At 71.4% G+C, this 98,256-nt stretch carries 93 protein-coding genes, 1 tRNA gene and 1 pseudogene; 44 read left to right on the forward strand and 51 right to left on the reverse strand.

Annotation, left to right across the window (positions count from 1 at the left end; all coding sequences use genetic code 11):
- Together FHX33_RS21395 and FHX33_RS20555 are read right to left on the reverse strand one after the other, a co-directional pair.
- On the reverse strand, nucleotides 1–826 hold an 826-nt coding region (locus FHX33_RS21395; RefSeq protein ID WP_221209772.1), incomplete at its 3' end, for a C40 family peptidase.
- Between the two features lie 221 nt (nucleotides 827–1,047).
- Nucleotides 1,048–1,743 carry an iron-dependent transcriptional repressor DtxR gene (locus tag FHX33_RS20555; protein ID WP_039920651.1) on the reverse strand — a complete coding sequence of 232 codons (696 nt, stop codon included), beginning with the start codon at nucleotides 1,741–1,743 and terminating at the stop codon, nucleotides 1,048–1,050.
- Nucleotides 1,744–1,873: 130 nt separating this feature from the next.
- On the opposite strand from FHX33_RS20555, the gene serC reads away from it, so the two are divergent.
- Both serC and FHX33_RS21815 read left to right on the forward strand, forming a co-directional pair.
- The gene (gene serC / locus FHX33_RS20560) at nucleotides 1,874–2,989 is read left to right on the forward strand and encodes a phosphoserine transaminase (RefSeq protein ID WP_039920648.1); all 1,116 of its coding nucleotides are present in this window, start codon (nucleotides 1,874–1,876) and stop codon (nucleotides 2,987–2,989) included.
- 8 nt (nucleotides 2,990–2,997) lie between these two features.
- A pseudogene (locus FHX33_RS21815) lies at nucleotides 2,998–3,135 on the forward strand (DUF2530 domain-containing protein); the annotation flags it as partial.
- Here FHX33_RS21815 and FHX33_RS20565 read toward each other — a convergent pair.
- A complete protein-coding gene (locus FHX33_RS20565) occupies nucleotides 3,097–3,906 on the reverse strand; it encodes a DUF3027 domain-containing protein (protein WP_021754478.1) in 810 nt (269 codons plus the stop codon). The pseudogene FHX33_RS21815 and the gene FHX33_RS20565 sit on opposite strands and share 39 nt — an antisense overlap.
- Nucleotides 3,899–4,279 (reverse strand): cold-shock protein, encoded by a 381-nt coding sequence (locus FHX33_RS20570; protein WP_021754477.1) that lies wholly within the window; start codon nucleotides 4,277–4,279, stop codon nucleotides 3,899–3,901. Before FHX33_RS20570 ends, FHX33_RS20565 begins: the two co-directional genes overlap by 8 nt.
- Before the next feature lie 56 nt (nucleotides 4,280–4,335).
- On the opposite strand from FHX33_RS20570, the gene FHX33_RS20575 reads away from it, so the two are divergent.
- The 3 genes from FHX33_RS20575 (at nucleotide 4,336) to FHX33_RS20585 (ending at nucleotide 8,265) form a co-directional block, all read left to right on the forward strand.
- On the forward strand, nucleotides 4,336–4,632 hold the full coding sequence (locus tag FHX33_RS20575) for a hypothetical protein (RefSeq protein WP_039920646.1): 297 nt from the start codon (nucleotides 4,336–4,338) through the stop codon (nucleotides 4,630–4,632).
- A 23-nt stretch (nucleotides 4,633–4,655) separates the two neighbouring features.
- Nucleotides 4,656–6,551: a helicase-associated domain-containing protein gene (locus FHX33_RS20580; protein ID WP_183428927.1), complete on the forward strand. Its 1,896-nt coding sequence runs from the start codon at nucleotides 4,656–4,658 to the stop codon at nucleotides 6,549–6,551.
- 70 nt (nucleotides 6,552–6,621) lie between these two features.
- Nucleotides 6,622–8,265, forward strand: a complete 1,644-nt coding sequence (locus FHX33_RS20585; RefSeq protein ID WP_021764118.1) for a DNA repair helicase XPB — start codon at nucleotides 6,622–6,624, stop codon at nucleotides 8,263–8,265.
- Nucleotides 8,266–8,489: 224 nt separating this feature from the next.
- Here the strand turns inward: FHX33_RS20585 and FHX33_RS20590 are convergent, their stop codons facing one another.
- The 4 genes from FHX33_RS20590 to FHX33_RS20605 are packed head-to-tail and all read right to left on the reverse strand — an operon-like array spanning nucleotide 8,490 to nucleotide 12,239.
- Complete coding sequence (locus tag FHX33_RS20590; protein ID WP_246397654.1) at nucleotides 8,490–9,350, reverse strand: aminoglycoside phosphotransferase family protein; 861 nt, start codon at nucleotides 9,348–9,350, stop codon at nucleotides 8,490–8,492.
- A gap of 28 nt (nucleotides 9,351–9,378) precedes the next feature.
- Entirely contained in the window at nucleotides 9,379–10,131 is a 753-nt protein-coding gene (locus tag FHX33_RS20595; RefSeq protein WP_021764912.1) for a pyrimidine reductase family protein, read from the reverse strand.
- A complete protein-coding gene (folP, locus tag FHX33_RS20600; RefSeq protein WP_021764911.1) occupies nucleotides 10,124–11,035 on the reverse strand; it encodes a dihydropteroate synthase in 912 nt (303 codons plus the stop codon). The genes FHX33_RS20595 and folP overlap by 8 nt, the downstream gene beginning before the upstream one ends.
- Complete coding sequence (locus FHX33_RS20605; RefSeq protein ID WP_021764910.1) at nucleotides 11,022–12,239, reverse strand: NAD(P)/FAD-dependent oxidoreductase; 1,218 nt, start codon at nucleotides 12,237–12,239, stop codon at nucleotides 11,022–11,024. Before FHX33_RS20605 ends, folP begins: the two co-directional genes overlap by 14 nt.
- 104 nt (nucleotides 12,240–12,343) lie before the next feature.
- Between FHX33_RS20605 and FHX33_RS20610 the strand changes: the two genes are divergently transcribed.
- A complete protein-coding gene (locus FHX33_RS20610; RefSeq protein ID WP_018191755.1) occupies nucleotides 12,344–13,036 on the forward strand; it encodes a response regulator transcription factor in 693 nt (230 codons plus the stop codon).
- 62 nt (nucleotides 13,037–13,098) lie between these two features.
- Nucleotides 13,099–14,823, forward strand: coding sequence for a sensor histidine kinase (locus FHX33_RS20615; protein WP_021764909.1), 1,725 nt, complete (start codon nucleotides 13,099–13,101; stop codon nucleotides 14,821–14,823).
- A gap of 230 nt (nucleotides 14,824–15,053) precedes the next feature.
- On the opposite strand, the gene FHX33_RS20620 is transcribed toward FHX33_RS20615, so the two are convergent.
- From FHX33_RS20620 to FHX33_RS20640, 5 genes are all read right to left on the reverse strand, one after another.
- Complete coding sequence (locus FHX33_RS20620; protein ID WP_021761172.1) at nucleotides 15,054–16,115, reverse strand: hypothetical protein; 1,062 nt, start codon at nucleotides 16,113–16,115, stop codon at nucleotides 15,054–15,056.
- A 184-nt stretch (nucleotides 16,116–16,299) separates the two neighbouring features.
- On the reverse strand, nucleotides 16,300–17,919 hold the full coding sequence (gene groL / locus FHX33_RS20625; protein WP_021761174.1) for a chaperonin GroEL: 1,620 nt from the start codon (nucleotides 17,917–17,919) through the stop codon (nucleotides 16,300–16,302).
- Nucleotides 17,920–18,146: 227 nt separating this feature from the next.
- Entirely contained in the window at nucleotides 18,147–18,350 is a 204-nt protein-coding gene (locus FHX33_RS20630) for a cold-shock protein (protein ID WP_021761178.1), read from the reverse strand.
- A 184-nt stretch (nucleotides 18,351–18,534) separates the two neighbouring features.
- The gene (locus tag FHX33_RS20635; RefSeq protein WP_021761180.1) at nucleotides 18,535–19,083 is read right to left on the reverse strand and encodes a LytR C-terminal domain-containing protein; all 549 of its coding nucleotides are present in this window, start codon (nucleotides 19,081–19,083) and stop codon (nucleotides 18,535–18,537) included.
- Between the two features lie 22 nt (nucleotides 19,084–19,105).
- Nucleotides 19,106–19,453, reverse strand: coding sequence for a DUF3263 domain-containing protein (locus tag FHX33_RS20640; protein WP_021761182.1), 348 nt, complete (start codon nucleotides 19,451–19,453; stop codon nucleotides 19,106–19,108).
- Nucleotides 19,454–19,581: 128 nt separating this feature from the next.
- Between FHX33_RS20640 and msrB the strand changes: the two genes are divergently transcribed.
- The gene (gene msrB / locus FHX33_RS20645) at nucleotides 19,582–19,986 is read left to right on the forward strand and encodes a peptide-methionine (R)-S-oxide reductase MsrB (RefSeq protein WP_039921598.1); all 405 of its coding nucleotides are present in this window, start codon (nucleotides 19,582–19,584) and stop codon (nucleotides 19,984–19,986) included.
- Nucleotides 19,983–20,534, forward strand: coding sequence for a nitroreductase family protein (locus FHX33_RS20650; RefSeq protein ID WP_021761186.1), 552 nt, complete (start codon nucleotides 19,983–19,985; stop codon nucleotides 20,532–20,534). Before msrB ends, FHX33_RS20650 begins: the two co-directional genes overlap by 4 nt.
- On the opposite strand, the gene FHX33_RS20655 is transcribed toward FHX33_RS20650, so the two are convergent.
- From FHX33_RS20655 to pdhA, 5 genes are read right to left on the reverse strand one after another with little or no spacing between them, the layout of a single operon-like run.
- Complete coding sequence (locus FHX33_RS20655) at nucleotides 20,518–21,468, reverse strand: DMT family transporter (RefSeq protein ID WP_183428929.1); 951 nt, start codon at nucleotides 21,466–21,468, stop codon at nucleotides 20,518–20,520. The genes FHX33_RS20650 and FHX33_RS20655 overlap by 17 nt on opposite strands.
- Nucleotides 21,469–21,519: 51 nt before the next feature.
- Nucleotides 21,520–21,651 (reverse strand): hypothetical protein, encoded by a 132-nt coding sequence (locus FHX33_RS22010; RefSeq protein WP_021764726.1) that lies wholly within the window; start codon nucleotides 21,649–21,651, stop codon nucleotides 21,520–21,522.
- Between the two features lie 4 nt (nucleotides 21,652–21,655).
- Nucleotides 21,656–23,002 (reverse strand): dihydrolipoamide acetyltransferase family protein, encoded by a 1,347-nt coding sequence (locus FHX33_RS20660; RefSeq protein ID WP_183428930.1) that lies wholly within the window; start codon nucleotides 23,000–23,002, stop codon nucleotides 21,656–21,658.
- Nucleotides 22,999–24,051: an alpha-ketoacid dehydrogenase subunit beta gene (locus tag FHX33_RS20665; RefSeq protein ID WP_021765201.1), complete on the reverse strand. Its 1,053-nt coding sequence runs from the start codon at nucleotides 24,049–24,051 to the stop codon at nucleotides 22,999–23,001. Before FHX33_RS20665 ends, FHX33_RS20660 begins: the two co-directional genes overlap by 4 nt.
- Nucleotides 24,048–25,124, reverse strand: coding sequence for a pyruvate dehydrogenase (acetyl-transferring) E1 component subunit alpha (pdhA, locus tag FHX33_RS20670; RefSeq protein ID WP_183428931.1), 1,077 nt, complete (start codon nucleotides 25,122–25,124; stop codon nucleotides 24,048–24,050). Before pdhA ends, FHX33_RS20665 begins: the two co-directional genes overlap by 4 nt.
- Nucleotides 25,125–25,251: 127 nt before the next feature.
- Here pdhA and FHX33_RS20675 point away from each other — a divergent pair, with 127 nt between their 5' ends.
- The 3 genes from FHX33_RS20675 to FHX33_RS20685 all read left to right on the forward strand — a co-directional run bounded on the left by FHX33_RS20675 (nucleotide 25,252) and on the right by FHX33_RS20685 (nucleotide 27,412).
- Nucleotides 25,252–25,680, forward strand: coding sequence for an Lrp/AsnC family transcriptional regulator (locus tag FHX33_RS20675; RefSeq protein ID WP_039922931.1), 429 nt, complete (start codon nucleotides 25,252–25,254; stop codon nucleotides 25,678–25,680).
- A 113-nt stretch (nucleotides 25,681–25,793) separates the two neighbouring features.
- A complete protein-coding gene (locus tag FHX33_RS20680; protein ID WP_183428932.1) occupies nucleotides 25,794–26,528 on the forward strand; it encodes an enoyl-CoA hydratase/isomerase family protein in 735 nt (244 codons plus the stop codon).
- Nucleotides 26,525–27,412: a 3-hydroxyacyl-CoA dehydrogenase family protein gene (locus tag FHX33_RS20685; RefSeq protein WP_021762081.1), complete on the forward strand. Its 888-nt coding sequence runs from the start codon at nucleotides 26,525–26,527 to the stop codon at nucleotides 27,410–27,412. Before FHX33_RS20680 ends, FHX33_RS20685 begins: the two co-directional genes overlap by 4 nt.
- On the opposite strand, the gene FHX33_RS20690 is transcribed toward FHX33_RS20685, so the two are convergent.
- A complete protein-coding gene (locus FHX33_RS20690; RefSeq protein WP_021762084.1) occupies nucleotides 27,387–27,800 on the reverse strand; it encodes a PaaI family thioesterase in 414 nt (137 codons plus the stop codon). The two genes, FHX33_RS20685 and FHX33_RS20690, sit on opposite strands and share 26 nt — an antisense overlap.
- Before the next feature lie 48 nt (nucleotides 27,801–27,848).
- Here FHX33_RS20690 and paaZ point away from each other — a divergent pair, with 48 nt between their 5' ends.
- Nucleotides 27,849–29,933, forward strand: coding sequence for a phenylacetic acid degradation bifunctional protein PaaZ (paaZ, locus tag FHX33_RS20695; RefSeq protein ID WP_021762086.1), 2,085 nt, complete (start codon nucleotides 27,849–27,851; stop codon nucleotides 29,931–29,933).
- 37 nt (nucleotides 29,934–29,970) lie between these two features.
- Here paaZ and FHX33_RS20700 read toward each other — a convergent pair whose 3' ends face one another.
- Together FHX33_RS20700 and FHX33_RS20705 are read right to left on the reverse strand one after the other, a co-directional pair.
- Entirely contained in the window at nucleotides 29,971–30,231 is a 261-nt protein-coding gene (locus tag FHX33_RS20700) for a hypothetical protein (protein WP_021762088.1), read from the reverse strand.
- A gap of 214 nt (nucleotides 30,232–30,445) precedes the next feature.
- Nucleotides 30,446–31,066, reverse strand: coding sequence for a TetR/AcrR family transcriptional regulator (locus FHX33_RS20705; RefSeq protein WP_183428933.1), 621 nt, complete (start codon nucleotides 31,064–31,066; stop codon nucleotides 30,446–30,448).
- A gap of 90 nt (nucleotides 31,067–31,156) precedes the next feature.
- On the opposite strand from FHX33_RS20705, the gene paaA reads away from it, so the two are divergent.
- The 10 genes from paaA (at nucleotide 31,157) to FHX33_RS20755 (ending at nucleotide 39,321) form a co-directional block, all read left to right on the forward strand.
- Nucleotides 31,157–32,119, forward strand: coding sequence for a 1,2-phenylacetyl-CoA epoxidase subunit PaaA (paaA, locus tag FHX33_RS20710; RefSeq protein WP_183428934.1), 963 nt, complete (start codon nucleotides 31,157–31,159; stop codon nucleotides 32,117–32,119).
- Nucleotides 32,116–32,403: a 1,2-phenylacetyl-CoA epoxidase subunit PaaB gene (gene paaB, locus FHX33_RS20715; protein WP_021757690.1), complete on the forward strand. Its 288-nt coding sequence runs from the start codon at nucleotides 32,116–32,118 to the stop codon at nucleotides 32,401–32,403. Before paaA ends, paaB begins: the two co-directional genes overlap by 4 nt.
- Nucleotides 32,400–33,236 (forward strand): 1,2-phenylacetyl-CoA epoxidase subunit PaaC, encoded by an 837-nt coding sequence (gene paaC / locus FHX33_RS20720; protein WP_021757691.1) that lies wholly within the window; start codon nucleotides 32,400–32,402, stop codon nucleotides 33,234–33,236. The genes paaB and paaC overlap by 4 nt, the downstream gene beginning before the upstream one ends.
- Complete coding sequence (gene paaD / locus FHX33_RS20725; protein WP_021757693.1) at nucleotides 33,230–33,724, forward strand: 1,2-phenylacetyl-CoA epoxidase subunit PaaD; 495 nt, start codon at nucleotides 33,230–33,232, stop codon at nucleotides 33,722–33,724. The genes paaC and paaD overlap by 7 nt, the downstream gene beginning before the upstream one ends.
- Nucleotides 33,725–33,734: 10 nt before the next feature.
- Nucleotides 33,735–34,841, forward strand: coding sequence for a 1,2-phenylacetyl-CoA epoxidase subunit PaaE (gene paaE / locus FHX33_RS20730; protein ID WP_021757694.1), 1,107 nt, complete (start codon nucleotides 33,735–33,737; stop codon nucleotides 34,839–34,841).
- Between the two features lie 12 nt (nucleotides 34,842–34,853).
- Nucleotides 34,854–35,624 (forward strand): enoyl-CoA hydratase-related protein, encoded by a 771-nt coding sequence (locus FHX33_RS20735; protein ID WP_183428935.1) that lies wholly within the window; start codon nucleotides 34,854–34,856, stop codon nucleotides 35,622–35,624.
- Nucleotides 35,625–35,684: 60 nt separating this feature from the next.
- On the forward strand, nucleotides 35,685–35,981 hold the full coding sequence (locus tag FHX33_RS20740; protein ID WP_155828975.1) for a hypothetical protein: 297 nt from the start codon (nucleotides 35,685–35,687) through the stop codon (nucleotides 35,979–35,981).
- Between the two features lie 77 nt (nucleotides 35,982–36,058).
- Entirely contained in the window at nucleotides 36,059–37,441 is a 1,383-nt protein-coding gene (locus FHX33_RS20745) for an LLM class flavin-dependent oxidoreductase (RefSeq protein ID WP_039921380.1), read from the forward strand.
- Between the two features lie 48 nt (nucleotides 37,442–37,489).
- Entirely contained in the window at nucleotides 37,490–38,110 is a 621-nt protein-coding gene (locus tag FHX33_RS20750) for a GntR family transcriptional regulator (RefSeq protein ID WP_021759384.1), read from the forward strand.
- Nucleotides 38,107–39,321, forward strand: a complete 1,215-nt coding sequence (locus FHX33_RS20755) for an MFS transporter (protein ID WP_021759382.1) — start codon at nucleotides 38,107–38,109, stop codon at nucleotides 39,319–39,321. The genes FHX33_RS20750 and FHX33_RS20755 overlap by 4 nt, the downstream gene beginning before the upstream one ends.
- Before the next feature lie 30 nt (nucleotides 39,322–39,351).
- On the opposite strand, the gene FHX33_RS20760 is transcribed toward FHX33_RS20755, so the two are convergent.
- Nucleotides 39,352–40,686, reverse strand: a complete 1,335-nt coding sequence (locus FHX33_RS20760; protein ID WP_183428936.1) for a maltokinase N-terminal cap-like domain-containing protein — start codon at nucleotides 40,684–40,686, stop codon at nucleotides 39,352–39,354.
- 79 nt (nucleotides 40,687–40,765) lie between these two features.
- Nucleotides 40,766–42,103 carry a M23 family metallopeptidase gene (locus FHX33_RS20765; RefSeq protein WP_338092058.1) on the reverse strand — a complete coding sequence of 446 codons (1,338 nt, stop codon included), beginning with the start codon at nucleotides 42,101–42,103 and terminating at the stop codon, nucleotides 40,766–40,768.
- A gap of 212 nt (nucleotides 42,104–42,315) precedes the next feature.
- Between FHX33_RS20765 and lepB the strand changes: the two genes are divergently transcribed.
- On the forward strand, nucleotides 42,316–43,050 hold the full coding sequence (lepB, locus tag FHX33_RS20770) for a signal peptidase I (protein WP_021763860.1): 735 nt from the start codon (nucleotides 42,316–42,318) through the stop codon (nucleotides 43,048–43,050).
- 1 nt (nucleotide 43,051) lies between these two features.
- Here lepB and FHX33_RS20775 read toward each other — a convergent pair whose 3' ends face one another.
- Complete coding sequence (locus FHX33_RS20775) at nucleotides 43,052–43,993, reverse strand: siderophore-interacting protein (RefSeq protein ID WP_021763861.1); 942 nt, start codon at nucleotides 43,991–43,993, stop codon at nucleotides 43,052–43,054.
- Nucleotides 43,994–44,093: 100 nt separating this feature from the next.
- Between FHX33_RS20775 and FHX33_RS20780 the strand changes: the two genes are divergently transcribed.
- Genes FHX33_RS20780 through FHX33_RS20790 form a run of 3 tightly spaced genes read left to right on the forward strand, consistent with a single transcriptional unit; the run spans nucleotide 44,094 to nucleotide 47,163 of the window.
- The gene (locus FHX33_RS20780; protein ID WP_021763862.1) at nucleotides 44,094–45,122 is read left to right on the forward strand and encodes an iron-siderophore ABC transporter substrate-binding protein; all 1,029 of its coding nucleotides are present in this window, start codon (nucleotides 44,094–44,096) and stop codon (nucleotides 45,120–45,122) included.
- The gene (locus FHX33_RS20785) at nucleotides 45,119–46,129 is read left to right on the forward strand and encodes an iron chelate uptake ABC transporter family permease subunit (RefSeq protein ID WP_179701547.1); all 1,011 of its coding nucleotides are present in this window, start codon (nucleotides 45,119–45,121) and stop codon (nucleotides 46,127–46,129) included. Before FHX33_RS20780 ends, FHX33_RS20785 begins: the two co-directional genes overlap by 4 nt.
- Nucleotides 46,126–47,163, forward strand: a complete 1,038-nt coding sequence (locus tag FHX33_RS20790) for a FecCD family ABC transporter permease (protein WP_338092059.1) — start codon at nucleotides 46,126–46,128, stop codon at nucleotides 47,161–47,163. The genes FHX33_RS20785 and FHX33_RS20790 overlap by 4 nt, the downstream gene beginning before the upstream one ends.
- Here the strand turns inward: FHX33_RS20790 and FHX33_RS21820 are convergent.
- Nucleotides 47,135–47,578: a GbsR/MarR family transcriptional regulator gene (locus FHX33_RS21820; RefSeq protein ID WP_021764041.1), complete on the reverse strand. Its 444-nt coding sequence runs from the start codon at nucleotides 47,576–47,578 to the stop codon at nucleotides 47,135–47,137. The two genes, FHX33_RS20790 and FHX33_RS21820, sit on opposite strands and share 29 nt — an antisense overlap.
- A 144-nt stretch (nucleotides 47,579–47,722) precedes the next feature.
- Here FHX33_RS21820 and FHX33_RS20800 point away from each other — a divergent pair, with 144 nt between their 5' ends.
- Complete coding sequence (locus FHX33_RS20800; RefSeq protein ID WP_021764042.1) at nucleotides 47,723–48,052, forward strand: YciI family protein; 330 nt, start codon at nucleotides 47,723–47,725, stop codon at nucleotides 48,050–48,052.
- On the opposite strand, the gene FHX33_RS20805 is transcribed toward FHX33_RS20800, so the two are convergent.
- Nucleotides 48,036–48,695, reverse strand: coding sequence for a response regulator (locus tag FHX33_RS20805; protein ID WP_021764043.1), 660 nt, complete (start codon nucleotides 48,693–48,695; stop codon nucleotides 48,036–48,038). The two genes, FHX33_RS20800 and FHX33_RS20805, sit on opposite strands and share 17 nt — an antisense overlap.
- Nucleotides 48,692–50,347: an ATP-binding protein gene (locus FHX33_RS20810; RefSeq protein WP_183428937.1), complete on the reverse strand. Its 1,656-nt coding sequence runs from the start codon at nucleotides 50,345–50,347 to the stop codon at nucleotides 48,692–48,694. The genes FHX33_RS20805 and FHX33_RS20810 overlap by 4 nt, the downstream gene beginning before the upstream one ends.
- A gap of 210 nt (nucleotides 50,348–50,557) precedes the next feature.
- On the opposite strand from FHX33_RS20810, the gene FHX33_RS20815 reads away from it, so the two are divergent.
- On the forward strand, nucleotides 50,558–51,997 hold the full coding sequence (locus tag FHX33_RS20815) for a CitMHS family transporter (protein ID WP_081703917.1): 1,440 nt from the start codon (nucleotides 50,558–50,560) through the stop codon (nucleotides 51,995–51,997).
- A gap of 57 nt (nucleotides 51,998–52,054) precedes the next feature.
- Here FHX33_RS20815 and FHX33_RS20820 read toward each other — a convergent pair whose 3' ends face one another.
- Nucleotides 52,055–52,870, reverse strand: coding sequence for a DUF4190 domain-containing protein (locus FHX33_RS20820; RefSeq protein ID WP_179701545.1), 816 nt, complete (start codon nucleotides 52,868–52,870; stop codon nucleotides 52,055–52,057).
- Between the two features lie 193 nt (nucleotides 52,871–53,063).
- Here FHX33_RS20820 and FHX33_RS20825 point away from each other — a divergent pair, with 193 nt between their 5' ends.
- The gene (locus FHX33_RS20825; RefSeq protein WP_183428938.1) at nucleotides 53,064–54,620 is read left to right on the forward strand and encodes a carboxylesterase/lipase family protein; all 1,557 of its coding nucleotides are present in this window, start codon (nucleotides 53,064–53,066) and stop codon (nucleotides 54,618–54,620) included.
- Between the two features lie 47 nt (nucleotides 54,621–54,667).
- Nucleotides 54,668–55,081 carry a PLDc N-terminal domain-containing protein gene (locus FHX33_RS20830; RefSeq protein ID WP_221209773.1) on the forward strand — a complete coding sequence of 138 codons (414 nt, stop codon included), beginning with the start codon at nucleotides 54,668–54,670 and terminating at the stop codon, nucleotides 55,079–55,081.
- Here the strand turns inward: FHX33_RS20830 and FHX33_RS20835 are convergent, their stop codons facing one another.
- From FHX33_RS20835 to FHX33_RS20850, 4 genes are all read right to left on the reverse strand, one after another.
- Nucleotides 55,082–56,854 (reverse strand): glycoside hydrolase family 35 protein, encoded by a 1,773-nt coding sequence (locus FHX33_RS20835; RefSeq protein WP_021757599.1) that lies wholly within the window; start codon nucleotides 56,852–56,854, stop codon nucleotides 55,082–55,084.
- A gap of 72 nt (nucleotides 56,855–56,926) precedes the next feature.
- The gene (locus FHX33_RS20840) at nucleotides 56,927–58,273 is read right to left on the reverse strand and encodes an ABC transporter substrate-binding protein (RefSeq protein WP_021757601.1); all 1,347 of its coding nucleotides are present in this window, start codon (nucleotides 58,271–58,273) and stop codon (nucleotides 56,927–56,929) included.
- Nucleotides 58,274–58,337: 64 nt separating this feature from the next.
- Complete coding sequence (locus tag FHX33_RS20845; protein WP_021757603.1) at nucleotides 58,338–59,276, reverse strand: carbohydrate ABC transporter permease; 939 nt, start codon at nucleotides 59,274–59,276, stop codon at nucleotides 58,338–58,340.
- Nucleotides 59,276–60,208 (reverse strand): carbohydrate ABC transporter permease, encoded by a 933-nt coding sequence (locus FHX33_RS20850; protein ID WP_039920940.1) that lies wholly within the window; start codon nucleotides 60,206–60,208, stop codon nucleotides 59,276–59,278. Before FHX33_RS20850 ends, FHX33_RS20845 begins: the two co-directional genes overlap by 1 nt.
- Nucleotides 60,209–60,352: 144 nt before the next feature.
- On the opposite strand from FHX33_RS20850, the gene FHX33_RS20855 reads away from it, so the two are divergent.
- Nucleotides 60,353–61,408: a LacI family DNA-binding transcriptional regulator gene (locus tag FHX33_RS20855; RefSeq protein ID WP_021757605.1), complete on the forward strand. Its 1,056-nt coding sequence runs from the start codon at nucleotides 60,353–60,355 to the stop codon at nucleotides 61,406–61,408.
- Between the two features lie 144 nt (nucleotides 61,409–61,552).
- Nucleotides 61,553–63,211 carry a thiamine pyrophosphate-binding protein gene (locus FHX33_RS20860; RefSeq protein ID WP_183428939.1) on the forward strand — a complete coding sequence of 553 codons (1,659 nt, stop codon included), beginning with the start codon at nucleotides 61,553–61,555 and terminating at the stop codon, nucleotides 63,209–63,211.
- Nucleotides 63,212–63,294: 83 nt separating this feature from the next.
- Here FHX33_RS20860 and FHX33_RS20865 read toward each other — a convergent pair whose 3' ends face one another.
- Both FHX33_RS20865 and FHX33_RS20870 read right to left on the reverse strand, forming a co-directional pair.
- The gene (locus FHX33_RS20865; RefSeq protein ID WP_021763182.1) at nucleotides 63,295–64,689 is read right to left on the reverse strand and encodes an MFS transporter; all 1,395 of its coding nucleotides are present in this window, start codon (nucleotides 64,687–64,689) and stop codon (nucleotides 63,295–63,297) included.
- A gap of 91 nt (nucleotides 64,690–64,780) precedes the next feature.
- On the reverse strand, nucleotides 64,781–66,841 hold the full coding sequence (locus FHX33_RS20870) for an acyltransferase family protein (protein WP_021763183.1): 2,061 nt from the start codon (nucleotides 66,839–66,841) through the stop codon (nucleotides 64,781–64,783).
- Nucleotides 66,842–67,081: 240 nt separating this feature from the next.
- On the opposite strand from FHX33_RS20870, the gene FHX33_RS20875 reads away from it, so the two are divergent.
- On the forward strand, nucleotides 67,082–67,747 hold the full coding sequence (locus FHX33_RS20875; RefSeq protein WP_021763184.1) for a GntR family transcriptional regulator: 666 nt from the start codon (nucleotides 67,082–67,084) through the stop codon (nucleotides 67,745–67,747).
- Nucleotides 67,748–67,801: 54 nt separating this feature from the next.
- Here FHX33_RS20875 and FHX33_RS20880 read toward each other — a convergent pair whose 3' ends face one another.
- Nucleotides 67,802–68,335, reverse strand: a complete 534-nt coding sequence (locus tag FHX33_RS20880) for a phosphotransferase-like protein (RefSeq protein ID WP_021763185.1) — start codon at nucleotides 68,333–68,335, stop codon at nucleotides 67,802–67,804.
- Between the two features lie 159 nt (nucleotides 68,336–68,494).
- Here FHX33_RS20880 and FHX33_RS22240 point away from each other — a divergent pair, with 159 nt between their 5' ends.
- The gene (locus FHX33_RS22240; RefSeq protein ID WP_021763186.1) at nucleotides 68,495–70,411 is read left to right on the forward strand and encodes a cellulose binding domain-containing protein; all 1,917 of its coding nucleotides are present in this window, start codon (nucleotides 68,495–68,497) and stop codon (nucleotides 70,409–70,411) included.
- On the opposite strand, the gene FHX33_RS20890 is transcribed toward FHX33_RS22240, so the two are convergent.
- The 4 genes from FHX33_RS20890 to FHX33_RS20905 form a co-directional block, all read right to left on the reverse strand.
- A complete protein-coding gene (locus FHX33_RS20890) occupies nucleotides 70,378–70,554 on the reverse strand; it encodes a hypothetical protein (protein ID WP_021763187.1) in 177 nt (58 codons plus the stop codon). The genes FHX33_RS22240 and FHX33_RS20890 overlap by 34 nt on opposite strands.
- 77 nt (nucleotides 70,555–70,631) lie before the next feature.
- Nucleotides 70,632–72,533, reverse strand: a complete 1,902-nt coding sequence (locus FHX33_RS20895; protein ID WP_039922339.1) for an FAD-binding monooxygenase — start codon at nucleotides 72,531–72,533, stop codon at nucleotides 70,632–70,634.
- 133 nt (nucleotides 72,534–72,666) lie between these two features.
- A tRNA-Thr gene (locus tag FHX33_RS20900) sits at nucleotides 72,667–72,742 on the reverse strand.
- A 60-nt stretch (nucleotides 72,743–72,802) separates the two neighbouring features.
- The gene (locus tag FHX33_RS20905) at nucleotides 72,803–73,696 is read right to left on the reverse strand and encodes a DsbA family protein (RefSeq protein ID WP_021763189.1); all 894 of its coding nucleotides are present in this window, start codon (nucleotides 73,694–73,696) and stop codon (nucleotides 72,803–72,805) included.
- 299 nt (nucleotides 73,697–73,995) lie between these two features.
- Between FHX33_RS20905 and FHX33_RS20910 the strand changes: the two genes are divergently transcribed.
- A complete protein-coding gene (locus FHX33_RS20910; RefSeq protein ID WP_021763190.1) occupies nucleotides 73,996–75,090 on the forward strand; it encodes an ABC transporter ATP-binding protein in 1,095 nt (364 codons plus the stop codon).
- A gap of 105 nt (nucleotides 75,091–75,195) precedes the next feature.
- Nucleotides 75,196–76,503, forward strand: a complete 1,308-nt coding sequence (locus FHX33_RS20915) for a DUF4032 domain-containing protein (RefSeq protein WP_021763191.1) — start codon at nucleotides 75,196–75,198, stop codon at nucleotides 76,501–76,503.
- Between the two features lie 151 nt (nucleotides 76,504–76,654).
- On the opposite strand, the gene FHX33_RS20920 is transcribed toward FHX33_RS20915, so the two are convergent.
- On the reverse strand, nucleotides 76,655–77,641 hold the full coding sequence (locus tag FHX33_RS20920; RefSeq protein WP_021763192.1) for a LacI family DNA-binding transcriptional regulator: 987 nt from the start codon (nucleotides 77,639–77,641) through the stop codon (nucleotides 76,655–76,657).
- A gap of 182 nt (nucleotides 77,642–77,823) precedes the next feature.
- Here FHX33_RS20920 and FHX33_RS20925 point away from each other — a divergent pair, with 182 nt between their 5' ends.
- Genes FHX33_RS20925 through FHX33_RS20940 form a run of 4 tightly spaced genes read left to right on the forward strand, consistent with a single transcriptional unit; the run spans nucleotide 77,824 to nucleotide 82,196 of the window.
- Complete coding sequence (locus FHX33_RS20925; RefSeq protein WP_155829030.1) at nucleotides 77,824–79,491, forward strand: amidohydrolase; 1,668 nt, start codon at nucleotides 77,824–77,826, stop codon at nucleotides 79,489–79,491.
- A 41-nt stretch (nucleotides 79,492–79,532) separates the two neighbouring features.
- A complete protein-coding gene (locus FHX33_RS20930; RefSeq protein ID WP_021763194.1) occupies nucleotides 79,533–80,429 on the forward strand; it encodes an ABC transporter substrate-binding protein in 897 nt (298 codons plus the stop codon).
- A complete protein-coding gene (locus tag FHX33_RS20935) occupies nucleotides 80,413–81,417 on the forward strand; it encodes an amino acid ABC transporter permease (RefSeq protein WP_021763195.1) in 1,005 nt (334 codons plus the stop codon). Before FHX33_RS20930 ends, FHX33_RS20935 begins: the two co-directional genes overlap by 17 nt.
- Nucleotides 81,414–82,196: an amino acid ABC transporter ATP-binding protein gene (locus tag FHX33_RS20940; RefSeq protein WP_276511772.1), complete on the forward strand. Its 783-nt coding sequence runs from the start codon at nucleotides 81,414–81,416 to the stop codon at nucleotides 82,194–82,196. The genes FHX33_RS20935 and FHX33_RS20940 overlap by 4 nt, the downstream gene beginning before the upstream one ends.
- A gap of 104 nt (nucleotides 82,197–82,300) precedes the next feature.
- Here FHX33_RS20940 and rlmB read toward each other — a convergent pair whose 3' ends face one another.
- From rlmB to FHX33_RS20965, 5 genes are all read right to left on the reverse strand, one after another.
- Nucleotides 82,301–83,314 carry a 23S rRNA (guanosine(2251)-2'-O)-methyltransferase RlmB gene (gene rlmB, locus FHX33_RS20945; protein WP_183428940.1) on the reverse strand — a complete coding sequence of 338 codons (1,014 nt, stop codon included), beginning with the start codon at nucleotides 83,312–83,314 and terminating at the stop codon, nucleotides 82,301–82,303.
- A complete protein-coding gene (gene cysS / locus FHX33_RS20950) occupies nucleotides 83,311–84,744 on the reverse strand; it encodes a cysteine--tRNA ligase (RefSeq protein ID WP_021754767.1) in 1,434 nt (477 codons plus the stop codon). Before cysS ends, rlmB begins: the two co-directional genes overlap by 4 nt.
- Nucleotides 84,745–84,778: 34 nt before the next feature.
- Nucleotides 84,779–85,948 (reverse strand): 2-C-methyl-D-erythritol 4-phosphate cytidylyltransferase, encoded by a 1,170-nt coding sequence (ispD, locus tag FHX33_RS20955; protein WP_183428941.1) that lies wholly within the window; start codon nucleotides 85,946–85,948, stop codon nucleotides 84,779–84,781.
- Nucleotides 85,949–86,014: 66 nt separating this feature from the next.
- Nucleotides 86,015–90,085, reverse strand: coding sequence for a glycoside hydrolase (locus FHX33_RS20960; RefSeq protein ID WP_183428942.1), 4,071 nt, complete (start codon nucleotides 90,083–90,085; stop codon nucleotides 86,015–86,017).
- A gap of 212 nt (nucleotides 90,086–90,297) precedes the next feature.
- Nucleotides 90,298–90,780: a CarD family transcriptional regulator gene (locus FHX33_RS20965; RefSeq protein WP_021763858.1), complete on the reverse strand. Its 483-nt coding sequence runs from the start codon at nucleotides 90,778–90,780 to the stop codon at nucleotides 90,298–90,300.
- A gap of 179 nt (nucleotides 90,781–90,959) precedes the next feature.
- On the opposite strand from FHX33_RS20965, the gene FHX33_RS20970 reads away from it, so the two are divergent.
- Complete coding sequence (locus FHX33_RS20970) at nucleotides 90,960–91,526, forward strand: hypothetical protein (RefSeq protein WP_021763857.1); 567 nt, start codon at nucleotides 90,960–90,962, stop codon at nucleotides 91,524–91,526.
- A gap of 76 nt (nucleotides 91,527–91,602) precedes the next feature.
- On the opposite strand, the gene FHX33_RS20975 is transcribed toward FHX33_RS20970, so the two are convergent.
- Together FHX33_RS20975 and FHX33_RS20980 are read right to left on the reverse strand one after the other, a co-directional pair.
- Nucleotides 91,603–92,286, reverse strand: a complete 684-nt coding sequence (locus FHX33_RS20975; protein WP_021763856.1) for a response regulator transcription factor — start codon at nucleotides 92,284–92,286, stop codon at nucleotides 91,603–91,605.
- Complete coding sequence (locus FHX33_RS20980) at nucleotides 92,283–93,434, reverse strand: sensor histidine kinase (RefSeq protein ID WP_021763855.1); 1,152 nt, start codon at nucleotides 93,432–93,434, stop codon at nucleotides 92,283–92,285. The genes FHX33_RS20975 and FHX33_RS20980 overlap by 4 nt, the downstream gene beginning before the upstream one ends.
- A gap of 195 nt (nucleotides 93,435–93,629) precedes the next feature.
- Between FHX33_RS20980 and phoU the strand changes: the two genes are divergently transcribed.
- The gene (phoU, locus tag FHX33_RS20985) at nucleotides 93,630–94,286 is read left to right on the forward strand and encodes a phosphate signaling complex protein PhoU (RefSeq protein ID WP_021763854.1); all 657 of its coding nucleotides are present in this window, start codon (nucleotides 93,630–93,632) and stop codon (nucleotides 94,284–94,286) included.
- 87 nt (nucleotides 94,287–94,373) lie between these two features.
- Here the strand turns inward: phoU and FHX33_RS20990 are convergent, their stop codons facing one another.
- Nucleotides 94,374–95,123, reverse strand: coding sequence for a phosphoglyceromutase (locus tag FHX33_RS20990; protein ID WP_021763853.1), 750 nt, complete (start codon nucleotides 95,121–95,123; stop codon nucleotides 94,374–94,376).
- Between the two features lie 40 nt (nucleotides 95,124–95,163).
- Here FHX33_RS20990 and FHX33_RS20995 point away from each other — a divergent pair, with 40 nt between their 5' ends.
- Nucleotides 95,164–95,982 carry a class I SAM-dependent methyltransferase gene (locus FHX33_RS20995; RefSeq protein ID WP_183428884.1) on the forward strand — a complete coding sequence of 273 codons (819 nt, stop codon included), beginning with the start codon at nucleotides 95,164–95,166 and terminating at the stop codon, nucleotides 95,980–95,982.
- Between the two features lie 95 nt (nucleotides 95,983–96,077).
- On the opposite strand, the gene ygfZ is transcribed toward FHX33_RS20995, so the two are convergent.
- The 3 genes from ygfZ to FHX33_RS21010 all read right to left on the reverse strand — a co-directional run.
- A complete protein-coding gene (gene ygfZ / locus FHX33_RS21000; protein WP_021762828.1) occupies nucleotides 96,078–97,211 on the reverse strand; it encodes a CAF17-like 4Fe-4S cluster assembly/insertion protein YgfZ in 1,134 nt (377 codons plus the stop codon).
- Nucleotides 97,211–97,807: a heme-binding beta-barrel domain-containing protein gene (locus FHX33_RS21005; RefSeq protein ID WP_021762827.1), complete on the reverse strand. Its 597-nt coding sequence runs from the start codon at nucleotides 97,805–97,807 to the stop codon at nucleotides 97,211–97,213. Before FHX33_RS21005 ends, ygfZ begins: the two co-directional genes overlap by 1 nt.
- A 144-nt stretch (nucleotides 97,808–97,951) precedes the next feature.
- The coding region (locus FHX33_RS21010; RefSeq protein ID WP_221209774.1) for a hypothetical protein at nucleotides 97,952–98,256 on the reverse strand (305 nt) is incomplete at its 5' end.

A 98,256-nucleotide genomic window follows, 5' to 3' on the forward strand; every position in this document is an offset into this window, starting at 1 on the left:
CGTCCTCGATGGAGATGCGCTTGCCGGCCGCAGCCTGACCCGACACGGAGTGCGGGAGGGAGACACCGAACTGGGCGTACACGAACTGCACGTACCCGGAGCAGTCGAAACCGGCGGGCGACGCGCCACCGAAGACGTACGGGGTGCCGATGTACTGCTGGGCCACCGAGAAGACGGAGTCGAGGCTGAAGTTCGGGTAGGGCGGGTTGGCCAGGAAGTCGGAGACGGAGGGGCCGGAGTAGCTGTTCGCGTAGTTCGTCAGCGTGACGGCGGCCCGCTGACGGGCGGCCTCGGCGGCAGCAGCGGCCTTCTGCGTGGCGAGCTGCTCCTCGGTGGTGGCGGAGGCGGCGTCGCGGGCAACGGCGGTGGAGGCGACCGTGGTGCCGACTTCGACGGTCTGCGACTGGGCCTTCTTCATGCTGTCGGCCGCGGAGGGGCCGAAGGCCGAGCCCTCGGCGTTGTCCGGGTTGAAGGCGAAGGCGGGGAGCGACATGGTGGCGATGATGCCGGTCGCGACGGTCATGACGGCGACGTTGATGGCCCAGCCGCCCTTGCGCTTCTTGGCGGGGGTCTTCTTCACGACGGCGGAGGAGCCGGTGGAGGCGGAACCGCCGGACGACGAGGATGCGGCGGGCTTTGCCGGAGCGGCGGCACGGGCGGCGGTGCTCGTGCGCTGCGGGGCGGCAGCCTGCGCGGTGCGCTCAGCGCGGAGCGAGCGGCGGGAGACCAGTGCGGAGTCGGCGGGGGTGCCGGTCGCGGCGGTCGTCGGTGTGGCTTCGGTGCTCGTGCGGTCCTGGGCAGGGCCGGGCGTACTCGAGTTGGCCAAGTGCATCCTCCTGCGCTCCGGCAGCCCTAGGGTGGCTGCCCCCGCCCGATGCGAATTGGCTTCGGCTTCACGAACCGGGAGACGGGTTCAGGGGGTGTGGAGCGTCCCGGTTCGGGTCCTGGTGGGCCGGTTGTGGCCCGTTCGGACTCGTAAGAGACTACGGGACGGTTACCCGTTTGTCACATCTTTTCGGAGCTTTTTTAACGAACTGGTAACGGAACTCAGGCCTCGACGAAGATGTGGGCGGCGAGCTCGTTGGGCAGCTCCAGGCCGGTCTCGAAGCCCTCGATCTGCACGCCGACGTACGAGCCGGCGGCAGAGAAAGTGCCGGTCGAGCCGGGGAACACACCGGCCTGCTTGAGCTGCAGCAGCAGCTCGGGGTCGACCTGCGCGGGCTCGCCGAGGCGGCGGATCCTGGCAGTCACCCCGGAGTCGGAGCCGCGCACGACGTCGACCAGGTTCACGAGGTTCTGCGTGGCGGCCTCGGTGGTGCCGAGATCGCCCAGATCGCCGAGGCCCGGGATGGGGTTGCCGTAGGGCGACTCCGTCGGGTGGCCGAGCATGGTGAGCAGCTTGCGCTCGACCTGCTCGCTCATGACGTGCTCCCAGCGGCAGGCCTCTTCGTGGACGTACTCCCACTCGAGCTCGATCACGTCGCTGAGCAGACGCTCCGCGAGGCGGTGCTTGCGCATGACGTTGACGGCCTTGCGGCGGCCCTCCTCGGTGAGCTCGAGGTGGCGGTCGCCGGAGACGACGACGAGGCCGTCGCGCTCCATGCGTCCGACGGTCTGCGAGACCGTGGGACCGGAGTGGCCGAGGCGCTCGGAGATGCGCGCCCGCAGGGGGACGATGTTGTCCTCCTCGAGCTCCAAGATGGTGCGAAGGTACATCTCGGTCGTGTCGATCAGATCGGTCATGAACCCCTCCACTTGCAGGCACGCGAATGTCGCACTAGAGCCTACTTGCTGCCGATGACAGAAACGTGCAGGCGCGTCGATGGGGCCCGTGCGGCCCTCCGCGCTATCCAACAGCCAATACACTCTCTTTATGCCGGATGTGACCATTCCCACTGACCTCCTGCCCGCCGACGGCCGCTTCGGTTGCGGCCCGTCCAAGGTCCGCCCCGAGCAGCTCGCCTACCTGGCCGGCCCGGGCGCGGCGCTGCTGGGCACCTCCCACCGCCAGGCACCGGTCAAGAACCTCGTCGGCAGCGTCCGCCAGGGCCTCTCCGACCTGTTCCGCCTGCCGGAGGGCTACGAGGTCGTCATCGGCAACGGCGGCTCCACCGCTTTCTGGGACGCCGCGGCGTTCTCCCTCATCGAGAAGCGCAGCCAGAACCTCGTCTTCGGCGAGTTCGGCGGCAAGTTCGCCAAGGCCGCGGCCGCGCCGTGGCTGGACGCCCCGCACGTGATCGAGGCGGCCGCCGGATCCCGCAGCACCGCGGAGGTCGTGGAGGGCGTCGACGTCTACGCCTGGCCGCACAACGAGACCTCCACCGGCGTGATGGCGCCGGTCACCCGCGTGAACGGCGACGCCGGCGCGCTCACGGTCATCGACGCAACGAGCGCTGCGGGAGGCGTCGACATCGACGCGTCGCAGGCCGACGTCTACTACTTCGCGCCGCAGAAGAACTTCGCGTCGGACGGCGGCCTCTGGCTCGCCCTCTTCTCCCCCGCCGCGATCGAGCGCGTCGAGCGCATCGCCGCGAGCGGCCGCTACATCCCCGAGTTCCTCAGCATCAAGAACGCGATCGACAACTCGCGCCTCAACCAGACGCTGAACACCCCGGCCGTCGCGACCCTCGCCCTCCTCGACAACCAGATCGAGTGGATGAACGGCAACGGCGGTCTCGCCTGGGCCGACGCCCGCACCCGCGAGTCGTCCGATGCCCTCTACACGTGGGCCGCCGGCGTGGACTACGCGACCCCATTCGTCGCCGACCCCGAGCACCGCTCGCAGGTCGTCGTGACGATCGACTTCGACGACAGCATCGACGCCGCCGCGGTGGCGAAGACGCTCCGCGCCAACGGCGTGGTCGACACCGAGCCCTACCGCAAGCTCGGCCGCAACCAGCTGCGCATCGCGACGTTCACGGCCATCGAGCCGTCGGACGTGCGCGCGCTCATCGGCTGCGTCGAGTACGTGGTGGAGCGGCTGGGCTGAGCACCGCCATGCGGCTCTGGCTCCGAGACGACGAGAGACGGCCCGATCCGACACCCGCGAAGACGGATGATCGGCGGGCCGTCCTGGTCGGTCTCGCGCTGTGGGTCCTAGCGTTCGTCCCCGTGCTGCTCTTCGCCCCGGACGTCTGGATCTGGACCGTCGTCGTCGGCCTCGCCCTCGGCGTCGCCGGACTCGCCTACCTCACCGGCACCCGGCGCAAGCGCGGCTGACTCGGCCTCGGCCAGCGCCGTCGGCTCCTCGAGCGCGGCGGCCTCCTCGGCCGGGAGGTCGAGATCGGCATCCACGTCGGCGTCGTCGTCGACGTCGGAATCGTCGGAGTCATCGTCGGCGTCCTCCGCGTCGTCCGCATCCGCGTCCTCGGCGTGGAGGCTGTCGATGTCGACACCGTCGAGGTCGTCGTCGCCGTGCAGGTCGTGCACGTCGCGATCGTCGTCCTCGTCGGACTCGTCGTCGAAGTCGTCGTCATCCTCGTCGGAGGCGTCGTCATCCGACTCGGCGTCGTCGTCCTCGTCGGACTCGTCCTCGTCGGATTCGTCGTCCTCGCCCTCACCCGCAGCAGCTGCCTCGGCCGCGAGGGCCTCCTGCGCCGCCTGGTAGTCGGCGAGACGCTCGGACCACGGCACCCAGTCGGGCGCGAGCAGCGCGCCGTCGGCGGGCATCAGCTCGGCCTCCAGCACGGTGGGCGCGGCGTCCTCGTCGGCACGGCCGACGGTGACGGTCCAGCGCCATCCCGGGTAGCCGGCGAGATTGCTCTCGAACAGCAGCGAGACGACGCCCTCGCCCTCGACGACGTGGCCGGCGGCAGCGCCGACCGTCGACTCGGGGGTGATCTCCGCGAGCGCGCGGCGGGCGAGCGGCTCGGCCGCCAGCAGATCCTCGATGCCGGTGTCAGGCATCCAGGTCGTCCGCAACGCGCCGCAGCACAGCGGCGATCTTCGCGCCGTGCTGCTTGTCGGGGTACTTGCCGCGACGCAGGTTGGAGCCGATGCCGTCGAGGAGCTTCACCAGATCCTCCACGATGATCGCCATGTCGTCGGCCGACTTGCGCTTCATCTTCACGAGGCTCGGGGGCGTCTCGAGGACGCGGACCGACAGCGCCTGCGCACCGCGCTTGCCGTCGGCGATGCCGAACTCGAGGCGCGATCCCGCCTTGACGACGGCGCCGGCGGGCAGCGCGGAGGCGTGCAGGAAGACCTCCTGACCGTCGTCGGCGCTGATGAAGCCGAAGCCTTTCTCATCGTCGTAGAACTTGACCTTGCCGGTTGGCATGGGAACCTCACTTCACATGGGGGATCGAATGACCAACCTCAATTATCCTTGATTTCGTGACCCAGCAGACCCCAGCGCCCGCATCTCGTGTGCAGCGCGTCCTCTCGTACATCATCGCGGCGCTCGTGATCGTCTCTCTGGTCTGCATCGCGGCCATCCTGATCGGCACCGCTGTGGGCGGTTTCGCGCAGCAGGGATCGGGAGAGGGGCTGTGGCCGGCGGTGTTCGTCTTCCCGCTGATCGCCCTCCCGATCGCCTTCGTGCTCATCATCGCGCTGATCATCGTGGTGGGCCGCCAGCGCAGCAAGGCGGCGAAGGCCGCCAAGGCCCTGGACCCCAAGGGCCGGCGCTAGCCGAGCGACCGCGGACCGCCGCGATGACGACGACGCTCGCTCTGGCGGCGCGTCTGCGAGCGCTCCGAGACGACGCGCTCATCTCCTCCCTGCACCGCCGCAGCATCCGGCGGGCGGGGGTCTCCGACTTCTTCGACCTGGCCGAGGCGCTGCTGGATGCCGAATCGGTCCAGCGGGCACTGGTCGGCCTCGACCGCACGCGGCTCGCCGTGCTGATCGCGCTGGGGCGCGCGGAGGCACCGCTCACGGCGGAGGCCATCGCCGCGCAACTCGCCGCAGAGCCGGCGACCGCGGGTCTGACCGTGCCGGCGGTCGAGTCGGCGGTGGAGGCGCTGGGCGGCCTGCTGCTCGCACAGCCTGCGGCCTCCGAGGGTACGGATGACGACGACCAGGAGGCCGGGCCTCGCGGCTTCACCGGCTACGACGCCGTCTACGCGCGGCTGACCGCGTGGCCGGAGGCGGACCTCCCCTCGCCCGACGACCTCCTGCACACCGCTCCCCCGCCCGCGCTCGCGCCCGTGCCGGACACCGAACGCCGCTTCACCGACCGGCTCGCGGCCGACCGCGCGTTCGACGCGGTCGTCGCGGTCTCGGAGCTGCTGGCCGAGCTGTCGCGGGAGGGCGCGCGGGAGCTGCAGCGCGGCGGCCTCGCCCTGCCCGCGGTCAAGCGGATCGCCGAAGCGCTCGCGGTGGACGCGTCCGTTGTCCCCACCGCCCTCTCGGTCGCCTCCCGCGCCGGGCTCGCCGCCGTGGAGGACAGCGTCTGGCTGGCCGCCGAACCCGCGGCCGAGTGGCTCCACGCCTCCACCCCCGAACGCTGGCGCGCCCTCGTGGCGGCCTGGCTCGACGCGCTGCCGGACGATCTGCGCGCGCTCGTGGCCGCCCGCAGCCGCGCGTCCTGGGGCGACAGCCTGCGCGAGCACGTCGCCTGGCTGTATCCGGCCGCGCCAGAGCAGGCGCAGCAGCGGGTGGATGCGCACCTGCGTGACGCCGAGTGGCTTGGCGTCACGGCCTCCGGTGCCCCCTCCAGCGCCGGTACCGAGCTGGTGGAGGACGGGCCCGAGGCCGCGGCTACTCTGCTGACGCCCGCCTTCCCCGCCCAGGTGCGCGGGGTCTACCTGCAGCACGACCTCACCGTCATCTCCCCCGGACCGCTCGCGCCCGATCTGGAGGCGCGGCTGCGCGGGATGGCCGACCTCGAGAGTCGCGCGCTAGCGTCGACGTTCCGCTTCTCGCCCGCCACCCTCGACCGGGCGATCACGGCTGGCGAATCGGCGGCGAGCATCCGGGACTTCCTGGCCGGGATCTCGCTCACCGGCCTCCCCCAGCCGCTGGACTACCTGATCACCGACGTGACCGAGCGGCACGGCCGCGTGCGGGTGCGGACCGTGGACGAAGGGGATGCCCGCAGCGCCATCCACTCGGCCGACACCACACTGCTGCGCACGATCCAGGTCGACCAGTCGCTGTCGTCGCTGCGACTCACCCCGGCGCACGCGGACGAGCTGCACAGCCGGTTCCCGCGGGATGTCGTGTTCTGGGCGCTCTCGGACGCGCGCTACCCGGTGGTCGCCGAGAACGACGACGGGGTGCCCGTGGCCCTGCGACGGCAGCGGTACGCGCATCCGCATCCCGTGGCCTCCCGCGACCAGGACCGCGAACTGGTCGAGCGGCTGCGCGCGGTCGACGAGGCGGCGACGGACGACACCGGCGAGCAGTGGCTCGCGCGTCAGCTGGAGCAGGCCGTGCGCGCCCGCCAGACGGTGATCGTGGAGGTCGCGATGCCCGACGGGCGCACGGTGGACTACCTTCTCGAGCCGACCGGGGTCGGCGGAGGGCGCCTCCGCGGGCGGGATCGAGCGGCCGACATCGAGCGGACGCTGCCGCTGTCGAGCGTGAAGGGCGTGCGCCCGGCGTGACGGGCGGCCTCCGGCGTGACGGGCGGGCGCCCAGCATGATGGCCAGCCGCGCGGCGTAGACTCAGCGGTTATGTCCGATGGCCCCCTGATCGTCCAGAGCGACCGCACCGTCCTGCTGGAGGTCGCCCACCCCGATGCCGAGGACGCCCGCCACGATCTCGCCGTCTTCGCCGAGCTGGAGCGCGCCCCCGAGCACATCCACACCTACCGGATCACCCGGCTCGGGCTCTGGAACGCGCGCGCCGCGGGCCACACGGCCGAGGACATGCTGGGCACGCTCGAGCGGTACTCGAAGTTCCCCATCCCGCAGACGGTGTCGGTGGATGTGGCGGAGACCGTCGGCCGCTACGGCCGCCTCGCGATCGCGCGCGACGACGAGGGCGAGCTGGTGCTGCGGTCGGACGACCTGGCCGTGCTCACCGAGGTGGCGAGCGCCAAGCGCATCGCGCCGCTGCTGCTCGAGCGCCGCGGCGACACGACGTTCGCCGTGCAGGCGTGGGCGCGCGGGCAGCTCAAGCAGGAGCTGGTGAAGCTGGGCTGGCCCGCCGAGGACCTCGCCGGCTACACCCCCGGCACCCCGCATGACATCGGCCTGATCGAGGACGGCTGGGCGTTGCGCGACTACCAGCGCAAGGCGGTTACGAACTTCTTCGACGGCGGCTCGGGCGTCGTCGTGCTGCCCTGCGGCGCGGGCAAGACGCTCGTCGGCGCGGGGGCGATGGCGACCTCCAAGACCACGACACTCATCCTCGTCACCAACACGGTGTCGGCGCGGCAGTGGCGCGACGAGCTGCTCAAGCGCACGACGCTCACCGCAGACGAGATCGGCGAGTACTCCGGGCAGGTGAAGGAGGTCAAGCCGGTCACGATCGCGACCTACCAGATCCTCACTGCCAAGCGGAAGGGCGAGTACGCCCACCTGGCTCTGCTCGACGCGCTCGACTGGGGGCTCGTGGTCTACGACGAGGTGCACCTCCTGCCCGCGCCGGTGTTCAAGCTGACCGCCGAGCTGCAGGCCCGCCGCCGCCTCGGTCTCACCGCGACACTCGTGCGCGAGGATGGCCGCGAGGGCGACGTCTTCAGCCTCATCGGTCCCAAGCGTTTCGACGCGCCGTGGAAGGAGATCGAGGCCCAGGGCTTCATCTCCCCCGCCGCCTGCTACGAGGTGCGCATCGACCTCCCCGCCTCCGAGCGGCTCAGCTACGCGGCCGCCGCGGACGACGAGCGCTACCGCCTCGCGGCGACGGCCCCGGCCAAGCTGGACGTCGTGCGGCAGCTCGTCGACCGGCACGCGGGCGAGCGCATCCTCGTGATCGGCCAGTACCTCGACCAGATCGACGAGCTCGCCGAGGCGCTGGGCGCGCCGCAGCTCACGGGCGCGACGCCGGTGGACGAGCGTGAGCGGCTGTACCAGGAGTTCCGCGAGGGGCGCACGCAGGTGCTGGTCGTCAGCAAGGTCGCGAACTTCTCGGTCGACCTCCCGGAGGCGACGGTCGCCATCCAGGTCTCCGGCTCATACGGCTCGCGACAGGAGGAGGCGCAGCGTCTCGGCCGCCTCCTGCGCCCGAAGGAGTCGGGACTGTCGGCGAACTTCTACACGCTGGTCTCGCGGGACACGGTCGACCAGGACTTCGCCCAGAACCGGCAGCGGTTCCTGGCCGAGCAGGGGTACTCGTACACGATCCTGGACGCGCACACGCTGCAGGCGGCGTAGAGGCGTTTCCGGGCGCGCGCAGGGCGTGGCTACCGGAGGACATCGCGGCTCATGCTGGTCCGCCTCTCCTCCCTTCCCTGCCGACACGCCGTCGCTGCGCGCCCACTCCCTCCGTTAGCCACGGCCGTCGGTAGGCGATTTCGAGGGCGAGGGGGTGGATCTCCTCCGGTAGCGACACCGTGCCGCGACCATCAGGTGGCCGGGACGCGTCAGGACGGGTCAGGTCAGGCCGGGTCGGCGAGGAGGCGACGCAGGGTGGTGCGGGAGCCGGGGTCGGCGGGGTGGTCGCGGAGGGTGATGGCGGCCTTCCAGAGTGCCCAGCCGCGGGCGCGCGCCCAGGTGGCGTCGTCGAGCGCGACGGCGTCGCGGAACGCTGTGCGTGCGGGTTCGTCGAACATGGTCCAGGCGGGGACGAGGTCGCAGGCGGGGTCGCCGACGCCGGAGGTGCCGAAGTCGATGACGGCGCTCAGGCGACCGGAGTCGACGAGGAGGTTGCCCTCGGCGACGTCCCCGTGGAACCAGACGGGCGCGGCCTCCCAGCGCGACGCGGTCGCCCGCTCCCAGATGGCGCGCGCGGCCGGCGCACGGTCGCCGAGCAGCGCGATCGCCGCGAGCGCCTCCTCGCCGTAGACGTCGGGCGGGGCACCGCGGAAGAAGTTGTGCGGGCCGGGCGCGGGGCCGTCGGTCGCATCCACTCCGCGGAGGGCGACCAGGAAGGCGCCGATGTCCCGGGCGAGCGCGATGGCCTCCACCCCGTCCGCCTCGTCGCGGGCGAGTGCGAGCGGCCGGCCGGCGAGCCAGCGGTACACCGACCACGGGAACGGGTACCCCTCGCCGGGCACGCCCGCGGCGACCGGCTGCGGGATGGGCAACGGCAGCCGGGAGGCAAGCCGCGGCAGCCACTCGTGTTCCTTCGCGACCTGGCCGGTGTAGCCTGCGGCGCTCGGGAGGCGCACGCTCAGCTCGCTCCCGAGCCGGAAGGTGCGGTTGTCCCAGCCGTCGTGCTCGACGGGGGTGATCGGGAGGTCGCGCCACTGCGGGAACTGCGCGTCGACGAGCCGTCGCACGAGCGCCGTGTCGATCATGGGCGGCGCGTCCGGCGCGTCTCCCGGCTCAGGGCCGGACATACCGCAGCAGCAGGGTGCTCTCGCTCTGGAGCACGTGCGCCAACCGCAGCTCGGGCGGCACCTCGGGGGTCGCTCCCGTCGCGATCCGGGAGGCGGTGCCCGCCACGAGAGTCGGACTGACCGTCAGGCACAGCTCGTCGACGGCGCCGGCGGCGATCACGTCGCCGAAGAGGTGCGGGCCTCCCTCGCAGTGGATGCGGCCCAGACCGCGTTCCGCGAGCGCGGCGACCATCGCGGCGGGGTCGACCCGGTCGACGCCGCAGACGAGCACGTCGGCCACGGCGGCGAGGGCGTCGCGCTTCTCGGCTGGCGCGGTCTCGGCGGTGATCACGATCGGCCGCACCGGGGCGTCGGTGAAGATCCGGCTGGCGGGGTCGAGGTCGAGTCCGGCCGAGACCAGCGCGAACACGGGCTGATCGGTCAGACCGGCCGCGACCCGGGCGCGCTGGGAGGCGCGGTCGACGCGCATCGGTCCGTAGCCTTCTGCGCGCACGGTGCCCGCGCCGACCACGACGACGTCGCAGAGGCGACGCAGCAGGTCGAAGACGCGGTGGTCGGCGTCGCCGCCGAGCCCGGCGGACAGACCCTGCACGGTGGCGGCACCGTCCACGCTGCTCACGAAGTTGACGCGCACCCAGGGCGAGCGCGTCGGGAGGTCGTAGAGAGCCGAGAGCTCGTCGTCGCTCAGCGCGTCCTGCGCGGGTGCGGGGAACAGGCGCCCGATGGCGGCGTCACTCATTCGCGTCTCCCATGTTGTGCTTCAGGTAGGCGGGGGCGCGCAGGCCGAGGATGGCCTCCGTCATCCGGGTGGCGGCGACCGACGCGTGCACGTCGTGCATCCGGATGATCCGGGCCCCATTGACGATCGAGACGACGGCCGCGGCGAGCGATCCCTCCAGCCGGGCGCTGCGCGGAGCATCCAGGGTCTCGCCGATGAAGTCCTTGTTCGAGACGGCGGCGAGCACCGGGTAGCCGAGGTCGGCCAACTCGGAGAGCCGGCGGGTGAGCTCGAGCGAGTGGAGGGTGTTCTTGTTCAGGTCGTGGCCGGGGTCGATGATGATCCGCTCCTCCGGCACCCCGGCGGCCAGCGCCCGGTCGACGCGGTCGAGCAGGAACGCGGACACCTCGGCGACGACATCCCCGTACTGCGGCCGCGGGTAGACCGTGCGCGGCTCGGCGAGGCTGTGCGTGATGACGAGCGTCGCCGCGCTGTCGGCGACGACGCGGGCGAGGTCGGGATCGCTCAACCCGGTCGTGTCGTTGATGACGGTGGCCCCTGCGTCGATGGAGGCGCGCGCGACCCGCGCGTGGAAGGTGTCGACCGAGATGACGACGTCGGACCCCTCGCGCAGCCGGCTCACGACCGGCGTGACGCGCTCGATCTCGTCCTCGACGGGGACGGGGTCGCCGGGCGCGAACGGGGCGCCGCCGATGTCGACCCAGTCCGCGCCGAGCGCGACGGCCTCGAAGCACGCATCGACGGCGGCCTCCAGCGCGTACGTGCGCCCCTGGTCGTAGAAGGAGTCGGGCGTGCGGTTCACGACCGCCATGACGGCGACCTGCCGCGAGAAGTCGAAGGTGCGCTCGCCGATGGTGCGGACGGGCACGCGGAGCGGGGGCAGATAGGGCTCAGAGCGCGGCAAGGTCCACGCTCTCGTCCGTCAGGCGGGCGGGATCGAGGCGGTCGCCGGAGCGGATGAGGCGCTGGATGTCGTCCTGCACGTCCCACACGTTGACGTTCATGCCGGCCACGACGCGGTCGTCGCGCAGCCAGAACGCGATGAACTCGCGCGCATCGACGTCGCCGCGGAAGACGACGCGGGCGTCCGCGGCGAGCGGTGCGTATCCCGAATACTCCATGCCCAGATCGTATTGGTCGGAGTAGAAGTACGGGATGTCGTCGTAGCTCGCGCGCTCGCCCAGGATGCTGCGCGCGGCCACGGTGCCGCCCGCGATCGCGTTGGCCCAGTGCTCGTTGCGCAGGTGGCGGCCGATGGCGGGCAGGTAGGGGTTGGCGAGATCGCCCACGGCGAAGACGTCCTCGACGGAGGTCCGCATCCCCTTGTCGGTGAGCACGCCGTTCTGGATGGTGAGGCCGGAGCGCTCGGCGACGAGCACGTCCGGGGTGGCGCCGACACCCGCGACCACCAGATCGGCGGGGATGCGCTCACCCGAGGCCAGCACGACGGCATGGCCGGCGCCTCCCTCGACCGCCGCGACGGCGCCGGTCACGAACCGCACGCCGTGGTCGCGGTGCAGCTGCTCGAACACGTCGCCGAGCACGGGGCCGATGGCGCCCGCCAGCGGGACGCTCTGCCGGCCGACGACGGTCACGTCGTTGCCGTAGCCGCGGGCGGCGGCCGCGACCTCCATCCCGATCCACCCGGAGCCGACGACGACGACGCGTCGGCCGCCGACCTCCAGCGCCGCATAGAGCCGCTGGCTGTCCTCGATCGTCCGCAGCCTCAGCACGTCGCCGCCCCCGCTGCCGGGCACGTCGAGCGAGCGCGGCCGCGCGCCGGTCGCGAGCACCAGGCTGTCGTACGTGAGCCGCGCGCCGCCGGTGAGGAACAGCTCGTGCGCGCCGGGGTCGAACGAGCCCGCCTCGGTACCCGGCATGAACTCGACGTCGTGCTCGGGATACCACTCCCCCGGCTTCACGTAGGTGTCGCCGACATCCCCCTCGCCCTTCAGGTACTCCTTCGAGAGCGGCGGCCGGATGTACGGATGGTGCTCCTCGGCGCCGAGCAGCAGGATGCGGCCGGCGAACCCGCGCTCACGCAGCTCGACCGCGGTGGTCGCGCCCGCGAGCCCGGCCCCGGCGATGACGACGGTGGGATTCGACATGTCCACAGCATCCACTGATCGCACGGTCGGCGCCAGACCCTTGCGTAGGTCGCACCCCACGCGCTCACAGCTAAGCCACAGCCGCCGCGCAGATACTAGGCACCATGAACGCAGGACCACGCATTCTCATCGTCGACGACGAGCCGAACATCCGCGATCTGCTGACCACGAGCCTCCGTTTCGCCGGCTTCGCCGTGCGCGCGGTCGGGAACGGCGCGCAGGCCATCTCCGCGGTCCTCGAAGAGGAGCCAGACCTCATCATCCTCGACGTCATGCTGCCGGACATGAACGGCTTCGGCGTCACCAAGCGACTCCGCGGCGCGGGCTACACCGCGCCCATCCTGTTCCTCACCGCGAAGGACGACACCGAGGACAAGATCACCGGCCTCACGGTCGGCGGCGACGACTACGTCACCAAGCCGTTCAGCCTCGACGAGATCGTCGCGCGCATCAAGGCCATCCTCCGCCGCACCATGCAGGCCGACGAGGACGCCGTCATCCGCGCCGGCGAGCTCACGATGGACCAGGACACCCACGAGGTGTTCGTGGGCGACACCCCCATCGAGCTCAGCCCGACCGAGTTCAAGCTGCTGCGCTACCTGATGCTGAACCCGAACCGCGTGCTCTCGAAGGCGCAGATCCTGGACCACGTCTGGGAGTACGACTTCAACGGCGATGCGGGCATCGTGGAGTCGTACATCTCGTACCTGCGCCGCAAGGTGGATGCGCACTCCAGCGAGCCGCTCATCCAGACCAAGCGCGGCTTCGGCTACATGCTCAAGGCCGCCAAGGCGTGACCTCCGCCTGCGCTGCGGCGCACCGGGGGCACACAGCATGCGCTGCGTAGACTGACGGCCTGATGCACTCACGCCTGCTCGACCGCTGGAACGCGATCTCCCTGCGCACGAAGATCACGGGTGTCACCGTGCTCATGCTGACGCTCGGGCTGCTCGTGACGGGCATCGGCACCATGTCGATGCTCAAGCCGGTGCTGCTCGACCAGCTGGATGCGCAGCTCTCGGCCGCGTCGGGCGCGTCGTATCTGAACACGTACCTGTACGGGACGTCGTCGGACAGCGAGAAGATCGCGTCGGACGCCAGCCCGTCGGACTACTTCGCGGCGCTGTACGACGCGGACGGGAACCTGGTCAAGACCAACTGGACCAACATCCCGTCCTCGCACCGCCCGGCCGTGCCCGAGACGCTCAGTGTCGCCGACGGCAAGAAGCTGCCGGCCGGCGGGTACCCGCTGCAGAGCAACGACGGTCGCACCACCTACCGCGCCCTGGCGCAGACGGTGACGCTGACGAATCCCCCGGGCGCGCTCGGCACGGCGATCGTCGCGACGACGACCACGCAGATCGACACGGTGATGGCGAGCTTCCTCGCGATCTTCCTGGGCTTCGGCGTGATCGTGATCATCGTCGGCGCGGGGCTCACGCGCATGCTCGTGACCACGACGTTCCAGCCGCTGCGGGAGGTGGAGCAGACCGCCGCGCGGATCGCGGACGGAGACTTCAGCCAGCGCCTCGGCGGCGCGACCCCGAACACCGAGGTCGGCCGGCTCAACCGTTCCCTCAACACCATGCTGAACCGGATCGACCGCGCGTTCAGCGACCGCGCCCGCACCATCGACCAGATGAGGCGCTTCGTCGGCGACGCCTCCCACGAGCTGCGCACGCCGCTGGTGTCGGTGCGCGGGTACGCCGAGCTATACCGGATGGGTGCGCTGCAGACCCCCGAGGACGTCGGGCAGGCGATGGAGCGCATCGAGAAGGAGGCGATCCGGATGGGCATCCTCGTGGAGGACCTCCTGGAGCTCGCCCGCCTCGACGAGGCCAAGCCGCTCGACCTGCACGCCGTCGATCTCGTGCGCATCGCGCAGGACGCCGCGATGGATGCCATGGCCGGCTCACCCGGTCGCATCGTCACTGTGCTCACGCCGGACCCCGTGCCCGCCGCCGTGCCCTCCACCGACCCGGACGAGCCGACGCTGGACACGGTCCCGATGCCGCTCTCGGAGCTGCCGTCGAGCGCATCCGCCGCCAAGGTCTCGAACGCGACCGGGCCGATCGCGTTCGCCGGATCCGCCCTCGCGCGTCTGCGCCGGAGTCGTCCGCGTCGCGGGACCGAGCCGATCCCCATCACGACGACGGAGAAGGTCGTGCTGGCGAACCCGGCGCCCGCCGAGCCCGCCATCGTGCTCGCGGAGGAGAACAAGCTGCGTCAGGTCGTCACGAACCTGATGGGCAACGCCCTGCGGTACACGCCGGTGGACAGCCCGATCGAGATCGCCGTGCAGATCGACCACCGCACCGAGCGGGCGTCGCTGGAGGTGCGCGACCACGGCGAGGGCATCCCGCCGCAGATCCGCGAGAAGATCTTCCAGCGCTTCTGGCGCGCCGACACCTCCCGTGCCCGCGAGACCGGCGGCAGCGGCCTCGGGCTCGCGATCGTCTCGTCGATCGTGGCGGCGCACAACGGGACCGTCGACGTCTCGGAGACCGAGGGCGGCGGCGCCACGTTCCGGGTCACGCTCCCGCTGGCGGGCTCTCCGGCCGCGCCGAAGCCGCTGCAGGCGTAGGGGCGGCGCGCGCGCTCCGCGGCGGCGACTGCGGTCGCACGGGACGTGTGCGGCGTGGCGACGCGCCGCAGTCGTCCCGAGACGCAGCAGTTGCGCGGCCTCCGCCGCAGACGGTTTCGGGGCGTGCCGAACGCGACCCGGCGCCGTCGCGGTGGCGACTGCGGTCGCACGGTACGTGTGCGGCGTGGCGACGCGGCGCAGTCGTCCCGGGACGCAGCAGTCGCGCGCGATCAGAGCTTCGCGGCGACCCACTGGACGATGGCGAGCGAGCGCGTGTCGTCGGGATCGCTCGAATGGAACTCGACCCAGCGCGACCCGACCATCGCGTCGACGGACGCGAACGACGTGCCCTCCACGGTCCCGCTCCAGACGAGGGCCGGGACCTGGTCGCCCTTGACCGTCATGAGCTCGCTGCGCGCGCTCGGGTCCTGAGCGAGCACGGCGGCGCGGAGCTGCTCGTATGCGGCCGCGGTGCCCGGGAGGACCGACAGGGTGCCGAGGTAGGTGCCGCTTCCCGTTCCGCTGTCGTCGGTCGGCTGGAACTGGCAGAGCGTCACCCCCGGCGCGAGGATGACGCCGTCGGCGATGCGGAAGGTCGGCTCGTCCGCCAACGTCGTCACGCCGGGGAGGGCGAAGGCGGTTTGCAGCTCCGCGCGCAGGTCGGCGGCAGCGCAGTCGAGGGGTGCTCCGGCCTGGGGCGTCGGGTCCTTCGCGAGCGCCGCCGTGACCGGCGGCAGCATCCGCTGCACCACGTCGTGGAAGCCGGCCTCGGTGAGCCCGGGCGCCGACGTGTCGAGGACGACGGACAGCCAGGCATCCGCCACGAGGACGTTGGTCAGGCAGGAGACCGTGGGAGCCAGCGCACAGTTTCCGCCGAGCGAGACCCCGCCCTCGTAGTCCGCTCCCGGCGTGGCGACGCTCGGATTCGCCTCGGAGAGCGTCTTCCAGGCGGCAGCCGCATGCGGGAGGACCTGAACCGTCAGCGTGTCCTCGCCGTGCTTCCAGCGGCAGGAGGAGCCGCCGACCGCCGGGAGCGCCAGCGGCCCGGCAGCAGCGACCGTCTGCGTGATCCCGGGAGGAGTCGCCACGACGGAGGCGTCAGCGCCGAGGAGCACGCTGAGATCGGCACTGCTGACGGTGGCCGGGCAGTCCAGTGCGAACGCGGCGGGGGTGGCCGTCCGTGTCGGGGTGGAGGTCGACGCTCCCGGCACCGGGATGCCGAGCGCGGAGCAACCGCTCAGTGCGAGAACCGCGGCCACCGCGGTGACACCCATCAAGCGGGCCCCCGACATGAATCCTCCGTCGTATTCTCCGCAGTGCATGTGCCGCCGCTGCTCTCCTGGCCAGGGTATCCATCGACCGCTATCGCGCATCCACGGCACGCAGAACGGTGCCGTATCGAAACGACGAGAGGGCGCCTCCCCGAAGGGAGACGCCCTCTGCGTCAGTGCGTGAGAAGACTCGACGCGGCGGGACTCAGAAGTCCATGCCGCCGGTCGGGTCGCCGACCGGAGCCGGGTTCTTCTCGGGCTTGTCGGCGACGACGGCCTCGGTGGTGAGGAAGAGGCCGGCGATCGACGCGGCGTTCTGCAGCGCCGAGCGGGTCACCTTCACCGGGTCGTTGATGCCCGAAGCGAGCATGTCGACGTACTCGCCGGTCGCGGCGTTCAGGCCGTGGCCGACCGGGAGGTTGCGGACCTTCTCGACCACGACGCCGGCCTCGAGGCCCGCGTTGATCGCGATCTGCTTCAGGGGCGCCTCGATGGCGACCTTGACGATGTTCGCACCGGTGGCCTCGTCACCGACGAGCTCCAGCTTCTCGAAGGCGAGCTTGCCGGCCTGGATGAGGGCCACGCCACCACCGGCGACGATGCCCTCCTCGACGGCGGCCTTCGCGTTGCGGACGGCGTCCTCGATGCGGTGCTTGCGCTCCTTGAGCTCGACCTCGGTGGCCGCGCCCGCCTTGATGACGGCCACGCCGCCGGCGAGCTTCGCGAGGCGCTCCTGGAGCTTCTCGCGGTCGTAGTCGCTGTCGGTGGCGTCGATCTCGTTGCGGATCTGGGCCACGCGGCCGGCGATCTGCTCCGGGTCGCCCGCACCCTCGACGATGGTGGTCTCGTCCTTGGTGATGACGACCTTGCGGGCCTGACCGAGCAGGTCGAGGGTGACGTTCTCGAGCTTGAGGCCGACCTCCTCGGAGATGACCTGGCCGCCGGTGAGGATCGCGATGTCCTGCAGCATGGCCTTGCGGCGGTCGCCGAAGCCCGGAGCCTTGACGGCGACGGACTTGAAGATGCCGCGGATCTTGTTGACGATCAGGGTCGCGAGGGCCTCGCCGTCGACGTCCTCAGCGATGATGAGGAGCTGCTTGTTGGCCTGGATGACCTTGTCGACGATCGGGAGCAGGTCCTTGATCGAGGAGATCTTCTGGTTGGCGATGAGGATGTACGGGTCCTCGAAGACCGCCTCCTGGCGGTCCTGGTCGGTGACGAAGTACTGCGACAGGTAGCCCTTGTCGAAGCGCATGCCCTCGGTCAGCTCGAGCTCGGTGCCGAAGGTGTTCGACTCCTCGACGGTGACGACGCCCTCCTTGCCGACCTTGTCGATCGCCTCGGCGATGATGTCGCCGATGGTGCTGTCGCCGGCGGAGATGGACGCGGTGGCGGCGATCTCCTCCTTGGTCTCGACCTCCTTGGCGCTGGAGATGAGCTCCTCGGTGACGGCCTTGACGGCCTTCTCGATGCCGCGCTTCAGCGTGATGGGGTCGGCGCCGGCGGCCACGTTGCGGAGGCCCTCCTTGACGAGCGCCTGGGCGAGGACGGTCGCGGTGGTGGTTCCGTCACCGGCGACGTCGTCGGTCTTCTTGGCGACCTCCTTGACGAGCTCCGCACCGATCTTCTCGTACGGGTCGTCGAGCTCGATCTCCTTCGCGATGGAGACGCCGTCGTTCGTGATGGTGGGGGCGCCCCACTTCTTCTCGAGGACGACGTTGCGACCACGCGGGCCGAGGGTCACCTTGACCGTGTCGGCCAGGATGTTCAGGCCGCGCTCGAGGCCGCGACGCGCGTCCTCGTTGAAAGCAATGATCTTTGCCATGTGTTTCTCGTCCCTCCCGGACGTCTGCGAAAGATTCGGTCTATTAGCACTCGATCAGATGGAGTGCTAAAGCGATTCTGGCACTCGCTGCGGTCGAGTGCAAGACGAGGGAGGGAGGCGTCACCACGCTGTGACGGCGGGACGAGCGTGCGCGGGGCGTCGATGCCCCGCGCACAGGAGAGCGCCGCCCCGTCGGGGCGGCGCTCCTCTCGTCGAATCGCTGGGTTCTAGGCCAGGCGCACCGACTCGGCCTGGGGACCCTTGTTCCCCGAACCGACCTCGAACACGACCTGCTGGCCCTCCTCGAGGACCTTGTACCCGGACATGTCAATTGCGGAGTAATGAACGAAAACGTCCTGCCCCCCACCATCGACGGTGATGAATCCGTAGCCCTTTTCAGCGTTGAACCACTTCACGGTTCCGTTCGCCATGCATTACTCCCATTGCTGTGTCGCAAGCGCGGTCCAGCGCCGCGCGTTGGACCGATAATAATGCGTGCTATACGGGTGATTGCCAGCTTTTTTGTGAATCCGTTACCAAATCCGCCGAAAGTTAAACACGCCGGAAACAAAGGGATCCGGGGTCGTCCCGGAGCGCGGGGAGTCCCGCGGGACGTCAGCCGGTGTAATCGGAGCCGACGACGACCGTGATGTCGGCGCCCGTGTCTGCGAAGTCCTGAGTGTTCTGGATGGTCGCCCCGGGCAGCGACTGCGCGACGCCGAGGGCGGCCGCCTCCTTCGCGGGGTCGGAGTAGTACACGACGGTCGTGGTCAGGTCCGTCATGTCGGCGTTGGCCACGGCGCCGACCTTCCAGCCCGCCGCCGTGAGCACATCGCCGACCTTGCCGCCGAGCCCGGCGGTCGCGGTGCCGTTGAGCACGTTGACGGACAGGCTGGGGTCGACGGTGGGGACGATGGTGGGCGTGGGAGTCGGCGTCGGGGTGGGCGTGGCCGAGCCCGACGGGGTGGACCCGTTGAACGAGATGGCGCCGTTGACGAGCGAGAGCCCGAAGATCCCGGCGCCCACGAGCACGACGGTCGCCAGGGCCGCCCAGCCGAACGCGATCCAGCCGCGGCCGCGGGGGCGAGGGGCACGGTGCGCGCCGACGCGCTGGATGTCGCCCGGGATCTCGTCGAACCGGTCGCGGGGGAACTTCTCTGCCATCTTGGGGTGGTTTCCTCGGGGGTCAGTCGTCGGACGGGAGCGCCCTGGTCCGGCGGGCGGCCTGCCGCGTCTCGCGGAGCCGGAGCAGCCGCTTGACGAGCATCGGGTCGTGCTTCAGAGCAGCCGGGCGGTCGATCAGGGCTCCGAGGAGCTGATAGTACCGTGCGGCGGACAGACCGAACTCCTCGCGGATGGCCTGCTCCTTGGCGCCGGCGTGCCGCCACCATTGGCGCTCGAAGGCGAGGATCGCGGCGTCCCGCTCGCTCAGACCGGACCGCTGGGGCTCGGCCCCGTGGTGCTCTGCAGCCTCGGCCACGCGCGTGCCGCCTTCCCTCGAACCGCCGCCTTCCGTTGAACGCTCGCCGCTCATCCTAGGCGGGAGGTCCTGTGTGTTGGCCGTTTGGCCCCGGCACGTCGCCGTCTGAAACAGGGAACAGGACGCCCCTCCTGCCCGTTTAGGGTGTAGTCAGACCACCCAACCGCATGGAGGCACCCCCGATGGATTATCAGGTCGAGAAGACCGACGACCAGTGGCGCGAGGAGCTCAGCGATGAGCAGTACGCGGTGCTGCGCGAAGCCGGCACCGAGCGGCCGTGGACCGGAGAGCTGCTCGACGAGGGACGCGCCGGCCTCTACACCTGTGCGGCGTGCAACGCGGAGCTGTTCAAGTCGGGCACCAAGTTCGACAGCGGCTGCGGCTGGCCGAGCTTCTACGAGTCGGTGCGACCGGAGGCCGTGCAGCTGCTCGAGGACGACAGCCTCGGCGTCGTCCGCACCGAGGTCCGTTGCGCCAACTGCGGCTCGCACCTCGGCCACGTGTTCCCCGACGGCTTCGGCACCCCCACCGGCGACCGCTACTGCATGAACTCGATCTCGCTCAACTTCACCCCGGACGCCGGATGAGCGACCTCGCCGCCCGCGTCGGCGCGCGGCGGTCGTACTCCCGGGTGACGGAGGCCGCTCCGACGCATGAGGAGCTGCTGACGCTCGTCGCCGCGGCGGGCCGCGTCGCCGACCACAGCGCACTGCACCCCTGGCGGGTGATCGAGCTGCGCGGCGACGCCCGCCTGCGTCTCGGCCGCGCGTTCGCGAAGGATGCGAAGGCACGCGGCTCGGAGGCCGAGAAGATCGCGACGAAGCCGCTGCGCGCTCCGCTCCTGCTGGCGATCGTCGCCGACCGCAAGAAGAGCAGCAAGGTGCCCGGCTGGGAGCAGGACGCGGTCGCATCCGGCGTCGCGCACATCCTGAGCCTGCTGCTGCACGATGCGGGCTGGGGCGTCATCTGGCGCACCGGTCACCAGACGCGTGCGAAGGCCGTCCATCAGATGCACGGCCTGAAGAAGAACGAGCGGCTGCTCGGCTGGCTCTACGTGGGCGGCATCCCCGCGGGGAGCAAGGAGGGGCACCGCAAGCCGCTGGCCGCGGAGCGCTTCCTCAGCGTGCTCGACTGAGCGCGCCCCAGCGGACGCTGGCGACGCCGACCGCCACGATGGCGAGCAGCGTGCCGCCGATCGTCGAGAACGCGACGGGCGCACCGGAGGTCGGTGCGAGCAGATCGAGCAGCAGTGCCGTCAGCAGCTGGCCGGCCACGGTCGCGAGGCCGAGCAGCAGCACGCCGGTCACCCGCACGAGCAGCGCGGCACCCGCGATGAAGACGCAGCCGATCGCGCCGCCGAGGTAGAGCCACGGCTCCGTCGGCAGCGGCTTCGGGAGGCCGGCGAGCGCCCAGTGGACCAGCATCAGGACGACGAGCACCGTGGTGCCGACGAGGAAGTTGATGAAGGTCGCGGTGAGCGCGCTCTCGGCGACGACGCGCACCTGACCGTTGACGGCCTGCTGCCAGCCCATCCCGAGGCCCGCGATGAGCGGGAGGAGCATCATCCACACGGGGACGCTGCCGCCGAACTGCGCCGAGACCGCCCAGGTGACCGCGAGGAGCGCGATGACCGCGCCGGCGACGCGGGCGGGGGTGAGCGGGCGGCGGCCGCCGGGGCCGAGCCCGATGCGGTCGAGCACCAGGCCGCTCACGGTCTGACCGGCGACGACCGAGACCGTGAAGAGCGCGACGCCGAGGACGGCCGCGGTGAGGCCCTGCGAGAGCACGAGGAAGGCGCCCGCCGCGCCGCCGCACACGTACCACCAGCGCAGCTCGCCGCCGCGGAGCGCGTCACGGACGCGACGCAGCCCCCGGCGGCCGGCGGGCGCGATGGCCAGGGCGGCGAGCAGGATGACGAGACCCGAGCCGAACGAGATCGCGGCGGCCGTGAAGCCGTCGTCGAGCCTCCGGCCCAGCTCCCCGTTGATGCGGGACTGGAGGGCGACGCCCGCACCGCAGACCATCGCGATGAGGAGCGCCAGCCAGAGGGGGAAGGTACGTGGGGTCACTCCCCCAACACTATCCGCGCTCGCGTCTGCGCTCGCGTCTGCTCTCGCGGATCAGGGGGCGGGGGCTTCGCCGTCGGTGGGCTCCGGGTGAGGGAGCCAGTCGATGTTCTCCTCGGGGGCGACCAGCTTCTCGTCGGAGAGGTCGTAGTCGTCGCCCTTATCGGTGTTCTTCTCGTCGGTCATGCGTTCACCCTATGCCCGGGGCCGGAGCGCCCGGCGGCGGCGCGTCGGCCAGCACGCCGAGGGGCGACTCGATCGCGTCGGCGATGTCGCGCAAGAACCCGGCGGCGACTCCGCCGTCGGTCACCCGGTGGTCGAACACCAGCGAGAGCTGCGCGATGCGGCGCGGCACGATCGCGCCGTCGACGACCCACGGGCGCTCGATCATCCGTCCGACGCCCAGGATGGCGACCTCGGGATGGTTGATGATGGCCGCGCTGCCGTCGACGCCGAGGCTGCCGTAGTTGTTGATCGTGAAGGTGGAGCCGGTGAGCTCGGCCGGGCCGAGGGAGCCGTCGCGTGCGGCGCGGGCGATGCGATCGAGCTCGCCGTCGAGCTGCCGCACCGAGAGGAGGTCGGCACGGCGCACGGCGGGCACGACCAGACCGCGCGGGGTGTCGACCGCGACGCCCAGGTTGACGCCGTCGAAGAACTCCAGGCCGCCGCCGTCGGCGGTGACGCGGGAGGCCAGCTCGGGCCGGCGGGCGAGGGCGGCCAGGGCGAAGCGGGCGATGAAGGAGAGCAGCGAGGGGGTGCGCCCGTCGAACCGGAGACGGCGGCGGCCGTTCCAGAGGTCGGTGGCGTCGACATCCACCCACACGGTCGCCTCGGGGATCTCGGCCCGGCTGCGCGACATCGTCTCGGCGACGGTGCGGCGGAAGCGCGAGAACGGCTCGGTCGCGCGCACGGTGAGCCCGGTGCGGGAGTCTGTGCGCGGGTCGGTGCCGGGGTCGGCACCCGGGTCGGCGCTTGTCCGCGGAAGGGACGGTTCGGCGAAGGCGGCCTCCACGTCCGCGCGGGTGACGACGCCACCGTCTCCGGAGGCGCGGAGGGTCGCGAGGTCGACGCCGTGGCTGCGCGCGAGCGCACGGATCACCGGCGAGACCACCGGGACGATCCGCGGCGACGCGGGGGCGCCAGGGGCCGTGGGTGCGGGTGGCGCGAGGGTCGCGGTCGCGGCGCCGGAGACGCGGGCCCGGCGGCCTCCCGTCACATCGGTGGTGCCGTAGCCGACGAGCACCTGGCCGGAGCCGCCGGAGGGCACTGCGGCCTCCGGGGCGGGTGCCGGGGCTCCGGCCTCCTCCACCTCCAGCAGCGGCGCGCCCACCGCGATCGTCTCGCCTTCCTCTCCGTGCAGCGCCGCGACGACGCCCGCGAACGGCGACGGGACCTCCACCACGGACTTGGCGGTCTCGACCTCGGCGATCGGCTGGTCGACGACGACCGTGTCGCCGCTCGCGACGAGCCAGCGGACGAGCTCGGCGTCGGTGAGGCCCTCGCCGAGGTCCGGGAGGGCGAAGACCCGGGCGGTCATGCGTCCTCCCACTGCAGGGTGTCGATCGCGTCGAGCACGCGGTCGACGTTCGGCAGATAGAAGGACTCGAGCTTCGGCGGGGCGAACGGGGTGTCGAAGCCGGTGACACGGCGCACCGGCGCGAGGAGGTGGTGGAAGCAGCGTTCCGAGACGCGCGCGGCGATCTCGCTCGCCATGCTGGCGAATCCCGGCGCCTCGGCGATGACGACGGCGCGACCGGTGGCGCGCACCGCAGCGCACACCGTCTCGTCGTCGAACGGCACCAGGCTCCGCAGGTCGATGACCCCGACGCTGCGACCCTGCTCGGCGGCGGCCTCGGCCGCGGCGAGCGCGACCGGGACGGAGGGGCCGTAGGCGATGAGCGTGGCGTCGGTTCCCTCGCGGGCGATGTGGGCCCGGCCGATCTCGGGCAGGGGTGCGGCGGTGTCGACCTCGCCGGTCGCCCAGTACAGCTTCTTGGGCTCGAGGAACACGACCGGGTCAGGATGGCGGATGGCCGCGCGCAGCAGGCCGTACGCATCGGCGGGGGTCGCGGGCGAGACGACCGTGAGGCCGGGGGTGTGCGCGTAGTACGCCTCGGAGGAGTCGGAGTGATGCTCCACGCCGCCGATCCCTCCGGCGTAGGGGATGCGGATGACCAGCGGCAGCCGGACGGCCCCGCGGGTGCGGTTGCCCATCTTGGCGACGTGGTCGACGATCTGTTCGAAGGCGGGGTAGGCGAAGGCGTCGAACTGCATCTCGACGACGGGCCGCATCCCGTTCATGGCCATGCCGACCGCGGTGCCGACGATGCCGGCCTCGGCGAGCGGGGTGTCGAAGCAGCGGTTCTCGCCGAAGCGCGCGGTGAGGCCGTCGGTGATGCGGAAGACGCCGCCGAGCGGTCCGACGTCCTCGCCGAAGACGAGCACGCTCGGGTCGGTTGCGAGCTCGTCGGCGAGGGCACGGTTGAGGGCCTGCGCCATGCTGAGGGTCTGGCGGCCGGTCTCTTCGGCGGAGTTGTCGGGATCGCCGGCGGAGCGGTCGGCGGGCGCGTCGTGCATGAGCGTCATCGGGCGGCCTCCTCGGCGGCGAGCTGCTGCGCCTGTTCGCGCAGCTGCGGGGTGGGGGTGGCGTAGACGTGGGCGAAGAGGTCTTCGGGATGCGGCTGCGCCTCCTCGACGAGCTGGGCGCGGACCCGCGCGGCGACGCTCTCGGCGTGCGCGTGAGCCTCCGCATCGTCGCCGTCGGAGAGCGCGCCCTGCGCCTGGAGCCAGGTGCGCAGCCGCAGCAGCGGGTCGCGGGCGAGCCACGGCTCCACCTCGTCGGCGGTGCGGTACCGCGTGGCGTCGTCGGCATTGGTGTGCGGCTTGACCCGGTAGGTGACGGCCTCGACCAGCGTCGGGCCGCCTCCCTCGCGCGCCTCGTCCACGGCCTCCCCCAGCAGGGCGAGCAGCGCGGCGAGGTCGTTGCCGTCGACGCGGCGGCCGCGCATCCCGTAGCCGATGCCCTTGTGCGCGATGCTCGGCGCCGCGGTCTGGCGGCTGAGCGGCACCGAGATCGCGTAGCCGTTGTTCTGCACGAGGAAGACGACCGGGAGGTGGAACACCGCGGCGAAGTTGAGCGCCTCGTGGAAGTCGCCCTCGCTGGTGGCGCCGTCTCCGCACATGGCCAGGACGACCGTGTCCTCCCCGCGCAGGCGGGCGGCGTGGGCGAAGCCGACGGCGTGGAGCAGCTGGGTGGCGAGCGGCGTCGCCTGCGGGGCGACATTGTGCTCGCGGGGGTCGTAGCCGGAGTGCCAGTCGCCGCGCAGCATCAGCAGCGCCTCGAACGGATCGACCCCGCGGGTGATCACGGCGACGGTGTCGCGATAGGTCGGGAACAGCCAGTCCTGCTCGCCGAGAACCAGCGCGGCGGCAACCTCGGCGGCCTCCTGCCCATACGACGACGGGTAGACCGCGAGCTTGCCCTGGCGCACCAGGGCGTCGGCCTGCTCGTTGAGCCGCCGGCCCAGCACGAGGCGCCGGTAGCCGTCGACCAGCCGGTCGGCGGTCGGGAACGGGTGGTGCTCGTGCGGGCGGCCCGAGCCCTCCTCGTCGATGAGCCTCAGCGGGGTGTCGCCGGGCAGCAGATCGTCCGAGTGCATCGTTTCTCCTTCGAAAGACGTCGCTCACTCTCAGGATGACTTCACTGGACCGCTCGCGCCACCGATCCCCCGGCTTCGAGACGAACAGTGCCCCCGCAACGATGTTCGTGGCAGGATGTCTCCCACCATGGACGACATCGACGTACGCATCCTGGACGCTTTGCGCAGCGACGGCCGCGCCTCCATCACGGCGGTGGCGGAGTCCGCCCACGTCTCGCGGGCGAACGCGTACGCGCGCGTCGCCCGCCTGGTCGACGAGGGCGTGATCACCGGCTTCACGGCGAAGGTCGACCCGCGCAAGTCGGGCCGCGCCTCCTCCGCCTACGTGACGCTGCGGGTCGACCAGGCGGAGTGGCACGCGCTGCGCGACACGCTCGGCAGCATCCCGGAGGTCGAGCACTTCGCTCTCGTCGGCGGCGACTTCGACGTGATCCTGCTGGTGCGGGCGCGCGACAACGAGGATCTGCGGCGCGTGATCCTGGAGGAGCTCACGAGCATCCCCTCGGTGCGCGACACGAAGACCTCCCTCGTCTTCGAGGACCACGACCTGCGCTGAGGGGTCGGCCCGGCTGCCGCGGGATGGGCGCGGGTTGCCAGGGGCGCGGTGCTCTGCGACTATTTACTCACTGAACGTTCGTTCGGTAATTCGCGATTCGAGGGAGAGACGCGATGGAGACGCTGCGGGTCGCCGAGGCCGCCGACCGCGTGGTCGTGACGCTCGACCGGCCCGAGCGGCGCAACGCGATCGACCAGCGGATGGTGGATGAGCTGCACGAGGTCTGCGAGGCCCTCGAACGCGATCCGCGCATCCTGGTGCTGACCGGCTCGGACGGGGTCTTCGCGTCGGGAGCCGACATCGCCGAGCTGCGCGAGCGCACCGCCGTCGACGCCCGCCACGCGATCAACGCCACGATCTTCACCCGCATCGCCGAACTGCCGATGCCGGTCATCGCCGCCCTCGACGGGTACGCGCTCGGCGGCGGAGCCGAGCTCGCGTACGCGGCGGACTTCCGCCTCGGCACGCCGCGGCTGCGGGTCGGCAACCCGGAGACGGGGCTCGGGATCATCGCCGCGGCCGGCGCGCTCTGGCGCCTCCCCCGGCTCGTCGGCGAGCCGCTCGCAAAGGAGATGGTGCTCGCCGGGCGGGTGCTCACCGGCGAGGAGGCGCTCGCCGTGCACCTGGTGTCCGACCTGTTCGAGCCTGCCGAGCTGCTCGCGGGCGCGCACGCGCTCGCCGACCGCATCGCCGCGAACGATCCGCTCGCGACGCGGTACACCAAGGAGGTGCTGGCGGCTCCGGAAGCAGACCATCCACGCGCCGAGCGGGAGGCGCAGGCCGTGCTGTTCGATTCGCCGGAGAAGCATCGGCGGATGACGGCCTTCCTCGAGCGGAGACGGGGATGAGCGGCGGCGGGGCGCCCGAGCGGGTCGGCGTCGTCGGCGGCGGACGGATGGGCGCCGGCATCGCGCACGCCTTCCTGATGGCCGGCTCTCAGGTGGCGGTCGTCGAGCGCGACCAGGCATCCGCCGACGCGGCGCGCGAGCGCATCCTCCACTCGATCGCGGTGAGCGTCGAGCGGGGTGAAACGGCTCCCGACGGCGACAATCTCGTCGTCGGCATCGCGTGGGAGGCGCTGGCCGGCTCGCAGCTCGTCGTCGAGGCGGTACCCGAGCTCCCGGAGCTGAAGGCGGAGGCGTTGCGTCACGCCGAGGAGCTGCTCGACCCCACCGCGGTGCTGGCGACGAACACCTCCTCCCTCTCGATCGACGCGCTGGCGGCATCGCTGCGCCGCCCGGGCGGGTTCGCCGGGATGCACTTCTTCAACCCGGTCCCTGCCTCCGCCCTCGTCGAGGTGGTGGCCGGATCGGCGACGGCACCCTCAGCCCTCACGGCGGTCACCGGATGGGTGGAGGCGATCGGCAAGACCGCGATCGTCGTGCGCGACTCCCCCGGCTTCGCCTCCTCCCGCCTCGGCGTGCTGCTCGGCCTGGAGGCGGTCCGGATGATCGAGGAGGGCGTCGGCTCCCCCGAGGACATCGACCGCGCGATGGAGCTGGGCTACCGGCATCCTGTCGGCCCGCTGCGGCTGACCGACATCGTCGGGCTCGACGTGCGCCTCGACATCGCCGAGTACCTGGCACGCGAGCTCGGCCCGCGGTTCGAGCCGCCGGAGCTGCTGCGGCGCATGGTCGCCGAGGGGATGCTGGGCCGCAAGTCGGGCCGCGGCTTCTACGCGTGGCCGGATGCCCGCGGCACTGCGGCTAGCGGCCCGGGGCGTCCACGATGAGGTTGGTGATGCGCGCCGTGCAGAGCCGGTCGCCGTTCTCGTCGGTCACCACGATCTCGTGCGACGCGATGGTGCGGCCGAGCCGGATGGCCGTCGCTACACCGGTGACGAGCCCCGAGCTCGCCGACTTGTGGTGCGTGGCGTTGATGTCGACGCCGACCGCGCTCCGTCCGGGACCGGCGTGGATCACCGCCGCCCACGAGCCGAGCGCCTCGGCGAAGGCGACCGATGCTCCCCCGTGCAGCAGCCCGAACGACTGGCGGTTGCCCTCCACGGGCATCGTCGCGACCACGCGCTGCGCCGACTGCTCCAGGATGCGCACACCCATCTTCTCGTCGAGCTCGCCGAGCTCGATCGTCCATCCACTGCCCGTGTCTCCGTCGACCATGCGGCCAGCATACGTGCCGGCCGGGTCCGCTCTCCGAGGAGGAATCCGATGACGCCACCCAGCGACGCATCCCCCAGCACTGTGCTGCCCAGCTTCGTGCGCGGTGAGTGGTGGACGCCCGCCGACGGCACCGCCGCGACCGATGTGCTCGACGCCTCCACCGGCGAGCTCGTGACCCGCGTCGGCGCGGTCGGCCTCGATCTCGCCGCCGCGCTCGACCACGCGCGCACGGTCGGTCAGGCCTCCCTCGGCGCCCTGACCTTCCACCAGCGCGCGCTGCTGCTCAAGGCGTTCGCGCAGGCGCTCACCGAGCGCAAGCAGGAGCTGTACGACGCGTCGGCGCGCGCGGGCGCGACCCGGGCCGACGCGTGGATCGACGTGGACGGCGGCATCGGCGCCCTCTTCACCTACGGGTCGAAGGGGCGGCGCGAACTGCCGAACGCGCAGGTCGTGGTGGACGGGCCTCCCGAACCCCTGTCCAAGGACGGCTCGTTCTCGGGTCAGCACATCTACACCCGGCTGCCCGGGGTGGCTGTGCAGATCAACGCCTTCAACTTCCCGGTCTGGGGGCTGCTCGAGAAGCTCGCGCCGTCGTTCCTGGCCGGGATGCCGACACTGGCCAAGCCCGCGACGCCGACGGCGTACGTCGCCGAGGCGATGGTGCGCATCCTCGTCGAGAGCGGGCTGCTGCCGGAGGGGTCGCTGCAGCTGGTCTGCGGAGCCGTGCCCGGCCTCTTCGACGCGCTGCGGCTCGGCGACCTGGTGGCGTTCACCGGGTCGGCCTCCACGGCGCAGGCGCTGCGGGACCATCCCGCCGTGCAGACCGGCGGCGTGCGGTTCACCAGCGAGACCGACTCGCTCAACGCCTCGGTGCTCGGCCCGGACGCCGTGCCGGGCACGCCCGAGTTCGACGCGTACGTGAAGCAGCTGGTCGTCGAGCTGACGGCCAAGACCGGTCAGAAGTGCACGGCCATCCGCCGGGCGATCGTGCCGGCCGGAGTCGAGGACGCGCTCGCGGATGCGGTGCGCGCCCGGATCGCGGAGCGCGTCGTCATCGGCGACCCCCGCGCCGAGGGTGTGACGATGGGGCCGCTGGCCTCCCGCGCGCAGCGGGACGAGGTGCTGCGGCAGGTCGGCCGGCTGCTGCAGGCGGGAGGGGAGGTCGTGGTCGGCGAGCTCGGGGATCCCACGGTGCGGCTCGCGGACGGCAGCACCGGTGTCGTCGCGGACGGGGCGTTCGTCTCGCCGCTGCTCCTGCGGTTCGCCGACGCGCGCACGCCCGCCGTGCACACGGTCGAGGCGTTCGGTCCGGTCGCGAGCATCCTGTCGTACGGCTCCCCCGCGGAGGCCGCCGAGCTGGTCGCGCTCGGCGGCGGATCGCTCGTGACGAGCGCCGCCACTCACGACGCCGGTTTCGCGCGGGATCTCGTGCTCGCCTCCGCCGCGTACAACGGCCGCATCCTGCTGCTCGACCGCGACGACGCCCGCACCTCCACCGGTCACGGCTCGCCCATGCCGCACCTCGTGCACGGCGGCCCGGGCCGTGCGGGAGGCGGCGAGGAGCTGGGCGGGATCCGGGCCGTGCTGCACCACATGCAGCGCACGGCCATCCAGGGCTCGCCCGACATGCTCACCGCCGTCACCGGAGTGTGGCACGAGGGCGCCGCCTCGTCGGCGAAGGGGCCGCATCCGTTCCGCAAGTCGCTCGCGACGTTGCGGATCGGCGACCAGGTCGCCTCCCCCTCCCGCCGTGTCGGCCTCGACGACATCGAGGCGTTCGCGACCTTCACCGGCGACACGTTCTACGCGCACATGGACGAGGAGGCCGCCGCGGCCAACCCGTTCTTCCCGGGCCGGGTGGCGCACGGGTACCTGCTGGTGTCGTGGGCGGCGGGCCTGTTCGTCGACCCGGCGCCGGGGCCGGTGCTGGCCAACTACGGGCTGGAGGAGCTGCGGTTCCTCACGCCGGTGGTGCCGGGCGACAGCATCCGCGTGACCCTCACCGCCAAGCAGATCACGCCGCGCGAGACCGACGACTACGGCGAGGTGCGCTGGGACGCGCGCATCCGCAACCAGCGCGACGAGCTGGTCGCGAGCTACGACGTGCTGACACTGGTGGCGAAGGAGGGGTGAGGCGGGCGCCGACGGAGCCTCCCGACGCGCCGAGACGTCATGGCAGGCCGGCCATGGCGATGAAGACCACCATCGCGACGGTCGCGAGCACGCCGTTGGCGACCAGCAGAACGATGGTGGAGGGCGCCCCGCGCCCGTCGTTGATGGTCCGGGCGTGACGAACCACGTTGATCACGCCCACGCAGACGATTGCGGGCGTCGCAAAGAGCGGGACGAGTATGGCGAGCGCGATCAGGGCGCCCAGAACGACGTATGCGACACGGTCCGCGGCATATCGCGGACGCTTCCGCGACGTCATACTCGCCCCACTCTCTGCGACACCCCCCGGCGTGCCTAGCCGATTCCGCATCCGGTGATGATCGCTCTTCACATCTAGGGAAAAGACTAGAGTATTTTCTGTCCGCATTTCATACTCCAATGCGTTGAGTGGTCTCGGTCAATAGGGCGCGGCTGAGCGCGTCGCACTGCGACATCTCTCACGGACCCCAGCGCACCCCGCGGAGGGCGGGCGATCAGAGCGCGAAGGCGAGGATGACGTCGGCGAGCGTGTCGGGCGCGACGGGGCCGGCGGGGTCGTACCACTCGGTCAGCGAGTTGATCGTGCCGAAGAGCAGGCGCGCGACGACGACCGGGTCGGCGTCGGTTCGGAGCGCACCCTCGGCCTGGGCCTCGGCGACGAGATCGGCGACGGCGCGGTCGAAGGCGCGGCGGCGCGCGAGTGCGGCCCGCTCGACCTCGGTGTTGCCGCGCACCCGCAGCAGCAGGGTGACGTAGGGTTTCCGCTCGGCGAGCACGTGCACCGCGCCGCGGAGCACCGCCGCGAGCCGGGCGGCGGCGGGTCCGTCGGTGGCCTCCGGCGAGCGCAGCACGCCCTCCAACCCGTCGAGCGCCTCGTCGAGGGCGAGCGCGAGCAGCTCGTCCTTCGAGGAGACGTGGTGGTAGATCGCGGACTTGGAGAGGCCGAGCCGCGTGGCGAGCATCCCGATCGAGGTGGCGTCGTAGCCGTGCTCGTTGAACGCGGCGACCGCGACCTCCAGGATGCCGCGCTGGTCGTAGCCCGGGCGGCCGCGACGCAGCCCGTCGGAGCGCGGCTCCTCGGCGCGCAGTCCGTCGGTCGGCAGCGTCTCGGTCATGCGCCCCAGTGTGGCACGACTCGCGGCGACGAGGATATACTGAACGAACGATCAGTCAGTTAATGAGCGTCAATGGAGACGGAGGGACTGATGACCACGATCGACACCCCGGTGGAGCACGGCGAGAGCGAGGCGCAGGCCCGCTTCGACGAGCTCATCGCGTCGGACGCGCGCATCGAGCCGCGCGACTGGATGCCCGACGCCTACCGGCGCACCCTCGTGCGGCAGATGTCGCAGCACGCGCACTCCGAGATCATCGGCATGCAGCCGGAGGCGAACTGGATCACACGCGCGCCGAGCCTGAAGCGCAAGGCCATCCTGATGGCGAAGGTGCAGGACGAGGCCGGGCACGGCCTCTACCTCTATTCCGCGGCGCAGACGCTCGGCATCACCCGCGACGCGATGACCGAGCAGCTCATCGCGGGCACGGCCAAGTACTCGTCGATCTTCAACTACCCGACCCTCAGCTGGGCCGACATGGGAGCGATCGGCTGGCTGGTCGACGGCGCCGCCATCTGCAACCAGGTGCCGCTGTGCCGCTGCTCGTACGCTCCGTACGGCCGCGCGATGGTGCGCATCTGCAAGGAGGAGTCGTTCCACCAGCGGCAGGGCTTCGAGATCCTGCTGACGCTGATGCGCGGCACCCCCGAGCAGCGACAGATGGCGCAGGATGCGGTCGACCGCTGGTACTGGCCGTCGTTGATGATGTTCGGGCCGCCCGACGAGGAGTCGCCGAACTCGGCGCGCTCGATGGGCTGGAAGATCAAGCGCTTCTCGAACGACGAGCTGCGCCAGCGGTTCGTCGGGATGCTCGTGCCGCAGGCCGAGGCGCTCGGGGTCAGCCTCCCCGATCCGCAGCTGCGCTGGGACGGGGAGCGACAGGCGTACGAGATCGGGCCGATCGACTGGAGCGAGCTGCACGAGGTGATCGCCGGCCGCGGGCCGTGCAACGCGCAGCGGATGCAGCGCCGGCGCGAGGCGCACGAGGACGGCGCCTGGGTGCGGGAGGCCGCCGCCGCGTACGCCGCGAAGCGCGCGGAGGCCGCCGCGTGACCGCCGAGACCTGGCCGCTGTGGGAGGTGTTCGTCCGCGCCTCCCGCGGGCTGAGCCACGTGCACGTCGGCTCCCTGCACGCGCCGGACGAGGAGATGGCGGTGCGCAACGCCCGCGACCTCTACACGCGCCGCGGGGAGGGCGTCTCGATCTGGGTGGTGCGCTCCGACGCGATCACCACGAGCGACCCGGACGCCAAGGAGGTGTTCTTCACGTCGCCCGAGGGCAAGAACTACCGCCACGCGACCTATTACACGGAGAGCGAAGGGGTGAAGCACCTGTGAGCACCGCCCCGGGCACCGACGCCGACCCGCACGGCCACGTCGAGCTGAGCAGCGTCACCCTCTCTGCCGAGTTCGTCGTGTCCGACGCCCCGGCCTCCCCCGACGTCGCCGAGTACGCGCTCTGGCTCGGCGACGACGCGCTCGTGCTCGCGCAGCGGCTCGGGATGTGGATCTCCCGCGCGCCCGAGCTGGAGGAGGATGTGGCCCTCGCCAACATCGCCCTCGACCTCCTGGGCCACGCCCGCTCGCTGCTGCGCTACGCGGGCACGGCCTCCGACCGCACCGAGGACGACCTCGCGTACTGGCGCGACGAGCACGCCTTCCGGTCCGCCCACCTGTTCGAGCTGCCCAACGGCGACTTCGCGCACACGATCGTGCGGCAGTTCGCCGCCTCCCACTACTTCGTCGAGCTGTACGGCCGGCTGCGCGCCTCCACCGACCCGGTGCTCGCCGGGGTCGCAGCCAAGGCGGTCAAGGAGGTCGACTACCACCGCGACCACGCCGATCAATGGATGCGCCGCCTCGCGCTCGGCACGGACGAGTCACGCCGCCGCACCGTCACCGCCCTGGCTGACGTGTGGCCGAGCGTCGCGGAGCTGTTCCAGGACGAGCCGCTCATCGACCGGCTGGAGGGCATCGCCGTGCGCCCCTCCGCCCTCCGGCCCGACTTCGACGAGAGCCTGCGGCCCGTGCTCGACGAGACCGGGTTGGAGCTGCCGGGCACGTTCGCCTCGGCGGGCGGCGGACGGCGCGGCCGGCACTCCGAGTACCTGGGGCCGCTGCTGGCCGAACTGCAGGTGCTCGCACGACAGCATCCGGGGGCGTCATGGTGAACCACTTCGCGGAGGCCGACCGCGCCTGGGAGGCGGCCGCCGCCGTGCTCGACCCGGAGGTGCCGGTGCTCACGATCGACGACCTCGGCATCCTGCGCGCGGTCACCGTCACCGACGACGGCGTGGAGGTCGTGATGACGCCGACCTACTCCGGCTGCCCGGCGATGGAGACGATCCGGGAGGACGTCGTGCGCGCGCTCGCCCGCGAGGGGTTCGAGCAGGTGCGCGTACGCCTCGAACTGGCCCCCGCCTGGACGACCGACTGGATCAGCGCGAGCGGCAAGGCCGCGCTGGAGGAGTTCGGGATCGCCCCGCCCACCGGCGTCGCCACCGCGACCGGGCCGGTGCGCCTCACCCTCGCCGTGAAGTGCCCGCAGTGCGGGTCGCTGAACACCCGGCAGCTGTCGCGGTTCGGTTCGACCTCCTGCAAGGCGCTCTACGTGTGCGAGGGATGCGGCGAGCCCTTCGACCACTTCAAGGCGCTGTGAGGGCCGGCTGATGGCCCGGGCGCGCTTCCACACGCTCGCGGTCGCCGAGGTGCGGCCGCTGACCGCGGCCAGCGTCGAGGTGACGTTCGCCGTGCCTCCCGAGCTGCGCGACGCGTACGACTATCTGCCCGGCCAGCACGTGGCCCTGCGCGCCGAGGTCGACGGGCGCGAGCTGCGCCGCAGCTACTCGATCTGCCGGCCGCCGCTGCCGCCGTCGGTCGACCGCGACGGCCGGATCAGTGTCGCGATCAAGCGCGACCTCGGCGGCGCGTTCTCCACCTGGGCGACGAGCGAGCTGAAGCCCGGGGACCGGATCGACGTGATGAGCCCGCAGGGCACCTTCACCCTCGACCTCGGCGCGCTCGACGATCGCCACGTCGCGGGGATCGCCGCCGGATCGGGGATCACCCCGCTGATGGCGCTGGCGACGAGCGTGCTCACCGCCTCCCCCACCTCCCGGTTCACGCTCGTGTACACGAACCGCACGGCGATCGACGTGATGTTCCTGGAGGAGCTCGCCGACCTCAAGGACCGCTTCCCCGCCCGGCTCGCGCTGCACCACGTGCTCTCAAGGGAACAGCGCTCGGCGCCGCTGCTCTCCGGCCGGATCGACGAGGAGCGGCTGCGGCGGATGCTCGACACCCTCCTCCCGCCGAGCACCGTCGACGAGTGGTTCCTCTGCGGGCCGTTCGAACTCGTTCAGCTGTGCCGGGATGTGCTCGAGAGCGACGGCGTGCCCCGCGCCTCCGTGCACTTCGAGCTGTTCACCACGGGCGAGCCGGGCGAGGTGCGCGGCGACGTCGGGCACCCCGTGGTCGTGCACGACGGCGAGCGCACGGCCGAGATCGAGTTCACGCTCGACGGCACCACCTCGACCGTGACGACGCCGGTGGATGCGAACGAGTCCGTGCTGAACGCCGCGCTGCGCGTGCGCGCCGACGTCCCCTTCGCCTGCACGGGCGGGGTCTGCGGCACCTGCCGGGCCCGCCTGCTCGACGGGGAGGTGCGGATGACCGAGAACTACGCCCTCGAGCCCGAGGAGCTGGAGCGCGGTTACGTGCTGACCTGCCAGTCCCATCCCCTGACCGACCGGGTCGTCGTCGACTACGACGTGTGAGGAGCGAGCGCCATGATCGAGCTGAGCATCGACGACGGGGTCGGCCGGGTCACCCTGAACGCCCCCGAGCGGCTCAACGCGCTCGGGCCCGACGACCTCCGCGCCCTCGACACGGCCTATGCGGAGGCGGAGGCCGCCGGCGTGCGCGCGCTCGTGCTGCGCGGCGAGGGCCGCTCGTTCTGCGCGGGCCGCGACATCGCCGGCGTCGACACCACGACGGACGACGTCAGCGGCTACCTGGACGGTCTCGTCACCCCGCTGCTGCGCCGCATGAGCGCCTTCCCCGCCCCGACCTTCGCCGCCGCCCAGGGTGCGTCGCTCGGCGTCGGCCTCGGCCTCCTGCTCGCCACCGACGTCGTCTACGTCGCCGAGAATGCCAAGGTCGGCTCCCCCTTCGCCGCCCTCGGCGCCGCGCTGGACTCGGGAGGGCACTGGCTGCTCGTCTCCCGCCTCGGCCCCCACCGCGCCCTCGACCTGATCTACTCGGGCCGGCTGCTCTCCGGCACCGAGGCCGTCGCGGGCGGGCTGTTCAGCCGCGCGTTGCCCGCGGACACGTTGCGGGAGGCCGTGGAGGCGGCGGCCACGTCCGCCGCGACGGGCGCCACCCAGGCGTTCCTCGCGAGCAAGCGCATCGTCGCCGGCCTCCGCGACGGCACCCTCGGCCTGTGGGACTCGATGGCCGCCGAGAACGCCGCGCAAGCCGCCCTCCGCGACACCGCCGACTACCGCGAGGGCTTCACCGCCTTCCAGGAGAAGCGGCGGCCGCGGTTCACGGGGCGATAGCAGGCAATCCATTCATTGCATGTCGTAGCTGGCTCCGAGATTCCTCTCTAGTGTGACCACATGGCGAGTCACACCCCGGCCCGGACCACGTCACGTATCGAATGGTGGCTCTGCGCATCCGCAGCCGTCTCGGCCCTGGCAATGCTCATGCATCCTGTTGCGTGGCTCTTCGGGCTCGGGACGGCTGTGGTCGCGCTGGTGCTCCTGTTCCGGAGGGGCGAGAGGCGACGAGGGCCGCTCGTCGCTGCCGTGGGTTTCGTCGCCGCCTCGACCTCCATCCTCGTGATCGTCGGCATCGCGACGCAGGAGCTCGTTGCAACGACGGACGATGAGGTCACGGTCGTGCGGATCGAATGACGCCGGCCGCGCGACGTTGATTACGCACGATGACGCCGGGGGTGCGCCTGCCTCCCGCGTCCCGCATCCTGGACCGCATGACCCGTCAGATCCGCTTCAATGCCTTCGACATGAACTGCGTCGCCCACCAGGCCTCCGGGATGTGGCGCCACCCCGACGACCAGGCGTGGCGGTACAAGGACCTCACGTACTGGACCGAGCTGGCGAAGCTGCTGGAGCGCGGGCGGTTCGACGGGATCTTCATCGCCGACGTGCTCGGCACCTACGACGTGTACGGCGGCGACAACGAGGCGGCGATCCGGCACGGCGCGCAGGTGCCGGTCAACGACCCCATCCTGCTCGTCTCGGCGATGGCGCTGGTGACCGAGAACCTGGGCTTCGGGATCACGGCGGGCACCGCCTACGAGCACCCGTACCCGTTCGCGCGCCGCATGTCGACGCTCGACCACCTGACCAAGGGACGCGTCGGCTGGAACGTCGTCACCGGCTACCTGCCGTCGGCCGCGCGCAACATGGGGCACGACGACCAGCTGGAGCACGACGACCGCTACGACCACGCCGACGAGTACCTCGAGGTGCTCTACAAGCTGTGGGAGGGGTCGTGGGAAGACGACGCCGTGGTCCGCGACCGCGAGGCGGGCGTGTTCACCGACCCGGCCAAGGTGCACGAGATCGGGCACAGCGGCAAGCACTTCACGGTGCCGGGCATCCACCTCTCCGAGCCGAGCCCGCAGCGCACCCCGGTCATCTACCAGGCGGGTGCGTCCAAGCGCGGCATCGGGTTCGCGGCCGAGAACGCGGAGGCCATCTTCGTCGCCGCCTCCACGAAGGAGGGGCTGAAGGAGACGGTGGCCAAGCTGCGCGACGCGCTGGAGGCCGCCGGCCGAGACCGCTACGCCGCCCGCATCTACACGCTGCTCACGGTGATCACCGATGAGACGCCCGAGAAGGCGCAGGCGAAGTTCGAGGACTTCCTGCAGTACACCAGCGACGAGGGCGCGCTCGTGTTCATGTCGGGGTGGATGGGCGTCGATCTGTCGCAGTACGACCTCGACGAGCCGATCGGGCACGTGCAGAGCAACGCCATCCAGTCGGCGGTCGCGAACTTCCAGCGCCCCAACGAGGACGGCGGCGAGTGGACGGTGCGCGACATCGGCCGCAACGGCGCGATCGGCGGCCTGGGTCCGTTCATCGTGGGCTCGGGCGCGGAGATCGCCGACCAGCTGCAGGAGTGGGTGGAGGAGACGGACGTGGACGGGTTCAACCTCGCCTACGCGATCACCCCCGGCACGTTCGAGGACATCGTGGAGTTCGTCATCCCGGAGCTGCAGAAGCGCGGCGCCTACCCCACCGACTACGCGCCCGGATCGCTGCGCAACAAGCTGCACGGCGCCGGCGATCGCGTGGCCGAGACGCACCGGGCGGCGAGGTACCGGGTCGGAGCACCGGCACAAGGGTGAGTCGACCTCCTTGCACGCAAGCTTGCATGCAAGGCGTAGACTGAAGGCATGATCCCCGCCGCCGAGCACGCATACAGCCACGCCAAACGCCTCATCCTCTCGGGCGAGGCGCCCGGCGGCACGCTGCTCAGCGAGGCCCAGCTCGGCGCGGAGATCGGCGTCAGCCGCACCCCGGTGCACGAGGCGTTCCTGCGACTCGCGGCCGAGGGCCTGCTCACGCTCGAGCCGCGGCGGGGCGCGATCGTCGTGCCGATGTCGCCCCGGGAGGCGCAGAACGTGCTCGACCTCCGCGAGGCGATCGAGGCCACGGCCGCAGCCCGCGTGCGTGACGGCGGAGGCGCCGACGAGGTGCTCCGGTCCGCACTGGAGGAGGCCCTGGCCGAGCAGCGCGCGGCCATCGCCACCGGCGACGTCGAACGGTTCGTGGAGGCCGACCAGTGGTTCCACGCGGCCGTCGTCGACGCGTCCGGCAACGACCTGGCCTGCCACTTCTACGGGCTGCTGCGCGACCGGCAGCAGCGCATCCGGCACCAGCTGTTCCGCGTGCGTCCGGAGACGCTCGGCGACTCGCTCGCCGACCACGAGGCCCTGCTCGACGCACTGCGCAGCGGCGGTGACTACCCGGAGTTGCTGCGCACGCACATCGCGCGCAACCAGGGCGCACTGTGAGCCGCCGGATCGCGGGTTCCCCCTGGCGCGGCGTCTTCGCCGTCATGTTCGTCTGCTCGTGGTGCGGCAACCAGTTCAGCCCGCTGCTGCTGATGTACAAGGACGTGCAGCACTACTCCGAGCTCACCGTCAACATGTTCCTCGGCGTCTACGTGCTGGGGCTGGCGCCGGCCCTGCTCATCGCCGGAGCGCTCTCCGACCGGCACGGCCGTCGCCCGCTGATGCTGGCGGGCGTGATCACGGCCATGCTCGCGAGCGCCGCGCTGGCCCTCGGCGCCCTCGGGCCGATGCCGATCTATGTGGGCCGGCTGCTGTCGGGCATCACCGTCGGCATCGCGATGGCCGTCGGCACCAGCTGGATGAAGGAGGTGTCGTCCTCCCGGTTCGAGCCGGGTGTGGACGGCGCCGCCGGAGCGCGCCGCGCCTCCCTCGCCTTCACCCTCGGCTCGGCCGCGGGCGCGCTGGTCGCGGGAGGGATCGCGCAGTTCACCGCCTTCGGCGAGGAGCTGCCGTTCCTCGTGCACATCGCGCTCACCCTCCCGCTCGCCTGGATCGTCCTGCGCATCCCCGAGACCGCGACCACCGGCGGCGAGCGCGGGCCCCTGCTCGCCCAGCTGCGCATCCCGGCCGCCGGGCACAAGCGGTTCCGGCGCGTGGTCCTCGTCGCGGCGCCGTGGATCTTCGCCGCCGCCGCCCTCGCCTACGGCTATCTGCCGGTGCTGCTCGGCGCGGAGACCGGCGACTGGGGCCTCGGCTACGCCACGCTGCTCACCGTGATCGCGCTCGGTGTCGCGTCGCTCGTCCAGCCGATCGCGAAGCGGCTGCACTCCGTGTCGAGCGCGCGCGGGCTGGTCGCCGCGCTGGCGACGATCGGCGGCGGCCTCATCGTGCTCACCGGCGCGGTCGTCTCCCGCTCGCTCGTGCTCGGCGTGGTCGCGGCCGTGATCCTCGGCGCCGGGATGGGCATCGCCCTGGTCTCGGGTCTGCTGGAGGTGCAGCGCATCGCGACACCGCGCGACCTGGCCGGTCTGACGGGCGTGTTCTACGCGGTCGCCTACGCCGGATTCCTCGTTCCGACCATCATGGCCGCACTCACCCCGCCGCTGTCGACGGTCGGCCTGTTCCTGGCCCTGATCGTGCTGGCCGCACTCTCGGCGGCGGCCCTGCTCGCCTCGTACACGAAGCACCTGCCGCGCGCGGCCGAGGCCTGACCGCAGCGCGACCCCCGCTCCGGCCCGCGCTCAGACCCGCGTCGCCAGCAGCCGCTCGACCGCCCGCAGCGGGATGGGGATCCACGCCGGCCGGTGCCGCGCCTCGTACGCGATCTCGTAGACGGCCTTGTCGAGCTCGAACGCGGCGAGCAGCGCGTGGTGCTCCTCCAGCTCGGCGCCCGCCACCGACGCGTACCCCTCCAGGTAGGCGTCACGGGCGCGGGACGCCCACGCTTCGGCGTCGACGGGCGGATGGCGCTGCGCGAGCGATCCCGCGACGTAGTCGAACGAGCGGAGCATGCCCGCCACATCCCGCATCGTCGAGTCCGGGAGGCTGCGCTCGGCCAGCGGGCGCAGCGGCTCGCCCTCGAAGTCGATGAACTGCCAGCCCCGCTCGGGCGAGTGCAGCACCTGGCCGAGGTGCAGATCGCCGTGGATGCGCTGCAGCACGGGCAGCGGCGCCGCGGCGGCCGCCTCGTAGACGGCCGCGATGCCGGGGCGCAGGCGCTCGACCTCCGGTACCTCCGTCGTGGTGACGGTCAGCCGGCGGAGCATCCCGTCGAGCGCGCGCCGCACGTCGTCCGCGTCCGCGGGCCGGGTGGGCAGCGCCTGCGCGAGCTGGCGGTGCAGCTCGGCCGTGCCATGACCCAGGTCGAAGGCGCGGTCGGCGAAGTCCTCCGCGTGCTCGGCGGCCGAGACCGCGAGCTCCCAGCCGTCCTCGGCTCCGACCAGGAAGTCCTGGATGAGCGCGAGCTCTCCGCCCGCGCGGCCTCCGCCGGCCGACGGCCACTCGCCGGTCAGCCAGCCCAGCAGCGCCGGGGTGCGGAGCGACCCGCCGGACGTCAGCGCAGCGAGCGTCGACACGTCGGGGTTCTCGCCGTCCTGCACGACGCGGAACACCTTGACCAGCGCGAGCCGGTCGCCGGCCAGCTCGGCGACGATCGACGTGTTGGACTGCTCGCCGGTCAGCCGGCGGGAGGAACGCACGTCGATCGGCTCGCCGAGGGAGTGGCCCTGCGCGTGGGCGTCGCGACCCTCGGAGCGCTGCGCGCCGGTCATCAGGCCGATGAGGGCGGCGACGTAGGCCTCCTCGGTCGGTCCGTCGTAGAGGAAGCGGCCGCCGGCTTCGCCGATCAACGCGGCGGCGTCGCCGTCGCGGTCGGGGCGCGCCACGACGGGCACCTGGTAGACGCGCGGCGTGCGCGGGGCGTCGTCGCAGAAGAAGTGGGTGACGATGCGCAGTCCGGGTTCGGCGGGTTCGAGCTCGAATGAGGCGAGGAGGCGCAGTCGCGGCTCGACGCTCTTGGTCGAATACCACCGTTGGCGCCGCATCCATGACCCGACGAGCTCTGTGAGTTCGGTCATGGTCTGCACGGTACGCCCACCCGGCGACCTCGCCGAGAACAACCGGCGAACGCGCAGGATCGACGCAGGTTCCGGCCGCTCAGCGGGTGCCGACCGCGACCCCGCGGGCCGCCAGGAACGGCATCGGGTCGATCTGCAGGCCGTTCACTCGCACCTCCAGGTGCAGGTGGCATCCGGTGGAGGCGCCCGTCGAGCCGACCTGGGCGATGGCCTGGCCCGCGGCCACGACCTGCCCGACCGTGACGCCGATCCCGCCGTCGCGGATGTGCCCGTAGGCGGTCTGCACGCCGCCGCCGTGGTCGATCAGGATGAAATTGCCGTACGAGCCGTTCGGCCCGGCGTCCACGACCGTTCCGGCCGCGGCGGCCACGATCGTGGTGCCGCAGGATGCGCCGATGTCGTCGCCGGGGTGGAAGAGCGCGGTCCCCGCCGGCCGCGAGGGCCGCGGGCCGAAGCCGTCCGTCAGCGGTCCGTGGACCGGGAGGGTCCACCCGTCCGGGATGAGGGACGGGTCGACCGTCAGCGTCTGCCATCCGGAGTCCGCCGAGAGCACGGTCGGCACGGCGGCGAGGGCGGCGACCGCGAGGTCGACGCGGGACTGCGCGTCGGCGACGGCCTGCTCGCTGCCGGAGACGTCCACCGCGGTGACGGCCTGTCCCGCGCGGTCGGCCTTCGTGCGGGCGGTCTCGGCGGCGCGCGCGTCGGCGCTGGCAGCACGGATCGTGCGCGAGCCATCCGCCGAGAGGGAGCGCAGCCGGTCCACGGCGCCGAGCTTGCCGAGCAGATCGCCCCGCCCGTTCAGCACGGCCGCGAGCGGATCCTCCAGCGGGGCGCGCGAGACCGCGGCGCGCACCAGTGCTGCGGCGGCCGCAGCGGACGACGCGGCACGCTTCTCCGCCGCCTTCGCCTGGGCCGCCAGGGCATCGGCGACCGTCTTGGCCTGCTCCTGCTCGCTCTGCGCCTCCCTGGACTGCTCGGAGGCCGTCGCGAGGTCCTCCTGGGCGGCCGCGAGGTCGCTCGCCAGCTGGGACGCCTGGGCCACCTCGGCCGCGTCGATCACCGGGCCGGAGCCGAGGTCGGGGACGGCGAGGGGTACGTCATCGGTCGGGGCGGGAGCGGCCGGGGCCGGGGCCGGGGGCGCGGGAACCGGAGTGCCGGTCGGCGTCGGGGTGGGGGTCGGGGTCGGAGTGGGTGTGACGGTGGGGGTGGGCGTCGGCGTCGGAGTGGGCGTCCCGGTCGGATCCGGCGTCGGGGTCGGAGTGGGCGTCGGCGACGGCGTCTCCGTCTCACCCGGGGCCGGCGCGGGTGCCGGCGTCACGCATCCCGTGGCCGGACAGTCCTCGGCGGACGCTGCCGACACGGGCCCCGCCAGCACACCGAGGCCGCCGAACGCGAGCGCCGAGACGAGGGCCAGCACGTTCGCGGCCCGCGGGGGACCAGCGCGGCGCGGACTCCCGCGTCGTGACCCCACCCGCCGACTTCGCTGCGCGCTCTGCATGATCACGCGGGCCCACGCCGATCGCGGCGGCGGCTCGCCCTCTGATGCTCTCACCGCGCCGGGGTCCGGGACAAGACTCGGCGGCCAGGTCGGATGCGGCTCACAGCCTCCGCACGGTACGGTGAGGCATTGTGACCGACAGCACCGCCACGACCCGCCCTCGCCGCGCCACTCGCAAGTCCGGGTGGAAGTCGCTGCTGCGGGATGTCGTCGTCATCTTCGTCGTCGCGGTCCTCGTCTCGTTCCTGATCAAGACCTTCGTCGCGCGCTCCTTCTACATCCCCTCCGGGTCGATGGAGAACACCCTCCAGATCAACGACCGGATCATCGTCAACGAGCTCCAGCCGCGCGTCTTCCCGCTGCAGCGCGGCGATGTGGTCGTGTTCAAGGATCCGGGCGGCTGGCTGCCCGCGCCCGCCCCGGACAACAGCAACGCGCTCCAGAAGGGCGTCGGCGCGGTGCTCGACTTCGTCGGCCTCGGCGCCTCCGACAGCGACCAGCACCTCGTGAAGCGCCTCATCGGCCTCCCCGGTGACAAGATCAGCTGCTGTAACGCGCTCGGCCAAATGACCGTCAACGGCGTGCCACTGAAAGAGCCGTACGTGCTCCTCCCCGCCGGCGTGCAGCAGGTCTCGGGCAAGCCGTTCTCCGTCACCGTGCCCGCCGGCAAGGTGTGGGTGATGGGCGACAATCGCTACAACTCGGCCGACTCCCGCTACCACATGGACGACCCGGGCGGCGGGTTCGTTCCCCTCGACGATGTCGTCGGCAAGGCCTTCGTCGTCAGCTGGCCGCTGAGCCACTGGTCGTGGCTCAGCGACTATCCCGAGACCTTCGCGGGCGTCGAGGACGCCGAGAAGAAGTAGCTCAGTTCTCGGCGCGGCCCATCCGCCAGTAGCCCATGAACGCCACGCGGTGCCGGTCGATGCCGTGCCCGCGCACCAGGAGGCGGCGCAGCGTCTTGACCGCCGCCGACTCCCCCGCGATCCACGCGTAGAAGCCGGTCTCGGTGTTCTCCCCGAGCTCCCAGAGCACGTCGCGGTCGATGTCCACCTTGGCCAGGCGCTGCCGCCCGTCGGCCGCGGCCCGGGCGACGACCTCGGGATGCTCGCCGAGCCACCGCTCGACCGCGGGCACCAGCGCGCTCCCGCTCTCGTCGTCGCCGCGGGCGAGCCAGGTGATGGTCACGCCGGCGGGCGCCTGCAGCGTCAGCGCGTCGTCGCGGGAGGGGACCTCCAGGAAGACGTGCGCGGTGCAGTCGTCGGGCCGAGAGGCGAGGATGGCCGCGATGGCCGGCACCGCGGTCTCGTCGCCGACGATCAGGAGATCGGTGCAGCCCCCGGGGTGCCAGTCGATCCCGACGCCGCTCGTGGTGCTGCGGGCGTCGGGCCCGACGATGACGAGCTCGTCGCCGGGTGCGGCCGCGAGCAGCCAGCGGGCGGCGGGACCGCCGTCCCCGTGCGAGACGAAGTCGATGTCGACGCGGCGGTCGGCCGGATCGGAGACGCGCACGGTGTAGGTGCGGAACGGGTTGCGCAGGTGCTCGGGCAGGGCGCGCCAGCGCTCGTACCAGTCGCCGGCCGCGATCGACTCCTCGTCGTCGAACCCGAGATCCGAGAACGTGCCGTCCGAGAGGGGGAAGAGCAGCTTGATCCGTTGGTCGAGGCCCTCCGTCCCGAAGTGCTCGAAGTCGTCGCTGCGGAAGCTGACCCGGGTGAAGTGCGGGCTGAGCGGCTGGACGGCGGAGACTCGGGCGCGGTAAGGACGGTAAGCGGGGCGGTCCGTCCGGGTCGGGGCGGTGGTGGACACTCGGGTACGGGTCCTCTCGAACTTTCAGCAGAATTGAAAATTAAACTAAGGTAAGGCTACACTAACCAATCGTTTCGCCTCGCGCGACCGAAAGGACCCCATGCCCCGCCGCTCCCGCGGTCTCCGCACTGCCCTCGCAGTCGCCGGAATCGCCGCCTCCACCCTCCTCCTCAGCGCCTGCTCGAGCGGAGCCACCGGCTCCGCCTCCGCCGACGCCGACTTCGAACCCGTGACCATCACCCACGCGCTCGGAAAGGCCGTGATCGACCACAAACCGACGAGGATCGTCACGCTCGGGATGGGCTCGGCCGAGACCGCCATCGCGCTCGGCACCGTCCCGGTGGGGGTCGAGGAGTACGCGTGGGGCAGCGACGAATCCGGCTATCTGCCGTGGATCCACGACGCCGTCGAGAAGTCCGGCGAGAAGCTCCCCGAGCAGTTCACCGGCGGCACCGAACTCGACGTGGAGGCGATCGTCGACCTCGAACCCGACCTCATCCTCGCCCCGTGGTCCGGCGTCACCCAGGAGCAGTACGACGTGCTGAAGGACATCGCCCCGACCGTGGCGTACCCCGAGCTCCCCTGGACCATCACCTGGAAGGACCAGATCACCACGATCGCGACGGCGATGGGTGAGCCCGACAAGGCCGCCGGTCTCATCGACGGCACCGAGAAGCAGTTCGCGAAGGCGACCGCCGATCATCCCGAGTACGCGGGTGTGACGTTCTCGTACGTCTACAACACCGGTCCGGGCACCCTGGGCGTCTTCTTCCCCGACGAGCAGCGCGTGGCGATGGTCCGGGCTCTCGGCCTCACCGTCGACCCGGTCGTGACGACGTTCGACGAGACCGAGGGCACCGACTCCGCGGTGATCGGGCTCGAGAACGCCGACAAGCTGAAGGACTCGGACCTGATCTTCACCTTCTACTCCGACGAGGCCAACCGTGCCGAGGTGGAGGCCCAGCCGCTCTACCAGGCGATCCCGGCGGTCTCGCGCGGCGCGGTCGTCGCGCCGACGGATCAGCCGTTCGTCACGGGCTCCTCGATCATCAACCCGCTGACGGTGCCGTGGGCGCTGGAGCGCTACGTGCCGATGATCGACGAGGCGCTCGCCCGCGCGGACCGGTGACCGTCACCGCCGACGCGCGTCGTACGCGGCCGGCGTCGCTGCGAGGGATCGTCCTCGTGGCGGCGGCGGCCGCGCTCGTCGTGGTCGCCGTCGTCAGCCTGTTCGCGGGCAGCAAGGCGACCGGTGTCGGCGACGTCCTCACGGCGCTCGGTGGCGGCGGCGACGCGTTCACCCGGGAGGTCGTGGCCGCGCGCATTCCCCGCACCGTGCTCGGGATGCTGGTGGGCGGCGCGCTGGCCGTCGCCGGAGTCATCGTGCAGGGTGTCACCCGCAATCCGCTGGGCGATCCCGGTCTGCTCGGTGTGACCGTCGGCGCCTCCGCGGCCGTCGTCACCGCGGTCGCAGTCTTCGACGCGACCGGCGGCGCGCTGGTGCTCGCCGCCCTGCCCGGCGCCCTGCTCGCCGCCCTGCTCGTCGTCGCGATCGGCGCCCGTTCGCGGGGAATGGTCACGCTCATCCTGGCCGGCGCCGCGCTGAGCGCCGTGCTCGGGGCGTACATCCAGGCGATGACGCTGCTGCAGCCGAAGGTGTTCGACTCGTTCCGGCACTGGGTGGTCGGCTCGCTCGCCGGCCGCGGCCTCGACACCGCAGCGCAGGTGGCGCCGCTGCTGGTGCTGGGCTTCGTCCTGGCGATCGTGCTGGCGCCCGGGCTCAACTCGCTCGCGCTCGGCGACGACGTGGCCGCGGCGCAGGGCGTGCACGTGCAGCGGGTGCGCTGGGGCGGCATCGGAGCGGCCGCGCTGCTCTGCGCCGCCGCGACGGCGGCCGTCGGGCCGATCGCGTTCGTGGGCCTCGCCGTGCCGCATGTGGCGCGCGCCCTGGTCGGCCCCGACCACCGCTGGCAGCTGCCCGCCGCCCTCCTCCTCGGCGCCGGGATGCTGCTGGCGGCCGACATCGTCGCCCGCGTGATCGCCCGGCCCGGCGAGCTGATGGTCGGCATCGTGACCGCCTTCGTCGGCGCGCCGTTCCTCCTGGTCGCCGTCCGGCGCGGGAAGGCGCTCTCGTGACCGGGACGACCGCGACCCGCCCGGTCCGCAGCCCGGTCCAGCGCGGCCACCGGGTCCGGCGAACGCGGCGCGTGGTCATCGCCCTGCTCGCGCTGCTGGTCGTCGCGGCCGTCGCGACCCTCACACTCGGCCGCCTCGGCATCCCGCTCTCCGAGCTCCCCGCCGCACTGCTGACCGGCTCGACCGGCAAGACCGCGTTCGTGCTGGAGCGGCTGCGCGGCCCCCGGCTGCTGGCCGCGGCCGGGGTGGGCGCGGCGCTCGGGCTCGCGGGCGCGCTGTTCCAGACCGTCACCCGCAACCCGCTGGGCAGCCCGGACATGGTGGGACTCGCCGCCGGGGCCGGCGCGGGCGTCGCACTGTGCACCCTGTTCGCCCCGGCCGTCCCGGCGCCCGTCGGCGCGGTGGCGGGCGGCGCGATCGCCCTGGCTGTCGTGTGGCTGGCGACCGGCCGCGGCTTCTCCTCCCCCGGCCGCGTGCTGGTCGCGGGCATCGCCGTGACCGCGATGGCCGCCGCCGTCACGCAGTACGCGGTGAGCGTCGTCCTCCGAGATCAGGGGTCGCAGCTCGCGGCCTACCTGGTCGGCTCGCTCAACAGCACGGGCGTCACCGACGTCGCCGTGATCGCGCTCACCCTGGCGCTGGTGGTGCCCGCGGCCGCCCTGCTCCGCCACCGCATCGCCGTGCTCGAACTCGGAGACGACGTCGCGGACGGCCTCGGCGCCGCCTCCGGACGCACCCGCACCGCGGCGATCGTCGTCTCGCTCGTCGCCGCCTCGGGCGCGGTGGCGGTCGCCGGTCCGATCTCCTTCGTCGCGCTCACCGCGCCGCCCATCGCCCGGATGCTGGTCGGGCGCAGCGGCGCGAACCTGGCGGTCTCCGCCATCGCCGGAGCGCTCATCGTGGTGCTCGCCGACCTGGCGGTCCAGCAGGTGGGCGTGCTCGGCGGCCTCCCGGTCGGTGTGCTCACCGCGGCCGTCGGCGGCGGCTACCTGGGCGTGCTGCTCGTCAGCCGGCTGCGTCGCGGGCGGCTTTGAACGCCTCCCACCGCTCGGGGAGCACACCCTCCTCGACGATCCAGCCCATGTAGTCCCGCATGTTGCGCAGCCGCTCGTGCGCGCGGCCCTGCTCCGGCACCACCGCGAGCGCGCGCTCGGCCAGCGTGCGCTGATCGCGCAGGTAGTCCTGCTCGGCGCGGAGGAACCCGCCCCACACGTCGAGGTCCATCACGAAGTAGTGCGTCCGCTCCCCCTCGCGGCGCACGCGCTGCACGAAGCCGGCATCGACGAGCCGGCGCGTGTAGGTCGAGACCGAGCCGCGACTGGCGCCGAGCACGGCCGAGAGCTCCTCCGCCGAGACGCCGCCCGAGTCGTCCAGGAGCAGGTAACCCGCGATCCGGCCCTCGATGTGCGGGGCCCCTCGCGACCCCCAGTAGGCGGCGAAACGTTCCACGAACCAGGTGCGGAACTCGTCCGGGATCCCGTTGTCGATGGCCGTCTCCTCTCGTGCTCCTGGAATCGTAACGGCAGAATGTCGACGGAGCCGACGCCCGTTCGACCTCCGGGTGTGAACGTCCCCGATCGAAAGGACAGGACGATGAAGTACATGATGTTCGTGGTGACCTCGGCCACCCCCGACAGCCCGAAGGACGACTCCGACGTGGAGCTGTGGGTCGACCAGTACGACGCCTCCGGAACGCGCGTCATCGGCGATGCTCTCGAGCCGCCGGCGGAGTCGAAGGTGGTGCGGGTGCGTGGCGGCAAGCGCTACGTGACCGACGGCCCCTTCGCCGAGTCGAAGGAGTGGATCTGCGGCTTCGACGTGCTCGAGTGCGACTCCATGGAGGAGGCCGTCGAGGTCGCCGCCCGGCACCCCATGGCGCGCAACGGACAGCTGGAGCTGCGCCCGTTCATGACCTGGGAGTGATGCGGTAGCGGTGCTCCGGGCGTCCGGTCGTGCCGTACTGCAGGGAGACCTCGGCCAGTCCCCGTGCCGCGAGCGCAGCGAGATACCGCTGCGCCGTGGCGCGGGAGACGCCGATCGTCGCGGCCACGTCCGTGGCGGTCCGCTCTCCATCGCGCAGCTCGGCGAGGACGCGCTGCTCGGTCGCCGAACGCGACCCGGTGGTCGCCGCGTCCCCGGCGTGGAGGATGCGCAGGGCGCGTTCGACCGCCTCCTGGTCGGCTCCGCGGTCGTCGGCCAGCACGTTGCGGTACCGCTGGTACGCGTCGAGCCGTTCTTCGAGCAGCCGGGCGTCGAAGGGCTTGATCAGATACGCGAGCGCCCCGCGCCGCAGCGCTCGTCGCACCGTCGCGCCATCCGTCGCGGCGCTGATGACGAACGCGTCGACGTCGAGCTCGGCCAGCAGGTCGAGTCCGTCGCCGTCGGGCAGGTAGACGTCGAGCAGGACGAGATCGGGAGCGAGATCGCGGACGGCAGTCCGCGCCGCCCGCGCGGAGAGAACCGGATCGAGCGCCGTGAATCCGCGCCGCGCGGCCACGATGTCGCGATGCAGCCCGGCGACGCGGAAGTCGTCGTCCACCACCAGCACCCGGATGTCGGGGATCATGCGGGACCGCCGCTCACCGGGGTGACGGCCGCCACGACCGTGCCGGGCAGCCGCGCGCAGAACACGGCACCGCGCCCGTCCCCTCCCGGCTCGACGGCCCACACGTCCCCGCCACGGCGGCGGGCGATGTCGCGGCTCAGCGGCAGGCCGAAGCCGAGACCGTGCACGGCGTCGCCGTCGAGGGACTCGCTCCCGGCTCCCGCACCGCTCACCGGATCGTGCCGCAGGCCCCGGCCCGAGTCGCTCACCGTCGCATAGAGCGTGTCTCCGTCGTCGAGCAGCTCCACCTCCACCCAGCGCGGCTCGTCGCCCTCGACCGCCGCGCGCACCGCGTTGTCGACGAGGTTGCCGATCACGGCGGCCACGTCCTCCGCATCGGCCACGGCGCCCAGGACCAGCGTCTCGGGGCCGAGGGAGAGAAGCACGCCGCGCTCCGCGGCCTCCACCCCCTTCGCACCGAGCAGCGCCTGGAGGTACGGCTCCTGCAGGCGGTCGGCGTGCTCGATCGGGAACTTCAGCGGCCCTCGCGCGACCACGTCGTCGAGGAAGGCTCGCGCGGCCTCGGTGCGGTCCGAGTCGATCAATCCGGCGATGACGTGCAGCCGGTTCGCGAACTCGTGCCGCTGGGCGCGGAGCGCGTTCGTCATCGACCCCACGGCGTCCAGGCGCTCGGTGAGCGAGACGAGGTCGGTGCGATCCCGGATGACCGCGACGGCGCCGAGGTCGCGCCCGTCGCGCTCCACCCGGCGGAGGTCGACGTAGAGCACGCGGCCGCCGACGACGAACGTCTCGCCGACGACCGGCTCGCCCGCGACCACGAGGGTGGCGACCCTGGGATGCACACCTGCCTCCGCGATCGGCAGGCCGACGAGGGCCTGGGCGGCGCCGGTCACCCCGAGCAGCTCGGCCGCCCGCCCGTTGCAGACACTCACGATCCCCTCCGGCGTGACGGCCAGGACGCCCTCGCCGACCCCGTCGAGCACGGCGGCGCGGTCCTGGACGAGGGCGGCGAACTCCTCCGGCTGCAGTCCGAGCGTCACCCGCGTCAGACGGCGCCGGAGCAGCCAGGACGCGCCGACGCCGATCGCGAGCGCGCCCGCCGAGGCCGCCCCGATGGCGGTGAGGAGGCCGGGCAGACTGCCGAAGACGCTCGCGCTCGCGAATCCGACGCTCACCTCTCCGACCGGATCCCCGCCGTCCTCGGCCCGCACCGGCACTTTGGCCCGTGCGGACTCGCCCAGAGTGCCGGCCTCCCACGCCACGGTCTCACGGCCGGCCAGCGCGTCTGCGAAGCTCGTACTGACCTGCTCGCCCAGCCGGGCGGCGTCCGGGTGCGCGAGCCGGATGCCGTGGTCGTCGGTGATCACGACGAACAACGCGCCCGTGTGCTCGCGCACGCGCTCGGCGAGCGGCTGGAGCGGACCGCTCGCCAGGTGGGAGCCGGCGGGGGTGCCGGGGTCCGCACTGTAGAGCTGGACGGCCGAACGGACGTCGGAGTCCTCGGCGACGGTACGCGCGATCGCGAGGGCGGAGGCCTCGGCTTCCTGGCGCAGCTGCAGGACGCCCAGCCACGTGAACGCGCCCGCGCACACGGCGACGACGGCGGAGACCGTGGCGACCTGCAGAAGGAGGACCTGGCTGGCGAACCGCACGCGGTGCCTCCTCCCGTCTCCGTCGTCCGGACCAGCGTAGGCGGAGCAGCCACGGCCGGGCGAATGAGCAGAATGCGCAGAACCTGCTGATCGCGCAGATCGCCGCGGAATGCGCGATACCGCGACCGCGCGCGGGGCCGTCCCTACGGTGTGGGGAAGTCCATCCCACTCGACGAAGGAGTCGACGTGCTCGTCATCCTCGGATTCACCATGATCCTCGCCTTCATGGCCCTCATCATGACCAAACGGCTGACGCCGATGGTCGCCCTCATCATCGTGCCCACGATCTTCGGCCTGTTCGCCGGAGCCGGTCTGGGCCTCGGCGACATGATCGTCGACGCCCTCAAAGACCTCGCACCGACCGCGGCACTGCTCATGTTCGCGATCATGTTCTTCGGCATCATGATCGACGTCGGGCTGTTCGACCCCTTGATCCGCTTCATCGTGCGCTTCCTCGGCGACGACCCGGCGAAGGTGGTCCTGGGCACGGCGCTCCTCGCGGGAGCCGTCTCGCTCGACGGCGACGGGTCGACGACGTTCATCATCACGACCTCCGCCATGCTCCCGATCTACCTGCGGCTGGGCATGAGCCCGGTCGTCCTCACCTGCGTGGCCGGACTGGTCAACGGCACCCTCAACATCGTCCCCTGGGGCGGCCCGACCGCCCGCGCCGCCGCCGCCCTCAAGGTGTCGCCGACGGACATCTTCGTCCCCATGCTCCCGTCGCTCGCCGTGGGCCTCGTCGTCGCCTTCGCCCTCGTATGGGTGCTGGGCGTGCGCGAGCGCAACCGCGTCGGCAGCCTGGCGCTCTCCGAGCCGTTCGCGACGGAGCGCGGCGGAGAGCCCCGACGCCGGTTCGCCCTGTTCCAGGGCGGACGTCTGGTCCGGGGCGCACAGGCGGCGCCGGGGGCGCGCGGCTCGGTCGACACCACGGGCATCGTGACCGTTCGAGGAGGAGGCACAACGGTGACCGCCGACGCGCCGACGGAGACGCTGGCGGGGACCGCCCTCGACCCGGGACGCGCCACCCTCCGCCCGCGGCTGATCTGGGTGAACCTCGCCCTGACGCTCGTCGTGATGGTGCTGCTCGTCATCGACGTCCTGCCGCTGGCCTACATCTTCATGGTCGGCTCCGCCATCGCACTGATCGTGAACTTCCCGAAGCTCCGCGCCCAGGCCGACGAGATCGTGGCGCACGCCCCCAGCATCGTCGGGGTGGTCTCGATGGTGCTCGCGGCGGGCGTGCTGGTCGGCGTCCTCAACGGGACGGGCATGGTCACGGCGATGGCGCAGTGGGTCGTCGACATCGTCCCCGCGTCGATGGGGCCCTTCCTCGCCGTCATCACCGGCCTCCTGTCGATCCCGATGACGTTCTTCATGTCGAACGACGCCTTCTACTACGGCATCCTCCCGATCCTGTCCGAGACCGCGGCGACCTACGGGATCAGCCCGGTCGAGATGGCGCGGGCGTCGATCATCGGACAGCCCGTCCACCTGCAGAGCCCGCTCGTGCCCGCCATCCTGCTGCTGGTCTCCCTCGCGGGCGTGAACCTCGGCGACCACCACAAGAAGGTGCTGTGGCGGGCGCTCGTCGTCTCCCTCGTCATGCTCACGGTCGGCGTGCTGCTGGGAGCCGTGCCCTTCGGCTGAGACGACGGAGGGCCGGGTGTCACGATGACGCCCGGCCCTCCTGATCGTCAGGCGGGCTCAGCCGCAGTACGAGCCGAGCGTGTCGAACTGGTCGCTGATCGTGCTGACGTCGGACTCGAGCAGCGACGAGTCGCGGTCGGCCTCCGGCGTCGCGATGTACGTGTTCAGGTCGGCCTTGAGTGTCTCGACGTCCGCGTTGAACGCGTCCACCTCGCTCGCCAGGTCGGGGTCGCTCAGGTCGGAGGTCGAGGCCGTGAAGGCGTCGAACGCGGCGACGATCTGCGCCTGCGCCGTCGTCGGGTCGGTGGCGAGGTTCGGGATCTGGTCGTTGAGCACCGGGATGAGGCTGCTGGCCGCGGCGTCGAGGCGCGCGCAGTCGACGGTGAGCGCGGCGTCGCTGGACGAGTCGCTCGGCAGGTCGGTCGGCAGGTTGCGCACCGCGTTCGCGACGGCCAGGCCGCTGGCCACCGAGGCGATGATCACGAAGACGATGCTGACGATGGTGATCGCGACGCTGACGTAGCCGATGATGAGGCCGGCCAGCGCGAAGCCGCGGCCCTTCTCGCCCGTGCGCTTGATCTGGCTGAGGGCGATGTGGCCGCAGACGATGCCCACGATGTTCACGAAGAACGACGCGACGAAGGCGACGATCGCCAGCACGTTGGTCGTGCCGCTCGACGGCGCCGGGGCCTGGTACGGCTGGTAGGGCGGCACGCCCGGTCCGCCGGCCGCCGGCGGGACGGGCGGTGCAGCGGCGTAGCCGGGAGCGGGCGCCGCGGCGTACGCGGGAGCCGGCTGCTCGACCGGCTGCTGCGGGGCGTCGGGGGCCGGGTTCGGCTGGGCGTCGTTCGGTTCGGGAGGGGTCGTCGTCAAGGGAGTCTCGCTTCTGGTGAATGGGACGCACGGACCGCCGGGGATGACGTGACCCCCGGCACGGCCCTCCGAGTCTACGGAGGAGGGGCCCCTCCCCGAAACCCCGGGCGGCGCGCCGCCGAAGGCCGCGGCCGTTTTCTGCGAGACTCCCGCAGGCGGCCGGGCACGGCCGCCTGTCGTCGGGGAGGGACAGATGAGCGGTCACGAGACCACCGGCACCGGCACGGCCGCGGAGGCGGTCGTCCGCATCCGCACGGGCGCGGTCCGCGGTGTCACCGGTGAACGCGCGAGCGTGTGGAAGGGCATCCGGTACGCCCAGCCCCCGATCGGCGCCCGGCGCTGGCGCGCTCCCGTGGCGGCCGAGTCGTGGGAGGGCGTCGCCGATGCGACGGCCTTCGGTGCGGCCGCCCCGCAGCAACTGAACCCCGGAATCTCGCTGGGCCACGACGCCGAGCTCGACGAGGACTGCCTCTTCCTCAACGTGTGGCGGCCGAACGGCGGCGACACGAGCAAGCCCGTCATGGTCTGGATCCACGGCGGCGCGTACACCTATGGCGCCGCCAGCCAGCCGCTCTTCGACGCCGTCGAGCTCGCCGCGACCGGCGACACGGTCGTCGTCACGATCAACTACCGGATCGGCGCGCTCGGCTTCCTCGACCTCTCGTCGTTCTCGACCGCGGAGCAGCCCTTCGACTCCAACCTCGCGCTGCGGGATGTGCTCCTCGCCCTCGAATGGGTGCGCGACAACGTCGCCGCGTTCGGGGGCGACCCCTCCCGCGTCACCGTCTTCGGCGAGTCCGCCGGCGCCGGCCTGGTGACGACCCTGCTGGCGACCCCGGCCGCCTCCGGTCTGTTCCAGGCCGCCATCGCCGAGAGCTCGCCCGCCAGCTCGATGTACGGGCCGGCGCGAGCGCGAGCGGTCGCCGACCGCTTCCTCGCCGCGGCCGGCGTCGACCCCGCCGGCGCGGCGGCTGTGCTCCGCCGCCTGCCGGTCGCCCGGATCGTCGACGCGGCCGCCGCGGTCTACAACGACGTGCCGAGCAGCATCCCGGGCACCCTCGCCTTCGCCCCGATCGTCGACGGCGACCTGGTGCCCGAGCACCCGATCACGGTGCTCAGCGAGGGCCGCGGCCTCCCGGTCCCCCTGATCATCGGCACGAACCACGACGAGGCCACGCTCTTCACGTACATGAAGTCGCCGCTCATCCCGATCACCCGCGACGCGATCGAGCGGATGTTCGCCCTCATGCTCGAGGACAACCCGGGACTGGAGGCGCCGAGCCGCGACCAGGTGCTCTCCGCCTACCGCCGGGTGCGGGCGAAGGCCCGCGGCCTCGACATCGCCACCGACATCGGCTTCCGGATGCCCGCGATCTGGGCCGCCTCCGGGCACGCGCGCGTCGCCCCCACCTACCTCTACCGCTTCGACTTCACGACGCTCGCCCTTCGGCTGGTCGGGCTCGGAGCCGCGCACGGCACCGAGCTGCCGTACGTCTGGGGCGTGCTGGGCCTGGGCCCGAAGGATCCGACGTTCAAGCTCGGCGGCCGCCGCGCAGGCGAGGCCCTCTCTGCGCGGATGATCCACCGCTGGACGTCGTTCGCACGCACGGGCGTCCCGGGCGACGGGTGGCCGGCGTACTCCGACACCGAGCGGGCCACGCTGGTGATCGACGCGCAGGACCGCGTGGTCCCGGATCTCGACGCGCCGCTGCGGACGGCGTGGGGCGACGTCGTGCTGTCGTTCCGCTGACCGTCTCATCCGCCGGGCCGCCCGGCGCCCACCCCTAGACTCGGGGAATGGTGCTGGTGTTCCTGACCGTGCTCGTCATCACGGCGATGTCGCTCTACGACATCCTGTCGCGCGACCCGGAGCTCGTGCGCTTCGCACCGAAGGCCGTGTGGCTGATCCTGGTGCTCCTGCTGCCGCTGATCGGCCCCGGCCTCTGGTTCCTCCTCGGGCGCCGGCCCGATCCCGCGGAGCAGCGGACCGTCGTGGTGCGGGAGACCCCGGCGCGCCCGCCTGCCGCTCCCGCCACCCCTGCGGCCCCGCCCGCTCCGCCCGCACCGCACCGCACCGGCGGACGGCTCAGCACGGAGGAGCAGCTCGCCGCTCTGGAGCGCGAGATCGAGGAGGACCGCATCGCCCGGCGCATCGCAGAGCTGGAGGTCGAGCTGCGCCGTCGTCGCGGCGACGACGGCGAGCCCGCCTGATCAGAAGTCGGTGTGGCCCAGCCGCGGCTCGGCCACGAACTCCGCTGTGGCGTCGGCGGCCGACTCGAGCTCGAGGATGATCAGCTCGTTGCGCCCGGCGCGGACCACCGGTCCGGGCACGTGCAGGGTCTCCTGCGGTCCGCGGGTCCAGTAGCGGCCGAGGTTGAAGCCGTTGATCCAGGCGACGCCCTTGCCGAAGCCGGTGGTGTCGAGGAACAGGGTCCCCGGCTCCTCCACCTCGAAGAAGGCGCGGGCGAAGACCGGCCCGGCCAGGCGCTCGGGAGCGGGGTCTCCGGCGGCCGCGGAGGCGTCCAGCGCCTCGCGCACGGCGGCCAGTGACGGCAGGCGCAGCGGCAGCACGCTCCAGCGCTGCAGCTCTTCGCCGTTCAGCTGCACCGGGCCGATGAGTCCCTTGGACTCGCCGATGCGGGGGCCGTAGTCGACGCGTCCCTGGTCCTCCACCAGCACCGTCAGGGTGCCGCGGCTCGGCGAGAGCGTGATCGCGCGGTCGTGGTGGTCGCGGGCGAGCACGCCGACGCGGGTGGAGCCGACGAAGACGTACGCACGGTCGCGCACCTCCCCGAACTCCAGGACGGCGGGCTCGTGGGTGTCGATCTCGGTGCGGTAGAGGCCGAACCCGGAGTAGTGGCCGAGCTCGTCGAACGTCGGGACGTCGTCGGTGTGCTGCCACTCCCCCAGGCGCCCGGCGACCGTGAAGAGCGGCACGGCCGACTCGAAGGTCTGCGAGAAGGCGGGAGCGGAGGCGGCCACGACGGGCTCCTCCACCGGGACCGACGCGTGCTTGGCGATGACGTCCCGGAACGCCCAGAACTTCTCGGTCGGCTCGCCGGCCTCGTCGAGCGGGGCGTCGTAGTCGTAGCTCGTGATGATGGGCTGGTAGACGCCCTTGTCGTTGGCGCCGTTGGTGAAGCCGAAGTTCGTGCCGCCGTGGAACATGTAGATGTTGACCGACGCTCCGAGGGCGAGCAGGTCGTCCAGGTCGGCGGCGGACTGCTCCACCGGCGTCGTGTGGTGGTGGGCGCCCCAGTGGTCGAACCAGCCGTCCCAGAACTCCGAGCACATGAGCGGGCCGGTCGGCTGGTGCTCGCGCAGGGTGGCGAGGCGCTCCTTCGAGCGCGAGCCGAACGAGGCGGTCTTGAGCAGCTCCGGCAGCGAGCCGTTCTCGAGCATGTCGGGCTGCGGCTGGTCGACGGTCGTCAGCGGCACGGTGATGCCGGCGCCACGGAACACCTCGACGAGGTGGCGCAGGTAGTCCTTGTCGTCGCCGTAGGCGCCGTACTCGTTCTCGACCTGCACGAGCAGCACGGGGCCGCCCCGGTGGATCTGGAACGGCTCGACGATGGCGAGCACACGCTCCAGGAAGGCGGTGACCGCGGCGACGAACACCGGCTCGGAGCGGCGGATGCCGACCGACGGGTCGGTGAAGAGCCAGGCGGGCAGGCCGCCGTTGTCCCACTCGGCGCAGATGTAGGGACCGGGGCGCACGATGGCGTGCATCCCCTCCTGCTGGATCGTGCGCAGGAAGCGGGCGAGGTCGAGCGCGCCCTCGGCGGAGAAGGCGCCCGGCTGCGGCTCGTGCGCGTTCCACGGGACATAGGTCTCGATGGTGTTCAGCCCCATGAGGCGGGCTTTGCGGATACGGTCCGCCCAGTCGTCCGGGTGCACGCGGAAGTAGTGGATCGCTCCCGAGAGGATGCGGTACGGCTCGCCGTCGAGGACGAAGTCGTCGCCTGCGATCTCGAACGTGGTCATGAGGTGGGTTCTCCTGGTGGATCGGTGCAGACGCGTGGCCGGCCGCGGTGAGCGACCGGCCACGCGGGGCGGTCACTTGCCGGTGACGGTGAAGCCCTGCTTGTTGCCGTAGTCGACGATCGACTGCTGCCAGGCCTTCAGGCCCGTGTTCAGGTCGCTGTTCGACGCGTAGGACTGGCCGACCGAGTCGGCGTAGATGCTGTTCGCGTAGACCTGGTAAGGCAGGTACTGCCATCCGGTCGACACGTTCTTCGCACCGTCGGCGAGCACCTCGTTGATCTTCTGGCCACCGAAGTACTCGGGGGCGTCGGAGAGGAACGCGTCGGAGCTGAGGTCCTTGGTGGTCGACGGGAAGCCGCCCGACTTCAGGAACACCTTGATGCTCGACTCGTCGTTGTTCAGCCACTTGAGGAAGCCGGCCGCGAGCGCCTGGTTCTTGCTCTGCTTCAGCACGACCTGCCCGCCGCCGCCGTTCTCGGCGTTGGCGGGCTTGCCGTCGTACGTCGGGATGGGCGCCACGCGCCACTGGCCGGAGGCCTCGGTGACCGACGACTCGAGGGTGCCGGGCATCCACGCGCCGGTGATCAGGGTCGCGATCGAGCCGTTGCCGAGCGCCTTGTACCACTCGTCGCTCCAGCCGGGGACGGAGGAGAGCAGCTTGCCCTCGACCAGCTTGTTCCAGGTGGCGGTCCACTTCTTGGTGCCCTCGTCCTGCAGGTTGACGGTCACCTTGGTGCCGTCGACGCTGAACGGACGGCCGCCGGCCTGCCAGATCATGCTGGTGGTGAAGCCGGAGTCACCCGAGTCGCTGGTGATGTAGGCGTTCGGGTCCGCGGCGTGCAGCTTCTCCGCTGCGGCCGTGTACTCGTCCCAGGTGGTCGGCACGGCGATGCCGTACTTGTCGAAGACCGTCTTGTTGTAGAACATCGCCATGGGCCCCGAGTCCTGCGGGAGGCCGACGAGCTTGCCGCCGACGTTCACCGAGCTCCACGGACCGGCCGTGTAGTCGCTCTTGAGCTTGTCGAAGCCGAACTGGGTCAGGTCGACGAGGGAGTCGGAGAGGGCGAACTGCGGGATCGCGTAGTACTCGACCTGGGCGACGTCGGGGGCGCCCGAGCCGGCCTTGATCGCGTTCTGGAGCTTGGTGTACTCGGTGGTGTTGGTGCCGGCGTTGACCAGCTTGACCTTGACCTTCGGGTACTCCTTCTCGAACGCCGCGACCTGGGCCTCGGCGGAGGGGGTCCACGACCAGTACGTGATCTCGCCGCCGGCCTTGAGGGCGGCGTCGACGTCGGATCCGCTGCCGCTGGATGAGCTCGAACCGGACGAGCACGCGGCCAGCGAGGCGCCGACGACGGCCGTGGCGACGATCGCCGTGGCGACCCGCCGGAGCGACCGTGAACGCAGGATGCGCTTCATGGGTGTTCCTTTCACTTCATTGGGATTCAGGGTGATGCGGTGGTGCGAGGGATGGAGCCGTTGATCACTGCTTGACGCTGCCGGCGGCGAGGCCCGACTGCCAGAAGCGCTGCAGGAAGAGGAACGCGACGACGATCGGGACGATCGTCAGCAGCGATCCGGTGATGACCAGGTTGTAGATCGGTTGTGCCGCGACCCCGGTCGCCTGCGCGCTCCACTGGCTGAGGCCGACCGTGAGGGGGTACCAGGTCGGATCGCTCAGCATGATGAGCGGCAGGAAGTAGTTGTTCCAGGTCGCCACGATCGCGAACAGCGCGACGGTGACGACGCCCGGTGCGAGCAGTCGCAGCGAGATGGTGAAGAACGTGCGGAACTCGCTCGCGCCGTCCATCCGGGCGGCCTCGAGCAGCTCGGTCGGGATGGCCTCGGTGGCGTACGTCCAGATCAGGTACAGGCCGAACGGGCTGATGAGCGAGGGCAGGATGATCGCCCACGGCGTGTTCGTCAGGCCGACCTGGCTGAACATGAGGAAGGTCGGCACGGCGAGCGCCGTTCCCGGGACCGCGATCGCACCGAGCACGACCGCGAACACCGCGCGCTTGCCCGGGAAGTTGAACTTCGCCAGCCCGTAGCCCGCGACGGTGGCGAGCAGGGTCGCTCCACCGGCGCCGACGACCACGTAGAGCAGGGTGTTGCCGAGCCACTTGAGGAAGATGCCGTCGCGGTAGGTCAGCGTGTCCGCGATGTTCTGGAAGAGGTTGAAGTCCTTCCCGAACCAGAGACCGAACGACGAGAAGAGGTCCGGCTGGGTCTTCGTCGCGTTGACGATCAGCCACACGAGCGGCACGAGCGAGTAGATCGTGAAGAGCACCATCACGATGGTGAGCACGATCGACCGGCGCGGGCGCCGGCCCTGCGTGAACGACTTCTCGGCTCGGCGCTCCGCCTTACGGGCGGCGGCGCGGTCGGAGCGGGTGGGGGCGACGTCGGTGAGCGTGGCCATCAGTTGACCTCCTTGCGGGAGCCGCGGAGCTGGACCACGTACGCGATCACCGCGGTGACCACTCCCATCACGATCGCGACCGTGGCCGCGTAGTTGAACTGCTGCCCGGCGAAGGACAGGTTGTAGGCGTACATGTTCGGGGTGAAGTAGCTGCTGATCGCGTTGGGGGCGATCTGCTTGAGCAGGTTCGGCTCGTTGAAGAGCTGGAAGCTGCCGATGATCGAGAAGATCGTGGCGATCACGATCGCGCCGCGGACCGCGGGGATCTTGATGCTGAAGACCTGGCGGAACGCGCCGGCGCCGTCGATCTCCGCGGCCTCGTACAGCTCGCCGGGGATGACGCGGAGCGCCGCGTAGAAGATGAGCATGTTGTAGCCCATGAACTCCCAGGTGACGATGTTGCCGATCGAGCCGAGGATCCACGATCCGCTGAGCGGCGCGAGGCTCGTGCCGAACAGCTGGTTGACGCTCGCGGTGAGGCCGAACTGATCGCCGTAGATGAAGCCCCAGATCAGGGCCGCCACGACGCCGGGGACCGCATACGGGAGGAACAGCGCGATGCGGAAGAAGCCGGAGCCGTGCAGACGCGCGCTGTCGAGGGCGAGCGCCGCGATCAGGGAGATCGCGAGCATGATCGGCACCTGGATGACGAGGAAGATCGACACCCGGCCGAGCGACTCCCAGAACTTCTCGTCCTGGAACACGGCGATGTAGTTGCTGAGGCCCACGAAGGCGTTGCCGCCGATGAGCTGCTGCCGGAACAGGCTGAGGTAGATGGCGTACAGCACCGGCGCGATGATCATCGCGGCGAACACGACCATGAACGGAGCGACGAAGGCCCAACCGCGCCAGTCGCGACGGGCGCGGCGCTTGCGGGGCTTCGGAGAGACGGCCTGCCGGCTGGCCGGCGGCGTGAGGGACGTCGTTGTCATGGCCTTCCTTGGATGGTTCGGGGGCAACACGGTGATGTTTACGTCAACATCTGCTGGCATACCCTAACATGTTGACGTCAACATCGCGCAAGTCCGGTGTGCATATCCACGCGGAACGCGCGGAGTTCAGCAGAATGGGGAGCTATGACCGAGTCGATCGCCGAGCCCGCGCCCGGCACAGCGCCGCGCGGCCGGCGCAAGCGGGGCCCCTCCCTCGGCGACGTGGCCGCGCATGCCGGCGTCTCGACCCAGACCGTGTCGCGCGTCGCCAACGGGCTCACCAACGTGGAGGCCGCCACCCGCGAGCGCGTGCTCGCCTCCATGCACGCGCTCGGCTACCGCCCCAACCACGCGGCGCGCGCCCTCCGTTCCGGCCGCTTCCGCAACCTCGGCGTCGTGATGTTCACCCTTTCCTCCTACGGCAACATGCGCACGCTCGACGCGATCGCCGTCAACGCGGCCACCGCCGGCTACTCGATCACCGTCGTGCCCGTCGAGCGGCCCACGCAGAAGGACGTCAGCATCGCCTTCTCGCGCCTGCTGGAGCAGGCCGTGGACGGCATCATCATCGTCATCGAGGCGCACATCGTCGACGGCGCCGACGTCGAGCTGCCCGAGGGCCTCTCGGTGGTCGTCATCGACTCCACCCAGCGCCCCGACTACCCCCAGGTCGACAACGACCAGGCGCTCGGTGCGCGCCTCGCCACCGAGCACCTCCTGTCGCTGGGCCACGAGACCGTGTGGCACATCTCCGGCCCCACCGAGTCGTACTCCGCGGGGCGGCGCGAAGAGGCCTGGCGCGAGACCCTGGAGGCCGCGGGCGCGCCCGTGCCGGAGGTACTGCACGGTGACTGGTCGACGGCAACCGGCTACGAGCACGGTCTCGCGATCGCCGAGCGTCCCGAGATCACCGCGGTCTTCGCCGCCAACGACCGCATGGCGCTGGGCGTGCTGCGCGCACTCCACGAGGCCGGCCGACGCGTCCCGGACGACGTGAGCGTCGTCGGCTTCGACGACATGGCCGAGTCCGACTCGTTCTGGCCGCCGCTGACGACCATCCACCAGGAGTTCGAGGCCACCGGCCGCCGCGCGGTCGAACTGCTCATCGCCGAGATCGAGGGCCGGCCGGAGCCGGTCACCTCCACCGTCGTCCCGACCCGCCTGGTCGTGCGCAGCAGCACGGGCCCCGCCCCGCGCTAGCCCTCGCTATACTGCGAGAGTCCGGCGGGCCGCTCCCCGAGCCTCCCGCCGATGCTCGAAAAATGGGCACGAGGCGCGCGCGGGGATGCGCGCGCGAGACACATACGGAAGCTCACCATCCGTCCTGTCTCGAAAGGCTCCGCCATGCCCTCCGTGTCCGCACACGTCGCCGCCACCCTCGCCGCCCACGTCCAGCACGTCTTCGGGGTGATGGGCAACGGCAACGCCTACGTCCTCGACGCACTGGAGCGCCAGGGCGCCGTCCCGTACACGCCGATGCGGCATGAGGGAGGCGCGGTGGTCGCCGCCGACGCCTTCCACCGGGCGTCGGGTGGCCTCGCCGCGGCAACCGCCACCTACGGCGCGGGCTTCACGAACACGCTGACCGCCCTGGCCGAGGCCGTGCAGGCGCGCATTCCGCTCATCCTGCTGGTCGGTGACGAGCCCACCTCGGGCCCGCGGCCGTGGGGCGTCGACCAGATCGCCCTCGCGTCCGCCGTCGGCGCCCGCACGTACACCGTGGGCCGCGCGGATGCCGCGGCGACCACGATGATCGCGGTCGAGCACGCGCTCACCTATCGCGTGCCGACGGTCCTGGCGATCCCCTACGACATCGCGACGCGGGAGGCGGGGCCGATCCCGGCCGCACCGCAGCCCGTGCTGCCCGCGCCCCTCGCGCCGACGGGACCCTTCGCCGCCGGTGCGGTTACGGCGGCGGCCGAGGCCCTCGCGCACGCGGAGCGTCCGCTCCTCTTGGCGGGGCGCGGCGCCTGGATCGCCGGGGCGGGCGAGGCGCTCGGCGCCCTGGCCGACGCGACCGGTGCGATCACCGCCACGACCGCGCTGGGCCGCGGCGTCTTCCCCGACGACCGCTACGACCTGGGCGTGAGCGGTGGATTCGGCGCGGAGGCCGCGATGGAGCTCATCCGGGAGGCCGACGTCGCCGTCGTCTTCGGAGCCTCCCTCAACCAGTTCACGATGCGGTTCGGCGAACTGTTCGCGCCCGGAACGCGCATCATCCAGGTGGATGTCGCCGCCGCCGCGACGCACCCCTACGTCGGCAGCTACCTGCGCGGCGACGCGCGGGTGGTGGCGGAGGCGCTGGTCGCCGAACTGGGCGAGCGCGATGGCCGCCCGTCGGGCTGGCGCGAGTCGGTCGACGTCACTGCCCTGCGTGCGCACGAGCTGGGCCGGGCCGATGGTCTTGCCGACGATGGCCTGCTCGACCCGCGCGCTGCCGCCGCGCGCATCGGCGAGCTGCTGCCGGAGGACCGCGTCGTCGTCTCCGACGGCGGCCACTTCATCGGCTGGGCGAACATGTACTGGCCCGTCGCCTCCCCGGACCGGATGATGATGGTCGGCACGGCGTATCAGTCGATCGGTCTCGGGTTCCCGAGCGTCCCGGGCGCCGCGGTCGCGCATCCCGAGTCCACCGTCGTCCTGAGCACGGGCGACGGGGGCGGTCTGATGGCTCTCGCCGACCTGGAGTCCGCCGTGCGCGTCGCGGGCGGCCACGGCCTGGCCGTCGTGTGGAATGACGCCGCCTACGGCGCCGAGGTGCACGTCTACGGCCGGAAGGGCCTCGCACAGGCGCCCATGCTCATCCCGACGGTCGACTTCTCCGGACTCGCCCGCGCCGTCGGCGCCGAGGCCGCGATCATCCGCACGCTCGACGACCTCGCGGTGCTCGCCGAATGGGCCGCACGCCCGACGGACGAGCGCCCGTTCCTGCTCCTCGACCTGCGCATCTCCCCCACCGTCGTGGCGCCGTACCAGCAGGAGATCTACCGCGTGAACAGCTAGCCCCGCCGCCGAGGTTCACGAAAGGGCGCCAATTCCGTGCGGAAAGGGCGCCCTTTCGTGAACCTCGAGTGCGGAGGCGGGAGTCAGCCGCGGGCGCCGTAGATCGGCGAGCGCGCCTGCTCGGCCTCGTTGTCCGGCCCCAGCGGGATGCCGGTGCGGTCGCGCAACAACAGCGTCGCGATCAGTCCGATCACGGTCATGCCGGCGAGATAGAGCGTCACGGCGAACGTCGATCCCGTCGCCTGCACCAGCGCCGTCGCGATCGTCGGCGCGAAGGCCCCGCCCAGGATGGCGCCGATCGCGTACGAGATCGACACCCCCGAGAAGCGCACCGACGCCGGGAAGAGCTCCGCGTAGTAGGCCGCCTGCGGTCCGTAGGTGAAGCCGAGCCCGATCGTCAGCACGGCGATGCCCAGGAAGAGCAGCCACACGCTGCCGGTGTTCACCAGCGGGAAGAGGGAGAAGACGCCGACGAGCTGGAGGATCCAGCCCGCGATGTAGGTCGTGCGGCGCCCGATGCGGTCGCTGAGCCTGCCCGCGTACCAGGTGGAGAGCAGCCAGGTGACCGCCGACGCGGCGACGGCCCAGAGCACGGGGCCGCGGTCGAGCGCGATCGGCCCGTCCGGGTTCGTCGCGTAGTTCTGGATGTAGCCGCCGGTCGTCATGTAGCCGACGGCGTTGTTGCCGGCGAAGATCAGCGCCGCGATCACCACGAGCAGCGCGTGCTTGCGGAACAGCTGCACGATCGGAGTGCGGGTCTGCTCCTTGCGCTGGGCGATCTCGAGGAAGACCGGGCTCTCCTCCACCCGGCGGCGTACGTAGTAGCCGATCAGGATGAGGACGATCGACAGCAGGAACGGCACGCGCCAGCCCCACGCGAGGAAGGCGTCGCCCGGTGCGATCACGGCCATGAGCGCCATCGTGCCGGAGGCGAGCAGGAGGCCCAGCGGCACGCCGATCTGCGGCGACGCCCCGAAGAGGCCGCGGCGCGCGGTCGGCGCGTGCTCGACGGCCATCAGCACCGCCCCTCCCCATTCACCGCCGGCCGAGATGCCCTGCACGATGCGCAGGAGCACGAGCAGGATCGGAGCCGCGATGCCGATGGCCGCGTACGTCGGAAGAAGGCCGACGAGCGCGGTCGCGGCGCCCATGAGGATGAGGGTGATCATCAGCACGAACCGGCGCCCGTACTTGTCGCCCAGGTGCCCGGCGACGAAGGCGCCGAGCGGGCGGAACAGGAAGCTGACGCCCACGGTGAGGAACGACAGGATGGTCGCGAACTGCGGTCCTGCCGGCTCGAAGAAGAGCTGGCCGAAGACCAGAGCGGCGGCCGACGCGTAGATGAAGAAGTCGTACCACTCGACCGTGGTGCCCACCACGGTGGCGAAGACGACCCTCCGGCGATCCGTCCGGGCGGCGAAGCTCCCGGTCGGTGTGAAGGCGGCGGGCGGGGGCGGGGATGGCTGCGACGTGCTCATGCGGGGTTCTCCTTCGATCGACGTCGTCGTCTGTCGAGTGGATGGGCTGTATCCGTCTCGATCGTATATTATACGATCTCGGATATGAACTCTACGGCGAGACCGAGGACAGGGTCCGCGCGATCTCGTTCTGCAGCCACGGGGCCATGAGTGCGAGCCCTTCCGGCGTGAAGTGGGCGCCATCCGAGTAGAGCTGGGCGCCGTCCGGCGTGGTCGTCCGGCACGTCCCGCCCGGGCAGACAGCGGCGTGCAGATCGAGGCGGACGACATTCGGATGGGCCGCGATGACCGCGTCCTCGATCGCGGTCTTGCAGCCGAGCCGCTTGCTCGTGAGCGACACCGTCCAATCGCGGGGGCGGTCGTTCGAGAGCAGGATCAGCGGGGGCTGCTCCTGCTCGGCTCCGATGGCGACGAGCAGCTCGAGCTGCGACCGATAGCGCGTCGCCCACACGTCCGTGCACGGGCCGACCCAGGAGCCTTCGAAGAGTTGGTCGTCCGCGTCCCAGAGGTTGTGGAGGACGATCGCCTCGGGCGCGCTTCCGTTCTGGGCCGAGCGCAGCTTGTCCTTCCACGGCCAGCAGAGCCGTTGCGACTCGGTGATGAACCCGCTGTCGGCGCGGGCCCGTGTGGCGTCGAAGATCCCGCAGCCGCCGTACGTGACGTTGACGGGCGTCAGGTCGGCCGTGCGGTGCTCCGCGAGCGAGGCGTACATGTTTCCCGCCACCGAGTCACCGACCACAGCGACGGTGAGGGGTCCACCGTTCGGGGCCGTCGGGAACGGGAGGGGATCGCTGACGGCGAAGGCACCGTCGGTGTTCTGCGCACCCGGCGCGGGCGCGGCACGAGGGGCGTTCACCCGCTGGACGGGAAGACCCCAGGCGAGGCCGGCGACGAGTCCCGCACCGAGGAGGATGGCGATGGTCGCCCCGACCGGCTTCCAGGTGCGGGTGCGCAGCGGCTCGGCGACGAGGTAATGCAGGCAGGCGGCGGCGAGCCAGGTCGCGATTCCGCCGATCGCGAAGAGGGCGAGAGGGTGCAGATCGGGGCCGAAATTCTTCTGCACCAGCCAGAAGACGGGCAGGTGGAGCAGGAACATCGAGTACGACAGCATCCCGACGACACGGAACGGCTTCCAGGAGAACGGCCGGACCAGCGCGTTCTCCGGAAAGCAGAGCGTCGCAGTGAAGACGGCGATCGCCACTGCGACGAGAGCGAACCCGCCCAGGTACAGCCAGTCTTCGTGGTATCCGATCGTGGCGACGCTCACGGCGACCACTGCGGTGAGCGTCGCGGCGCTGAGCGCCGTCACCCCGGCACGGGCGAGCGGGCCGGGGGCGACCGGCGGAAGGCGTGACCGCCGCCGCAGGATCAGGAACACGACCGCGGCGGCCGCGCCGCCGGCGACGAACGCCACGATGCGCGAATCGGTCCCGAGGTAGAGCCGATCGGAGTTGGTGCCGTCGTACTGCAGGGGCGCGATGAGCGCCGTGGCGACGAGGGCGATGGACAGCCAGATGGCGAGGCCGCCGGGTCGGCGGCGACACACGAACCACCCGAGGAGGACGACCACGGGCCAGACGAGGTAGAACTGCTCGGTCACCGACAGCGACCACATCTGTCCCAGAGGGACCATCTGACCGGTCTGGTCCCAGTAGGCGGCGTTCGCCCCGATCTGCTGCCAGTTGGCGACTTGCAGCAGAGACGCGACGGCGGTCCCGGCGGCGGAGGTGAGCTCGTCGAGCGTTCCCTCCGCCCAGACGAGGAGGACAACGGCGGTGAGGGTGAGGAAGAGGGACGGCAGGAGCCGCCGAGCGCGTCGGGCGTAGAACCTCCCGATCTGGATGCGCCCGGTGCGCGTGGCCTCGCGGATCATCAGCAGAGTGATCAGGAAGCCGGACACCACGAAGAACGCGTCGACGCCGAAGAGCCCCCGGGTCGACCATCCGCAGTGGTAGAGCAGGACGGAGATGATCGCGACGCCTCGCATGCCGTCGACGGCGTCGAATCTCGTCGCAGGGGCGCTGGTCCGGTCGCTCGGCCGTGCGGTCCCCCTGGCGCTCCGTCTCGATTCGGCCGCCGCCGCCGTGCCTCCCACGGCACGCTCCAGCTCGCGCAACTCGCGTCGCGTCTGTGGGGGGCCGGTCACAGGCATGGGGGGTCTCCTCGGGTCGCCAGGTGGCCGCTCGCTGGTCACGCAGGTGGCCGTTCGGGCACGCGGATCGCGCGGGCCCGGAACCCTGAGCCCTCATTTTTAGCAAGGCGGCGCGCGCCGTCTGCGTGTAAGGACCGGGCACCTCCGCACGCGCGGCGAGCGATTGCGTAGGGACGGTCGCGATTCACCGCAGTCCGGCGGGCGGCAACGGTAGCTCCGGTTCGCACTAGGATCGCCTCGATGACGACCGACGAACGAACGCAGAGCAAATCGCGGGCCGCGTACGACTGGGTCAAGGCGAGGATCGCCCGGCGCGAGTACACCCCCGGCTACCGGCTGGTGCTCGGCTCGATCGCGGCCGAGCTCGACATGAGCGTCGTCCCGGTCCGGGAGGCGCTGCGGCAGCTCGAGGCGGAGGGGCTCGTCACCTTCGAGCGCAACGTCGGCGCCCGCGTCGCGATGGTCGACGAGTCGCAATACGCGTTCAGCATGCAGGCCCTCGCCATCCTGGAAGGGTCGGCGACGGCGCTCGCCGCCCGCACCCTCACCCCGGCCGACCTGAAGCGGGCGCGTGACATCAACGACCGGATGGTCGCGAGCCTCGACCACTTCGACCCGGGAGCGTTCACGGCACTCAACCACGAGTTCCATGCGTCGCTCTACGGCCCGTGCCCGAACGCGCGGCTGCTGGATCTCGTGAACGCCGAGTGGGGACGCCTGGGCAACCTCCGCAACTCCACCTTCGCCTTCGTACCCGGCCGCGCCCAGGAGTCGGTGCGCGAGCACGAGGGCATCGTGGGCCTCATCGAGTCGGGCGCTCCGCTCGACGAGATCGAGTCGGCCGCCCGCCGCCATCGCTCGGCCACCCTCGACGCCTACCTCGAGCACGAGCACACCCCCGCCTGACCCGAGCCACCGCGAGGCGGCACGAAGTGCACGCGATTCCGCCGAGAGGGCGGACTATTCGCCGCCTCGGCGGGGCGGATCGTCCCACCCGGCCGCCTCGCGCACACGTCGGGCGACCTCCTGAGGCGCCGCCACGGTCGTGTCGACGACCACGTCGTCGAGCGCGGCGGCCTCCAGGATCCCGGCGAGCTCCCCCGCCCGATGGAGGTGCCACTCGAGGCCCTCGGGATCGTCGGCATGGCGCGAGCGCAGCCGCCGCTCGACGACCGCCGGCTCGGCGACGAGCCGGCAGACGAGCATTCCTTCGGCGGCCAGCGCCTCGACGTAGCGCGGCACCTCCGCCGGTTCCTCGATCACCCCGGCCAGGATGAACCGGCGCGCTCCCGCCTCTCGGTAGTTCGCGGCGAGCGCGAGGAGGTTGCGCAACTCCAGCTCGTGGTTGAAGACGTCGCCCCTGGGCGCGGGATGCAGACGGCGCAGCTGATCGAGGTCGACGACCGCGTGCGGACCGGGTTCGAGCGCGCTGATCGCCTCCGCGACCGTCGACTTGCCGACGCCGACCGTCCCGTTGAGAAAGACGCAGTCCATCCCCACATTCTCGCCCGCGAGGCGGCGCGAAGGGCACGGAAACAGGTCGAGGCGGCGGATGATTCGCCGTCTCGGCGCAGCGGGCGGCACTGACCATCCGAAGCGAGCCGCCGATAGTCGGCAGAGACGGCACCGGCCGTCCCGAGTGGAGGTTCCCCCGTGATCGACTTCCCCCGCACCGACTCCCGCCCCGCCGACTCGCCACGACGCCGGCGCTCCGCCCTCGCGGCCGCCATCCTCACCGCCGCCCTCGTCGTCGGGGGTGCGGTCGCCTCCACCGCGGCGAGCGCCGCCTCCGATCGCGTGGACGTCACCTGGACCACCACCAACACCTGGACCACCGGGTTCCAGGCCTCCGTGGATGTCGCCAACGGCTCGACCACGAAGCTGGCGCCCTGGCAGGTGCGCTTCACCTTCCCGCACACGCTGGTGAGCATCTGGTCGGCGGTGCAGCAGCCGTCGGAGCCGGGCACGCTCACGGTCGGAGCCCCCTCCTGGGCCACGGCCCTGACGCCGGGCGCGAAGACGAACTTCGGCCTCACCGCGACGAAGGCGGGGACGGCGGCGATCGTGCCGGCGGGCTGCAGCATCGTCGGCCTGCCCGCAGGCGTGTCCGTGCCGTGCTCGGTGAACGGCGGCCCGGTGGGTGGAGGCGGCACGACCACGCAGACCGCCACCCCGACCCCCACCGCCACCGCGACGCCGACGCCCACACCGACCCCGACGGCCACGCAGACTCCGAGTCCGACGCCCACCACGGGCGGCCTCCAGGTCACCTGGAGCACCACCTCCGAGTGGACGGCCGGCTTCCAGTCCGCCGTGCGGGTGCGCAACACCTCGGGCGCCTCGCTCAGTCCGTGGCAGCTCTCCTTCGACACCGCGGCAACGGTCGTGAGCCTGTGGGACGGAACGGCCGCGACCACCGCCGGCGGATTCTCCGTGACGGCGCCGTCGTACGCGAAATCCCTCCCCGCGGGCGGCGAGATCACGTTCGGGCTCACATCGAACAAGGCGGCGGGCGCCGGTCTCGTCCCGACCGCCTGCCGCGTCGTCGGAGCGGACCTCCCGTGCACGATCAACGGCACGACGAGCACGCCCGAGCCCACACCCACGCCGACGCCGACCCCGACCCCGACCCCGACCGTCCCTGCGCCGTCCGGCTCCCTCCTCGTCGCCCCGTACGTCGACCTGGGTCTCTGGCCGACGGCCGACCTCACGGCCTTCAGCCAGGCGAGCGGCGTCTCGGCGGTGACCGCCGCGTTCGTCGTGGCCGACCGCAGCAGCGCCTGCTCCCCCACCTGGGCCGGCTACACGGCGTACACGATCGGCGGCGCTCAGGACTTCCAGTCGAACATCGCGGCCTTCCAGTCGGCCGGCGGCCGCGTCGTGGCCTCGTTCGGCGGAGCCGTGAACGACGAGCTCGCACGGGTCTGCATCGATCCGGCGAAGGTCCTCGCCGCGTACACGAAGGTCGTCACCCGCTTCGGCCTCGACCGCGTGGACTTCGACATCGAGGGCGCCGACGTCTCCGATGCCGCGGCGAATCAGCGGCGCGCGACGGCGGTGGCGGCGCTGCAGAAGCAGCGCGCGGCCGCCGGGCACCCGCTGCAGGTCACCCTCACGCTCCCGGTCATGCCGTACGGCCTCCTGGACAGCGGGCTGCGGACCATCCGCGAGTTCGCCGCCGCCGGCGTCCAGCTCTCCGCCGTGAACCTCATGACGATGGACTACGGGACGGGCGTCACCGACATGGCGAAGGCCGCCATCGATGCCGCGACGGCGACCGCCGCGCAGCTGAAGACCGTGAGCGCGTATGCCGCGCTCTCCGACGCGCAGCGCCGCGCCCTCGTCGCCGTGACGCCCATGATCGGCGTGAACGACACCGGCGAGGTCTTCACCCTCGCGAACGCCACGACGGTCGCGGCGTACGCGAAGGCGAACGGTCTCGCCGGGCTCGGCTGGTGGGAGCTCACCCGCGACCAGCCGTGCACCGGGGGCATCCCGGCCTACATGTGCACCGGGATGTCGTCCACGCGCTGGGCCTACTCGAAGGCGTTCGTCGCGGCCGCACGCTGATCGGCCCCGACGACGGCGGGACCGGTGCCCTGACCGGCGCCGGTCTCGCCGTTGAGCACCGCCCAGGTCCCGAACCCGACCAGGGCGATCGCGACGAGCGCCAGGATGACGGCGACCACGACGGTCGCACGCTTGTGACTCACGGACCCTCCCCCGGGTGGACAACGGTGTCCACCCTACGGGGAGAACGGTAGGTTTTCGGAATCGCGCGCCGACAGGGTCAGACCGTCGTGGTGCGGCGCGCCCCGAGGATCGGTGCGAAGAAGGCCGCGAGCGTGTCCTTCGCCCCGAGCGGCAGCACGTGCGCGACGTACTGGTCGGGCCGCACCACGACGATCGCACCGCCGCGATCGATGCCGCGCGCCTCGAAGACGTCGTCGGCGGGATCCGCGGCGTAGACCTTCTCCTGGTCGATCAGCCCGAAGGGGCCGACCCGGGGCCGGAACACCGACGGGACCGCCCCGAGATCGACCTCCGTGTGCGGCTGCTGGTAGACCACCTTCACGTCGAAGTGGGCATCGAGGTCGGCACCCTCCGGTGTGGAGACCACGATCGGCGACTCGGGCGCGTGCTCCAGCCACTCGGCCAGGTCGGCGACCGCCGCAGACTCCCCGGGCGATGCCGCGTCGGCGAACACGTAGATCCGCCAACGACCGTCCGCCTTCGCGTGATGACCGAGGTGCACGGGGTTGCCGTCGCAGACCCGCGTCGCCATCGGTGACTTGAAGCGCTTGCCGAGCGGGAAGCCGGTCGCGAGGTCCTGGTTCGCGGGCTCGCCGACGAGGAGGCTCGGCGGGTACTGCGTCATGAATCCGGCCGGGAACTCCGCGGTGCGCACGTAGAAGTCCTCCAGCTCCGTCGGGTCACCGAGCTCCTCGGGCTTCGCCGCCATCAGCGACGACCACTCGCGGTCGAAGTCGATGAGGTTCTGCGCGATGACCTGGCGCTCCGCCGAGTAGGTGGCGAGCAGGCTCTCCGGGCTCCGGCCGTCGAGCACGTGCCCGAGCTTCCAGCCGAGGTTGAAGCCGTCCTGCATCGAGACGTTCATCCCCTGGCCGGCCTTAGCGCTGTGCGTGTGGCACGCGTCACCGGCGATGAACACGCGCGGCGTCCGGGTGCCGAGCTCCTCGGCGATCACGTCGTCGAACCGGTCCGTCAGGCGGTGCCCGACCTCGTAGACGCTGTGCCAGGCCACGTTCTTCACGTCGAGCACGTACGGGTGCAGGATCTCGTTGGCCTTGGCGATGATCTGCTCGATCGTCGTCGCCCGCACCGCGCCGTTGTCGCCCTCCCTGACCTCGCCGAGGTCCACGTACATCCGGAACAGGTGGCCGCCCTCGCGCGGGATGAGGAGGATGTTGCCCGCCTCCGACTGGATCGAGCACTTGGTCCGGATGTCCGGGAAGTCGGTGACGGCCAGCACGTCCATGACACCCCAGGCGTGGTTCGCCTGGTCGCCGGCGAGCGTGCAGCCGATGGCCTCCCGCACCTTGCTGCGCGCGCCGTCGGCCCCGAGCACGTACTTCGCCCGGACGACCCGCTCCTCCCCCGCGCGCTCGCCCGCCGTGCGCACGAGTCGCACGCTCACGGGGTGCTCGGCGTCGTCGTCGACGGTCAGCCCGGCGAACTCGTAACCGTAGTCCGGGCGTATCCGGGCGGGGGCGTTCGCCATGTACTCCGCGAAGTAGTCGAGCACGCGCGCCTGGTTGACGATGAGGTGGGGCCACTCGCTGACGCCGGTGGGGTCGTCAACGGCGCGGGCGGCGCGGTGGATGCGCGACGGATCCGCCGGGTCCGGCTTCCAGAACGCCATCTCGGTGATCCGGTACGCCTCCGAGATGATCCGCTCGGCGAAGCCGAAGGCGTCGAAGGTCTCGACGCTGCGCGCCTGGATGCCGTCGGCCTGCCCGATCGCGAGCCGGCCCGGGCGGCGCTCGACGATGCGGGTCGTCACTCCCGGGAACTGCGAGAGCTGCGCCGCGGTGATCATGCCGGCCGGGCCGGTGCCGACGATGAGCACGTCGACCTCGTCGGGCAGCTCGTCGGGACGGTCGATGCCGGTCCCGGCCGCGGGCTGCACACGGGGGTCTCCTGACACGTAACCGTGGTGATGGAACTGCACGGGTTCTCCTCACTTCGCTGTGGGGTCTGTTCGATTATCGAACAACGAATTCTGATATCGCACACCGATCATAGGCACACGACAGCAGCGCGACAAGGGCGCGACGAAGAGAGGGAGAAAGGATACGGCGGAATGGAGCCGGCTGCGGGACTCGAACCCGCGACCGCTCGCTTACAAGGCGAGTGCTCTACCAACTGAGCTAAGCCGGCGACGACGGCTGGCCCGTCGCGCACCATCCTAGAGGATGGCGTGAGGATCGTCCGGAGGCGTCAGCCGGCGGACGGGGTCGGCGTGGGAGTCGCGGTCGAGGAGTACTCGTCGCCCTGCGCCTGGAGGATGAACGCCTTGAAGTCGTCGGCGCTGGTGAGCGAGCCGGTGTATGGCTTGCCGTTCACGAGCACGAGCAGCGCGTTCGTCATCTTCTTCACGTCGGAATTCGGGATGGGGCCGCTCAGCGCGCGATCGCTCGCCGTGGTCACCCAGGTCTTGAAGCGGCCGTCGTCGATGCAGGAGTCGATGTTCGAGATGCTTCCCGCCTTCGCATCCGCGACGCGCTTCTTCAGCTGCTGGTCGCTCAGGCCGGGGCTGCCCTCCTTGGGCTGCTTCTCGAACAGCGACGCGTTGAACGCCCAGAACGCGGCGGGCGAGTAGTTGGCCACGCAGGCGGCCGCGTTCGCGGCCCGGAGGGAGTATTTCGTCCCGGCCGAGTGGCTCGTGTAGATCGCGACGGGGTGCATCTCGACGGTGACCGCGCCATCCTTCACCAGCGGCTCCAGCTCCGAGAGGTTGGTGCGCTGGAAGTCGCCGCACAAGTCGCAGAGGTAGTCGGCGTAGATGCGGATGTCGACGGCAGCACCGTTGGGGTCGGGCGTGCTGGCGACCGGCTTCGAGTCGGCGGCGAGGGCGGGGGTCGTCGCGACCTTGAGGCCCGCACCGACCACGACACCGTCGCTGGCCATGTTCTTCGGGCCCGGCACGGTCGGGCGGATGGCGCCGACGATGACGACGGCGACGATGGCGATCACGGCGAGCACGCCGATCGCGATACCGCCGCCGATCAGGGCCCTGTTGCGACGGTCCTTGCGCTGCTGGGACGTGCGGAGCTGGCGGGCTTTCTCCCGTGCGGCCGCGCGGACGTCGCCGCTCTCGTCGGGATCGGTCATGGGGGAATCACACTCTCGGGGTCGATCGGGGCTGCGCAGGGGGACGCAGCGGCGTCGTCGTGCACGAGTCGCACGCAACCGGACGATCGTATTGCGCCAGTCTGGGAATAGACCAGACGGTTGCTGGACGCGTGTGGCACGGCGTCGGCGCCTCGACCCACGGGGCGGTCGTCGACACCCTCGCCGATGCCATATTATGGGGGATTGCGGCGCCGATGCCCAACGGACGTCGACGCCACGTTCATCCATCACAACGGATCGTCCGGCACGTACCTGCCGGTGAAGGAGAAAAGAAAGAAATGGCGACTGTCACTTACGACAAGGCGACCCGGCTCTACCCGGGTTCCAACCGTCCCGCCGTGGACGCGCTCGACCTCGACATCGCGGACGGCGAATTCCTCGTCCTCGTCGGCCCGTCGGGCTGCGGCAAGTCGACCTCCCTCCGCATGCTCGCGGGTCTGGAAGAGGTCAACGACGGCAACATCTTCATCGGCGAGCGCAACGTCACCGACGTGCCGCCGAAGGACCGCGACATCGCGATGGTGTTCCAGAACTACGCGCTGTACCCGCACATGACCGTCGCCGAGAACATGGGCTTCGCGCTCAAGATCGCCGGCGTCGGCAAGGAGGAGCGTGCACAGCGCGTCCTCGAGGCCGCCAAGCTGCTCGACCTGGAGCCGTACCTCGGCCGCAAGCCGAAGGCCCTCTCGGGTGGTCAGCGTCAGCGTGTCGCCATGGGCCGTGCGATCGTCCGCTCCCCCCAGGTGTTCCTCATGGACGAGCCGCTGTCGAACCTCGACGCCAAGCTCCGCGTCCAGACCCGTACGCAGATCGCGTCGCTGACGCGTCGCCTCGGCGTCACCACCGTCTACGTCACGCACGACCAGACCGAGGCGCTCACCATGGGCGACCGCATCGCGGTCCTCAAGGACGGCGTCCTGCAGCAGGTCGGCACCCCGCGCGACCTGTACGCGCAGCCGAAGAACGTCTTCGTCGCCGGCTTCATCGGCAGCCCGGCCATGAACCTCTTCACGGCCGATGTCACCGATGGCGGCATCAAGTTCGGCAACGCGGTCGTCCCGGTCGAGCGCGACATCCTCGCCGCCGCCGGCACCGCCGTGACCATCGGCGTGCGCCCGGAGGACGTCGTCGTGTCGTCCACCGAGGGCAGCGGCCTCAAGGTGACGGTCGACCTCGTCGAGGAGCTCGGCGCCGACGGCTACCTGTACGGCCACTCGGACGTCGACGGCAAGCGCACCGACATCGTCGGCCGCGTCGACGGCCGCGTGCACCCGAACGCCGGCGACACCGTCTTCATCACGCCGAAGCCGGGCCACGTGCACGCCTTCCACGCGGAGTCGGGCGAGCGCCTCGGCGGCGCCGTCGTCGACTGAGGTCGCGCGCACTAGGCTCCAACAGGAATCACACTCTGCCGCAGTCCGTTCCCGGGCTGCGGCAGAGTGCTTTCCCCCTCAGCACCGACACCGGAAGGCACGCTCATGCCCGGCTCCGTCAACATCACCGCCGCGACCGTCGACCCCGCACTGCTCGACCTCCCGTGGAACATCCCACTGGACCAGTGGTCGGCCGAGCACATCGCGCTGCTGCCGAAGGGCATCAGCCGGCACCTCGTGCGCTTCGCGAACCTCTCGGGCTACGTCATCGCCATCAAGGAGACGACGGCCGAGATGGCGCAGCGCGAGTACGACATGCTCCGCACCCTGCAGCGACTCGACGTGCCCTGCGTCGACCCGGTGGCGGTCATCAAGAACCGCACCGACGACGACGGCAACGAGCTGAACGCCGCCCTCGTCACCCGCCACCTCAAGTTCTCGCTCCCCTACCGCGCGCTGTTCTCGCAGACGCTGCGCCCCGACACCGCCACGCGGCTCGTGGATGCGCTGGCCGTGCTGCTCGTGCGCCTCCACATCGTCGGCTTCTTCTGGGGCGACGTGTCGCTCTCCAACACGCTCTTCCGCCGCGACGCCGGTTCGTTCGCCGCGTACCTCGTCGACGCCGAGACCGGCCAGCTGTACGACGGTCTCTCGAACGGCCAGCGCGAGAACGACCTCGAGATCGCCCGCGTCAACATCGCCGGCGAGCTGATGGACCTGGAGGCCGGCGGCCGGATCGACGAGGAGCTCGACCCGATCAGCGTCTCCAACGGCATCGTCGCGGCGTACCGCTCGCTCTGGAAGGAGCTGACCGGCAGCGAGTCGTTCTCGTCGTCCGAGCGCTGGCGCATCAGTCAGCGGGTCGAGCGCCTCAACGAGCTCGGCTTCGACATCGAGGAGCTCGCGATCAAGACCTCGGACGCGGGCACCACCGTCCGCATCCAGCCGAAGGTCGTCGACGCCGGGCACCACCAGCGCCGCCTGCTGCGCCTCACCGGTCTCGACACCGGCGAGAACCAGGCCCGCCGCCTCCTGAACGACCTCGACTCCTACTCCGCCACCCTGGGCAAGCAGGGACTCGACGAGGAGGCGATGGCGCACGAGTGGCTGCTGCGCGTCTTCGAGCCCGTGGTCCGCGCCATCCCGGCGGACCTGAAAGGCAAGCTGGAGCCGGCCGAGGTGTTCCACCAGCTGCTCGAGCACCGCTGGTTCATGTCGCAGCGGGAGGGCCGCGACGTGCCGCTCGCGGAGGCCCTCACGTCGTACATCAACGACGTGCTCCGCCACCGCCGCGACGAGGCCACCGTGATCGCGCCGCCGACGGACACCATGAGCATCCCGACCATCCGGCGCGCCGCCGGCCTCGACGACGACGAGGACGACGACGACGACGACTGGCGTTCGAAGGTCTGACCGCCCCGCGCAGATCTCCTCCGTTGCCCGTGCCCGCGAGCGCTAACGGAGGAGATCTTGCGCGCACCACCGCGCGCCTCCTCCGTTCCCTGAATTCCGATACCCGGCGAGAGCAGGTCTCCTCCGTTGCCCGCGGGGCGCCCGGAGGCGGTCAGCCCGAGTCGCGCACCCGCAGGATCGCGTCGAGGCCGCGCCGGACGGTCTCGGCGGGCCGGTCCCCCTCCATCAGCTCCAGCAGGAGTTCGCCGCAGGCCCGGCCGAACTCGCGGGGCTGGAGGTCGACGGACGTGATCGGCGGGGTGTGGAACTCCATGATGAGACTGTCCACGCCCGAGACGAGCTTGATGTCGGCGCCCGGCCGCAGACCCAATGACCGGAGCAGGCCCGCGATGCGCACGGCGACCCCGTCGGCGCCGACCAGGATGGCGTCGACGCCCTGCTTTCTCGTCCAGTCCCCCAGTCGAGCAGCGAGCGTCGCGTTCTCTTCGTGGATGGTCGTGAGCAGCACGCGCGGCTCGAGCCGGCGCTCGGCGCACCAGGCGCGGTAGGCCGCCTCGAGCTCCTGCGCCCAGGCGGAGACCTGCTCCACGAGCAGCAGCCCGGGCTTCTGCGCGCCGTGGGCGACGAACCGGTCGAGCACCTCCCGGGTCGTGCGCGTGTTGGGCGACTCGACGATCCCCCACGGATCGGGGAAGCCGGGAGGCGGGGAGTCGCCGGTGACGACGGGCAGGCCCTGACCCAGGATCATCGCCGCGCCTTCGTCGTCGGAGTGCGGCTCGATGAGGATGAACCCGTCGACGGGGGGGAACGACTCGATCCGCGGGCTGGTGGGGGTGCTCGGGACGATGAGGAGCGAGAGATCGGCCTCGTGGAGCCGCTCGGTCAGGCCGAGGGTGGTCTCGGTGTAGTAGCCGAAGTGGACGGCCGACTCGGGCAGATAGAGCCCGACGGCGCCCGCCCGGGACTGGCGCAGCGCGCGGCCCAGCCGGTTGATGCGGTAGCCGGACTCCTTGGCGATGGCGAGGACCCGCGCGCGTGTCTCCTCCGAGACGCCCTTCTTGCCGTTCAGGGCGAGGGAGACGGCGGCCGCGGAGATGCCCGCGCGCTCGGCGATGTCGGCCAGCGTGGTGGTCGGCATCGTCGCTCCTCTCCCCCGCTGGACGGCCCGGGCGGCGGGTGTCGGGCCCCGATTGCATCCGGGCTCCATCGCATTGTATAGTCCCAGATTAATCGATCAAGTTCTTAATCGATTCAGTTCGGATTCCCCGAACGATTTCCTCCTTCGCCGCGCAGGTGCGGCGACGAAGAGATGGGTGGCACGTGGCAGTGGAGCTCGACCTCGCGTTCGTCGACGGCATGGTCTTCGACGGCCTCTCGGATGCGCCGCAGCGCCTCGACGTTGGCGTCGCCGGCGGCCGCATCGCCGCCCTCGGTGCGGATGTCGCCGCGGGCATCACCGAGCGCACCCGTGTCGTCGACCTCACCGGCCGCCTCCTGCTCCCCGGGCTCATCGACTCCCACGTGCACCCCGTCGAGGCCGGCGTCGAGCGGCTCAACTGCGACCTCTCGTCCGGCTGGAACCGGGAGGACTACCTCCGCATCATCCGGGAGTACGCGGACGCGAACCCCGAGCGCGAGTGGATCGTCGGCGGCGGCTGGCAGCAGGCCGCCTTCGAGGGCGGCGCGCCGCTCGCCGCCGACCTCGACGCGATCTGCCCCGACCGCCCGATGGTCATCTCCAACCGCGACCACCACAGCGCGTGGGTCAACTCCGAGGCGCTCCGCCGCGCCGGCATCGACCGCGACACCCCGGACCCGGTCGACGGTCGCATCGAGCGCGACGCCGACGGCACGCCCACCGGCACGCTCCACGAGGGCGCGCGGATGCTCGCCCTGCGCCTCGCGCCGCACGCCACCGCGGAGGAGCAGTACGCCGGACTCCTCGAAGCCCAGCGCCACCTCCACTCCTTCGGCATCACCGGCTGGCAGGACGCCCTCATCGGCGACTACGGCAACCACTCCGCCGCCATCGTCGACGCCTACCAGCGCGCGATGGACGAGGACGTGCTGCGCGCCCGTGTCAACGGGGCGATCTGGTGGGAGCGGGAGCGCGGCGAGGAGCAGATCGCCCGCATCGAGGCGCTGCGCGAACGGTTCCAGGACGAGCGGTTCCGCATCACGACGGTCAAGGTCATGCAGGACGGCATCGTCGAGAACCGCACCGCCGCGATGATCGAGCCCTACCTCCACCGCTGCGGCCCGGGCGAGGTGCACGACGACGGCATCTCGTTCGTCGACCCCGACCTCCTGGCCGGCTACGTCTCGCGCCTCGACGCCCTGGGGTTCCAGGTGCACTTCCACGCGATCGGCGACCGCGGCGTGCGGGAGTCACTGGATGCCGTGGAGGCCGCACGCGCGGCGAACGGCGACAGCGGGGTGACCCATCACATCGCCCACCTGCAGGTCGTGCACCCCGACGACCGCGCGCGGTTCGCCTCCCTCGGCGTCGCCGCGAACATCCAGCCGCTCTGGGCCTGCTACGACCCGCAGATGGTCGAGCTCAACGTGCCGCTGCTCGGCGCCGAGCGCACCACGACCCAGTACCCCTTCGCCTCCCTCCTCGCCGGCGGCGCGCACCTCTGCGCCGGCTCGGACTGGCCGGTCACGAGCCCGGACCCGTGGCTCGGCATCCACGTCGCGGTCAACCGCCGGATGCCGGCGTGGCACCCGGACCACAACGCCGAGGCGTTCCTCCCGAGCGAGGCCCTGCGCCTCGCCGACGCCCTGCGCGCCTACACCCACGGCGCCGCACGCATCAACGGCCGCGACGACCTCACCGGGTCGATCGCGGTGGGCAACTGGGCCGATCTGGCCGTCGTCGACCGCGACCCGTTCGCCCACCCGGCGGACACGATCGCCGACACCCGCACCATCGAGACCTTCGTCGCCGGGGAGTCCGTGTACACGGCCGTCCCCGCCGCGATCTGACGATCGCGCCCCGCACAGCACACCCCCAAGGAGACAGCACCATGAGAAATCGCACCCTCACCGTCCTCGCCGTGGCCGCCGTCGCCGCCGTGCTCACCGGCTGCTCCAGCGGCGCCGCGGGCAGCGCGGACCGGCAGACCGCCCTCACCGACCTGACGATCGAGAAGAGCTCCGCCGCGGCCGAGCTGCTGCCCGCCGACATCCAGAAGGCCGGCAAGCTCGTCATCGGCGTCGACCCGACCTACGCGCCCAACGAGTTCAAGGACAAGAACGGCGACCCGATCGGCTGGGAGATCGACCTGATCGACGCCGTCGCCGCCAAGCTCGGCGTGAAGACCGACTACCGCGTCGCCAAGTTCGACAACATCGTCCCGAGCATCCTCGGCGAGAAGTACGACATGGGCCTCGGCGGCTACTACGACACCAAGAAGCGGGAAGAGACGCTCGACATGGTCGACTTCTTCACCGCCGGCAACCAGTTCGCCTCCCCCTCCGCCAAGCCGATCACCGACGAGCTGGACGTCTGCGGCCTGAAGGTCGCCGTGCAGAACGGCGGCTCCGCGCCGCTCGTCTACCTGCCCGAGGTCGACAAGAAGTGCGAGGCGGCCGGCAAGGAGAAGGTCACGCAGCTCGGCTATGACACGCAGGACGACGCGACCGCGGCCGTCACGCTCGGGCGCGCGGACGCGATGGTCGCCGACTCCCCCGTCATCGGCTACGCCGCGAAGCTCAGCAAGGGCAAGCTCGTCACCTCGCCGATCTACGACTCCCTGCTGTCGGGCACTCCGGTGAAGAAGGACCGCGGCGACTTCGCCAAGGCCATCCTCGCCGCGCTGCAGGACCTGCAGAAGGACGGCAGCTACACGAAGATCCTGACCTTCTGGGGCGTGGAGAACGGCGCCCTCGACACCATGCAGATCAATGGCGCGACCGAATAGCGCCTCCGGCGTCGGTCTCCACCCGGTGACCGGCGCCCCGGCGATCCGCTCGACCCCGGTGCGCCACCCGTGGCGTGCCGTCGCCGGCGTGGTCATCATCCTCGCGATCGTCCTCTTCGTCATCGACGCCGGCCGGCGGGAGGCCTACGACTGGAGTGCGTTCGCGGAGTACCTCTTCGACCCGCGCATCGTCCAGGCCGCCGGCGTGACACTCCTGCTCACGGTGCTGTCGATGGTCATCGCCGTGCTGCTCGGCGTGCTGCTGGCGGTCATGCGCCAGAGCCCGAACCCCATCCTCCGCTGGGCGTCCGGCGTGTTCATCTGGATCTTCCGCGGCACCCCGGTGTACGTGCAGCTGGTCTTCTGGGGCCTCCTCTCGACGATCTACCGCACGATCGAGATCGGCATCCCGTTCCAGCAGCCCTGGCTCATCTTCGAGAGCATCGACCTGTTCGACGTGTTCTGGATCGCCGTGTTCGGTCTCGCGCTCAACGAGGCCGCCTACATGGCCGAGATCGTGCGCGCCGGCCTGCTCTCGGTCGACCTGGGGCAGAAGGAGGCGTCGACCGCCCTCGGCCTCACCCGGTCGCAGATGATGCGCAAGATCGTGCTGCCGCAGGCGATGCGCGTGATCATCCCGCCGACCGGCAACGAGGTCATCTCGATGCTGAAGACCACGTCCCTCGTCACGGCCGTGCCGTTCAGCCTCGATCTCTACACCCGCTCGCGCGACATCTCGGCGGAGACGCTCAACCCCATCCCCCTGCTCCTGGTGGCGTCGGTCTGGTACCTGGCGTTCACCTCGCTGATGATGATCGGTCAGCACTTCTTGGAGCGGCGGTTCGCCCGCGGCTTCGACCAGCGCAGCGGCGAGCACCTCCCCGAGCCGATGCCCGAGACGGCGGCGGTCGGCGCGACGGGTGCGGACCCGTCGGCTCCGTCGGCACCTCCGGTTCCCCCCACCCAGACGGAAGGAACGGGACGATGACCGACACCGCGATCGGCGCCCGGCCGATGGTCCGGGCCGAGGAGGTCCACAAGGCCTACGGCAACCATCACGTGCTCAAAGGCGTCTCGCTCGACGTGCACCAGGGCGAGGTGGTCTGCGTGATCGGGCCCTCCGGCTCCGGCAAGTCGACCTTCCTGCGCTGCATCAACCACCTCGAGAGCATCGACGGTGGACGCATCCTGGTCGACGGCTCCCTGATCGGGTACCGCCAGGCCGGAGACCGGCTGCACGACCTCAAGCCCAAGGAGGCCGCGGCACAGCGCCGGGACATCGGGATGGTGTTCCAGCGGTTCAACCTGTTCCCCCACCTCTCGGTGCTCGAGAACGTGACGACGGCCCCGATCATGGTCGGCGGGCAGAAGCCCGACCAGGCCGCCGCCCGCGCCCGCGAGCTGCTCGACCGGGTCGGCCTCGGAGCCAAGGCCAACGCCTATCCCGGGCAGCTCTCCGGCGGTCAGCAGCAGCGCGTGGCCATCGCCCGCGCGCTCGCGATGGACCCGAAGCTCATGCTGTTCGACGAGCCCACCTCCGCCCTCGACCCCGAGCTCGTCGGCGAGGTGCTCGACGTCATGAAGGGCCTGGCGCAGTCGGGCATGACGATGGTCGTCGTCACCCACGAGATCGGCTTCGCCCGCGAGGTCGGCGACACCCTCGTCTTCATGGACGGCGGCGTCGTGGTCGAGTCGGGCGACCCGCGCGCGATGATCGCCGACCCGCAGCACCAGCGCACCCGCGCCTTCCTCTCGCACGTGCTCTGACGCCCCCGAAGACGAAACCGCCGAGTACGCAGATCCTCTGCGTACTCGGCGGTTTTCGTCGTACTTTCTGCGTACTCGGCGGGAGCCGGGAGGGAGCCCGGAGGCTAGTTCGCGGGTTCGGCGCGCAGCTTCGCGATCTCGTAGAGCGTGACGCTGACGGCGATGCCCGCGTTGAGGGACTCCGTCGCGTCGCTGATCGGGATGGAGACGACGGCGTCGCAGGTCTCGGTGACGAGGCGGGACAGGCCCTTGCCCTCGCTGCCGACGACGATGACGACCGGCCGGTCGGCGAACGACAGGCCGGGCAGCGAGACGTCGCCGCCGCCGTCGAGACCGAGGACGAAGACGCCCGCCTGCTTGTACGCCTTGAGCGTCTGGGTCAGGTTGGCGGCCATCGCGACGGGCGTACGGGCAGCCGCGCCGGCCGAGGTCTTCCACGCGGAGGCGGTCATGCCGACCGAGCGGCGCTGCGGCACGATGACGCCCTGGCCGCCGAACGCGGCGGTCGAGCGGATGATCGCGCCGAGGTTGCGCGGGTCGGTGATGCCGTCGAGGGCCACGAACAGCGGCGTCTCGCCCTTGCGCAGGGTGAGATCCAGCAGCTCACCCGGGTGCGCGTACTCGTACGGCGGAACCTTGAGTGCGACGCCCTGGTGCACGGCGTCACGGCCGGCGAGGCGGTCGAGCTCGGGGCGCATGATCTCCAGCACCGGGATACCGCGGCCGGTCGCGATGGAGAGGATCTCCTTCATCCGGTCGTCCATCTCCACGCGCGCGGCGATGTACAGCGTCGTGGCCGGGATGCGCGCGCGCAGAGCCTCGAGCACGGAGTTGCGGCCGGTGACGATCTCGCTCTCGTCTCCGGACTTGGCGCGACGTGCAGCGCCGGAGGCACCGCGCGGTGCGGCGTCACGGCCGCCGCGGCCCGCCTGCTTTGCCGCGGCGCGCTCGCGCAGCACCTTGGCCTTGTGCGCGACGTGGTACTCGCGGTCCTCCGCCTTCGGCGTCGGGCCCTTGCCCTCGAGCGCGCGGCGCCCGTTGCCTCCGCTGCCGACCTGGGCGCCCTTGCGCCCCTTCCTCACGGCACCGCCGCGGGACTTGCCACCCGAACTCTTCATGCTTCGATACTCCAATGCGACCCCGTCGGGGTGTCTTCGATGGTGATGCCCGCGCCGATCAGCTCGTCGCGGATGCGGTCGGCAGAGGCGAAGTCGCGCGCCTGCCGGGCGGCCTGACGGTCGTCGAGCAGTCGCGAGACGAGCTGGCCGAGCGCCGCGTCGGCGGCGGACGAGCCCGAACGGCTCCACTGCGGGGACAGCGGGTTGATGCCCAGGACCTCGGCCATCGCGAGGGCCTGACCGCGCGCGGATGCGGCGGCCTCCAAGTCTTCCGCATCCAGCGCCGCGTTTCCTGTGCGCACGGTGTCGTGCAGCACGGCGAGCGCCTGCGGCACGGCGAGGTCGTCGTCCATCGCCGCGGCGAACGCGTCGGGGACGACCTCGGCGCCGCTGCCGGCGAAGCGGGTGCCGGCGAGCCGGCGGTCGACGCGCTCGAAGAAGCCGGCGATGCGGTCGAGGGCCGCCTCCGCCTCGGCGAGCGAGCCGTCGTGGAAGTCGATGGTGGAGCGGTAGTGCGCCGAGCCGAGGTAGTAGCGGACGACGAGCGGGCGCGCGGCGCCGAGCAGGTCGGCCGCGTAGACCGAGTTGCCGAGCGACTTGCTCATCTTCTGCCCGTTGACGTGCACCAGACCGTTGTGCACCCAATAGTTGGCGAAGGCGTCGCCCGCCGCGGTCGACTGGGCCAGCTCGTTCTCGTGGTGCGGGAAGCGCAGGTCGAGGCCGCCGCCGTGGATGTCGAACTGCGGTCCGAGGTAGCGCCGCGACATCGCGGAGCACTCGATGTGCCAGCCCGGTCGCCCGTCGCCCCACGGGGAGGGGAAGGCCGCCGACTCGGGCTCGTCCGCTTTCCGGCCCTTCCAGAGGGCGAAGTCGCGCGGATCGCGCTTGTCGCGCGGGTCGGCGTCGGCCGCCGCCTCCATGTTGTCGATGCTCTGCCGGGTGAGCTCGCCGTACGCGGCCCAGCTCTTCACGTCGAAGTAGACGTCGCCGGAACCGTCGGCGGCGGCGTACGCGTGCCCACGCTCGATCAGCCGCGCGATGAGCTGCTGCATCTGCGGGATGCTGGCGGTCGCACGCGGCTCGTACGTCGGCGGCTGCACGCCGAGCGCCGTGTAGCCGGCGGTGAACTCCAGCTCGAAGCGGTAGGCCAGCGCCCACCACTCCTCGCTGCTGCCCTCGGCCTGCGCCGCGGCGGCGTTGATCAGGATCTTGTCGTCGATGTCGGTGACGTTGCGCACGAGGGTGACGTCGAGCCCGCGGTAGGTGAGCCAGCGGCGCAGCTGGTCGTAGACCAGGGCCGAACGCAGGTGCCCGATGTGCGGCGACGACTGGACGGTGGGACCGCACACGTACATCCCCACGGCGCCGGGGCGGAGGGGGACGAAGTCGCGCAGGGCGCCGACCTTCGTGTCGTAGAGTCGCAGAGTCACGGCATACAGCCTACGGGCCGCGCGCCTCCGCCGCTCAGCGCGGGAGCAGCAGGGCGGTCGCGAAGACGGCGACGCCCTCCCCGCGGCCGGTGAAGCCGAGACCGTCGGTGGTCGTCGCACTGACCGCGACCGGGGCTCCGAGCACCGCCGAGAGCACCTCCTGCGCCTCCGCCCGCCGGGGCGAGAAGATCGGCCGGTTGCCGACGATCTGCGCGGCGACGTTGCCGATGCGGTAGCCGCCCTCCTCGACCAGGCGACGCGTCTCGGCCAGGAAGACCTCGCCGCGCGCGTCGGCGAAGCGCGGGTCGCCGGTGCCGAAGACGCTCCCGATGTCGCCGAGGCCCGCCGCCGACAGCAGGGCGTCGACGATGGCGTGCGCCACCGCATCGCCGTCGCTGTGCCCGGCGAGGCCGCGCTCCCCCGGCCAGTGCAGGCCGGCGAGCCAGAGCTCGGCGTCGGCGTCGAACGCGTGGGTGTCGCTGCCGAACCCGGTGCGCGGGGCGGCGGAGGCGCCGAGCAGCTCTTCGGCCCGGCGCAGATCCCACGCCGTGGTGATCTTGAACGCGTGCGCGTCGCCCGGCACGACGGAGACGGGATGGCCCGCCGCGGCGACGAGTCCGGCGTCGTCGGTCTCGTCCCGCTCGGCGGCGGCGTACGCGGCCAGCAGCTGGTCGCGCGGGAAGCCCTGGGGGGTCTGGATGGCCGAGAGCGCCGAGCGGTCGACGGTCTCGTGCACCGTGCCGTCGCCCGAGACGCGCTTGATCGTGTCGCTCACCGGCAGGCCGGGGATGACGCCGTGCCCGGTCGCGCGGACCGCGGAGACGACGGCGTCGAAGAGGGAGGGCGGGGTCAGGGCGCGCGCGGCGTCGTGGACGAGCACGATCTCCGCACTCGGCACCAGGGCGGCGAGCCCCGCGGCGACGGACTGCTGCCGGGTGTCCCCGCCGGCCACGACCACGACCGGCGCGAGATCGCCGAGCGTCGCGTCGGCGAGCGCCCGTGCCTCGTCCACCCGTTCGCGCGGCGCGACCACGATCGTCTGCACGGGCTCGGCCAGGCTGCGCACGGCGGCGAGCGAGCGCTCGAGCAGGGTCCGGCCGGCCAGCCGGACGAACGCCTTGGGGAGCCCGGCGCCCAGCCGGGTGCCGCTCCCGGCGGCGACGACGACGACGGCCACGCGAGGGTCCGGGATGCTGCTGTTCACCCCACGAGACTACCGGGACGCCCCTGCCGCCCGGCGTGGGCCGGACGGCAGGGGCGCCGGAAGGGGTCAGGCCGCGCGGCGGCGTCGTCCCCGGATCAGCAGCGCCGTCGCGCCGCCCCCGATCAGGAGGAGCGCCAGTGCCGCGGCCGCGACCGGGAGCGTGCTGCCCGTGTCGGCGAGGCCGCCGGCGGCCGCCGCGCCTCCACCGGTCGCGCCGGTCGTACCGATCGCCGCGATCACGACGCCGATGCTCCACAGCTCACCGGCCGCCGTGCGGACGACGAGTCGGTGGGAGCCGGCCGTCGCATCCACCGGGATGGTGCCGAGCAGGGTGACCGCCCGGCCGTCGCCGACCGCGGAGGCGATCGTGACGGGCGTCGAGTGGAACTCGAGCGCGTACTCCGTCCCGACCACCGTCGGGTCGACCGTGACGGTCACGGCATCCCCCGGCTTCAGTGTCGCTCCGTCGGTCAGCGCGTGTCCGGCGGCGTCGGTCGCTCCCGAGACGGTTGCGACCGGGTCGGGTGCCTTGGCCCCCACCACCACCGTGTTCGAGGCGATCGTGGCGGGCGCGAACCCGTCCGCGGTCGCCGTGACGGAGACGCCCAGGGGCAGTCCCTCGTCCGCGGGCTGCGGCGTGTAGGAGGCTGCAGCCGCGTCGGTCACGACCGCGACGCCGTCCACCAGCCAGGTGTACCGCAGGGTCGCCCCCGCGGGATCCGTCGACGGAGTCGCCGTCACCGGCTCGGCGACACGAGCGCCGGCGAGGTCGGGCACCGCGAGCACGATCTCCCGCGCCAGCGTCACCGAGTAGGTGCTCGTCGCGGAACCGTCCTCACTGGTGACGACGACCGAGCCGACGTAGCCGTTGGCCGCGGAGGGCTGGGTGACGACGGCCGTCGCCTTGGCGTCCACCGGCACGGCCGCGACCTCCGGAACGGCCGCCCCGCGGGTCGCGACGGTGTAACCGGTGGTGCCGGTCGCGAACCCGGCGACCGGGTCGCCGCCGACGCTGAGCGCGGCGAGGCCGGCGACGGTTCCCGCGCCCGCGGTCCGGGCGTAGATCTGCACCTCGGCGATCGTCATGTGCGTGTTGGCGTACGCGGTCATCACGATCCGCACCTTCGAAGTGTTCACGCCGCCGAGCGCGACGTCGACGACCGGCGCAGTCCCGTCGGCCGGGATCGGCACGGCGGTCGGCGAGCCCGGTGCGTCGAGCCAGTTGCCGGAGGCGTCCGCGTACTGGACGGTGATCTGGCTCGGCCAGCTCGTGGTCGAACCGTCCTTGTAGGCGTAGAGCGTGACGTGGTTCACCGTCTGCGTGCCGCCCAGGTCGTACGTGAGCGTGCTCGAGGTCGGCTTGTTCGTCGACACCCAGTTCGACCAGCCCTTGTCGGCGAGGTTGCCGTTGCGGGTGTTGTCGGCGGAGTAGCCGGACTCGGTGGAGGTCGCGGTCGCCTTCGTCGTGGTGTCGACGGCGACGTTGCGCTCCGACGGGGTGGTGACGATCAGCGACAGGGTCGCCGGGAGAGCCGGAGCGGCCGGGTCGTTGGACGCCGCGGTCCCCGGGACCGTCACGACGCCGGGGTTCGCGAGCGTCGCATCCGTGACGCCGCTCCAGTCCCAGGTCACGGCGGCGTCGTGCGTCGCACCGGAGGCTCCGACGTGGGCGGGCACCGTCGCGGGGGCCACCCCGCGAACCGTTGCCGCGGACGCGCCCGCGAACGTGGTGAGCGACACCGGGTCCGTGCGGCTGTACCCGCCGACATCCACCGTGGCGATCGCGGAGTCGAAGGCGTGGCCGTAGAGGTCGGTCCCGGAGCCGTGCACCGTGATCGTGCCCGGTGTGCTCCAGTCGATGCCGGCCGTGTCCCAGGTGACAGCGACGGGCGAGCCCGCACCGCCGCGGTAGACCGGGACCACCGTCGACGGGAGGGCCGGAGCCGTCCCCGCGAGGGTCGCGACGGCGACCGGCTGCACCGAGACGAGCGCGGTGCCCTGGAGCGTCCAGAGCTGGTTCGCGCCCGTGTTCGATCCGTAGACGCCGACCGGGGCGTTCTCGGCGGTCGACTGACCGCCCACGTCGAGCACCGAGCCGGCGGCGACGCTCAGGAGGCTGTACCGCGCGCCGTCGACGGTGGACAGCATCCACTGCGCCGACGCGTCGGTCGCGGCCGCACCGTCCGCGAGCGCCTTCACGGCGGTCCCGGCGGAGGTCGCCGTGAGGTACCGGCCGGAGCCGTCCTGCAGCGTGTAGCGCTCGGTGTTCGCCGCGCCGGACGTCAGCTTGCGCACGGTCCACGCCTGGGTGGAGGCCGCCGACGCCGTGGTCGCGGACGAGGTGATGGTCGCGGTGCCGGTGGCGCTGCCCGTCAGGTTCTTCCCGCTCTGCACGCCGCGCAGCTGGTAGGAGTGGCCGTCCTGCAGCGGGACGGCCGTCTCGGCGACGCCGTGCACGCCGCGCACGACGAGGGTGGTGACCGACTTCGCCGGCACCGTGACGCGGGCGGACTTCGCCCCCGCGTCGACCGGGATCGCCGCCTTCTCCACCAGGGCGTTCGCCGTCGGATCGCTGGCGGGCGACTCGGTGGTGACGATCGGGGTGACCGTCGCACCGGCGTCGACGGCGCCGAACTTCGTGAGGTCGAGGGTGAGGTCCTCGGGCGTGGTGCCGGCGTTCGTGTGGACGAGCGTGACCGTCGTGCCGTCCGCACCGAGGGCGGTCGTGGTCGCGGTGTTCGTCGACGGGATGATGTGGTCGCCCGGGCGGATGTAGTGCGTGAAGTTGCGCACGGTGTTGTACTTGGCGTTCGTCACGACCTTGCACGACGGGTCCGCGTCGCCGTCGGCGAGACGGCGCACCGAGTTCCCGTCGGCGTTGCAGTCGAAGTCGATGTCGATGCTGCCCCAGTTGAGCTTCTCGACCTTCTGCATGTTGTAGTAGTCCTCGACCGGCTGCCAGAAGACCCAGGCGCTCGGCTCGAGCTCGCGCAGGTCGTCCGTGATGTGCGTCGCCATGCCGATGCCGTTGTTGATGTTGGTCTGGTTGTTGACGCCGGTGCCGTCCCAGTCGCCCTCGACCTCGCTCATCCAGAGGTCCTTGCCGTTGGCCTTCGCGACATCGCGCACCTGGGTGCGGCCGCTCGTGCCGTAGGTGTGCACGTTGAGCTGGTCGACGGCCGCCTTCGACTGCTGCGACCAGCCGTTCCAGTCGGTGATGAAGGTGGAGGGGTTGGTCTCGTCCATCGCCGAGATGCTGGCGTCGGTGGTCGTCCCGCTCTTCGCGAGCTCGGCCTGGAGCGCCTTGATCACCGTGTCCTGCAGCGCGGGCCCGATGTGGGCGCCCTCCTGGCCGCCCTTCTTCGGCCAGCCGGTCGCGGAGTCGATGTTCGTGCCCCAGTAGTTCGTGTTCGGCTCGTTGAACGGGTCGATGGTGTCGAAGCTGATCCCGCTGGTCTGCTCGATGTGCTGCACGACCGTCTTCAGGTACGTGACGTAGTCCGAGACGCTCGAGGTCTTCAGCTGGTCGCTCGAGGCGTTGAAGTTGCCGGAGACGTAGCCGCTGTTGGTCATGAAGTACGGCGGGGAGTTGCTGAACGCCTCCCACTTCGTGATCTTGTCCTTCAGCGCGTCGATCCACCAGCGCTGGGTCGCATCGGCGGTGAAGTCGTAGGAGGCGGGGTCGTCCGCATCCCAGGCCGCGGCGAGGCGGTCGCGGTCGGCGTAGGTGCTCGTGATGGCGCCCTGGGCGTCCGTGGCGGTCACGTCCGGGTTCCACCAGCCGTCGACGGCGCCGCCGGCCCGCAGGTAGGAAGGCACGTCGGTGGCGTTGCCGCCGCCGATGTTGTACCGCGCGATGTTGAGGTTGAGCCCGTCACTGCCGAAGACCTTGTCGAACAGGTCCTGGCGCACGGCCTCGGGATACCCGCCGGTCGCGTTCGCGAACCAGACGAGGCTGGTGCCCCAGCCCTCGAACGCGGCGTTCTGATAGGCGGGGTTCGGAGTGATGGTGACCGCGGTGGCGGTGGCTGCTGCGGCGGGGTTCGGAGGAGCCGGGATGCTGACCACGCTTCCGGCCGCGGCGAGGGAGCCGACGGCGAAAGAGGCGAGCAGCAGCCGTCGAAGACGTGACGACACTGTCAGGTGACCTTTCGATTCTGGTTATGTTGACGTCAACATGTTTACGTCAACATGGCAGAGTCTGGCCTACGCCTCCCGCCGAAGTCAACGCCTGATCTCGAAGCGGGCGTCACATGACGGCGCACATTCCCGCGGCGACATGTCCCCACAACGTATGCGGCCCCGCGACCAGGAAGGTCGCGGGGCCGCAGGAGAAAGCAGGTGAGTCGCTAGGACGCGAGGACCTCGTCGAGCAGGCTGGAGGCCTTCTCGTCATCGGTCTTCTCCGCCAGGGCGAGCTCGGAGATCAGGATCTGGCGGGCCTTCGCCAGCATGCGCTTCTCGCCGGCCGAGAGGCCGCGGTCCTGATCACGGCGCCAGAGGTCGCGGACGACCTCCGAGACCTTGATGACGTCGCCCGACGCCAGCTTCTCCAGGTTCGCCTTGTAACGGCGGGACCAGTTGGTGGGCTCCTCGGTGAACGGAGCGCGCAGGACCTCGAAGACGCGGTCCAGGCCCTCTTTGCCGATCACGTCGCGGACGCCGACGAGGTCGACGTTCTCAGCGGGGACCTCGATGGTCAGGTCCCCCTGGGTCACGTTGAGCTTGAGGTACAGCTTCTCTTCACCCTTGATGATTCGTTTCTTGACCTCGGTGATCGTTGCAGCACCGTGATGGGGGTAAACGACGGTTTCGCCAACCTCGAAAAGCATAGATATGTTGTCCCTTCAGCAAAGAATAGGATACCACACGAGGCACATGCTAAGGTTCTCCCTCGCACCCTCCCGTGCCCCCGAAGCGCCCTCGCGCATACGCTAAACTCGACTCGAATCTCCGCTTTCTGACAAGGCTGCACCGCGCCGTCGAGCGGAACGATCGGGAGGGTCATCCAGTGAAAGCTCGAGTCGCGGCGTCCGTCGTCCTCGCCCTGACGGTGGCATTCGGCACCGCGGGCTGCGGCCTCATCGCCCCGCAGGCCACCACGAAGCACTACGACGCGAGCGACGGCGTCAGCGGCAGCGTCGGCACCATCGACGTGCGCAACGCGATCATCGTCACCGACGCGTCCGGCGGCACGGTCGGCAGCCTCGTCGTGACCCTCGTGAACACCGGCTCGACCGCCCAGCGCGTCGCCGTCACGGCCGGCGACAAGAGCACCGACCCCGCGTACGTGACCGTCGACGCCGGCCAGACCAAGAAGGTCGGCACCGAGCCGAAGTCGACCTCCGGCAACGTCTTCTTCTCGCCGTTCTCGACGCTCCCCGGCAGCCTCTTCCCCGTCTACTTCCAGTACGGCGACCAGACCGGCGTCCAGCTGCAGGTGCCCGTCCTCGACGGCGCGCTCCCCGAGTACGGGGACCTCGTCCCGCCGACCGCACTGCCGACGGCCACGCCGACCGCCGTCCCGACGCCGGGCGAGACGTCGACTCCGGTTCCGACGGAGACCGCTGCTCCGTAGCACGCGCCACCACGTACGACGAAGCCGCCCCTCGCTGCGAGGGGCGGCTTCGTCGTTCCGCGGTCGGGGCCGCGCGTCAGGCGTTGAAGCGGTAGCCGAGGCCGCGCACCGTCACGAGCATCTGGGGCTCGGAGGGGCTCTCCTCGATGCGCGACCGGATGCGCTTGATGTGCACGTCGAGCGTCTTCGTGTCGCCGAAGTAGTCGCTCCCCCACACCCGGTCGATGAGCTGACCGCGGGTGAGCACGCGCCCGGCGTTGCGGAGCAGCAGCTCCAGCAGCTCGAATTCCTTCAGCGGCATGGAGATCTCGGAGCCGTTCACGGCGACGGTGTGGCGGTCCACGTCCATGCGGACGGTGCCGGCCTCCAGGATGCCGTCGTCCTCGAGCTCCTCCGCGTCGACCCGGCGGCGGAGCACCGCGCGGATGCGGGCGAGCAGCTCGCGCGACGAGTACGGCTTGGTCACGTAGTCGTCGGCCCCGAGTTCCAGCCCCACGACGATGTCCACCTCGGAGTCCTTGGCGGTCAGCATGATGATCGGCACGTTCGAGCGCGAGCGGATCTCACGGCACACCTCCGTGCCCGGGATGCCCGGGAGCATCAGGTCGAGAAGCACCAGGTCGGCTCCGCCCTTGTCGAACTCGGCGAGGGCGGTCGGGCCGTCCTCGGCCACGGTCACCTCGTAGCCCTCACGGCCGAGCAGGTACGCGAGCGGCTCGCTGAGCGCGGCCTCATCCTCGACGAGCAGGATGGATGTCACAGGTTCTCTCCTATCGGGGGACGAACGGTGGAGGCTTCGGGCAGCCGGATGGTGAAGGTGGAGCCGCGGCCGGGCTGCGACCAGACGCGCACCTCGCCGCCGTGGTTCTGCACGGCGTGCTTGACGATCGACAGGCCGAGGCCCGTGCCGCCGGTGTTGCGGGAGCGGGCCTGGTCGACCCGGAAGAACCGCTCGAACACGCGGTCCAGGTCGTCCTCCGGGATGCCCTCGCCCTGATCGGTGACCGCGATCTCGACGACGCCGTCGAGGGTGCGGACGCCGATGCCGACGCGGGACTCGTCCGGCGAGTACTGGATGGCGTTGGAGATGAGGTTGTCGACCGCGGTGACGAGCAGGCTCTCGTTGCCGAGCACCTCCGCGGCCTTCTCCCCGCGCATGGCGATCTCGATGCCGCGCGCCTCCGCCGCCACCCGGTTCTGGTCGATGGCGGCCTTCACGATCTTCGCGGCGGAGAGAGTGCGGGCGTCGCCGAGCGCATCGGTGGCCTGCAGCCGGCTGAGCTCGATGATGTCGCGGGTGATGCGGGCCAGCCGGTCCGCCTCCTCGCTCAACCGGTGCGCGAACCGCCGCACCTGCTCGGGATCGTCGGAGGCGCCGTCCAGGGCCTCCGCAAGCAGTCCCACGGCACCGATCGGCGTCTTCAGCTCGTGGCTGATGTTCGCCACGAAGTCGCGGCGCACCGAGTCGAGACGGAACGATTCCGTGCGGTCCTCCGCGAGCAGCAGGATGTAGCGGGACCCGAGGCGGGCGACCCGCACGCTCAGATGGATGTTCGCGTCGCCGAACGGTCCGCGGGCCAGCTCGCACTCCTCCGTCACCGGTTCGCCGGAGCGGCGGACCCGGTCGACGAGCTCGACGAGGTGCGGGTGCACCAGCGTCCCGCCCCACACCAGGCCGATGGCGTGCGCCCCCGGGGAGGCCTTGATCACGTTGTTGGACGGGTCGATCACGACGCCGGCCGACTCCATCGCGTCGAGCACCTGGTCGACGCCGTCGGGCACGGCCGGGTTCACCACGGCCGCGGCGTGGTCGCCGCGCCGGGCGGCGATGTGCAGGATCCACACGAATCCGGCGCCGACGGCGAGGCCCAAGCCCAGCGAGAGCAGCACCAACCAGGCGGAGTCCATGCGGCAAGCGTATGGGATGGCGGAACGCGCGGGTGGCCGCGTGCCCCGTTCCGCCGCGTGTTTTCGCGGGTACGTTAGACAGTGTTCGGGCTCAGGTCACCCACTGTTAACCTGGTGCGGCGAACATGCTGAGCGGGGTCATTCGACCCCCGCATCCCGCGTGCCCGCGCACGCCCAGGAAGGATCCCACCCCCCATGCGCGAAGTTTTCCAGCAGGAGCTGGCCGAAGTCCAGGACCGCCTCGTCGAGATCGCCGAGCTCGTCGTCCGCTCGATCCAGGATGCGACGCGGGCCTTCAACGAGTCCGACGTGTCGCTCGCCGAGGACGTCATCGCCAACGACAAGAAGATCGACGAGCTCACCGTGCTCCTCGACGAGCTCTCCATCCAGATCCTCGCCCGGCAGCAGCCGGTCGCGCGTGACCTGCGCATCGTCGTGAGCGCGCTGCGCATCAGCGCCTCGCTCGAGCGCATGGGTGACATGGCCGAGCACATCGCCCAGCTCTCCCGCTACCGCTTCCCCGACAAGGTCGTGCCGAAGGGCCTGCGCAGCACCTTCGCCGAGATGGGGCGCCTCGACGTCGCCATCGCGGAGAAGCTCGCCGAGCTTCTGCGCTCCCAGGACATCCGACTCGCGGACGAGATCCGCAACGACGACGACGACGTCGACGAGCTGCACGCCAGCGTGTTCGACAAGGTCCTCGGCGAGACCTGGAAGGGTCAGGCCGTCGACACCGTCGACGCGACGCTCGCCTCCCGGTACCACGAGCGCTTCGCGGACCACGCGGTCTCGATCGCCAAGAAGGTGCAGTACCTCGCGACCGGCGACTGGGCTCCCGAGCTCGCCTCCTGAACCCACCCGCGCTCGAAAGAAAACCGCCGAGCGGGCGAATACTTCGCCCGCTCGGCGGTTTTTCGTGCACTTCGTGCCGTCTGGCGGCTACTTCTTGCCCTGCGCGGCGACCGCGGCGGCACCGGCGGCGGCGGCCTCCGGGTCGAGGTAGTAGGCCGGCTCGGTCGGGCGGAAGTCCGCGTCGAGCTTGTAGACCAGCGGGATGCCCGTCGGGATGTTGAGCTCGGCGATGTCGTCGTCCGAGATGCCGTCGAGGTGCTTCACGAGCGCCCGCAGCGAGTTGCCGTGCGCGGTGACCAGCACCGTCTTGCCCTCGGCGAGACTGACCGTGATGTCGGACTCCCAGTACGGGAGCATCCGCTCGATGACGTCCTTCAGGCACTCGGTGCGCGGCAGGTCGTCGCCGAGGCCGGCGTAACGCGGGTCGTGCGCCTGCGAGAACTCGCTGTCGTCGTCGAGCGGCGGCGGCGGCACGTCGAAGGAGCGGCGCCAGAGCTGGAACTGCTCGGGGCCGTACTTCTCCAGCGTCTCGGCCTTGTCCAGGCCCTGCAGGGCGCCGTAGTGGCGCTCGTTGAGCCGCCACGAACGCTTCACGTCGATCCAGAGCCGGTCGGAGACGTCGAGCGCGTAGTTCGCGGTCTGGATCGCGCGCGTGAGCACGGAGGTGTAGAGGATGTCGGGCTGGAGGCCGGACTCGGCGAGCAGCTCGCCGGCACGCTTGGCCTCGGTGACGCCCTGCTCGCTGAGCCGGACGTCCACCCAGCCGGTGAACAGGTTCTTCTGGTTCCACTCGCTGTTGCCGTGGCGGAGGAGGATCAAAGTGTAGGGCGCGGACATGGCTCCTAATCTACCGTGCCGGGTACGGCAGACTGGAGCGATGGCTTCCGGTGCGATCGGCACGGTGACGCGTGGCACGACCAACACCAACCGGCTGCGCCGCGTCGACCGCTGGGTCGCGGCCCAGCCGGTGCTCCGGCGCACCTCCGACCCGCTCGTCGTCGACCTCGGCTACGGCGCCAGCGGCGTGACCGCGCTCGAACTGCACCAGCGGCTGGCGAAGGCGCGACCGGATGTCGAGGTCGTCGGCCTGGAGATCGAGCCGGCCCGGGTGCGCACCGCCGAGGAGCAGCTCGTGGCGGTGCGCGCCGGGCAGACCGGCTTCGCGCCCGACGCGCGCATCCGCTTCGCCCTGGGCGGCTTCGAGGTGCCGCTACCGGACGAGCGACGCGCGGCCGTGATCCGCGCGTTCAACGTGCTGCGGCAGTACGACGAGGGGGAGGTCGCGGCCGCGTGGAACCGGATGCTGGCGCGGCTCCAGCCCGGCGGACTGCTGGTCGAGGGCACGTGCGACGAGATCGGGCGCATCGCGAGCTGGGTCGCGCTCGATCCCGGCGGACCGGTCTCCCTCACGGTGTCGCTGCGCCTCCGCGGGTTGGAGGCGCCGTCCGTCGTGGCGGAACGGCTGCCGAAGGCGCTCATCCACCGCAACGTGCCGGGCGAGCGCGTGCACGCGTTCCTGACCGAGCTGGACCGGTTGTGGCGCATCCACTCGCCACTGGCGGCCTACGGACCATCGCAGCGCTGGATCGCCGTCGCGCAGGGCATGCGCGACGCCGGCTGGCCCATCAGCGGCGGCCGCTCGCGCTGGCGGCTCGGCGAGCTGACCGTCGCGTGGAGCGCCGTCGCGCCCGCTTGAGGCGCCTCGAACGCCCCACATTTGGCGCGAATGTCGAGTTCGGGCGCCGCATTCGCGACATTTGGTGCACATGTGCGGGAGGGATGCGGTGGTCGTCAGGCGCGCGGCCGACGCGTGACCGCACCCAGCCGCGGGAGGTGCGGGATCTGCGCCTCGGCCCCGGCGCCGGGAGGCACGACGACCTCCTGCGCGGCCGCCACCAGCGTGCCGTCGGCGTCGACCGTGAGGGTCTCGTCCGGGGCGGTGCTGCGCTTGACGACGGCGAGCGCGATCGGCCCGAGCTCGTAGTGCAGAGCGGTGGAGGTCACCGTGCCGACCTCCTTCTCACCCAGCGAGACGGAGGCGCCTCGCACCGGGTGCGCACCCTCGGAGCCGTCCAAGTGCAGCATCACGAGGCGGCGGGGCGGGTGGCCGAGGTTGTGGACCTTCGCCACCGTCTCCTGCCCGCGGTAGCAGCCCTTGTCGAGGTGGACGGCGCTGCGCAGCCAGTCGAGCTCGTGCGGGATGGTGCGCTCGTCGACCTCGGTGGAGAACCGCGGCCGCCAGGCGGCGATGCGCAGAGCGTCGGCCGCCGACGCGCCGGCAGCGGTCAGCTCGCCGCTCTCGACGCGGGCGACGATCGACTCCAGGGCATCGCGCGGGACGAGGCGCTCGCTCCAGGTCCACCCGGCTCCGGGATGCTCGCCCTGCGCGTACTGGTGGCCTCCGACCGCCACGGCGCGCCACGGGTCGTGCCAGATGAGCGGCACCCCGTTCGGCGCGGCGATGGGGAGAGGCGGATCGCCGAGGGTGCCGATCGTCGCGAGGTCGTCGCTGCGGTCGGCGAGTTCGACGCGGAGCATGAAGCGCATCCGGTCGAGCCACGACAGCAGGCCTTCGACCTCGGGGCGGTCCACGAGCAGCCAGAGCGTCTCGCCGTCCTCGACGAGCCGGACCGCGTGCTCGACCCGGCCGGTCACATCCAGCAGAAGCGTCTCTGACGACTCCCCGGGCTGCAGGCGGGTGAGCGCCTGACTGGTGAGCGAGTTGAGCCAGCTCAGCCGGTCCGGCCCGGTGATGGTGAGGACGGCGCGGTCGGAGAGGTCGACGATGGCACGGCCCTCGGCGAGCGCGCGCTGCTCCCCGAGCGGGTTGCCGTAGTGGGCGGGGACGCCGGCCTCGGCCGTCGCTCCCGGAATCGCGGCAGCGTCGACGGCGCCGGGCAGGCGGAGGAACGGCGAAGCGGTCATCACTCCGCCTTGGCGAGGCGGGCGGACGCGTGCGTCCGGAGCTCCTGGCCGAGCGCGGCGATGTCCCACGCCCAGAGGAGGTGGTTCTCGACGAGCCCGTACAGGCGGGTGGCCGCCGTGTACTCCTTGGCGCCCGCGGTGCGCACGACGGCGTCGGTCGCCAGGTCGATGCGCGGTCCGCTCACCTGGCCGAGGTAGAGCTCGCTGACCCCGTCGGGGTGGATGACGGAGACGTCGATGTCGAAGGCACCGTTGGAGTTGCGCAGCGTCTCAACCGCCTGCGCCGTGCCGAACGGCCTCGGGCCGGAGCCCGGCAGCATCGCCGGCCCCTGGTCGCCCTCGATCAATTTGCGACTGAGCCGCCAATAGCCGGTCTCGGCCGCGAGCGGGGTCTTCTCCTCGTCGAGGATCCAGGAGGTCGACGAGTAGTTGAGGTACGGCTGGCCGTCGTGGCTGAAGCTCACGCGCTGGCCGAATTCGAGCTCGGTGTGCTCGTCGCCGACGGCGTAGTCGAGCACGCCGGTGCCCTCCCAGACGCCTATGAGCCAGGAGAGCGGCACCAGCTCGGAGGGGAGGTCGGTCGGGATCTCGATCATGACGTGACCGCTCCCCCGCCTAGCGCTGGCCGCGGAAGAGGTTGTAGACGACCAGTCCGGAGACGCCGAGGATCGCGAGGGTGGCCAGGCCCAGCAGGCCGACGAAGAGGAGTTCGAGAGCGACGAGCATACGGAGAGTCTATGTCAGCCGGCGGCCGAGACGATGGCGAGAACCGCTCCGGTGATCCCGAGGATGACGAAGCTGCCCGTGAGCGTCGCCGCCAGACGGTTGACGAAGCCGTCCTTGCGCTGGGTCGCGAGCTGGGCCGCGAACGCCAGGAGCACGCTCACGCCCAGGGCGAGCGAGAGCCAGGAGGCGTATGCGCTGTGCGGTGAGAGGACGCCGATGAGCACCGCAAGCACGATCGAGACGGCCCAGACGGAGCCGACGCTGCCGTACAGAGCGGGTCGCGGCATCGGCTCCGGCGGCTCGACGGCCGCGGCGGGCC

Source organism: Leifsonia aquatica, assembly GCF_014190775.1.
Taxonomy (GTDB): Bacteria; Actinomycetota; Actinomycetes; order Actinomycetales; family Microbacteriaceae; genus Leifsonia; species Leifsonia aquatica.

Coding starts and splice junctions, on each gene's coding strand:
- groL (WP_021761174.1), bottom strand. CDS start 17,919: ATGGCAAAGATCATTGCTTTCAACGAGGACGCGCGTCGCGGCCTCGAG.
- FHX33_RS20615 (WP_021764909.1), top strand. CDS start 13,099: ATGCACTCACGCCTGCTCGACCGCTGGAACGCGATCTCCCTGCGCACG.
- paaA (WP_183428934.1), top strand. CDS start 31,157: ATGACCACGATCGACACCCCGGTGGAGCACGGCGAGAGCGAGGCGCAG.
- FHX33_RS20915 (WP_021763191.1), top strand. CDS start 75,196: ATGCCCGGCTCCGTCAACATCACCGCCGCGACCGTCGACCCCGCACTG.
- FHX33_RS20920 (WP_021763192.1), bottom strand. CDS start 77,641: ATGCCGACCACCACGCTGGCCGACATCGCCGAGCGCGCGGGCATCTCC.
- ygfZ (WP_021762828.1), bottom strand. CDS start 97,211: ATGACCGCTTCGCCGTTCCTCCGCCTGCCCGGCGCCGTCGACGCTGCC.
- FHX33_RS20870 (WP_021763183.1), bottom strand. CDS start 66,841: ATGCCTGTGACCGGCCCCCCACAGACGCGACGCGAGTTGCGCGAGCTG.
- FHX33_RS20685 (WP_021762081.1), top strand. CDS start 26,525: ATGAGCGGCGGCGGGGCGCCCGAGCGGGTCGGCGTCGTCGGCGGCGGA.
- FHX33_RS20580 (WP_183428927.1), top strand. CDS start 4,656: ATGACGACGACGCTCGCTCTGGCGGCGCGTCTGCGAGCGCTCCGAGAC.
- FHX33_RS20840 (WP_021757601.1), bottom strand. CDS start 58,273: ATGAAGCGCATCCTGCGTTCACGGTCGCTCCGGCGGGTCGCCACGGCG.
- FHX33_RS20865 (WP_021763182.1), bottom strand. CDS start 64,689: ATGAGCACGTCGCAGCCATCCCCGCCCCCGCCCGCCGCCTTCACACCG.
- FHX33_RS20650 (WP_021761186.1), top strand. CDS start 19,983: ATGAGCGACCTCGCCGCCCGCGTCGGCGCGCGGCGGTCGTACTCCCGG.
- FHX33_RS22010 (WP_021764726.1), bottom strand. CDS start 21,651: ATGACCGACGAGAAGAACACCGATAAGGGCGACGACTACGACCTCTCC.
- FHX33_RS20660 (WP_183428930.1), bottom strand. CDS start 23,002: ATGACCGCCCGGGTCTTCGCCCTCCCGGACCTCGGCGAGGGCCTCACC.
- FHX33_RS20605 (WP_021764910.1), bottom strand. CDS start 12,239: ATGTCGAATCCCACCGTCGTCATCGCCGGGGCCGGGCTCGCGGGCGCG.
- FHX33_RS20845 (WP_021757603.1), bottom strand. CDS start 59,276: ATGGCCACGCTCACCGACGTCGCCCCCACCCGCTCCGACCGCGCCGCC.
- FHX33_RS20980 (WP_021763855.1), bottom strand. CDS start 93,434: ATGGACTCCGCCTGGTTGGTGCTGCTCTCGCTGGGCTTGGGCCTCGCC.
- FHX33_RS20995 (WP_183428884.1), top strand. CDS start 95,164: ATGGCTTCCGGTGCGATCGGCACGGTGACGCGTGGCACGACCAACACC.
- FHX33_RS20675 (WP_039922931.1), top strand. CDS start 25,252: ATGGACGACATCGACGTACGCATCCTGGACGCTTTGCGCAGCGACGGC.
- FHX33_RS20705 (WP_183428933.1), bottom strand. CDS start 31,066: ATGACCGAGACGCTGCCGACCGACGGACTGCGCGCCGAGGAGCCGCGC.
- FHX33_RS20905 (WP_021763189.1), bottom strand. CDS start 73,696: ATGACCGATCCCGACGAGAGCGGCGACGTCCGCGCGGCCGCACGGGAG.
- msrB (WP_039921598.1), top strand. CDS start 19,582: ATGGATTATCAGGTCGAGAAGACCGACGACCAGTGGCGCGAGGAGCTC.
- FHX33_RS20935 (WP_021763195.1), top strand. CDS start 80,413: ATGGCGCGACCGAATAGCGCCTCCGGCGTCGGTCTCCACCCGGTGACC.
- FHX33_RS20640 (WP_021761182.1), bottom strand. CDS start 19,453: ATGAGCGGCGAGCGTTCAACGGAAGGCGGCGGTTCGAGGGAAGGCGGC.
- FHX33_RS20850 (WP_039920940.1), bottom strand. CDS start 60,208: ATGACAACGACGTCCCTCACGCCGCCGGCCAGCCGGCAGGCCGTCTCT.
- paaD (WP_021757693.1), top strand. CDS start 33,230: ATGGTGAACCACTTCGCGGAGGCCGACCGCGCCTGGGAGGCGGCCGCC.
- FHX33_RS20780 (WP_021763862.1), top strand. CDS start 44,094: ATGCCCCGCCGCTCCCGCGGTCTCCGCACTGCCCTCGCAGTCGCCGGA.
- FHX33_RS20855 (WP_021757605.1), top strand. CDS start 60,353: ATGACCGAGTCGATCGCCGAGCCCGCGCCCGGCACAGCGCCGCGCGGC.
- FHX33_RS20940 (WP_276511772.1), top strand. CDS start 81,414: ATGACCGACACCGCGATCGGCGCCCGGCCGATGGTCCGGGCCGAGGAG.
- FHX33_RS20825 (WP_183428938.1), top strand. CDS start 53,064: ATGAGCGGTCACGAGACCACCGGCACCGGCACGGCCGCGGAGGCGGTC.
- FHX33_RS20835 (WP_021757599.1), bottom strand. CDS start 56,854: ATGACCACGTTCGAGATCGCAGGCGACGACTTCGTCCTCGACGGCGAG.
- FHX33_RS20595 (WP_021764912.1), bottom strand. CDS start 10,131: ATGAGTGACGCCGCCATCGGGCGCCTGTTCCCCGCACCCGCGCAGGAC.
- FHX33_RS20745 (WP_039921380.1), top strand. CDS start 36,059: ATGACCCGTCAGATCCGCTTCAATGCCTTCGACATGAACTGCGTCGCC.
- FHX33_RS20805 (WP_021764043.1), bottom strand. CDS start 48,695: ATGATCCCCGACATCCGGGTGCTGGTGGTGGACGACGACTTCCGCGTC.
- FHX33_RS20555 (WP_039920651.1), bottom strand. CDS start 1,743: ATGACCGATCTGATCGACACGACCGAGATGTACCTTCGCACCATCTTG.
- FHX33_RS20875 (WP_021763184.1), top strand. CDS start 67,082: ATGACGACCGACGAACGAACGCAGAGCAAATCGCGGGCCGCGTACGAC.
- FHX33_RS20930 (WP_021763194.1), top strand. CDS start 79,533: ATGAGAAATCGCACCCTCACCGTCCTCGCCGTGGCCGCCGTCGCCGCC.
- FHX33_RS20690 (WP_021762084.1), bottom strand. CDS start 27,800: ATGGTCGACGGAGACACGGGCAGTGGATGGACGATCGAGCTCGGCGAG.
- FHX33_RS20910 (WP_021763190.1), top strand. CDS start 73,996: ATGGCGACTGTCACTTACGACAAGGCGACCCGGCTCTACCCGGGTTCC.
- FHX33_RS20740 (WP_155828975.1), top strand. CDS start 35,685: ATGGCGAGTCACACCCCGGCCCGGACCACGTCACGTATCGAATGGTGG.
- FHX33_RS20990 (WP_021763853.1), bottom strand. CDS start 95,123: ATGTCCGCGCCCTACACTTTGATCCTCCTCCGCCACGGCAACAGCGAG.
- rlmB (WP_183428940.1), bottom strand. CDS start 83,314: ATGAAGAGTTCGGGTGGCAAGTCCCGCGGCGGTGCCGTGAGGAAGGGG.
- FHX33_RS20880 (WP_021763185.1), bottom strand. CDS start 68,335: ATGGACTGCGTCTTTCTCAACGGGACGGTCGGCGTCGGCAAGTCGACG.
- paaE (WP_021757694.1), top strand. CDS start 33,735: ATGGCCCGGGCGCGCTTCCACACGCTCGCGGTCGCCGAGGTGCGGCCG.
- FHX33_RS20815 (WP_081703917.1), top strand. CDS start 50,558: ATGATCCTCGCCTTCATGGCCCTCATCATGACCAAACGGCTGACGCCG.
- serC (WP_039920648.1), top strand. CDS start 1,874: ATGCCGGATGTGACCATTCCCACTGACCTCCTGCCCGCCGACGGCCGC.
- FHX33_RS20860 (WP_183428939.1), top strand. CDS start 61,553: ATGCCCTCCGTGTCCGCACACGTCGCCGCCACCCTCGCCGCCCACGTC.
- phoU (WP_021763854.1), top strand. CDS start 93,630: ATGCGCGAAGTTTTCCAGCAGGAGCTGGCCGAAGTCCAGGACCGCCTC.
- FHX33_RS20965 (WP_021763858.1), bottom strand. CDS start 90,780: ATGCTTTTCGAGGTTGGCGAAACCGTCGTTTACCCCCATCACGGTGCT.
- FHX33_RS20830 (WP_221209773.1), top strand. CDS start 54,668: ATGGTGCTGGTGTTCCTGACCGTGCTCGTCATCACGGCGATGTCGCTC.
- FHX33_RS20585 (WP_021764118.1), top strand. CDS start 6,622: ATGTCCGATGGCCCCCTGATCGTCCAGAGCGACCGCACCGTCCTGCTG.
- FHX33_RS20620 (WP_021761172.1), bottom strand. CDS start 16,115: ATGTCGGGGGCCCGCTTGATGGGTGTCACCGCGGTGGCCGCGGTTCTC.
- FHX33_RS20665 (WP_021765201.1), bottom strand. CDS start 24,051: ATGACGCTCATGCACGACGCGCCCGCCGACCGCTCCGCCGGCGATCCC.
- FHX33_RS20610 (WP_018191755.1), top strand. CDS start 12,344: ATGAACGCAGGACCACGCATTCTCATCGTCGACGACGAGCCGAACATC.
- FHX33_RS20735 (WP_183428935.1), top strand. CDS start 34,854: ATGATCGAGCTGAGCATCGACGACGGGGTCGGCCGGGTCACCCTGAAC.
- FHX33_RS20680 (WP_183428932.1), top strand. CDS start 25,794: ATGGAGACGCTGCGGGTCGCCGAGGCCGCCGACCGCGTGGTCGTGACG.
- FHX33_RS20570 (WP_021754477.1), bottom strand. CDS start 4,279: ATGCCAACCGGCAAGGTCAAGTTCTACGACGATGAGAAAGGCTTCGGC.
- FHX33_RS20760 (WP_183428936.1), bottom strand. CDS start 40,686: ATGACCGAACTCACAGAGCTCGTCGGGTCATGGATGCGGCGCCAACGG.
- paaZ (WP_021762086.1), top strand. CDS start 27,849: ATGACGCCACCCAGCGACGCATCCCCCAGCACTGTGCTGCCCAGCTTC.
- FHX33_RS20750 (WP_021759384.1), top strand. CDS start 37,490: ATGATCCCCGCCGCCGAGCACGCATACAGCCACGCCAAACGCCTCATC.
- FHX33_RS20590 (WP_246397654.1), bottom strand. CDS start 9,350: ATGATCGACACGGCGCTCGTGCGACGGCTCGTCGACGCGCAGTTCCCG.
- FHX33_RS20800 (WP_021764042.1), top strand. CDS start 47,723: ATGAAGTACATGATGTTCGTGGTGACCTCGGCCACCCCCGACAGCCCG.
- FHX33_RS20565 (WP_021754478.1), bottom strand. CDS start 3,906: ATGCCTGACACCGGCATCGAGGATCTGCTGGCGGCCGAGCCGCTCGCC.
- FHX33_RS20635 (WP_021761180.1), bottom strand. CDS start 19,083: ATGGCAGAGAAGTTCCCCCGCGACCGGTTCGACGAGATCCCGGGCGAC.
- FHX33_RS21005 (WP_021762827.1), bottom strand. CDS start 97,807: ATGATCGAGATCCCGACCGACCTCCCCTCCGAGCTGGTGCCGCTCTCC.
- pdhA (WP_183428931.1), bottom strand. CDS start 25,124: ATGCACTCGGACGATCTGCTGCCCGGCGACACCCCGCTGAGGCTCATC.
- FHX33_RS20700 (WP_021762088.1), bottom strand. CDS start 30,231: ATGACGTCGCGGAAGCGTCCGCGATATGCCGCGGACCGTGTCGCATAC.
- FHX33_RS20630 (WP_021761178.1), bottom strand. CDS start 18,350: ATGGCGAACGGAACCGTGAAGTGGTTCAACGCTGAAAAGGGCTACGGA.